Here is a 114,344-nt window from a genome sequence, read left to right as displayed (position 1 = left end):
GTCGTGCGGGAAGAGGTTCGGGTCGAGGATGCTGAGCACGCCGACCACGAGCACCCCCGTCAGCTCGAACCCGAGCGTCGCCCAGGCGATGCGGTACCAGACGCGACCTCGGCGGACGAGCGCGACGGTCGCCACGATGTACACGACGGCCGCGAGCGCAGAGAGCGCGTACGCCACCGGTGCCTCGTCGAACTTGGTCGCGATCTGGTAGAACGAACGCCCGGTCGCGGCGACCGCCAGCACGGCGTACACCGCCACGAGCACCCGCCCGGCACCGCTCATGCGGGGTCGGGACGGCGTGCGGCTCGAATGGTTCGACGAGTTCTGGGCCGCGGCGGTCGGGGCGGGGCGCTCAAGCGATTCGGACATGTCGTTCAATTCTCTCAGACCGCGCTCAGCCGGCCTGCACGGTCCAGATCTGGAACATGCGGTAGATCATGACCGCGACCGACAGGGCGCCGACGCCCAGCACGACCGTGCTCCACCGGCTGCGTTCGAGCAGCGCCCAGAAGATCGCCGCGGGCGGGATGAGCAGCGCCGCGAAGAGGTAGATGCCGAACTCGAGCGGATTGCCCGTCGGGGTGTTGCCGAAGGCCGGGGCCGCGATCGCGACGACGACCTGCACGACGAGCAGCAGTTCGACGAGCGCGAGCGCGCCGTTCGACAGGTCGCTCGGAACGCGGCCGGCGAATCCCAGCCCGAGGCACAGCAGGCCTGCCGCGACCGCGACGCCCAGCTGCACCCACATGAACCACTCGATCACGACGCGGCCTCGTCGGCCGGGAAGCCGGCGACGACCTTGAGCGTCTCGCCGCGACGCTCGACGATCGCCACGAGCCGCCCGCCGGGGGCCACCGCCGCGATCGGCTCGCCCTTGCCGGTCGCCGGTGCCGAGTCGGCGTCGACGCGCTTGCCGTGCCCGAGGTCGATCGCCTGCTGGTCGGTCAGCCGCACGACCGGCATCGCCCGCTCTGCGGCATCCGCAGCTGCGATGAGCGCCGACGCGACGTCGAGCTCCTCGAGCACCGACGCCTCGGCCACCGTGAACCGCCCGATGCGCGTGCGGCGGAGCGCCGTGAGGTGCCCTCCGATGCCGAGGTCGGCGCCGAGATCGCGCGCGAGTGCCCGGATGTACGTGCCGGATGAGCATTCGACGCGCACGTCGACGTCGACGAAGCCGTCGACACGTCGTGCGGCGAGCACCTCGAACGCCGAGATCGTCACCCTGCGGCTCTTCAACTCGACCTGCTCGCCGTCGCGCACGCGCTGATAGGCGCGCTTGCCGTCGACCTTGATCGCGCTGACGGCGCTCGGGACCTGTTCGATCTCGCCCGTCAGCTTCAGGATGCCGGCGGCGATGCGCGCGTCGTCGACCGCCGCGACGAGCTCGGCGGATGCCACGTCGAGCAGCTCGCCCTCAGCATCGTCGGTCGTCGAGCCGGCGCCCAGGCGGATCGTGGCGACGTACTCCTTGTCGAGGCCCACGAGGTACGTGAGGAGCCTGGTCGCCGAGTTCACGCCGAGCACCAGCAGGCCCGTGGCCATCGGATCGAGCGTGCCGGCGTGGCCGATCTTGCGCGTGCCCGCGAGGCGTCGCGTGCGGGCGACCACGTCGTGGCTGGTGATCCCCTGCGGCTTGTCGACGAGGAGGATGCCGCTGTTCACGCGGTACAGGCTAACAGTCGGCCGGGCGGCCGCCGCACCCGGGCGCGGCAGGCCCTCCCCTGCCGCCCCTACGCTTGAGAGGTGAAGATCGGCATCATCGGCGCCGGAGCGCTCGGCGGAACGTTCGCGGCCCTGCTCACGAGAGCCGGTCACGACGTCGAGGTGACCGCGCGCGGCCGCGGCCTCGAGGCGATCCGCGCCGACGGCATCCACCTGAGCGGCGGATACGGCGAGGTGCACGCGCGCGTCCGCGTCGGCGAGCGCCTCTCCGGCGGCGCCGACCTCGTGCTCGTCTGCACGAAGGCGCAGGACGCCGAGGCGGCGATCGCGGCGAACCGCGAGGCCGCCGACGGCGTCCCCGTGGTCGTCGTGCAGAACGGGCTCGACGGCGTCGACACGGCGGCTCGCCTGCTGCCCGGCTCGGTGTGCCTGGGCATGCTGTCGGTCATCGCCGCGAACTACGTGGAACCGGGTGCGGTGCGCATCACCGCGACCGGCGAGAGCTACCTCGGGCGCGGAGACGGCCCCGCCGACGACGCGGCCCGCTCCGCGGCTGAGCTGCTGTCGCAGGCCGTCCCCGTGAAGGCCATCGACGACTTCCGGGGCGCGCAGTGGACGAAGCTCGTCGTCAACATGGTCAACGCCATCCCGGCTGTCGTGGGCAAGGACCTCGAGGCGGTGGCGGCCGACGACGGCCTGCTGCGGGTCATGACGGCGTCGATGCGCGAGTGCGTGCGCGTCGGGATCGCGCGCGGCATCCGATTCGGTGCACTGAACGGGCTCGACGATGCCGGCCTGCGGCGGTTCGCGAGCCTGCCGCTCGAACTCGGCAGCCGGATGCCGAGATCCCTCGTGCAGCGCATGGGCTGGGAGCGCAACCTCGGTTCGACGCAGCAGAGCCTCCGCCGCGGCCAGCCCACCGAGATCGATTTCCTGAACGGCGCGGTCGTGCGCGAGGCATCCGTCGCCGGGCTCACCGCCCCCGTCAACGCCGCGCTCACCGCGCTCGTGCACGAGGTCGAGGAACTCGGCCGTCCGCTGCCGGCCGAGCGCGTGATCGCGGTGCTCGACCGCAGCTGAGCCGGAGGCCGGTGGCGTCATGCTCGGCGCCGGTCCGAACCGATCTCGCTCGGTCGACGCTCGACCGTGCCGCATTGCCCGCGAACACGGAAGAGGGGGCCCGGCGAACCGGACCCCCTCCTCACTCAGCGGATGCCGCTACGCCTTCTTGCGGCGTGCGCGCGCGACCACCAGGAAGGCTGCGCCGGCGAGCACGATGAGGCCCGCGACGATCGCGATCGAGGTGCCGGCGAAGCCGGTGCTCGCGAGGCCGCTGCCGCCGGCCGTGGTCGTCGTCTCGCCGTCGCCCCCGCCGTCGGTCACGACGGTCGGACCGTTGGCGCAGTCGGGCGTCGCCGGCGGGTAGCTCAGGTCGACGGCCAGCTCGGGGTTGACCTCGATCTTCGCGTCGATGTCGCCACGGGTCCAGGCGAAGTTGCCGGTCGTCTCGACCCAGGTGCCGTCGGCCTCCTGCTCCCAGCCGGGCCAACCGGTCGGGTTGCCGTCGGCATCGACCGAGGCGCCCGGCCACAGAACCTTGTCGGAGAGGTGGTCGGCGTCGTCGAGCGTGCCGAGCGAGCGCGTCTCGGTGTTCGTGCCGTCGGTGATCACCAGGAACACCTCCGCGTTGGCGGGCACCGAGTCGTCGGTGTCGTTCAGCTGCACGGTGTACAGGATCCACGGCACGTCGGCCTGGCACTCGCCGACCGCGACCGAACCGTCGAGGGTCGGACCCTCGGGGTCGACCGGCGGTGCGGCGCAATCGGACTCGTCGAGCGTGTACGGACCGAAGTCGACCGACTGCGACTCGCCCGCGAAGGCGTAGCCCTCGGCCGGCTTCGCGTTCAGCGTCACCGCTCCGGCGGCGACGGCCTCGGTCCAGACGACGCCGGTGAGCTCCTTGTCGTAGGAGAGCACGTAGCCGCCGACACCGCACTCGTCGGTGAACGTCGGCGTGACGTCGAGCGTGATCGTGGTGACGCAGTCGGACTCGTCGAGCGTGTAGGGACCGAACGACTTCGAGGTGCTCTCGTCGCTGAAGACGTACCCGTTGTCAGCGGTGGCGGTCAGGGAGACCTCGCCCCCGGAGACGACCTTGCTCCACGTGACGCCCTCGAGCGTCTCGTCGTACTCGAGCACGTAGTTGTCGAGACCGCACTCGTCGGAGAACTTCGGCTCCGCCGGCAACGGGATGGAGTCGACGCACTCGGACTCGTCGAGGGTGTACGGCCCGAAGTCGATCGACTGCAGGTCGCCCGAGAAGGCGAAGCCGGTGTCGGGCTTGGCGTTCAGCCGGACCACGCCACCGTCGACGACCTCGCTCCACAAGACGCCCACGAGGGACTTGTCGTAGGACAGCGCGTAGTTGCCGACGCCGCAGGTGTCGGAGAACGTCGGCGTGACGTCGAGCGTGATCGTCGTGACGCACGCGGAGTCATCGAGCGTGTACGGCCCGAAGTCGATCGACTGCGCGGCGCCCGCGAACGCGTAGCCGGTGTCGGGCTTGGCGTTCAGGGTCAGCTTGCCGTCGGCGACCGCGAGCGACCAGATGACGCCGGCGAGCGCCTTGTCGTAGTCGAGGACGTAGTTGCCGATGCCGCACGAGTCGGAGAAGGTCGGCTTCACGTCGAGCGTGATCGTCTTGACGCACTCGGACTGGTCGAGCGTGTACGGACCGAACGAGACCGTCGAGGTGCCGTCGCTGAAGACGTAGCCCGACTCGGCCGTCGCGGTCAGCGAGACCGTGCCGCCGGAGACGACCTTGTTCCACACGACGCCCACGAGCGTCGTGTCGTAGTCGAGGACGTAGTTGTCGACACCGCACGAGTCGGAGAACGTCGGAGCTGCGGGAATCGGGATCGACTCGACGCACGGCGACTCGTCGAGCGTGTACGGACCGAACGACTTCGTCGAGGTGCCGTCGCTGAAGACGTAGCCGGGCTTCACCGTCGCGGTGAGGGACACCTTTCCGTTCGCGACGACCTCGTTCCAGACCACTCCCTCGAGCGCCTTGTCGTAGCTCAGGGCGTAGTTGCCGACACCGCAGGTGTCGGAGAACGTCGGGACCGCCACGGTGACCTTGGTCGCCGGCTTCACGCAGTCCTCGTACGTCAGCAGCGACTGATCGCCCTGCGCAGGCGCGGTCTTCGTCTGGGGGCTGGTGTGGAAGATGTCCCACCAGGGGTACGTCGTGTACGTGTACGACGGGTGGATGTCCTTGTCGTGCGAGTCGTGACCGTCGCGGAACGTGCTGACGGCGAGCGAGAGCTTCTCGTACGCGCTCTTCTTGGCATCCCAGTGGCAGACCTGGATGGTCTTCTCACCGCACGTGATCTCGCCGGTCCAGTGGAAGTTGGTGCCCGCGACCTGCACCCACGTCACGGTCCAGCTCTTCGGCTTCGGCCAGTCCTTGTGGGTGGCGAACGTGAAGGTCTGCGTGCCCGACCAGGTGCCTGAGCCCTTGTGGAAGTTGAGCGTGAGCTCCTTGCCGTCGGCGATGATCCGGACGTTGACGTCGTTGGCCTGGCCCGAGGGGATGTTCGAGGGGTAGACGACCTTCAGCGCCTCGCACGTCGGCGCGGCGTACTGCCAGTTCCAGTCGAACGGCTTGACGCAGTCGGAGTACTGGAGCAGGCTCTGGTCGCCCTGTGCGGCGACGTTGATGGTCTTGCCCTGCTTCACGTAGCTGAAGGCCGGGTAGATGTCGCCCTTGTTCTGGTGGTCGTCGTGTCCGGCGTTGAAGAACGCGTTCACCGACGTCGTGATCCGCTCGTACGGGTTCGATGCGCTGCCGGTCGCGTGACAGAAGGTGATCTTGTCGGAGTCCTTGCCGCAGTCTCCCTTGAGGCCCTCGATGCGGCCGTCGGATCCCTTGCCGAATCCGTCGCTCCACTTGGTGTACGCGTAGACCCACGGCGCGGTGGTGGTCGTGCCGGGCAGCGACTCGGTGCCGAGCGTCAGCACCGCGTTGCCCTTGGAGGCGATCGGACCGCGATCCATGTTCTGGTCGCTCGTGGGGGTGCCCGCGAAGCTCGTGCTGCCGACGCGCCACTTCGTCGAGCCGGTCAGCTTGCTGTCGACCTCGGTGAGCTGCAGCGTGTAGGTGACGTCGTACTGACCGGTCTCGGGGTTGCAGACGGCGTTCGCCTTGAGGTCGCCGGTGTGCGCCGACGCCGGAGCGGCTGCGGCGACGATGCTGAGGCCGCCCGCGAGCGCGAGGGTCGTCAGGACGGCCGCGGCACGACGCCACAGGCTCGGGGACTCGGATTTCGCGCGCGCACGCCGGAGGCGCAGGGCAGCACGCACCGAACCACTGGGGTTGGGCATTCGGGGTTCTCCATCGATCGAACTGGCGGCGAACCGGATGAAGCCGGGCGTCGCGCAGGCGCGACGGGTCGATGCACCGGGGAGGGCGCATCGAAGCGGGTCTTAGGGTGGGGCTTGGGGGTTCGCACGGAAGGGGCAAGGGGCTGTGAACTTTCAGTATGGCCTGTCACCGTCGGACTCGTCCACCGCTTTCGGCCACCTGTGGAAACTGTCCCTCGAACTGGGGGCATGAACCATCATCCGACCCGCAGTTCGCGACCGATGCAGAGGAGGGGGCCCGGCGAACCGGACCCCCTCCTCGACCAGCGGATGCCGCTACGCGTGCTCGCGACGGACGCGCGCGATCACCAGGAACGCGGCGCCTGCGAGCAGGACGATGCCCGCCCCGAGTGCGCCCGGCATGCCGGCGAAACCGGTGTGCGCGAGGGCCGTCGTCGACGTCGCGTCGCCGGCCGGAGTCGACGGGGCGTCACCGTCGCCGCCGCCACCCGTACCGGGGTCGGTCGACGGATCGGTCGACGGGTCGGTCGACGGGTCCGTCGACGGGTCGGTCGGCGGGACGCTCGTCGGCTCGGTCGCGCAGTCCGGCGTGGCCTGCGGGTAGCTCAGGGCGAACGTCGACGAGACGGGATTTATCTCGAGGTGCGCCGAGACGCCCTCGCGGGTCCAGTTGAAGTTGCCGTCGGTCTGCGTCCAGGTGCCGTCGGCGGCCTTCGTCCAACCGGGCCAGCCGTTCGGGACGCCCTGCGCGTCGACTGAAGCACCGGGCCAGAGCACGGCGGTGTCCAGCTCGTCGTTCTCGTCGAGCGTGCCGACCTCGATGCGGTGCGTCTGCTCGCCCTTGGTCAGCACGATGAACACCGTGCGGGACGTGAGCTGCTGGTCGGGGTCCTCGACCGCGACCTGCACGTCGATCCACGGCGCATCCGCGTTGCAGACGCCCGTGGCGACCGCGGACTGGAAGGCGGGCGCCTGGGGGTCGGCGGGCGGAGCCGCGCAGTCCTCGTTGCTGAACGTGTGCGTGAAGGTGCGCGTGCGCTCCCCGTCGCTGAAGAGCTTCTCACCGAGCACGGTCGCGGTGACCGTCTGGACGAAGCCGACGATGGCGCTCTTCTCCCAGTCGATGTCGGCGCTGTCCTCGGGCAGGGTGTAGCCGTCGCCCAGGCTCCCGCACGCGTCAGCCCACTGGGGCTCGCCCGGGATGGCGACCTTCCTCGGGTCCTGCGTCGGCGGGGTGTCCGTCGGCACGTCGACGTAGCTCACCGAGTAGTGGCTGACCGAGCCCTTGTCGGGGTGGTCCACGACCACGGTCTTCGCGGGCGGGTCGATCGGGATGTAGTACTTCGTCGTGCCGGCCTTGACGCAGTAGCCGTCGATCAGCTTGCCTTCGGGCGCGGTGACGGTGACCGTCGAGGGGTTGCCGGTCGTGTCGACCTTGCCGGAGTCGAGCGCTTCGCAGATGAACGACGGCTGGGCCGCCTGTGCCGGAAGCGCGCCGGCGGCGAGGGTCAGGGCGAGTGCGCCGACCACCGTCGCCGCGACGCGGAGTGCGCGGGTTGTCCTCATCGAGTGGTTCTCCTGGGGTCGGCCGGCGTGGGCCTGCGATCTCCGGAGACCCGACCGCGGGCGCATGCGCCTGTTCGCGCGCAGGCCGATCGGGTCCGTGCCGGGTCTTCACTCGGCACGATCGGGGGTGGAGCGCGGCGACGATCGAGGAACGCAAGCGCCGTCGATCGGTTCGGGTGGTTCGGGTGGTTCGGGTATCGCTGCTGCCGGGGGCTGGTGCAGTGTGCTCAAGTATGGCGGCACGATCGAGGGCCTGTCGACGTTCGCACCCCCGAACACCGGAATCGCCCCCGAACTGGGGCGTGTGCGCCGCTCGACGGAATCAGGCGCGCCGCGGGGACCCCTCGTCGGCGACGTCGACGACGACGGATGCCACGACCCTGGGGTCGGACTCGGCATAGGCGATGACGTCGGCCGAGTCCGTCGGCTCTCCGTCGAGTGCGATGCGCACGTCCCAGAGGTCCGCGAGTCGCGGCCGCAGCACGAACCTGCCGTCGAGGACGAGGATGGCGTCGGCGGGTCCCGTGACCCACTTCGGCTGCACCCAGGTGTCGCGCGCGGGATCGAAGACCGCGGTCACGAAGGCCGTCGACCCGCCCATGCGGAACGGCTCCACGAGCACCCTTCGCAGCGCGGACTCGTCGAACCCGTAGCGGAAGTAGCGATCGGCGGTGTCCGCGCCGAACGCGTCCTGCGCCTCGCGCGAGCGGTGGAAGCCCTCCATGCTCGCCCGGAACACACGGTGTCCGCGCTCCCGCAGCACCTCCGCGAGATCGTCGCCGAACCGGGTCTTCCCGCTCTGCACCGGCCCGTCGATCGCGACGATCATGCGCCCGAGCCCGTACTGCCCGAGGATCTCGTCGGCGAGCTCGCGGAGGAAGCTCACGCGGGGCGTCGTCACGAGTTGCATGCGCTCATGCTAGCCGGGCGGCCTGCTCCCGGCATCCGTGCTCGTAGGCTTGGAGGATGCCCGCAGACCCCGCCGCGTCCGACCTCGCCGAGGCCGTCAACGACTGGTTCGCGGATGCCGCGAGGCCGCTGCCGTGGCGTGCCGCGGAGGTGTCGCCCTGGGCGGTCCTCGTGAGCGAGTTCATGCTGCAGCAGACGCAGGTCGCGCGCGTGATCCCGCGCTGGGAGGCCTGGATCGCCAGGTGGCCGACCCCTGCCTCCATGGCCGCCGCTCCCCCGTCCGAGGCGGTGCGCGCATGGGATCGCCTCGGCTACCCGCGGCGCGCGCTCTGGCTGCACCGGGCCGCGACCGCGATGGTCGAGCGCCACGACGGCGACGTGCCGCACGACCTCGACGACCTGCTCGCCCTCCCGGGCGTCGGCCCCTACACGGCGCGGGCGGTGGCGGCGTTCGCGTTCGGCGCGCGGCACCCGGTGGTCGACACCAACACGCGACGCGTGATCGCCAGGGCGGTACTCGGGCAGGGCCATCCCGGCCCGCCGTCGACGACCCGCGACCTCGCCGCGATGGCGTCGCTGCTACCGGCGTCGGATGCCGCGGCGCGCACGTTCAACGCGGCCGCGATGGAGCTCGGGGCCACGGTGTGCACGGCCCGCGCGCCGATGTGCGAGGCCTGTCCGATCGCGGCGCGATGCGAGTGGAGACGCGCCGGCTACCCCGACTACGACGGGCCCCGGGCGGCGCGGCAGGCGCGCTTCGAGGGGTCCGACCGCCAGGTGCGCGGACTCGTGATGCGCGAACTCCGAGCCGCGCATCGACCGCTCGCGCGGGCCGAGCTCGCGCCCGTGTGGGCGGATGCCGCGCAACTCGATCGCGCGATCGAGACGCTGGTGCACGACGGCCTCGCCGTGCCCGACGCCCACGGCGACGGCCTGACGCTGCCGGAGGCGTGAGCGAGCGGGAGCCGGCTCACGCGTTCGGCAGCGACGCCGTCGGCCTCAGCGTGCGACCGACTCGTCCTCGTCGAGGTCGTCGAGATCGTCGTCCTGATCGAGGGCGTCCTCGACGTCGACCTCGGCGGCCGAGTCGTCCTCGTCGAATTCGCGCGGCTTGACGTACGGATCCGCGTCGCCCGCGTACTCGGCCGTGCTCGCGGCGGCCTCGGTCTCGGCGTCGCGTGCGCGGGCCTCGCGCAGCAGTGCCGCGATGTGGTCGGCGTTCTCGGGGATCGCATCGAGGATGAACTCGAGCGACGGCGTGAGGCGGGCCGTGATGTTGCGCCCGACCTCGGTGCGGAGCATGCCCGTGGCGGCCTTCAGCGCAAGCGCCGAGTCGCGGCGCTCCTCATCGGTGCCGTAGACGGTGTAGAAGATGCTCGCGTGCTGCAGGTCGCCCGTGACGCGGACGTCGGTGATCGTCACGAAGCCGAGTCGGGGGTCGCGAAGGCCCTTGTCGAGTCGCCGGGCGACGATCTCCTTGATGCGGTCGGCCATCTTCCTGGCGCGTGCCGGATCTGCCATTGCCTGGACCTCTTCCTTCCTTCACCCGACACCGGATGCGCGGGATGCGACATCCGGTTGAAGGGGTTCCCGGTTCTTCCTTTGAGTGAATCGGGGTAGGGGTCCCCGGTTCTTCACTCAAGGAAGAACCGGGGACCCAGATGCCACGACTAGACGCGGGGCTTCTCCCGCATCTCGGTGGTCTCGATCTCGTCGCCCACCTGGATGTCGTTGAACTTGCCGAGGCCGATGCCGGCCTCGTAGTCCGTGCGCACCTCGGTGACGTCGTCCTTGAATCGACGCAGCGATTCGATGGCGAGGTTGTCGCCGACGACGACGCCATCGCGGATGACGCGCGCCTTGGCGTTTCGCGTGATCGTTCCGGACCGCACGATGACACCGGCGATGTTGCCGAACTTGGAGGAGCGGAACACCTCGCGGATCTCGGCCACGCCCGACTGGACCTCTTCGAACTCGGGCTTGAGCATGCCCTTCAGCGAGTCCTCGATCTCGTCGATCGCGTTGTAGATCACCGAGTAGAAGCGGATGTCGACGCCCTCGCGAGCGGCGCGCTCGCGCGCCTTCGTGTCGGGACGCACGTTGAAGCCCACGATGATCGCGTTGTCGATCGTCGCGAGGTTGACATCGCTCTCGGTGATCGCACCCACACCGCGGTGGAGGATGCGCAGCTGCACCGAGTCGTCGACCTCGATCTTGAGGAGCGACTCCTCGAGGGCCTCGACGGCACCCGAGACGTCACCCTTGATGATGAGGTTGAGCGACTCGACCTTGCCCTCTTCGAGTGCACGGGTGAAGTCCTCGAGCGAGATGCGCTTGCGGGCCTTGGCCAGCTGGGCGTTGCGCTCGGCGGCTTCGCGCTTCTCGGCGATCTGACGCGCGGTGCGGTCCTCCTCGGTGACGAGGAAGGTGTCGCCGGCGCGGGGAACGCTCGAGAGCCCCTGCACCTGGACGGGGCGCGACGGGGTCGCGGCGAGCACGGGGTCGCCGTTCTCGTCGGCCATCGCACGGACGCGGCCGTAGGCCGTGCCCGCGACGATCGCATCGCCGACGCGAAGCGTTCCGGACTGGATGAGCACGGTCGCGACCGCGCCGCGTCCCTTGTCGAGCTTCGCTTCGATCGCGACACCGCGCGCGTCCTTGTTCGGGTTCGCGCGGAGGTCGAGGCCGGCATCGGCGGTCAGGATGACCGCGTCGAGCAGGTCCTGGATGCCGATGTTGTTGCGAGCCGACACGTCGACGAACATGACGTCTCCGCCGTACTCCTCGGCGACCAGGCCGAACTCGGTGAGCTGCTGGCGCACCTTGGCCGGGTTGGCGTCGTCCTTGTCGATCTTGTTGACCGCCACGACGATCGGCACGTTCGCCGACTGCGCGTGGTTCAGGGCCTCGATCGTCTGGGGCATGATGCCGTCATCGGCCGCGACCACGAGGATCGCGATGTCGGTGACCTGCGCACCACGGGCACGCATGGCGGTGAACGCCTCGTGACCCGGCGTGTCGATGAAGGTGATGGGACGGTCGATGCCCTCGTGCACGGTGTGCACCTGGTAGGCACCGATGTGCTGCGTGATGCCGCCCGCCTCGCCTGCGACGACGTTGGCGTTGCGGATCGCGTCGAGCAGTCGCGTCTTACCGTGGTCGACGTGACCCATGACGGTCACGACCGGCGGACGCTGCTCGAGCACGTCGTCGCCCTCGTCGTCGAGTTCGCCGTCGAGGTCGATGTCGAAGCCCTCGAGGAGCTCCTTGTCCTCATCTTCGGGCGAGACGACCTGGATCTTGTAGCCGAGCTCGGCGCCGAGCACCTCGAAGGTGGCCTCGTCGAGCGACTCCGTCGCCGTGGCCATCTCACCGAGGTGGAACAGCACGGTCACGAGCGAACCGGGGTTCGCGTCGATCTTGTCGGCGAAGTCGGAGATCGAGGAACCGCGACGCAGGCGGATGACGGTGTTGCCGTCGCCGCGGGGAACGCTCACGCCGCCGAGCGACGGAGCCTCCCGCATCTCGAATTCCTGGCGCTTCGTGCGCTTCGACTTGCGGGCCTTGCTCTTGCCGCCACCGCGACCGAACGCACCTGCCGTGCCACCGCCGGGACCACGGCCACGGCCGCCGCCACCCGCGGGACGCGGGCCGCCGAAGCCGCCGGCACCTGGGGCGCCACCGCCGGGGCGCTGGAAACCGCCACCGCCGCCGGGACGTGCACCGGCACCGGCACCTGCGCCGCCGGGGCGCTGGAAGCCGCCGCCGGGACGACCGCCGGCACCCGCCGGACGCGGGGCGCCGGGTCGCGGCGAACCGGGACGCGGTGCCTGCGGGCGCGGGATGTTGCCGGGGCTGGGCCGCTGGCCCATGCCCTGCGCGCTCGAGAACGGGTTGTTGCCCGGGCGCGGCTGGGCGGGCCGCTGGCCCATGCCCTGCGCGCTCGAGAAGGGGTTGTTGCCCGGGCGCGAGGCGCTGGGGCGGGGAGCGCCGGGGCGCGGGGCGGCGCCGCCGGGCTTCGGCGCGGAGCCGGGCTTGACGGCGTCGGATGCCTCGGGGGCGGCGGTCTCGACCGCACCGGTCTTCTCGGCGGCCGCCTTCTCGGCAGCGGCCTGGGCCGCACGCTCCTCGGCCTGCGCCTGGCGCTCGGCCACGGTCAGCGGGGCGTCGACGGGCGCCGCGGCGGCCGGGGCCTCCGCGGGCGCCTCGGGCGCGGCGACGGGCTTCGGCGCCGGCTTGGGGCCGGGCTTGACCGCGGACGGACGGGCCGGTGCCGCGGGCGCGGCAGCCGTGGCGGCGGGCGCGGCGTTGGCCGCAGCGCCTGCTGCTTCGAGCGCGGCCTTCAGGCGGCGCGCGACGGGGGGTTCGATGGACGACGAGGGTCCCTTGACGTACTCGCCCATCTCCTTGAGCTTCTCAAGGGCGATCTTGCTGTCGACACCGAGTTCGGATGCGATCTCGTGTACGCGTGGTTTGGCAGCCACTTCTCTCCTGTTCCGGGCCTGACCCCGGACAGGGGCAGACCATCAATAACGGACGGGACTCATTTCGAGCCGCTCATTAGTTGTCACTCATTGGTCATCACTTGTGTGTTCAGCCTGTTCTCTACGTTGCCGGTGTCCACCTCGCCGCGAATGCGGAGTGCGCGCCCGAAGGCACGCTTCCGAACGGCGAGCCGGTAGCACTCGAGTGTCGGATGCAGCCACGCGCCCCTCCCCGGAAGCACGGCCGCGGCATCAGCCACGACCTGCGATTGTTGGGAGACGACCCTCAGAAGTGAGGATCGTGGGGCGCGCGAACGGCATCCGATGCACGTTCTGACGGGGTCCATCCTACACCTCCGAGGCTGGGCGCCCACCGACGCCCGCGCCAGGGTCAGTTCGACTCGAGGACCGAATCGGGCTGGATGTCGATCTTGGCACCCGTCAGCTTGGCGGCGAGGCGGGCGTTCTGGCCCTCCTTGCCGATCGCCAGCGAGAGCTGGTAGTCGGGAACCAGCGCACGGACGGCGCGCGTCTGTTCGTCGATCACGAACGCGCTCGTGACCTTCGCCGGCGACAGTGCGCTCGCCACGAAGGTGGAGAGGTCGTCGGAGTAGTCGACGATGTCGATCTTCTCGGCGCCGAGCTCGGCCGTGACCGCGCGGACGCGCTGTCCGAGCTCGCCGATGGCCGCACCCTTGGCGTTGATGCCGGGCTGCGTCGCACGGACCGCGATCTTGGTGCGGTGGCCGGCCTCGCGAGCGAGGGACACGATCTCGACGACGCCCGACGCGATCTCGGGCACCTCGAGCGCGAACAGCTTGCGCACGAGCGCGGGGTGCGTGCGCGACACCGTGATCGAGGGGCCCTTCTGGCCCTTCGCGACGCTCGTGACGTACACCCGGATGCGCTGGCCGTGCGGGTACTCCTCACCGGGAACCTGCTCCTCGGGCGGGAGGATCGCCTCGACCGTGCCGAGGTCGATGTGGATCATCCGGGGGTTCGGGCCCTGCTGGATGACACCGGCGACGATGTCGCCCTCGCGTCCGCGGAACTCGCCGAGCACCGCGTCATCCGCGATGTCGCGGAGTCGCTGGTTGATGACCTGCTTCGCGGCGAAGGCCGCGATGCGCCCGAAGTCGCTCGGGCTGTCTTCGGCCTCGCCGATGACGTTGCCCTCTTCGTCGAGTTCGGGGACGTACACCGACACGTGGCCGGTCTTCCGGTCGAGCTCGGCACGCGCACCGTCGGGGTTCGCGTGGCCGTGCTGGCCGGGGTTCGTGTGCTTCAGGTAGGCCATGAGAATGGCCTGTTCGATGATCTGCACCAGTTCGTCGAACGGGATCTCCTTCTCGCGCTCCATCATGCGGAGCACGCTGAGGTCGATATCCATCGCCGGCCTCCTCTATTCAGCTCTAAATGCCGCTCCCCACGTGCGGACGACTCTCTAGGTTAGCGGATGTCACGGGGCGCCGGGAGCCACGGGCGCCGGATGCCTCGGCGCAGTGCCGCGACATCCGACCTCGCCGAACCGGAGGAGACGACGGGTGACGGATGCGGGGCATCCGGCACCCGACGGACCGAGCGCCTAGGCGCGGAACACCTGCACGACCGAGGGCCTCGGCGCCGCGACGTCGCCGCCGCCGTGCGCGGGCACGTAGTCGGGGAAGTAGGAGTGCTGGTCCCCCACGGTGCCGTTCTCACCGGGGTGCTGGACCGACACGAAGACGAGGCCCTCGCGGTCGTGGATGACCGGCCCGCAGGTCTCGGCCTCCCGAGGCACCGCGAGGAACTGCTGCACGTTGCCGCGCTGGTCGCCCTCGAGCGGCACCTTGAACAGCCCGTCGTTGTAGCCGATGGTGCCGGGAGCGCCGTCGGTCGAGATCCACAGGTTGCCCTCGGAGTCGAACGCCACGTTGTCGGGGCACGAGATCGGAGAGACGAGCTCCTTCGGGAAGCCCGCGAAGTAGGTGGATGCCGTCGCGGACGGGTCGCCGCAGAGCAGGAGGATGCTCCAGCCGAACGTCGTCCCCGCCTGCCCGGAGGTCTCGGTCAGCTCGATGACGTGACCGTAGCGGTTGCCCGAGATCGGGTTCGCCTCGTCGACCGGCGCATTCGCCCCGCCGCGGTTGCTGTTGTTCGTCAGCGCCACGTACACCTTGCCCGTGATCGGGCTGGGCTCGACGTCCTCGGGCCGGTCCATCTTGGTCGCGCCGACCCGGTCGGCCGCGAGCCGCGTGTGGACGAGCACCTCGGCGGTCGACATGCCGGGGACGGCGCTCTCGCCGTTGCGCGTGAGCGGGATCCACCGGCCCGTCCCGTCGAACGCCCCGTCGCCCGGCAGGGCGCCGGTGCCCGTGATCTCGCCGACCGGCGAGTCGCCCGTGAAGCGCGCGACGAAGAGGTCCCCTTCGCTGAGGAGCCGCAGGTCCTCGCGGCGGCGTCCCCTGCCTCGGCCCCTGCCCGTGAAGCGGTTCTTCGAGACGAACTTGTAGAGGTAGTCGTTGCGCTCGTCGTCGCCCATGTACGCGACGACGCGGCCGTCCTCGGCGATCGTGACGTTCGCGCCCTCGTGCTTGAACCGCCCCATCGCGGTGTGCTTGACCGGCGTCGACGTGGGGTCCTCGGGGTCGATCTCGACGATGTAGCCGAACCGGTTCGGCTCGTTGACGAAGTCCGGATCGTGCGCGTCGAACCGGGGGTCGTAGGCCTCCCATCCGTTCTCGGTCGAGGTCGTCGCCGTGCCGCTGTAGCGCTTCTGCGCGGGAGTGTCGGCGGCCCACGCGAAGTAGCCGTTGAAGTTCTCCTCGCCGGACAGCACGGTCCCCCACGGGGTGGTGCCGCCGGCGCAGTTGCCGAGCGTCCCCTTCACCCAACGACCCTCCGGATCGTCGGCCGTCTTCACGAGATCGCTGCCGGCTGCGGGGCCGGTGAGTTCGAAGACCGTCTCGACCGTGATCCGGCGATTCCGCCGGCCGTCGACGACGTACGACCAGGGGTCGCCGACCTTCCGACGGCGCAGTTCGACGACCGACATCCCCTGGGCCGCCTTGTAGATGTCGCCGCGGCGGCGCTTCTCGGCGGGATCCGCCGTGGCCGGGAACATGATGTTCGGGTTGACGTACTCGTGGTTGTTGACGAGCACGCCGGTCTTTCCGCTCGGATCGGCGATGATGTCGAGGTAGTCGCTGTTGTAGCCGAACTGACCGGCCTGCGCCTCGGCGGTCTGGTTGTCGAACTCGAGCGCCGGAACCGACGAGAAGAGCGGGTCGCCCCAGCGGATGATCGGCTGCCAGCGATACCCGGCCGGCACCGTGAAGTCGTCGACCAGGCGGTCGACGGGATCGATCGGGCCGAATGCGAGGCCGGCCCTGCCCGGCTGCGCGGCGAAGGCGGCGCTCGTGCCGCCGCCACCGCCGAGACCGCCGACCGCGAGGCCGATCGCCCCCGCGAGGCCGAGGCCGAGCACGGAACGGCGCGTGAGCGCCGCCGAGGCGATGTCGCGGAAGTGGGCGTTGTCCGACGTGTTGCACTCGGGCCCGAGGCACGCGTTCGCGCACTTCAGCTGGCACGTCACGGCCGAGCGCTTGCCGCGCACGTGGTCGGCCATCGGAAGCGATCGCAGCGGGGTCTGGTCGGAAAGCGTCATTGCAGCGGGTCCTCACGATCGACGAAGGGGTCGTTCCGAGGCTGGTCGGCTCAGTCGACGCGGAGGCACCGCCGCGGTGAACGGGAGATGTCCTCCGGGTGAAGCGTCGCGGAGGCGGCGGTTCGCCACGCGTACTACCCCCGAACGCGTGCGGACGCAAGGGGGCGAGCGCCGGACGGAGTCGTCGATACGCTGCACGGATGAACCCGGATTCCCTCAAGTCGACCGCGAGCGCCGCCCAGCGCTCGAGTACGTTCCGCACGCTCGCCCGCGTGGGCTACGTCGTGCTCGGCATCGTCCACATCGTCATCGGCGCCATCGCCGTGTCCGTCGCCGTCGGCTCGGGCGGTGGCCAGGCCGACCAGAGCGGCGCGATGGATCAGATCTCGCGCGTGCCGTTCGGAGTGGTCGTGCTCTGGATCATCGCGCTGGGCCTGACCGCGCTCGCGCTGTGGCAGGTCGTCGAGGCGTTCGTCGAGCAGGATGCCGACGCCAAGAAGAAGTGGGGTCGTCGCGCGAAGGAGATCGGGACCGCCGCCGCATACCTCGCGATCGCCGTCACCGCGCTCGTCTACGCCCTCGGCGGTTCCTCCGACTCCTCGCAGTCGACGACCTCGTTCAGCGCCAACCTGCTCTCGAGCCCCGGCGGCGTGTTCCTGCTCGTCCTGATCGGGCTCGTCATCCTCGGTGTCGGCGTCGCGTTCGTCGTCCGCGGCATCCGCAAGGACTTCGAGCGTCAGCTGTCGCTGCCCGCGGGCAAGCTCGGTCGCGGCATCAGCACGCTCGGCACGGTCGGCTACGTCGCGAAGGGCGTCGCCGTCGCGGTCGTCGGCGTGCTCTTCGTCGTCGCGGCCTTCACCCACGATCCCGAGAAGGCCGGCGGCCTGGACACCGCGCTGAAGAGTCTCGCGGAACTGCCGTTCGGCCAGCTCATCCTCTGGATCGTCGGGGCCGGCGTCATCGTCTACGGCGTCTACTGCTTCTTCCGGGCACGCTACGCCAGGATCTGACGCACTGGGCCGGAAACGGCGATCGCCCGCTCGGAGGAGACGGCGAAGGGGCGGATGCCACGCGGCATCCGCCCCTTCGATCGTTCGTCAGCGGCGCAGCGCGGCGACCGCGTCGGCGGCAGCGAGGGTCTCGCGCTCCCCCGTGCGACGGTCCCAGAGCTCGACCTGCCCGTCGGCGGCGCCGCGGCCGACGATGAGGATGCGCGGCACGCCGATGAGCTCGGCGTCGCCGAACTTCACGCCGGGCGACACCTTGGGACGGTCGTCGTAGAGCACGTCGAGGCCGGCCCGCTCGAGCTCGCCCGAGAGCTGCTCGGCGAGCTCGAACGCCACGGCGTCGCGGCCGGTGGCGACCACGTGCACGTCGAAGGGCGCGACCGAGGCCGGCCAGACGAGGCCCTTCTCGTCGTTGTTGCCCTCGGCGATGATCGCGAGGATGCGCGTGACGCCGATGCCGTACGAGCCCATGGTGACGGTCGCGAGCTTGCCGTTCTCGTCGAGCACCTTGAGCCCCAGCACTTCGGCGTACTTGCGGCCGAGCTGGAACACGTGGCCGATCTCCATGCCGCGCGCGAGCTCGACCGGGCCGGACCCGTCGGGCGCGGGGTCGCCCGCACGCACGTTCGACGCCTCGATCGTGCCGTCGGCGACGAAGTCGCGGCCGGCCACGAGGCCGAAGACGTGCTTCTGGTCGAGGTTGGCGCCGGTGATCCACTCGGTGCCGTCGACGATGCGGGGGTCGACGAGATAGCGGATGCCGGTGCTCGAGGCCTCGCCGAGCACGGCGCCGTCGGGCGACCAGGGGCCGATGTAGCCCTTGACGAGGCCGGGGTTCTTCGCGAAGTCGGCCTCGGTGGCGGGCTCGACCTCGGCGGGCGCGAACGCGACCTCGACGCGCTTCATCTCGACGTCGCGGTCGCCGGGCAGGCCGATGACGACGATCTCGCGGGTGCCGTCGAGGTTCGTGAGCGCGAGCACGACGTTCTTCAGCGTGTCGGCGGACGTCCAGTCGCGCCCGTCGGGTCGCGGGTGGTTCGCGTTCGCGAGGTCGACGAGCGTCGCGATGGTGGGCGTGTTCGGCGAGTCGAACACCTCGGCCGCGGGCAAGCCCTCGATCGGGGTCGGTTCGGGCGCGACGGTCGTGAACGCCTCGACGTTCGCGGCGTACCCGCCGGCCGAGCGCACGAACGTGTCTTCACCGACGGGTGTCGGGTGCAGGAACTCCTCGCTCTTCGAGCCGCCCATCGCACCGGCATCCGCCTTGACGATGACGTACTCGAGGCCGAGGCGCGTGAAGATGCGCTCGTAGGCGTCGCGCTGCGCCTGGTAGCTGGCGTCGAGGCCCTCGTCGGAGATGTCGAACGAGTAGGCGTCCTTCATCGTGAACTCGCGGCCGCGCAGGAGGCCGGCGCGGGGGCGCGCCTCGTCGCGGTACTTGTCCTGGATCTGGTAGATCGAGAGCGGCAGGTCCTTGTAGGAGTTGTAGAGGTCCTTCACGAGCAGGGTGAAGACCTCTTCGTGCGTGGGCGCGAGCAGGTAGTCGGCGCCCTTGCGGTCCTGCAGGCGGAACAGGCCGTCGCCGTACTCGGTCCACCGGTTCGTGACCTCGTAGGGCTCGCGCGGCAGCAGCGCCGGGAAGTGCACCTCGTGCGCGCCGGCGTTCGTCATCTCGTCGCGGATGATGGCCTCGATCTTGGCCTTCACGCGCAGGCCGAGCGGCAGCCATGCGAACACGCCCGGAGCCTGTCGGCGGATGTAGCCCGCGCGCACGAGCAGCCGGTGACTGGTCACCTCGGCGTCGGCGGGATCTTCACGGAGCGTGCGGAGGAAGTAGTTGGAAAGGCGTGTGGGCACCCGACCAGTCTAGAAGCCGGTCGGATGCCCATGGTGCCGAGCGTGTCGGCGGGGTTCAGGTCACTCCGCGAGGATGAGGTAGAGCGCCTTGCGCGTCTCGTCGATCTTCGCGGCGGCCGCGGCGCGCTGCTCGTCGGTGGCCGCGTGGCGGAACTGCCCCGCGACGCCCATGAGCTTGCCGAGCGCCTGGAAGAGCTCGGTCGCCGACTCGCTCGGCTTGGGCACGGAATCCCAGGCGCTCGCGAGCTCGGCCTCGTGGTCGGCCACGTAGGCCCGACCCTCGTCGGTGAGCTGGAACTCGGTCTTGCGGCCCTCGCCGACGGCGACGATGAGGCCCTCGTCGACGAGCTGCTGCAGCGTGGGATAGACCGAGCCGGGGCTCGGCCGCCAGGCGCCGTCGGTCTTCTCGCCGACGGCCTTGATGATGGCGTACCCGTTGCTCGGGTTCTCGGCGAGCAACGACAGGATCGCTGCGCGCACGTCGCCCTTGGGGCGTCGGCGCGGGCCGCGCCCGCCGAATCCGGGCCCGAATCCAGGCCGGCCGGTGAATGCGGCGTCGTCCCACGAACCGGGTCCGCGGAACGGGTGCCCGTGACCGGGGTCGTGGTGGAAGCGGCCCTCGCCGCGGGTGTGGGTGCGGTACATCCGGTCGTGCCGATCGGCGGAGCGGCGGATGTCGCCTTCGGTGAAGTGTTCGCGTGTCATGAGCGCGGACTCCTTTCGTCCTGCCCTGATGAAGAGCATTCGCAGAACGTCTGCGATGCGTTAACGATATATCGCTAGAACTCACTTGTCAACCGGACGCTAAGGTGAGCGCGTGCGCGCACGATGCCTCCCCCTCCGGCCCCTGCCATGAGGGTCGGCGTCATCGGCGGCGGCGCGGCCGGCCTGACGACCGCCTGGCTCCTCGACGAGCACCACGAGGTCACGCTCTACGAGCGTGAGACCCGACTCGGCGGGCACGCCCACACGATCGAGTTCGAGGCGCTCGGACGCCGGCACGCCATCGACGCCGGATTCGCGTTCTTCTCCCCCGGCGCGAACTACGCGAGCTTCAACCGCCTCCTCGACGCACTCGGCGTGCAGCGCGAGACGTACGCCGCCACCCTCACCGTGTACGACGCCGACGCGCAGCATCCGATCGCCATGCCGCCCATCCGCGGACGCATGCCCGTCTGGCCGTCGTTGGCACCCGCATCGCTCGGCACGCTCGTGAGGTTCCGCGCGTTCCTCGACCGGCTGCCCGCGTTCCTCGCTCGGCACGACACGTCGATCACCGTGGCCGAGTACCTCGAGCGAGCACGGCTGCCGAAGGCCTTCGTCGACGAGTTCCTCCTGCCGCTCCTGCTCGCGTTCTGGTGCGTCGAGCGCACCGCCTTCCTCGGATTCGCCGCGTACAACGCGCTGTACTACCTCGGCGCGAACGCGGCCGGCGGGTTCCGGGCACCGGCGCAGAGTGAGATCGTCGGCGGCATGCGCGTCTACGTCGACGCGATCACCGCGTCCCTCGAGCGCGCCGCGGTCCTCCTGGCCGCCGAGGTCGTGCGCGTGCGACGCGATGACGGCATCTGGCAGGTGACGGATGCCGCGGGCGAGGTCCGCACGTTCGATCGGCTCGTGCTGGCGTGCAATCCGCGTCGCGCGCACGCGCTCGTCGAGCCCGTTCCCGAACTCGCCGCCGTCGCCCGCGAGCTCGCGCGGTTCGAGACGTTCGAGACGACCATCGCGATCCACGGCGATCGCCGGCTCATGCCCGACCACGAGGCATCCTGGTCCGTCGTGAACGCCCGCCACGACGGCGAGCACAGCTCGCTGTCCGTGTGGAACCCGCGTCTCGGCCTGCCCGTGTTCAAGAGCTGGGTGACGTACGACGCACGACTGCCAGAGCCGCTCTACGCGCTGGCCGTGTACGAGCACGGCAGCATCACGCCCGCGTACTTCGACGCGCAGGCGCGACTGAAGCCGATGAACGGCGGGCACGGCCTCTGGCTCGCCGGCCTCGCCATGCACGACGTCGACTCCCACGAGAGCGCGGTGCGCTCGGCGATGACCGTCGCCCGGGCGCTCGCGCCCGATTCGTCACGCCTCCGCACGCTGGCCGGCGCGCACTGACGACGGATGCCGGCATCCCCGATGGACGCCGGCATCCGCCGTTCAGCGCGTGCTCGTCAGGCCCCTCGACGACGCTCGACCGCGGTGACGGTGAACGCCGCCGCCCCCGCCAGCAGCGCGAGGAGGGCGATCCACAGCGCGGCGACGGGGTCGACGCCGGTCGAGGCGAGCGCCACGGCCTCCGTCTCGGCGACCTCGGACACCGGAACCACGGCCACGGCCGGCACCGCCGCGGGTGCGGCGACCGCACCGGGCACGGGCTCCGGCGCCGGAGTCGGCGTGGGAGCCGTTCCCGGAGTCTCGAAGATGGCCCGCCCGCCGACCTTGCCGAAGGCGAAGATGAACGTGTTGGGCGAGCCGCCCGACGGGTCCGTCGACGTCTGGCCGAAGGAGTACACCTCCGCACCGACCGCGGCGAGGGCCGCCTCCGCCTCGGCCTCGGAGGCCGCGGCGCCGTAGAAGATCACGAAGCTGATCGACCCGCCGGCCGCGAGCGGCCCGAACGCGAAGTCGAACAGTGCGCCGTGGTCCTCAGGGCCGCTGTCGGTCGCGTCGCCCTGGAACATGATCTGCGACGGCCCGGCCAGCGGATTGGGACTTGCGAACCCGTCGTCGCTCGAGAACACCAGCGCGCTCGCGCTGCCGCCGTCGATCGTCACGAACTCGTCGAACGCGGTCGGCTCGACGTCCCAGTCCATGACGCGCCGGTACTGCACGGTCGCGATCGGCGCACCCGAGAGGTTCTCGATCGTGACGGTCACCTGGTAGAGGTTCGGCGTCGCGGGCGACGGCACGTAGTGGTGCGTGACCCGGAACACGGGCTCGTCCGCCGCATCGTTCACCAGGGTGACGGATGTCGCGCTGGACGCGGTGTGCTCGAACGACTCGACGACGAGGTTCTGTCCTCCCTGGCCGAACGTGTCGAGGTTCGCTCCGCCCCAGACCCCGCTCGCGGGATCCGCGACGCCCCAGCCCTCGCAGAGGCATCCGGGAGAGGTCGCGTCGTTCAGCGTCGGCACGTACGTGAGTCCGGCGTCGCCGGGCCCGGCGAGCGAGCCGTCGGCGTTGCTCGTGTTCAGCTCCCCGGTCGGGTTCACGGCGAGCAGCACGGTGCCGTTGGTGATGCAGACGGCCGGATAGCAGGGGTCGCCCGGCTCCGGCGCGGCTGCGGCCACGACGTCGGCGGCCTCCTCCGTCTCGGGGAACAGGGTCACGGTGGGCGTCGCGACCTCCTCCTCGAGCACGTCCTCGACGCTCTCGCCGGGTTCTGCGACCTCGACGACGGGCGGGACGACGGGGTCGGGTTCCGGGGCCGGCTCGGGAGCGGGCTCAGGTTCGGGCGCGGGCTCAGGTTCGGGCGCGGGCTCCGGTTCGGGCGCCGGCTCCGGGGCGGGCTCGGGTTCGGGCGCCGGCTCGGGGGCGGGTTCCGGGGCGGGCTCGGGCGCGACCGGCTCGGCGCTCGACTCGACGGCGGCCGGGGGTGGACTCTCCTCGGCGCTCGCGACGAGCGGGGAGAAGACGAGGCTCGCGGTCGCGACGACGACGCCGGCAGTCATGCCGAGCCCGAGTCGCGCGCGAAGTGGGATTCGATCGGACATGGGATCCACTTCCGTTCCAGTGATGCCCGGGGCCGACGGTTCCGCATGCGCGGAACGCGACGATCGGCCTCGCACGCCCACAAGCTACGAGAGGCGAGCCATCCTCACGTCAGTGGTCGCACTGGCCGCAGGTCCAGACCAGCCCGGAGCCCCCGACCCTGTCGCGGCGCGTCAGACCCCCTCGTCGTCCTCCTCATCGGCCATCGCGAACGACTCGAGCTCCGACTCGACGGCGTCGAGGCCGTCCTCGTCGAAGCCGTCGTCGACGGCGAGGTCGACGTCGTCGAGTTCGTCGTCGTCGAGGTCGAGGTCGAGGTCGTCGTCGACCTCCTCCACCTCATCGGTCGACGGTTCGCGGGTCCCCTCATCCAAGGTGCCCATCCCGTCGGGGTACCCGGCCTCGTCCGGGTACTCGAACGCGGTGTCTCCACTCATCACGATCCCCTCTCGCGAGCGGATGCCGCACGACGGGCACCCGTGCGGCCCACGATAGCCGCGAGACCCCGCCGCCGCGACCGGTCGATCCGAGGACGGGCCGGCCCGAAACCGGTCCGGTGCGACTACGGCGTGAGGACCTGCGGGCTTCCGACCGGGGCATCCGCCCCCATCTCGTCGGCGATGCGGTTGGCCTCCTCGATGAGGGTCGCGACGATCTCGGACTCGGGCACGGTCTTGATGACCTCGCCCTTGACGAAGATCTGGCCCTTGCCGTTGCCGGATGCCACGCCGAGGTCGGCCTCCCGGGCCTCGCCCGGTCCGTTGACGACGCAGCCCATGACGGCGACGCGCAGCGGCACGGTCATGCCCTCGAGTCCGTCGGTGACGTCGTTCGCGAGCTTGTAGACGTCGACCTGTGCGCGGCCGCACGACGGACAGGAGACGATCTCGAGCTTGCGCTCGCGCAGGTTCAGGGACTGCAGGATCTGCAGGCCGACCTTCACCTCTTGCGCGGGGGGCGCGGAGAGGGACACGCGGATGGTGTCGCCGATGCCCTCGCCGAGCAGGATGCCGAACGCGGTCGCCGACTTGATCGTGCCCTGGAACTCGGGGCCGGCCTCGGTGACGCCGAGGTGGAGGGGCCAGTCGCCGCGCTCCGCCAGCAGGCGGTACGCCTTGACCATGACGATGGGGTCGTTGTGCTTGACCGAGATCTTGAAGTCGTGGAAGTCGTGCTCCTCGAAGAGCGATGCCTCCCAGACGGCCGACTCGACGAGCGCCTCGGGGGTGGCCTTGCCGTACTTCTCGAGCAGGCGCGGATCGAGCGATCCCGCGTTCACGCCGATGCGCAGCGACACGCCCGCGGCCTTGGCGGCCGCCGCGATCTCGCCGACCTTGTCGTCGAACTTCCGGATGTTGCCGGGGTTCACGCGCACCGCCGCGCAGCCGGCGTCGATCGCGGCGAACACGTAGTTGGGCTGGAAGTGGATGTCGGCGATGACCGGGATCTGGCTCTTCTTCGCGATGATCGGCAGCGCCTCGGCATCGTCGCGGCTCGGCACGGCGACGCGCACGATGTCGCAGCCCGACGCCGTGAGCTCGGCGATCTGCTGCAGCGTCGCGTTGATGTTCGTGGTGGGCGTCGTCGTCATGGACTGCACGCTCACCTGGGCGTCGCCGCCGACGAGCACCTTGCCCACCTTGATCTGGCGGGACTTGCGTCGCGGGGCCAGGACTTCGGGGACTTTCGGCATTCCGAGATTCACAGCAGGCACGACGTCAGTCTACTTCCGGCTCGATGGGCGTCGGCCGCATTCGCCGGCGCCGGTGCCGACGAGGTCGGCTACGCGCACCCGTCGGCGACCATCACCGGTGCCCCCAACCACTTCACCGTCGAACCGTCGTCGGAGGGTGTTGCGACGACCGTCGCGGTCTCGAGCCGTCCATCGACGCCGGCGTACTCGAGCGTCTCGATCGGGGTTCCGACGCACGTCCAGAGCGCAGCGTCGAACACCGGGTCGCCCGCCAGCGACGCCCAGGGGTCGGTGGCATGGAATCCCTGCTCGCTGGCGAGATCGAGACCGCGCACGCTCGGGCCGTCGAAGTACACGGCGAACCGCGGCCAGACGTACTCCTGCCCCTCGCTGTCACGGCGCTCCTCGTCGTAGAACCGCTCATCCAGCACGAGGTCGTCCCATGCGTGGAAGACGCCCGGCGGTGTGTGGTTGGTCCCGTCGTACGACTCGTCGGCCGGCGGGGCGTCGAACAGGTCGGTCAGCACCGCGACGGCGGCGGACGGGTCGGACAGGTAGTCGAGCGAGTCGACCACCTCGCCGTCCGCATCCCTCAGTTCGAGCACCTGCGGTCGTACGACCATGGCGACGACGCCCGCGAGCGGCTCCACCGGCTCCGCACTGGGGGTCGGCTCGGGGCTGGGAGTCGACTCCGCACCGGGCGTCGGCGCGCTCGAGCCCGATTCGGTCGGCGCCGACGCCGGAGCCGCGCACCCCGCCAGGGCGAGGGCGACGGCCAGGGCGAGCACTGATCCGCCACGGGTTCTGCGAGGCATCCGACACCATTCCCTTCGCGGCATCCGGTGCCGCTGGCTGGATTCTGCCAGTGACATGTGCTCCGGGAGAAGCTCCCGGAGGCAACGATCGGAGAACGGCCCCGCGAACCGGGGCTGCGCTGCATCAGTCGATCGCGAGCGGGGGCTCCGTCGCCGCGACGACCTCGTCGACGCTCACGCCCGGCGCGCACTCAACGAGCCGCAGCCCGGCTGGCGTCACGTCGATGACGGCGAGGTCGGTGATGATGCGGTCGACGACGCCGCGGCCAGTGAGGGGCAGCGAGCACTCCTGCACGATCTTCGGCGAGCCGTCACGGGCCACGTGCTCCATGAGCACGATCACGCGCCGCGCGCCGTGCACGAGGTCCATCGCCCCGCCGGGGCCCTTGACCATCTTGCCGGGGATCATCCAGTTCGCGAGGTCGCCGCCGGCCGAGACCTGCATGGCGCCGAGGATCGCGGCGTCGATCTTGCCGCCGCGGATCATGCCGAAGCTCGTGGCCGAGTCGAAGTACGCCGCCCCGGGCAGCACGGTCACCGTCTCCTTGCCCGCGTTGATGAGATCGGGGTCGACCTCTGCGTCGCGGGGGTACGGTCCGACGCCGAGGATGCCGTTCTCGGACTGCAGCACGAGGGTCACCCCGTCGGGCACGTGGTTCGGCACGAGGGTCGGCAGGCCGATGCCGAGGTTCACGTACGACCCGTCGGCGAGCTCGCGGGCCGCACGGGCGGCCATCTCGTTCCTGGACAGGGCCATCTCAGGCCTCCTCTCGCACGGTGCGGCGTTCGATGCGCTTCTCGACGTCGGGGCCGACGACGACCACCCGGTCGACGAAGACCCCGGGCAGGTGCACGGCGTCGGGATCGAGTTCGCCCGGCTCGACCAGGTGCTCGACCTGCGCGATGCAGGTGCGCCCGGCCATCGCGGCGAGCGGCGAGAAGTTGCGCGCCGACTTGTCGAACACGAGATTGCCGTGTCGGTCGCCCCGGAGCGCGTGCACGAGCGCGAAGTCCGTCGTGATGGCCTCCTCGAGCACGAACTCGCGCGCGCGCCCGGCGACCTCGAAGGTCTGCACCGGCTTCGGCGGGCTCGCGACCGCGATCGACCCGTCCGGCGCGTAGCGCTGCGGCAGCCCGCCCTCGGCGACCTGGGTCCCCACGCCGGTCTGCGTGAAGAACGCGGCGATGCCGCTGCCGCCGGCGCGGAGCTTCTCGGCGAGCGTGCCCTGCGGTGTCAGCACGAGTTCGAGCTCGCCCGAGAGGTACTGCCGCTCGAACTCCTTGTTCTCGCCCACGTACGACGAGGTCATCCTGCGGATGCGACCTGCGGCGAGCAGCACGCCGAGGCCCCAGTCGTCGACCCCGCAGTTGTTGCTCACCACGCTCAGCTCGTCGACGCCGCTCGCCAGCAGCGCGTCGATGAGCACCATGGGGATGCCGCAGAGCCCGAATCCCCCGACCGCGAGACTCGAGCCCGACCCGATGTCGGAGACCGCCTCCGCTGCGCTCGCCACGACCTTGTCGAGTGCCATGTCACGACCTCCTCGTCGACTCGATGACGGGGCGATCCAGCACGGACTTCGTGAATCCGGTGAATGCTCCCTAACCGAATCGTAGGATGGAACCAGCGCACAGCCAACCCCCGACGAAGGAGTCTCCCGGATGCCCACCATCGATGTCGTCATCATCGCCGGCGCCCGCACGCCGTTCGGCCGCATCAGCGGCAACCTCGCGACCCGGTCGGCGGTCGAACTGGGGGCCGTCGCGGTGCGCGGCGCGCTCGAGAAGGCCGGGGTCTCCCCCGCCGACGTCGACCAGGTCGTCATGGGACAGGTGCTGCAGGCCGGCGCCGGCCAGAACCCCGCCAAGCAGACCGCCGTCGCGGCCGGCATCCCGTGGCGCGTGCCGGCCGTCACGCTCAACAAGGTCTGCCTGTCGGGCCTCGCCGCGATCACGGATGCCGCTCGGCTGATCCGCCTCGGCGAGGCATCCGTCGTCGTGGCCGGCGGCCAGGAGTCCATGACGCAGGCTCCGCTCGTGCTGCCGGGCTCCCGCAAGGGCTGGACCTACGGCAGCGTCGAGATGCTCGACCACGCCGCGCACGACGGCCTCACCGACGCCTTCGACCGCGAGTCGATGGGTGCGTCCACCGAGCGCGTCAACGGCCGCATCGGCCTCACCCGCGCCGAGCAGGACGAGATCGCGGCGGCCTCGCACGTGCGCGCCGGGGCGGCCGCCGCGCAGGGCCTCTTCGACGACGAGATCGTGCCCGTCGAGGTGCCGCAGCGCAAGGGCGACCCGATCGTCGTGTCCGCCGATGAGGGCGTGCGCCCCGACTCGACCGCCGAGGTGCTCGGCCGCCTGCGTCCCGCGTTCAGCGAGGGCGGCACGATCACGGCCGGCAACTCCTCGCCGATCTCCGACGGGGCCGCCGCGGTCGTCGTCGCACGCCGCGACTGGGCGGAATCGCGCGGACTCCCCTGGCTCGCGCTCGTCGGCGCCTCCGGACAGGTCGCCGGCCCCGACAACTCGCTGCACTCCCAGCCCTCGAACGCGATCGCCGCGGCCCTCGAGAAGGCCGGGCTCGCGGCGTCCGACCTCGACCTCGTCGAGATCAACGAGGCGTTCGCCGCGGTCTCGCTGCAGTCGATGCGCGACCTCGACCTCGACGCCGAGAAGGTCAACGTGCACGGCGGCGCCATCGCGCTCGGCCACCCGATCGGGGCCTCCGGTGCGCGCCTCGCACTGCACGCCGCGCTCGAGCTCGCGCGCCGCGGCGGCGGCACGGCGGCGGTGGCCCTCTGCGGCGGCGGCGGGCAGGGCGAGGCTCTGCTGCTCTCGCGGTAGCGCTCGCCGCGCAGCACGCGCGACCCCGACGAACAGCGGATGCCGCGGCATCCGCTCGCTCGTCGGCGTCGCGTCATGGCACGATGTCGCCATGAGCTCGCCCGCGCATCCCCCGCTCGACCACCGGCTCCGACGCATGACGGGCCGCGACCCCGACGAGGCGCACCGCTCGTCGACGCCGCTCGAGCTGCTCTTCGACCTCATGTTCGTCGTCGCGTTCAGCCAGGCGGGAGCGCAGACCGCTCACCTGCTCGAACTCGGGCACTGGGGGCCGGCGATCGGCGGGTTCGCGTTCGCGGTCTTCGCGATCTGGTGGGCCTGGCTCAACTACTCCTGGCTCGCGTCGGCCTACGACAACGACGACGTGTTCTTCCGGGTCGCGACGATGGTCGAGATGCTCGGCGTGCTCGTGCTCGCGCTCGGCCTGCCGCAGCTGTTCCACTCGCTCGACGAGGGCGAGCACGTCGACAACGCCGTCGTGATCGCCGGCTACGTCGTCATGCGCGTGGCCACGATCGCCCTGTGGCTGCGCGCCGCGAAGCACGACCCGTCGCGGCGGCGCACCGCACTCACGTACGCGTGGTCGGTGTCGGCCGTCCAGGTCGGCTGGGTGGTGCTGCTCTTCGTCAACCTGCCGCTGGCCCCGACGCTCGCGTTCACGGCGGTGCTCATCGCGCTCGAGCTCGTGGTCCCCTACGTCGCGGAGCACGGACCGCAGGGCGGCACGCCCTGGCACGCGCATCACATCGCCGAGCGCTACGGGCTCCTCGTCATCATCACGCTCGGCGAGGTCGTGCTCGGCACCATCCTCGCCGTCTCGGCGGTGATCGAGGCCCAGAAGTGGTCGGTCGAGGCCGTCACGCTCGCATTCGCCGGCACCGCACTCGTCTTCGGCCTCTGGTGGGTGTACTTCACGATGCCGTCCGGCAAGGTGCTCACCCGCTTCCGCGAACGCGGATTCGTGTGGGGCTACCTGCACTACTTCATCTTCTTCGCCCTCGCGGCGACGGGTGCCGGCCTGCACGTCGCCGCCTACGAGATCGAGGGCGTCGCCCACATCGGCATCGTCCCGGCGCTGCTCACGGTGGTCGTGCCGGTCGGCATCTTCCTCGTCGCGCTCTTCACGGTGTACTCGTTCCTGCTCCGCCGGTTCGACCCGTTCCACATCTGGCTGTTCCTCGGCAGCCTCGTCGCGCTCGTCCTCGCCGTCGTGGCGGTCGCCGCGGGTGCGAGCTTCGGCGTCGGCCTCCTCATCACCGCCGCCTCGCCGTTCGTCGTCGTGGTCGGCTACGAGACCGTCGGGCACCGCCACCAGGCGGCCGCCCTGCACCGCGCGCTCGGCGACTGAGCCCGGGCCGGCCGACGCGACGAGGGGCGGATGCCGCGGCATCCGCCCCTCGAACGCGACGGGTCAGGCGTTCGGCCGGTTCGCCCGGAGCACCTCGAGGCGGGCGCGGTACTCGACCTCGTCGATGTCGCCCTTGGCGAAGCGCTCGGCGAGCGTGGACTCCGCGCTCGCGCCGCGCGCCCACGGCGCACCGGGACCGTAGCCCTCGGCCGCCCAGGCCCGGCGTCGACGGCTCACGCCGAAGATGATGAGGCCGATGACGAGCAGCCAGAACAGCGGGATGAGGAAGAAGACCCAGCCGAAACCGGCCGCCCAGGGTCCGACGTGCGCGGCCACGGTTGCGGTGGTGGCGAGGGTGGTGAGCATGGTGTGTCCCTTGATCGTGCGACCTGCCCTTCAGGTCGTCGATCCGAGTCTCGCCGGGCCGCGGCATCCGCGAATCCGCCGGCGGGAGGCACTTCGCCTGCTCCCCCGGGAGCATGCGGCCGTGCCCGCCTACTGCCAGCCGGGCGCGACGAGCCCCGACTCGTACGCGACCACCACGAGGTGCACGCGGTCGCGGGCGTGGAGCTTGGACATGATGCGCGACACGTGCGTCTTCGCGGTGAGCGGCGAGAGCACGAGCTCGGCGGCGATCTCGTCGTTCGTGAGCCCCTGGCCGACGAGGCGGAGCACCTCCCGCTCGCGGTCGGTGAGCGCGGCGAGACGTTCGGCATCGGGCGCGTCGCGGAGGCCCGTGGCCATGCGCTCGAGCAGCCGCTTGGTGACGCCGGGCGAGAGCAGCGCGTCGCCGCTCGCGACCACCCGCACCGCGCGGATGAGGTCGACGGGCTCGGTGTCCTTGACGAGGAACCCGCTCGCCCCGGCGCGCACCGCGCGGGCGACGTACTCGTCGAGCTCGAAGGTCGTCACGATCACCACGTGCACCGCCGCGAGCGCCGGGTCGGCGGCGATCTGCTCGGTCGCCCAGAGCCCGTCGCCGTCGGGCATGCGGATGTCCATGAGCACGACGTCGACCGGACGGCTGCGCACGAGCTCGAGGACGTCGGCGCCCGTGGATGCCTCGCCGACGACCTCGATGCCCGGCTCGGCCTGCAGCAGCGCGCTGAAGCCGGCGCGCACGAGCAGCTGGTCGTCGGCCAGCGCCACGCGGATCACGGCGTCGCCGTCCACGGCAGCCTCGCGTCGATCCTCACGCCGCCCTCGGGCGAGGGCCCGACCTCGACCGATCCACCGAGGAGCGCCGCACGCTCCCGCATGCCGAGCAGCCCGCTGCCCTCGCCGGATGCCGCGGCCGGGCCGACGCCGTCGTCGTCGACCGTGAGGCGCAGCTCGTCGCCGTCGCGGGCGACCGTGACGATCGCGTGCGCGGCATCCGCATGCCGCACGACGTTCGTGAGCGCCTCCTGCGCGATGCGGTAGGCCGCGAACTGGGCCGCCCGACCGGGCGCGTCGCCGTCGAGGCGATCGTCGAGGCGTGCGTCGAGGTCGGGGCTGGCGACACCGGCGACCAGGCGCGGCAGCTCGGCGAGCTCGGCCTGCGGCGTGAGCGGCGCGTCGGCGTCGGTGCGGATCGCGCCGAGGACGCTGCGCACCTCCTCGAGCGCCGTCTTGGACGTCGACTTGATGTTGGCGAGGGCCGTGCGGGCCTGCTCGGCGTCGCCGTCCATGAGGTGGAGGCCGACGCTGGCCTGCACGTTGATCTGCGACAGCGCGTGCCCGATCACGTCGTGCAGTTCGCGGGCGATGCGCACGCGTTCGCGCTCCTCGGCGGTCTGACGCCTCGCCAGCGCCTCGATGCGGTACTGGCGCACGCGTTCGGCGCGCGTGCGCACGAAGGCACCGATGCCGAAGCACACGGCGAGCGCGAGCGTCGTGATCGCCGCCCGGAACGGATGCCACGGCTGGCCCATCACGGTGATGAGCACGATCGCGACGGCCCACGCCGCCACCACCGCGCTCGCGGCCCACACGACGGCGCCGCGCGCGACGGCGATGACGATCGCGAACGCGAGGGCGATGTAGGGCGGACCGAGGTCGGGCGCGAGCAGCAGGTCGGCGAGCGCGGTGAGTGCGACGAACGCGACGACCGGTCCGGGCCATCGCCGGATGGCGAGCAACGCGACGGGTCCGGCCAGCGCGAGCAGCACCTGGCCGATGCCCGCCGCCCAGCCGGCATCGGTCCAGACGGCGATGCCGATGGCCGCGGGCACCTGCACGAGCAGGCTGATGACGACCGGGGCGAGCAGCCGGAACATCGCAGGCGGCCGGAAGCGTTCGCCGCCCCAGTCCCCGCCGGGCCGGCCGTCCGCTCCGGGGCGACCGGTCCAACCGGATCGGACCTCCCAGGGCGGCGCGTGCATCTCCGGATCGTATCGCCGCCAGGCGCGCCCCGAATCCTCCGCGGGGCGCCTCACGGCGTACTCCCGTCGGAGTAGGTGATCGCCCGGAACGCGGCGACGGCGGAGCACGATGCGATCAGAACAGCTGCACCGGCTTCACGAGGTCGGCGTAGATGAGCAGCGCGCTCATCGCCCCGAGCACCACGACGACGCCGAGGGTCAGCGGCATGAGCTTGGCCATGTCGACGGGCCCCGGGTCGGGACGCCCGAACAGCTTGGCGAATCCGCGACGGATCGCCTCCCACAGGGCGCCGGCGATGTGCCCGCCGTCGAGCGGGAGCAGCGGGATGAGGTTGAAGACGAAGAGCGCGATGTTCAGCGACCCCAGGATGCCGAGCAGGCCCGCGACCTTGTCGACGCCCGCGAGCTGATCGGCCGCCGCGACCTCGCCGGCGACCCGGCCCACGCCGACCACGCTCAGCGGACCGTTCGGATCGCGCTCCTCGGGGCCGAAGGCGGCGTTCGCCACGTCGATCATGCGCTGCGGCAGGTTCACGATGATGCCGGCGACGCCGGCGATGTTCTCGCCGACCGCGGGCAGCACCGCGGTGGCCGACTGCTGCACGCGGGCGCTGGTCGGGCCGATGCCGACGAAGCCGACGTCGACGGTCACGGGGTCGCCCGAGTCGTCGGTCACGACCTTGCCGTCGTCGCCGACCACGTAGCGCTCGCTGAGCGAGGGCGTGACCGTGAGCGACTGCTCGGCGCCGTCGCGCTTCACGACGAACACGAGGTCCTCACCGGGGTTCGCGCGGATGATCGCGGTGGACGCCTCCCACGAGGTGACGGGCTCGCCGTCGATCGAGACGAGGGTGTCGCCGGGCTTCAGCCCGGCCGCCGCGCCCGGCGCCGCCGGGTCGCCCGCCTCGCAGGTCTGGCGCTCGCTCGTGGCGGGCAGCACGCAGGCGCTCACGGAGGCGACGGTCGTCGTCGACTGCGGCACGCCGAAGCCCATGAGGAGCACGCCGAAGATCACGACCGCGAGCACGAGGTTCATGAACGGGCCGCCGAACATGACGATGATGCGCTTCCAGACGGGCAGCAGGTAGAAGGCCCGCCGCTCGTCGCCCGGCGTGATCGACTCCTGGCTGGAGTCGCGCGCATCCTGCACCAGGCCCTTGAAGAACCCGGTCGAGTCGGCGTGCACCTGCTCCCCCTTCGCGGGCGGGAACATGCCGATCATCGAGATGTAGCCGCCGAGCGGGATGGCCTTCACGCCGTACTCGGTCTCGCCGCGGCGCTTGGACCACAGCGTCGGGCCGAAGCCGATCATGTACTGCGTGACCTTGACGCCGAAGAGCTTCGCGGGAACCAGGTGCCCGATCTCGTGCAGCGCGATGGACACGGCGAGGCCGAGAACGATGACGACCACGCCGAGGATGAACGGCAGCACGGATTCCACCCGATGAGCGTACTGCCGAAGGCTTTGCGTCCGCTGACGCTCCGCTGGGAGCCCGGGTCAGCGCCTCGCGATGCGCGCGTTCGCCGCGGCGCGGGCGATGCGCTCGGACTCGGCGAGCGAGGCGACGCTCACCGCGGACTCGGGCGACTCGTGCGCCTCGACGACCGCGCGCACGGTGTCGACGATGTCGAGGAACCCGATGCGCCCGGCGTGGAACGCCGCGACGGCCTCCTCGTTGGCGGCGTTGAAGACCGCCGGGTAGTCGCCGCCGGCCCGGCCGACCTGCTTGGCCAGCGCGACCGCGGGGAACGCCTCGTGGTCCAGCGGCTCGAAGGTCCACGACGAGGCGACCGTCCAGTCGAGGGGCCGACCGACGGCGGCCACGCGGTTCGGCCAGTCGAGTCCGAGCGAGATGGGCAGCCGCATGTCGGGCGGGGAGGCCTGCGCGATCGTCGAGCCGTCGATGAACTCGACCATCGAGTGCACGATCGACTGCGGGTGCACGGTCACGTCGATGCGGTCGTAGGGCACGTCGAAGAGCAGGTGCGCCTCGATCACCTCCAGCCCCTTGTTCACGAGCGTCGCGGAGTTCGTCGTGACGACCAGGCCCATGTCCCACGTCGGGTGCGCGAGGGCCTGCGCCGGCGTGACGTCTGCGAGCTCCTCGCGTCGCCGCCCGCGGAACGGACCGCCCGACGCGGTGAGCACGAGCCGGCGCACCTCGTCGTCGGTGCCCGATCGCAGGGCCTGCGCGATGGCCGAGTGCTCCGAGTCGACCGGCACGATCTGCCCGGGCCGCGCGAGGCGCGTGACGAGGGCGCCGCCGACGATGAGCGACTCCTTGTTGGCCAGGGCGAGGGTCGTGCCCCGCTCGAGCGTCGCGAGGGTCGGACCGAGGCCGACCGATCCGGTGATGCCGTTCAGCACCACGTCGGCGTCGACGTCCCGCACGAGCTGCGCGGCCTCGTCGATGCCGACCGCGGTGTTCTCGACGCCGAACTCGGCCGCCTGCGCCTCGAGGGCCGCCCGATTCGAGCCGACCGCGAGGCCGACGACCTCGAAGCGGCGCGGGTTCGCGCGGATGACGTCGAGGGCCTGGGTGCCGATCGAACCGGTGGAGCCGAGGATGATGACTGAACGCACACCCCCACTGTACGGTCGCGGCGCCGAGGCGGGTCAGCCGATGACCGCGACCGATGCCGCCCGGCGCCCCGGCACGGGCACGTCGTGGAACACGACGTCGCGCCAGAACGACCCGAACTCCGGCACGCTGCGCTCGATGCGCCCGATGCCGCCGTCCTCGGTGGGGGCGGAGAGCGCCAGCCGCGAGGGCTCGATGAAGTCGCTGTGCCCGAGCGCCCGCAGCAGCGCGTTCTTGCGCGCCCACAGCGCGGCCCTGGCGAGCGCGGCCTCCTCGGCGCCGAGCGAACGGAGCACCATCCGCTCGTCGGGATGCAGGGCCACCTCGTCGATGCCCTCGCCGACGACGAGCACGGCGGGTTCGACGGCGACCCCGAGCGGATGCCGCGTGCCGGTCGCCGCGACGATCGCATCGCCCTCGATCGCGACATCGCCGTACCGCGGTGCGCCTGACGGCGTGAGCGGGTAGGCGACGGTGACCCGGCCGTGGCGGACGCCGCAGTCCTCGCAGGCGTGCACGAGCTCGACGTCGTCGGTGGGCACCGAAGCGGACTCGGCGATGAGCGCGCGGAGCACCGCATCGGGACCCGGTTGCCGACGCGATCCCGCCACGACGCGCACCCGGATGCCCGTCTCGCCGAGCACGATCGGCTCGTCGTCGGAGATCGTGTCCACGCCTCCATCTTGGCGCACGGCGGGCGCCGACGCGCCGTCGACCCTGCAAGCCATATGCCGGCCCTGGAATGGTGCGCCGCCTAGGGTCGGAGGGTGACAGAGCACGACGAGGGCCGAACCGACGGCGAATCAGGGCCGATCGCCACGGGATCCGTGCGGCAGGGCCCGGCGTACCGCATCATCCGCGGCATCCTGCGCCCGGTCGCGCTCGCCGTCTACCGGCCCAAGATCACCGGGACCGAGCACATCCCCGCCCACGGCCCGGTGATCCTCGCGAGCAACCACCTCTCGTTCATCGACAGCGTCGTGATCCCCCTCGCGTCGCCCCGCCCCGTGCAGTTCCTCGCGAAGGACGACTACTTCACCGGCACCGGCTTTCGCGGCTGGGTCTCGCGCACCTTCTTCACGGCGATCGGCGCGGTGGGCGTGAAACGCGGCGCCGGAGCCGACGCGCAGGCCGCGCTCGACGCCGGCCGCGGCATCCTCGAGGCCGGCAACGCCTTCGCCATCTACCCCGAGGGCACGCGGTCGATCGACGGCCGCCTCTACCGCGGCCGCACGGGCGTCGCCTGGCTCGCCCTGCAGACGGGCGCCGCCGTGGTGCCGGTCGGGCTCATCGGCACCCAGGAGATCCAGCCGGTCGGCGCCAAGCTGCCCCGGGTCCGGCCGGTCACCGTGCGCTTCGGCGCCCCGATCGACGTCTCCGGCCACGGCGCCGCCACCTCGGGGCGAGCACGCCGTGCCGCGACCGACGAGATCATGGCCGCCATCCACGCGCTCACCGAACAGGAACTCGCGGGCACCTACAACGAGACGCCGCCGCAGGGCGCGCTCGCCAAGCTCGCCGACCGCGTCGTCCCGCGCGAGCGCCTCTGAACCACCTCGCGACATCCGGTCGATTCACAGCACCCACGAGCGCCGGGCCGATAGGGTCGAGCGGATGAGCACCGTCGGCCGCCTCGCACGTGTCACCACGGCCGTCGTCGCCCTGCTCACCCTCGCCGGCTGCGTCTCCGCCCCCGCCACCCCGTTGCAGGTGGATCGCACCCTCCCCGAGCCTCCCGCGACGGAGTTCGATCCCGGGCTGATCGTGAGCGACGACGCGTTCTACAACAGCGACGCGATGAACGAGGACGAGGTCCAGGCCTTCCTCGAGCAGGTGCCGTGCCGCGCCGACGTCGGCGTCGACTGCCCGGCCGAGTACACCGAGACCACGACGACGACGCCCGCCGTCGGCGGACGTCACTGCGGCGAGTACCGGGGCGGAGCCGACGAGCCCGCCAGCCGCATCATCACGAAGGTCGCGGCCGCCTGCGGCATCAGCCCGCGCACGCTCCTCGTGCTGCTGCAGAAGGAGCAGTCGCTGCTCACCAGGCCCACCGCCGACGGCTACCTGCGCGCAACCGGCTACGCGTGCCCCGACACCGCCGACTGCGACCAGGAGTACTTCGGGTTCTTCAACCAGGTGTACAACGCCGCCTGGCAGTTCCGCCAGTACACCGAGCACCCCGAGCGCCGGTACATGGTCGGCGCCACCGACATCGGCTACAACCCCGATGGTGCGTGCGGCGCGAGCACCGTCGAGATCCGCAACCAGGCCACCGCGAACCTCTACAACTACACGCCGTACCAGCCCAACGCCGCCACCCTGGCCGACCCCGAGGGCGGCGACGGATGCGGCGCCTACGGCAACCTCAACTTCTGGCGCCTCTGGCACCGCTGGTTCGGCGACCCGACCGCCGAGCGGTACCCGGCGTTCTTCGAGCCGTGCACACGGCTCGTCGGCGGTCACGCCTGCCCCGTCGAGCCGACGCTGCCCGCGGTCGAGGTGACGCCCTGACGATCCGCCGGCCGGCGGGCCGTGCTCAGTCGGCGACGAGCACCTCGGGCTCGTGGTGCACCGGGAAGGCGACGGATGCCGCGATGAAGCACTTCGCCGCGGCCTCGGCGTGGATCTCCAGCGCGCGTGCGGCCATCGCGGCGTCGGCGACCACCACGCGCGGTCGCAGCACCACCTCGCGGCACGCACCGCCGCCGCGGCCGTCCTCGACCATGACGCCGGTCGCGGCATCCGTGTAGCCGACCACGACCACGCCGTGCAGGGTCGCGACGTGCAGGTACGAGAGCATGTGGCACTGGCTGAGGGCGCCGATGAGCAGTTCCTCCGGGTTCCACCGCTCGGCGTCGCCGTGGAACACGCGGTCGCTGGATCCCTCGATGACGTGGGATTTGCCCTTCGCCCGCAGCAGGTGGTCCCGGCCATACGCGCGGTAGCCGGTCGTGCCGCCTTCGCGGGCTCCGGTCCACTCCACGTCGACGGCGTAGGCGTGTTCGCCGAGCATCATGCGACTCCGTTCGCTCCGCGCGGTCGGACGTGATCCGCGACCCGGTCCACGCTAGCGGCGGCATCCGGATGTCGCGTGCGAACGCCTCGATCGCCCGCGCGCACCGACGCTCCGGCGCTAGTCTGGAAGGCATCATGACTGACATCCAGACACCCGTAGAGACCCAGGCCGCACCCGTCTACTCGGTGCCGCAGGAGCGCCGCATCGTGACGGCGATCCCCGGACCGAAGTCGCAAGAACTGCACGCGCGACGCGCGAAGGTCGTCTCCGCCGGGGTCTCGTCGGCGCTGCCCGTCTACATCTCGCGCGCGAACGGCGCCGTGCTCGTCGACGTCGACGGCAACCAGTTCATCGACTTCGGCGCGGGCATCGGCGTGACGACGATCGGCCACACCGAGGCATCCGTCGTCGAAGCCGCCGCGGCCCAGCTGCAGGACGTCATCCACACGCTGTTCACGATCACGCCGTACGAGGAGTACGTGCGCGTCGCCGAACTCCTCGCCGAGCACACGCCGGGCACGCACGAGAAGCGCACCGTGCTCGTGAACTCGGGCGCCGAGGCCGTCGAGAACGGCGTCAAGATCGCCCGCAAGTACACCGGTCGCCGCGCGGTCGCCGTGCTCGACCACGCCTACCACGGGCGCACCAACCTCACCATGGCCATGAACTACAAGGCCCACCCGTACGCGACCGGCTTCGGCCCGTTCGCCGGCGACGTCTACCACGCACCCAGCTCCTACCCCTATCGCGACGGCCTCTCCGGCGCGGATGCCGCGGCGCGCACCATCGCGTACCTCGAGAAGGTCGTCGGTGCGAGCGACCTCGCCTGCCTGGTCGTCGAGCCGATCCAGGGCGAGGGCGGCTTCATGGTGCCCGCCGAGGGCTTCCTCCCCACGCTGCAGGCCTGGTGCACCGAGCACGGCGTCGTCATGATCGCCGACGAGATCCAGTCGGGCATGGCCCGCACCGGACGCTGGTTCGCGAGCGAGCACTTCGGCTGGACGCCCGACCTCGTGCTCTCCGCGAAGGGCATCGCCGGGGGGCTCCCCCTCGCCGGCGTCACCGGCCGGGCCGAGATCATGGATGCCGCGCACGCGGGCGGACTCGGCGGCACCTTCGGCGGCAACCCCGTCGCGTGCGCCGCGGCCGTCGCCGTGTTCGAGTCCATCGAGGCCAACCACCTCCTCGACGAGGCGACGCGCATCGGGCAGACCCTCACCGCGGGCCTCGAGCACCTCAAGACGCGCTACGACGTCATCGGCGAGATCCGCGGCCTCGGTGCGATGATCGCGATCGAACTCGTCCAGCCCGGAACCGGCACGACCACGAAGCAGCCGAACCCCGAGGCCGTCGCCTCCCTCGTCGCGTACGCCGCCTCGCAGGGAGTGCTCCTCCTCAGCGCCGGCACCTACGGCAACGTGCTGCGCTTCCTCCCGAGCCTCGCCGTGAGCGATGCGCTCATCGAGGACGCCCTGCACGTGCTCGACGACGGCTTCGCGGCACTCGGTTGATCCGGTGACCGGTACCTTCTCCATCTCAGACGCCGTCCAACTCGCCGTGGTCGAACGCAATGGTTTCACCGAGTCCAGGCACGCCGGCTCCGCCGTCGTGCTCTCACCCGAGGGCGAGCAGCTGCGCGCCCTCGGAGACGTGGCGACGCCCGTCTTCCCCCGTTCCGCGATGAAGCCGTTCCAAGCCGTGGCCGTGATGGCCTCCGGCGTCACCCTCCGGGGCGAGGATGCCGCGATCGCGACCGCCAGCCACTCGGGCACCGCCGCGCACGTGGCGCTCGTCCGCGGCCTGCTGGCTCGAGACGGCCTCCCCGAGTCCGCCCTCGGCTGCCCGCCGTCGGCGCCGTTCGACCAGACCTCGCGCGACGAGTTCACGCGATCGGGCGGCCCACGTGAGCGCGTCTACATGACGTGCTCGGGCAAGCATGCGGCGATGCTGCTCGCCTGCTCGGCCAACGGATGGCCGCTCGACGGCTACCTCGACCCCGCGCATCCGCTCCAGAAGCGCATCCTCGACGTGCTCGAGCGGCTCACGGGCGAGCGCCCGGCGGCGACCGCGCCCGACGGCTGCGGAGCACCGGTGCACGCGGTCAGCCTCACCGGGCTCGCCCGCGGCATCCAGAAGATCACGACCGCGGCCCCGTCGTCGCCGTTCGCGCTCTTCCGCGAGGCCGCCGCGCTCACCGAGGGCGTCCGCGAGAACGCCTGGGCGATCGCCGGCCCCGGTCAGCCCGACACCGTCGCGATCGAGCGCCTCGGCGTGTTCGCCAAGTTCGGCGCCGAGGGCGTCATGGTGATGACCGCGCCGAACGGCACGACGACGGCGCTCAAGGTGCTCGACGGCTCCTCGCGCGCCTCGACCATCATCGCGCTCCGCCTCCTCGCCGACGCCGGAGCCGTCGACGACGGCGCGGTCGACCGGGTGGCCACCGAACTCGATCTCTGGATCATGGGCGGCGAGCGCCGGGTCGGCGAGATCCGCGCCACGATCTGAGCGTCCCGCTCCCGCGGATGCCGTGCCGGAACGGGCTTCCGGCGCGGCATCCGCGGTGCTGCTCGGTTCGGGTCAGCCGAGCTTCGCAAGCCGTTTCGCGCGCGCCGCACGGGACACCTGTGCGCCGATCACGAGCACGATCGCGAAGAGGAACACCGCCGAGGCGATGACGTTGGCCTCGGCGGGGATGCCGCGCGACGCCGAGATGTAGATGTACTTCGGGAACGTGGAGACCGAACCGGAGTTGAAGTTCGTGATGATGAAGTCGTCGAAGCTCAGGGCGAACGAGAGCAGCGCGGCCGCCACGATGCCCGGCAGCAGCAGGGGGAACGTGACCCGCCAGAACACCTGCGACGGCGACCCGTAGAGGTCGCGACCGGCCTCCTCGAGCGCCGGGTCGAGGCTCGCGACGCGCGCCTTGACCGTCACGACCACGAAGCTGATGCAGAACATCGTGTGGGCCAGGATGATCGTGGTCATGTCCTTCGGCACGCCCACCGCGAGGAACTGCGCCGCGAGTCCGGCGCCCAGCACGACCTCGGGCGTGGCCATCGGCAGGAACAGCAGCAGGCTGATGACCGAACGCGCCCGGAACCGGTAGCGCACGAGCGCGATCGCGATCAGCGTGCCGAGCGTCGTGGCGATGAGCGTGGCCACGATGCCGATGATGACGCTGTTGGCGAAGGACTGGCAGACCGCGCCTCCTTCGACGTTGCAGACGTTCAGCCACTTGTCGAAGGTGAACCCGCGCCAGGCGATGTTCGACTTCACCGAGTCGTTGAACGAGAACACGAACGTGTAGACGATCGGGATCAGCAGGAACACGAACGCCATGACGGCGTACGTCGGCAGCAGCCAGGCGCCGAGGCCGACCCGTCGTGGCCGCGGCGGCCTGCGACGCGGTTCGGTCTGCTCGCTCTCGCTGAACCCGCCGAGCACGGCGGCGGCTTGCACTTCTCCGCTCACAGCAGGTCCTCCGTTCCGGAACGCTTGACGTAGATGCCGACGAGCACGAGGATCGCCGCCATCAGGATGATCGACAGCGCCGCCGCCGCCGGGTAGTTCAGCAGCACGAGGAAGTTCGCCTCGATCACGTTGCCCATCATCTGCGTGTCGGGTCCTCCGAGGAAGTCCCGGCTGGCGTTGACGTAGTCGCCCGCCGCCGGGATGAACGTGAGCAGCGTGCCCGCGACGATGCCCGGCATCGACAGCGGCAGGGTGATCTTGCGGAACACCGTGAAGGGGTTCGCGTAGAGGTCGCTGCCCGCCTCCAGGTAGCGCAGGTCGAGTCGTTCGAGCGTCGTGTAGAGCGGCAGGACCATGAACGGGATGAAGTTGTACGTCAGGCCGAAGATCACCGCGAACGGCGTACCGGTGAAGTGCGCGTCGGGAGCCAGGAGCGAGAGCGCCTTGAGCGAGGTGATCACGAACGACTCGTCGGAGAGCAGCTGCTTCCAGGCGAGCGTGCGGAGCAGGAAGCTGATGAAGAAGGGGGCGATGACCAGCACGAGCATGAGGCTCTGCAGGAGCGGCCACCTCCTCGCCGTCACGCCGATGAAGTACGCCAACGGGTAGCTGAACAGCAGGGCGAACACCGTCGCGGTGAGCGCGTAGCCGAACGAGCGCACGATGTGCGGCCAGTACGCGGTCATCACGTCGACGTAGTTCTGCCAGTTGAACGCGTACTGGTACTGGCCGATGTCGCCGTATTCGAGGGGCGCCTGCAACGAGGTCAGCAGCAGCGAGACGAGCGGCGTGAGGAAGAACAGCACCAGGTAGAGGATGCCGGGCAGCAGCAGGAACAGCGCGATTCGGCTCGACTTGCGCGGTGCCTGCTGGGTCGGGGCCTCCGCGGTCGAGAACGCGGCGAAGGCCATGCTCAGCCCTCCTCGAGCTCGGCGACGAGGTCGTCGCGACGCTGCGCGGCGATGGCGGTCGTCGAGTCGTCGGCCGCGAACCGCTCCGCGTCGCCGGGGCCGTCGACGAGTCCGAACCCGTGCTCGACGCGCCAACTCGCCCAGACCTCCGAACCGAGGCCGACGCTGGGGCCGGCTCCCGTGTTCTGCGCGAAGACGAGCACGGTGCCGTGGCCCGGGATGTCGACGAGGTACTGCGTGCTCACGCCGGAGAACGACACGTCGAGCACGCGACCCGGACCGACCACGTTGCGGTCGGGCGTCTCGGCGGGCGCCTCGGTGTGCAGCGTGACCTTCTCGGGACGCACACCGACCGTCACGGTGCCGTTGTGGCGTGCGGCCCTGGCCTTGGGGACGACGATGCGCGAGCCGCCGGCATCGACCGAGACGGCCGTGTCGGTGGCGCCGACCACCTCCCCGGTGAACAGGTTCGACTGTCCGAGGAAGTTCGCCACGAACACGGTTCGCGGCAGGTCGTAGAGCGCCTCGGGTGCGCCCATCTGCTCGATGGCGCCCTTGTTCATGACCGCGACCGTGTCGGCCATGGTCATGGCCTCCTCCTGGTCGTGCGTGACGTGGAGGAAGGTGAGGCCGACCTCCTCCTGGATCGTCTTCAGCTCGAGCTGCATCTGGCGTCGGAGCTTGAGGTCGAGGGCACCGAGCGGCTCGTCGAGCAGCAGCAGGGCGGGGCGGTTGACGATCGCGCGCGCCAGGGCGACGCGCTGCTGCTGGCCGCCGGAGAGCTGTTGCGGACGCCGCTGCGCGAGGTGATCGAGTTCGACGAGGCGCAGCGCCTCGTGCGCCTTGCCGAGCGGATCGCCGATGCGACGACGCTTGAGGCCGAACGCCACGTTCTCGATGATGCTCATGTGCGGGAAGAGCGCGTAGCTCTGGAAGACCGTGTTGACGGGGCGCTCGTGCGACCTCGTCGAGGTCACGTCCTTGCCGCCGATGAGGATGCGGCCCTGCGTCGGCTCCTCGAGTCCGGCGACGAGGCGGAGCGTGGTGGTCTTGCCGCAGCCCGAGGGACCGAGCAGGGCGAAGAACGACCCGGCGGGAATCGTGAGATCCATGTCCTGGATCGCGGTGAACCCTGGGAAGCGCTTCTGGATGCCGACGAGTTCGAGGTCTGCGCCCCGCTCGGCGAATTCGCGTACAGCCATGGTGTCGGTCTCTCTCAGGCGCCGAGCAGGATGCTCTGGAACTGGGCCTGGTACTTCTGCTCCTCCGCGCCCGAGAGCGAGCGGAAGATGTGGGCCTGCGACAGCGTCTGCTCGTCGGGGAAGATGAGCTGGTTGTCGGCGAGCTCGGGGTCGATGGCCGCGGCCGCCTCCTTCGCGCCGACGACGGGCGTGATGTAGTTGACCCAGGCCGCGACCTCGGCGGCGACCTCGGGCTCGTAGTAGTAGTTCATGAGCGTCTCGGCGTTGGTCTTGCGCGTGGAGCCCACCGGCACCAGGAAGTTGTCGTTCCAGAGCGTGCCGCCCGCTTCGGGGATCGCGAACTCCCACTTGTCGCCGGCCTCCGCGTTGATGACCGTGATGTCGCCCGACCAGCAGATCGCGGCGAGAGTGTCGCCGCTCTTCAGGTCTTCGAGGTAGGAGTTGCCCTTGATGTTGCGCACCTGGCCGCTCTCGACCTGCTCGGTCAGCACCTCGATGGCGGCGTCGTACTCGGCGTCGCCCCAGTCGCCGGCGATGTCGACGCCGTTCTGCAGCATGATCAGGCCCATCGTGTCGCGCATCTCGGAGAGCACGCCGACGCGGCCCTTGAGCTCGGGCGCCCAGAGGTCTTCGACCGTGGCGAGGCCGTCGGGGTAGGCCTCCTTGTTCCAGCAGATGCCCGCGAAGCCGCCCTGCCACGGCAGCGAGAACTGGCGGCCCTTGTCGAAGTCGGGGTCGCGGAGCGCCGGCTCGAGGTTCGCGAGGTTCGGGATGTTGTCGTGGTTCAGCTCCTGCGTGTAGCCGAAGCGGATCCATCGGGCGACCATCCAGTCGGTGAGGCAGACCGTGTCGGCCCCGATGTCCTGGCCGAGCGCGAGCTGGTCCTTGACCTTGCCGTAGTACGTGTTGTTGTCGTCGACGGCGACCTCGTAGTTGACCTTGATGCCGGTCTGCTCCTCGAACGCCTGGAGCGTCGGGTAGTTGCCCGAGTCGTCCTCGTCGATGTAAGCGGCCCAGTTCGCCCAGTTGAGCGTCTTGTCGTTCGCGGACTTGTCGGCTGCCGGGGTGGGCTTGGTCACGCCACCGCCGGTCGAACATGCGGCGAGAGCGAGGGCCGATGCACCGGCGCCCGCGCCGGCGAGCATCGTGCGGCGGCTCATCTGCGACGCTCGGGCGCGTGCGATGAGCGAACGGATCATCGGATCCTGGGGAAGGGGCCGAGCGTTCACGGGTGCTCCATTCGGGTCAGCGACGTTGCCATGGGGTGCGTCGATACTGCCACACTGCGGTGCGCAATTCACGCGATGATGTCCGAATCGTTAATTTCTGCGAACTTCTCATTCGGATTCAGTGCTCAAACTGGACATTCGGAGCGTTTTCAGTCGTTTTCCAGCTTCGCCGTGTCGCCGCCCGACCCGGCTCGACCTGCCAGCACTCGCGGTCGGGGTCGCCGAGGAGCGGCGGCAACGGAACGGATCCCGAGCGCGCCGCCGAAACCGGCGCGAGCGACCGGAACTCGCGGAGGCCGCCGCGCACGACGAGGCGCATCGACTCGCGCGCCCGCGCACCCAACGCGTAGGCCGACGCCCAGGCATCCGCGTCTCCGACGACGACCGCGCGCTCCAGGTCGGCGAGCGCGGCCGCCGTCTCGCGCTCGCCGCCCGGCGCGAGCACGAGCGGCGTGAGACCCGCGTCCCGGAGGTCGGCGAGGTCGCGCTGCGGTGCCATCGAGACGATCGCGACGACGGCTGCCTCGAGTTCGGCCTCGGCCGGCCTCGCGGGAGGCTCGACGCGCGGCAGCGGCGCCTCGACGACCTGCAGCCTCCGGGCGCGCCACTGGCCGGCCCCTGGAACGTCGTCGGGCTGCCAGAGCTCGCCGACGCCGCCGGCGTGGGCGAGCTCGGATCGCGAGGCGTGGCGCAGGTGGAGGACGGATCCGAACAGCTCGCGCACACCGCCGCCGAGTCGATGCCCGAGCGCCGCGCTCGCCACCACGGCGAGTCGGGACCGCCGGCCCTCCCTGAGGAGCAGTTCGAGTGCGATCACGGCCGCATGGCGATACTCCTCGGGCCATGCCGAGAAGCAGGCGTCGAGGTCGTCGATGACGAGGAGGCGGCGCCGACCGCCGTGACCCCGGACGTCGCCGCCCCGCACCGCGTCGGCGAGCCCCACGAGCGTGGACCAGTCCTCGCCGCGGCCCCGGCCGAGTCGTACGACCTCGACGCCTGCACCCGCTCGCAGCGCGGCCTCGACTGCGGCGAGCGTCGTGGACCGGCCGCTCCCCGGTGCGCCGAGCACCAGCAGCGGACCGTCGCCGCCGGGCGACCACCTCGCCGCGGACCGACGCTGCAGGTCGGGCTCGTCGAGCAACCCGAAGGCGACCGCATCGGATGCCGCGACCTCGCCGCCCGCGGGGTCGAACGCCGCGAGCTCGGCCTGCGCGAGACGGGTCGGCAGCGGGTCCAGCCACGGCCGACGGACGGGCGTCGAGGTCGCGAACCTCCGTCGCACCTCGTCGATCGCGGCGAGGTCGACGAGGGCCGACTGGAACGGCACCGGTGTGCCGTCGCCCCGGTCGACGATGCCGCGCCCCGGCCGATCGACCGGGATCGCGGCGGCCTCGTCGGTGCCGACCACGACCATGCTGTCGGCACGGTTCATGACGCGGAGGGAGATGCGGATCGCCGCATTGGCGGTCACTTGGTCGCCGATGACGCCGTTGGGTCGCTGCGAGGCGAGCACGAGGTGCACGCCGAGGGACCGGCCCCGCGCGGCGATGTCGGCGATGACCGCCCCGAGTTCTCGGAAGCGCTGGATCATGGCCTGGAACTCGTCGATCACGACCACGAGTCGACCGAGCGGGACGTCGGCCGCCAACTGCGAGATGTCTCGGGCTCCCGCGTCGCGGAGCACGCGCTCGCGGTGGCGCAGCTCCGCGCGCAGGCTCAGGACCGCCCGTTCGGCCTCGGACTCCGCGAGGTCGGTCACGATGCCGGCGACGTGCGGCAGCGACGCCACCGGCTCGAACGCGGCCCCGCCCTTGAAGTCGACGAGTAGGAACGCGACGCGCTCGGGCGGGTGCGCGGCTGCCAGTTGGCGGATCCACGCGAGGAGGAACTCGCTCTTGCCGCTGCCGGTCGTCCCGGCGACGATCGCATGCGGCCCGTCGGCGACGAGGTCGAGCTCGAGCACGCCGCCCCGCGTCACAGCGATCGCGGCCCGCAGCGAGGATCGGTCACGGACCGGATGCTGCGGGGTCGGCAGGTCGCCGACCGGCACGACCTCGGGAAGCGGACCGGCACCCGTGGCGATGCCACGGCGTTCCGCGAAGCCGGCCGCCCCGGATGCCCAGGCCGAGGCCTCCTCGATGCCGAGCATCTCGGGCACGAGGTCGATCGACGCGCTGTCGCCGAGGCGGAGCATCCGCGCGGTCCGCGGCCCGTGCACATCGAGCACGATGCCGAGTCCGGATGGAAGCAGCGACGCCTCGGGGGCCATGGCGATGACGATCTCGGCCCCACCGGTCGGATCGCCGCCGGCGCCGAGCTCTCGCGCCGGGTCGAGGTCGATCACGACGACCCGTGTCGTGCCCGCGTGCGGCAACTGCCCGACCCACGACCACGCCGTGGTCGCCGGTGCGGAGAAGTCGACGAGATCCGGGGCGACGGCATGGGCGCACTGCACGATCAGCGCGCGCGCCGCCGCCCTGACGAGGTGGCTCCGGCCCACGAGGCCGACGCCGTCGCCGATCGGGACCACGACCGGGGCGCGTTCGAGCCGCCGCGCGGCATCGAGCGCTTCGCGATCGGGCTCGTCGACCGGACTGCCCTCCACCCGCACCGTGCTCTCGACGGTCGCGCTGCCCACCACGATCGGCGCGAGCGGCTCGCGACCCCACGCCGGCGGGATGCCGCCGCCGGCGAGCAGCCTCGCGGGCGGATGCCGCGACCAGAGGTCGGCCGCCTCGTCGGCGTGCCGACGGCGGATCTCCTCGTGCAGCCGCCCGAGCGCGGCCCGGCGCTCGGCCTCGGCGAGCCGCCTGGCGCGCCGCACCTGGCGTCGCGCATCGAACATCGTCGCGACGGCGAGGAGAGGTCCGAGCGCCGCGAACGCGAGGGACGCGACGGATCCGGTCGCGAACCACAGCACCAGCGAGGCTGCGACGGGCGCGATCGCGGCGAGGAACGGGAATCCGGGGCGTGCCGGCTCCGCGGCGATCGGGGGCAGCGACAACGGGAGCCGGGTGGGCTCAGGCGGAGCGAACAGGCGTGTCGAGGTCACATGCCATGACACCAGCGCTGCCGCGCGCGCATCGGTGGCCGGCGCGGACCGCGGGCTCTGCGACATCCGGCTCGGGCTGTGGAGGGCGAGTGCGGGTCAGCCCACCGTGAAGCGCTGCTCGGCCATCTCGACGACGGCGCCGCGCGGCACGAGGTACCGCCGCCCGGGCTCGCACCGGAGCGCCACCTCGTCGAGGCGCCGCAGGACCGTGCCGTTGCCGGAGAACCGATCGGCGATCCAGAGCGAATCGTCGTGCACGCCGAACTCGAGATGCGTCTTGGACACCGAACGACTCGGATCCTCGACGTGCACGAGATGGTCGAACGTCTCACCCGGCTGCGGCAGCGGCCGCCGTCCGATGAGGCCCGTGCCGAACACCACCCTGATCTCTCCGGACCCGAACCGGAGCACGAACCGCGGGGATGAGGTCTCGGCCACTGCCACGGGCGGCGTCGTCGCGGGCGCGTCCGTCGTGACGCCGGTGGCGGATGCCGCGGGCGAGCCCTCGCCCACCGGCCCGGCCGCGTCGACCGGGATGCTCACCACGCCGCTGTGCCGGAACCCGCGCCCGAGCGACATCGTGTCTCCGGGCCGGGGATCGGGACGCCGACGGGACTCGGGCGTCGCGCTCGTCGAACTCCCGCAGTGCCCGCAGAACATCGCGCCATCGGGCAGCGCCGCACCGCAGATGCGACATCTCATGCACGACCACCTCTCCGGCTGACAGCGTACCCGCCGAGCGAGGTCAGCGAGACGGCCGCCCTCCAGCGCTCGCGCCTCGTCCGCGGCGCCCCCATGCGCTGCTGCAGCTCGTCCACCGACCGCCACACCCGCTCGTCGTCGCCGGCATCCGGTCCTCCTGGGGCGAAGATCGCCCGATCGACGACCGAGGCCAGCACGAGCGGTGCAAGCCCGCCGACGGTCGCGGCCTGTTCGGCCCGCGTCGCCCCCGCACGGATCGGGTATCCGTAGTCCGCCGCCGTGTCGGCGAACTCGAGCCATCCGCCCTCGATGCGCTCCACCTCGGACCTCGCGCGTCGGCGAAGCCTTCGGCGCCTGAGCTTGGCGACGATGACCGCGAGGAACGGGCTCGCGAGCAGAGCCGCGCCGAGGATCACGATGCCCGTGATCGTCGCGATGGTGCGCAGGATCGCGACCCACTGGTCGGCATCGTCGGACGGGCGTTCCTCCGCCCGATCGGCGGCGTCGTCGTCGCCGTCGATCTGGGTCCGCTCGGGCGGCGGCGGCAGGGCCGCCTGCGGCCGCGAGACGGTCATGGGCTGGTCGGGTTCGCGCTCCGGCACCGGCCGCGGAATCGGATTGGGATCCAGCGCGAGCCACACCCCGTCGCCGCGCTCCACCTCGATCCACGCCTGCAGGTCGGCTCGCCGGATCTGCGTCGCGGTGCCGTCGACCGAGGCGGCCTCCATCGCGGCCGCCGTCGGGCGGTAGCCGACGACCACACGCGCCGGGAAGCCGATCTCGCGGGCCATCATCGCCGCGGCGACGGCGTACTGCTCGCCGTCCCCGAGCATCGGGAGGTCTGTGGCCAGCTGCGACAGCCGGTCGAGCGCGTGTCCGGAGCGGGTCGGGACCTCCTCTTCGGTGCCGTGGCTGACGTAGCCCTCGCGCTGGAACCCGGCGACGACGCCGGCCAGCCGCTCGCCCGCCGGGGCGTCGGCCGGGGCCCATTCCTCGAGCAGGGTCGCGAGTTCACCGGGCAGCTTGGGCGCCGGCGGGACCACGCTGGTGCCGGGCTGGATCGATCGCACGCTGTCGGGTTCCGCCACGACCATGGACCAGGCGAGGTACGAATCGCCCCGCGCAAGGCCGGTGGTCACCGCCGCCGTGCCGGTGGTGTCGTTGTAGAAGAAGCCGTCCGCGAGCGTCTCCGAACGTGGACCCCCGAACTCGATGCGTTCGAGCTTGCCGATGCCCGGCACCCAGACGTCGTCGTAGTCGAGGACCTTGACCTGGAGCCGTTCCTCCCCGCCCCCCGAGTCGCTCTGGTCGAGGCGGTAGGGCACGCGCGTGAACGTGCCCGACACCGAGGTGCCGTCGGAGCCGCCCACCGTGTAGACGACCCCGTCGTAGGTGTCCATCGTGGCGACGCGCAGCCCGGATCCGGACGGGAGTCCGGCGACCTCCAGCATCACGTCGTCGGCGGCATCCGGCGCGAACGCCGCCCGGAAGCCGGCGAGCGGGCTCTCGTGCGCGCGGGGTTCGAACGGCGGCTGCACCTCTGAACGGACCACCGTCCGGGCCTGCACGGGCGTGAGCACGACGACCATGGTGGCTCCGACGAGCGCGATGGCCAGGATCGCGGATGCCCCGATCAGGCGCCGGGCATTGGCGAGGGCGTTCTCGACCGTGCCGTGCCCGGTGATCGCCCTGCGATCGGCGATGGCGATCAGCACCATCCAGGCCACGACCGCGACGAGGAACGCGAGGCCCGCCGGCAGGGCGAAGCCGCCGTGGACGACGCCGAGCACGATGCCCGCCACGAGGAGGCCCGCGGCCGGCAGGATCGCCGCCACCGGATGCCGCGTGCGGAACGCGATCGTGACCGTGGCCGTCGCCGCGATCAGGCCGAGGAGGAACGGGGGCACGAGCAGCGCCTGGTAGGAGCCGACCGGCACGGCGATGGTCACGAGCTGCTTCCAGGAGAGGGCCGTCGCCGCGATCAGGTCGAGCAGGCCCTGGGGCGTCGGCAGCACGCCGCCGACCGCGCGCGAGGGCACCGCCGCGGGCACGCCGAGCACGAGGAATCCGACGACGACGGCGACGAGGACCGCCCACGTGGGCCACGACCGCCATGCCCCGAGGAGGGCGATGGCGGTGCCGGCGAAGACCGCGACCACCGCGGCGACGATGAAGTCCCCGCTCTCGTACACGGGCCACCACGGGATCATCGCCGCCCCGAGCACGAACGCGAGCACGAGCACCGTGAGGACGTTCCGCAGCGGCGAGCCCCCGACGACCGGGGCCGAGCGCGTGCTCATGCGACCGACGCCGATCGTGCGAGCATCGCCCGGAGGTCCTCGAGGTACCCGACGCCGAAGACGGTGAGGCCCGCGACCGTCCGCGCCGTCGCCTCCCCCTCGGGCGAGCACCGGACGGCGATCGTCTCGACGCCCATGGGCAGTTTCGACGCCGCGACGCGCAGCGAGGGGATGCCGCGACCGGTGCCGGTCACGAGGAAGGCCAGCGAGACGCCGGGCAGCCCGTCGGCGGCGGCCCGCGCGACGTCGGCGAGCATCGTCGTGCGCTCGTCGCGCTCGATCACGCAGAGCGCATCGAGGAGCCGGTCGCGCGTGACGGTCGGCAGCTCCCGCATGGCGGCGGGTCCGGCACCGGCGCGGCCGGGGACGACGAACGAGACCGTCCGGGCGTCCCGGATGGCGCGCGCGCCGACGGAGGCCGCGACGCTGACCGCGAGCTCGAACTCGGCGTCGTCGACGTACGCGCTCGGATCGAGGTCGAGCACGACCATGAGCCGGCTCCGCCGGGTCTCCTCGAACTGGCGGACCATGAAGGTGCCGGTCTTCGCGGAGCTCTTCCAGTGGATGAATCGGCGGTCGTCGCCCGGCAGGTACTCGCGCAGCGCGTGGAAGGCGATGTCGCTCGCCGTCAGGTCCCTCGTCGGCGAGCCCTCGAGGTCGCGGATGGACCCGGAGCTCAGGGCCGCGATCGCGATCGTGCGCGGGTGCACGCGCAGCTCGACGACCTGGGACCAGACGATCTCCCGCCGCATGAGTCCGAGCGGGTCCGCCCTGACCGTTCGCGTCGGCCCGACGTGCACGATGCCGCGCCGCTCGGTCGGGACGCGGAACGCGCGATCGAACGTGCCGCCCCGTGGGAGCGCGGGGAGCACCCACTCCATGGTCCGGCGACCGACCGGGAGCTCGAGCTTGACCCCGCCCCAACGCCGGCGACCCGGGTTGGCCGCGACCAGCCTGGCCGTCGCCGGTACTCCCACGACGACCCTCGACACGGGCAGCGAGAGTTCGACGCTCGAGGCGCCTCGCCCGATCAGCCACGCCGTCGCCAGCGCCGCGACGATGAGCAGGCCCCATCCGATCGCGATCAGCTCGACCCAGCCCCACGTGTACCCGAGCGCGAACGAGAGGGCGGCGCCGACGAGCGTCGCCCAGCCGCGCGCCGTGACCACCGAGCCGACCTGCCGCTGCCACTGGACGAGCGCCGTCTCGGTGCGGCCCGCCGCCGCGACGAAGTGCGCGATGAGCGCGGCGAGCACGCCTTCGCGCCGAGCGTCCTCGGGCATGGTCGTGCGGGTGCGGGCGAGGCTCACACCGCTTGCCTCGTGGACGGTGGCGGCGTCTCGATCAGGACCTGAGAGATGAGGTTCGACGCCGTGACGCCGTCGAACTCGGCCTCGGCGTCGAGGATGAGTCGATGGGCGAGCACCGGCTCGGCGAGCGCCTTGACGTCATCGGGGACCACGTAGTGGCGACCCCGACCCGCGGCGTGCGTCTTCGCCGCCCGGATCAGCGCCAGTGCGCCGCGCACGCTCACGCCGAGACGCACCTCGCGGGTGGTGCGGGTCGCGTCGACGAGCCGGGAGACGTAGTCGTGGATGGTCGGGTCCACGTACACCGTGCGTGCGGACGCCGCCATCGCGACGATCTCCTCGGCGTCGAGCTGCGCCTGGATCTGGTGCCCGTGCGCCCGCTGGTCGGCCCCCTCGAGGATGCGGATCGTCGACGCGTGGTCGGGGTATCCGATCGACGTGCGCATGAGGAAGCGGTCGAGCTGGGCTTCGGGGAGGCGATAGGTGCCGGCCTGTTCCACGGGGTTCTGGGTGGCGATCACCATGAACGGATGCCCCACGGGGTGCGACTGCCCGTCGACCGTGACCTGTCCCTCCTCCATGACCTCCAGGAGCGCCGACTGCGTCTTGGGGCTCGCGCGGTTGATCTCGTCGGCGAGGATGATGTTGGCGAAGACCGGGCCGGGATGGAACTCGAACCGACCGCTCCGCTGGTCGTAGACCGTGACCCCGGTGATGTCGCCGGGCAGCAGGTCGGGGGTGAACTGCACCCGGTTGCTCGAGCCGGCCACCGACTGCGCCATAGCTCGTGCGAGCGAGGTCTTGCCCGTGCCCGGGACGTCGTCCAGCAGCAGGTGGCCCTCACTGAGGAAGGCGGTGAAGGCGAGGCGCACCACGCGGTTCTTGCCGAGCAGCACCTCCTCGACCGCGCCTACGAGCCGGTCGAGGTTGGCGGCGAACTGCGCAGCCTCTTCGGGTGTCATCGTCATGCGAGCTCCAACGGACGTCATGGGTTCGTATACCTCACTTTCACGCCGGCGACCTCAACATCCAACCAGACGCGGTCCTCCGGTTGTGCGTTCTGCACCCGGCAGCTCGTCGGACTCTCCGCCGGCCCGCCCGAATCACGACCCTCGACCCCGCAGCTGTAGCTCGCGGGGATGCCGGAGTTGTCGGGGTCGCTCGCCCAGGTCCACGTCGACTGCTCCGGATCCCAGGCGCCCGACGGAAGCGCGAAGGTCAGCGACGGCTCCGCGTTCTCGGGGAGCACCGCGGACCACGGACCGCACGTGCCCCAGGCCGAGCACGCGCGCACCTGGAACCGTGCCGTCTCGCCGAACGGCCGGTTCAGGAGCGCCCTGAGCCATCCCGACCCCGGGAAGGCCCGAGGCTCGCCGATGCGCAGGCCGTTCGCGTCGACCGCGATGATCTGGAGCGTCGACGCTCCCGGTCGGACATCGGAGATGTAGCGGTCCCACGTCTCGGCGTTCATCCAGTCCATCGCGCTGTCGACCGCGTCGACCTCGCCCGGGGCCGGCCGCACCACGATCCCGGCGACGTCGGTGCTGACGCAGGCCGCCCGGTTGAAGCCCCACACCACGAACGAGTACTGCACGGAGTCGGCCACCGCTCCGGGGAAGGTGACGCTCGTGACATCCGGCCCCACCTGCACGAGGTCGGCGACGCCGCCCCCGCGCGCCGGGGAGACGACCGTGCCCGGCGCCGGCGTGGTGACGGTGCACGCCTGCGGTCCGGTCGGCACGGTGCTCACGCCGTCGGCGAGCCGCTGCACGAAGTATCCGCCGATGGGATCGCCGTTGCCGCCGAAGGGCGACCAGTTGACGGTCACGGTGCCGGCCGCGGCATCGCCGGTCACCCCGATGGATCCCGGCACCGGCTGTCCGAACGGCGTCCCGGCGCCCCGGGACTCCGCCCACGTCGCCATCGCCGGGTACGCCTCGTTCCGGGCGCTGACCGAGAACTCGACGAGGCTCCCGTTCTGCAGCGACGAGGAGTCCGTCGAGCATCGCGAGGCCGTGCACACCGATGCGGCGTCCACCTCGCCGGCCACCCCGCCGACGACGATCACGTACGAGTGCACCGGGCTGCCGTTTCCGGCCGAGACGGGCGTCCAGCTGATGCGGAGCCGGCCGTCGAGCGGGGCGGATGCGAGCCCCTGCGGGGCGCCCGGGATCACGTCGGACCAGATCGGGCCGGGGGCGGCGACGACGTCCGACAGGCCGATCCCGTTGCGCGCCTGCACCTGCACCGTCACGGCGTTCGCGCGCCCGTTGCCCGGGGTCGGCACCCGGCACGTCGTGGCCTCGCAGTCCGAGACGGCCACCACCTCGCGCGTGCCGGGGTCGACCAGGCTCAGCCGGTACCCGACGATCGGCGAGTTGTTGAACCCCGCCGCCCCGAACGCGACGTCCAGCGTGCCGTCGCCGAAGCCGGTGACGGTCGGGGCCGTCACGGGGTCGGGTCGGTCCTGCACCGAGATCGTGACCGTGCCCCACGCGTACCGGCTCGGGTCGCCCGTGGCATCCGCCACCTGGTACTGCAGCGTCGTGTTGACGGGATCCGCGTCGGCGGCGACCGTGACCGTGAGCTTCGAGCGGTCGCCGTTCGGCGTGACCGTGAGGTCGCCGGGCAGCACGCCGTCGAGCCCGCGCACCGACACGACCCGCAGCGGGTCGTGGAACGGATTCGTCGGATCGTCGTTGGCGAGCACGTCGACGACCGTCGTGCGTCCGCGCTGCACGGGCACGAGGTCGGCGACGGGTTGGGCGAGCGGCCGGGTCGACGGCACCACGCCGAGGGTGATCCGTCCGGGCGTGCCCTCCCCTGCCTCGTCGAGGACGGAGACGGCCACCGATCCGGTCGTGCCGATGGGCGTCGCCGGCGACGCCGTGATCGTGAGCTCGTCGCCGTCGAGCTCGAACTCGAATCCATCGGGAGTCGGATCGATGACCTGGTACCGCAGTTCGTCGACCTCGCCGAGGTACGGCTGGATGAGCTTGTCGAGGTCGATGAGCTTCGATTCGCTCTGCTCGAAGTCGATCGATCCTCCCGCGAAGGCTGGTGCCTGGTCCGTCTTCGGCTGCACGCGGATCGGGATCACGATCGTGCTGGTGCGTCCGGCGGGGTCCTGCGCCGACTCGCCGTCGGTCACCGAGAACGAGATCGACGCCGGACCGAAGTACCCCTCCTCGCTCCGGAAGGCGACCGTCCGGTCGTCGACCCACGGGTCCTCGCCGTCGCTGTGAGCAGCCCGTACGCTCGCGGCATCCGTGATCCGCACCGGCCGCCCCGACGCGGCGATCACGAAGTCCTCGATGTCCAGTTCGACGCGCTCGCCGCTGGTGACCGTGACCGACGGCGCATCCCGCCGCAGTTGCGGCACCGCGTCGTCACGCCCGGGCACCCAGATGAAGGCGTACGTCTTCACGGTGGGATCGTCGGGGTGGGAGACCTGGAACGGGATGATCCTGCGCTGGTCCTGGACGTCCACCCTGATGCGGCCGTCGGGCAGGACCTCCGCCGCCGTCCGATAATCCGGGAGCAGTGCGACCCCGAGATCCGCCGTGTCGCCGTCGGCGAGGAACGCCTTCGCGAGCACGTCCACGTCGACCCGCTCGCGATCGACGATGTCGCTGAGGGTCAGCACGGTGTCCTCGACCTCGGGCCGGGACAACGGCGCGTCATCGCGCGCGTCGATCGTCAGGAACGACGTCGCCGTGCCGAGGTGCTCGTTCTGGATCGTGTAGATGAACCCGTAGTCGCCCTCGACGTCGGGCACCGGGATGTCGACGTGATCGTCGGCGACCTGCGGCTCCGCCTGGTTGTCGGTCGGCTCCACCGATTCGATGGTGAGCTCGCCCCCGTCGGGGTCGCTGTCGTTGGCGAGGACGCGCACCGAGACGGTCCGCCCGGGGCGCACGACGACGTGATCCTTCACGGCGACGGGATTGCGCGCCGCGTCGGGCCTGGCCGCGATGCCGACCCGCACCGTGCCCGTCGCGCCCTCACCGAGCGCGTCGATGACCGAGTACTCGAAGCTGTCCGTTCCGGCCGAATAGGGACCGGCCTCGTAGTCGAGCCACCCCGGCCCCGTCTTGACCACCACGCCTCGATCGGGATTGGACTCCTGCCCGACCAGTTGCACGGAGTCGCCGTCGGGATCCGTTCCGACGAGCGGGACCGCGATGCGCACGATGTCGCCGGCGAGGGCGCGCGCCGTGATGGCCGGCGGCACCGGCGGCGAGTTCGTCTCGGGATCGGCCTCCCGGACGGTGATCCGGACCGTCGCGGTCGCCTCCTGGCCGTCCTCGGGGGCGACGACGCGGTACGTCGCCTCGTACTCCCCCGGTTCGTCGGGTGCGAAGTAGCGCAGCCGGTCGCCGCTGACGAACAGGAGCCCGGCCTCCGGCTCCGTCTCGAGGTCGGGCGCGAGTTCGAGCTGGAGTGCGTCGGGGTGCTCGTCGTTCGCGAGGACGGGCACGTCGATGACGTCCCCGACCCGCGCCGAGGCTGTGTCCGCGTTCGCCACGGGCGGCTGCGTGCTCGCCGGATCCGGCACGTGCACGACCGTGACCACGCCGTCGGCCTCGCCGAGCCCGTTGCTCACCCGATAGCCGAACGAGGTCGACCCGAGCGGCAACGGCGCGACGAGCTCGACCCGGAGGATCCGGTGCTCGATCACCTCCACGGTCACGAGCCCCTCGTCGACGCCGTCGATGCCCGTCACCACGAGGACCCCTCCCGTGGGGTCGATGTCGGTCGCGAGCACGTCCACGTCCATGGGCCGTTCCATGCGGAGGAAGGCGGTGTGCGGCACGGTGATCGGCGTGGTGTCGCGTTCTGGCGGCGCCTCGACCTCGACGCGGATGAGTCCCGTCTCCGTCGCGCTGCCGTCGGTCACCACGTACTCGAGGTACTGCGTCCGCTCGACCGAACTGCGGAACCGGAAGGTGCCGCCGTCGTAGTCGGGCGTGATCTGCACCTCGTCCTTGGCGGGAACCGAGCTGAGCGTGATGCTGCCGGTGCCGCCGTGCGCGTGCCGCAGCGGATCGATCCGGATCTCCTCGCCGGTCGTCGCGAGCACGACGAACGGCTCGGCGACCAGGGGCACGTCACCGGGCATCCGCACGTCGACCTCGAGCTCGCCTCCTCCGTCGTCGCGCCCATCGGATGCCACGAGCGCGACGCGGCGCGTCGGGCCGACGCCCTTATCCTCGTCGAAGACGACCGCCCCGTCGGCCGTGAACGAGACGTCGTCCGCGCCGTCCGGGGTCGCCGACCGGAGGAAGAACGGATCGCCGTCGGGGTCGACCCAGTCGCCGAGGACGGGAGTGGTCGCCCGGCCGCTCTCCGCGACCGTGGCGACGCGATCCCGCGCCTGCTCGGGTGGCGAGTTCTCGTCATCGGTGCGCACGTCCACGCTCACCGACGCCGACGCGCTCCCGCCTCGACCGTCGTCGACCGTGTAGCCGAACGTGAAGCCGTCGGCGACCGTCGCGTCGAGGGTGACCTGCACCTGCTGCCGATCGGACACCACGTCGACCCTCACCCCGTCGGGCACGGTCGCCTCGACCGCGTCGATGGCCAGCACGTCGCCGTTCGCGTCGGAGTCGTTCATCAGGACGGGCAGCGTCGAGGAGCGTCCCGGCCTCGCACCGAACTCGTCGTCGACCGCTTCGGGTTCGACCTGGCTGCGTTCGAGCGGGGCGTCGTCCTCCGCATCGTCGACCTCGACGGTCTTGTCATCGGGCTGCGTGGCCAGCAGCGCCGCCCAGTTGTCGATGAGTCCGTAGTCGGTGCCCGCCGCCCATCCGGTGCCCGACGCCCGATCGTTCAGGACGAGCGAGTCGCCATTGGCGAAGAACGCGAGGTCGGCGCCGCCGCCCAGCCCGTCGAGGGGGATCGGCGTTCCCGCCCGCTCGCCGCACGCGCGCCAGGCGGTGCCGTCGGCCCACGCCGCGTTCAGGCATCCGCCGTGGCGCACGGGAGTGGCCGCGTCGCCCTCGGCGCCCGGGACGACGTCGCTCGTCACGGCCCCCGTGCCGAGGTCGACGAGGATCAGCCCGGATCGGCTCGCGATCGCGACCGATTCGCCGTCGGCGGACGGCTCCTGCAGGCGCGCGTCGTCCGTCACCGAGATCACCGTGCTGAGGTCGATCTCCCGCTTCTCGATCAGGAGCCTTCGCGAAGCCTCGTCGTAGACGGCCCATCGGGCACCGGCCGAGGTGATCTGCAGGCCCGAGCCCTCGACGGCTTCGGCCGTCGGCCACTGCTGGCTGACGGATTCGGATTCGGCCGCGTCCACGCGCTGCACCAGCCCCGTCCCGGGCGTGTAGGCGAAGAGCACGCCGTCGGGATCGACCGAGACGACGGCCTCCGGTCCGAAGTTCAGCGTCGGATCGGCGCCGAGCTGCAGCTCGGCGAGCTGGTCGCTCGGCCCGGTCCAGACCTTGCCCTCGGAGGCGACGACCACCTGCGACCCGGCGAGCGCGATCGTGCTCCCCGGCGGCACCGCGACGGTGTCCGTGACCTCCGACGTCGTGGGGTCGATGACGGCGACCGTCGCCCGGTCGGGATCGAGCGCGAACACGGTGTGGTCGCGTTGGATGATGGAGCTCGTGGCGCCGCCGGTCTCCACGACGGAGTTCAGCTCGTGGACCGCGGTGTTCGCCCGACCGACGGAGTCGAGCTCGTCGTTCGCGACCCACACCGCCGCATCGCCCAGGTCGACGCGCTGGGCCGAGTAGCCGCCGGACGCCGCCGCGACCGCCACGATCACGGCGACGAGCCCCGCGCTGACCGCCGAGGCGATCACGGCGGAGCGGTGTCGTCCGAGGGCGGCGGGGATCCTCCTCATCATGGCTCCACGTCGACGCAGCGCTGCTCGCTGGGGCTGCCGGACTTGCCGTCGCGTGCGACGCTCACGCTCGCGCAGACGTGATCGCCGCCGGATGCCGCGACCTGGATCCGCGGATCGCGCTGCGCCGGCCGCGCCAGGTCGTCGATCGTGACGATGTAGGCGTCCTCGGGGCGCAGGCCGGGATCGTTCCAGGTGAAGGTCACGGTCTCGCCGCGCACCACGGCCTGCACGTCCGTGACGACGGGGATCGGGGCCGTCGCGGTGGTGAGCACGACGATACCCGTCGTGACGACGCCGACGAGGAGCACGGATGCCGCGGCGATCGTCCAGGCCGCACGCCTGGACCTCCGCGAGGACCGCGGGTCGGCGTCGCCGTCGGCGTCCGTGGAGGTCGCACTCGCGCGCGAGTCGCCCCTGAGCGTGGTCGCCGCCATCGCGTCGTTCGGCCGCCGACGTCGAGGGACCGGCCGCCGTCCGGTGATCGGACCCGCGACGATCCTCGTCCGCTCGTCGACGTCGACGTCGGCGGCCAACGCCATCTCCCACTCCTCGGTGACCACCTCGAGCGAGGTCTGCGGGAGTCCGAGCTCCTCCTCGACGGACTGCAGGTCGCGCCCGAATTCGAGTGCCCCGGCCTGCCGATCCGCCGGGCGCTTGGACATGGCCCTCGCGAGGATCTCCTCGAGCGAGGCCGGAACGTCGGAGCGGCCCGTCGGGCGCGGTCCCGCCCGGCGGATGCGGGCCATCACCTGGTTCGGGCTGTTGTCACCGTTCGGCTCCTCGAACGGGCTTCGGCCGGCGAGGAGCGAGTAGACGGTGGCCCCGAGCGACCAGACCTCGCTGCGCACCGTTCCGCCGATGTCGTCGTGCAGCACCTCGGGTGCCGACCACGGGATCGACATGCCGATCGCATCGGTCGTCTCGACCTCGCCGATCGTCGCCGCGATGCCGAAGTCGGAGAGCACGGGATGCCCGTACGCGGTCGTGAGGATGTTCGAGGGCTTGATGTCGCGGTGCAGCACGTTGTGGCGATGCGCGGTCTCGACGGCGCTCGCCATGCGAACCCCCGTCGAGAGCGCCTCGGCCAGCGGGATCTGCGTGGTCCGGTATCGCTGGCCGAGCCCTGTGGGGCAGAACTCCATCACGAGGTACGGCCGGCCGTCGGCCGCGACCCCGGCCTGGTACACGGTGAGGATCGACGGATGCGACGAGAGCTGGGCCATCACGTTCGCCTCTGCCTGGAACATCTGCCGGAGCTCGTCGTTGACGACCTCGGCGAGCAGCACCTTGACGGCCACGAGGCGCCTCGGCATGTTCTGCTCGTAGAGGAACACGTCGGCGAATCCGCCCGAGCCGAGCACGCGGACGAACGCGAACCCCGGAAGGTTCGGCGGCGTGGACGGCAGACGTCTCGACACGATCCTCCATGACCTCGGTCCGGCTCGGGTACCGGGGCCGCGGGGACCACGGCGACACACCGACTGCCATCATTCTACGGTCGTCGGCTGGCAGGGAGCCCGGTGATCGAGCCGTCAGGCGGAGGCCGCGTGCCCGCCGGTCGCGGGCGCGGTGACGTCGAGCACGTCGACGATCAGCACGGTCACGTTGTCGCGTCCGCCGTTGCCGAGCGCGGCCTCGAGCAGGTGGGACGCAGCCCGCTCCGGTGCACGGTCGGCCATGAGGAAATGCCGGATGCCGTAGGAGGTGAGTTCCTTCGTCAGGCCGTCGGAGCAGATCAGCAGTCGCATGCCAGGTTCGATCGCGATCGCGCGGTAGTCGGGGATCGGGGTCTCATGGAATCCGACGGCCCGCGTGATGACGTTCGAATGCGGGTGCGTGTCGGCCTCGTCGCGCGTGATCTGGCCCGAATCGACGAGCTCCTGGACGATCGAGTGGTCGACCGTGAGCTGCTCGAGCACGCCGCCGACGAGACGGTAGACGCGGGAATCGCCGATGTTGAACACGATCCACGCGGGTTCGTCGGAGATGACGCCCAGCGCGACCCCGGTGACGGTCGTGCCGCTGCCCTCATCGGTGACGCCGCGGCCGTGCACCATGTCCTGCACGGCGAGCTCGAGCGCGTGGTCGATCTCGGCGGTGCCCATGGTGAGCCGGCCGCCGTACTCGGCCAGGCGCGTCACGACGGCCGCGCTGGCGAAGTCCCCGGCCGCGTGCCCGCCCATGCCGTCGGCGACCGCGAACACGGGCGCCTGCGCCACGAAGCTGTCCTCGTTGACCTGGCGCCGATGCCCGGTGTCGGTGGCCGCGGCCCAGGCGATCGTGATCTTCGTGCCGTCGGGCAGCGCGATCGGATGCCGCGAGTTGCCGTGTCCGATCTGCGTCACGAGGTGGGCCTGTCGTCTCTGTTCGGGCTGGTGACGTCCTCTCGGGCGGGGAGGACCTCGACGATCGTATCGTCTCCGAGGTCGAGTGAGCTGCCCTCGATGAGCACGATCGACTCGCCGGCCCGGAGCCGCCGCTGCCCGGCGGGCGTACGGAGGAGCGTCCCGTTCGTCGACCGCAGGTCGGTGGCGACGAGTCGGGATCCCTCGACGCGGAGCTCCAGGTGGGTGCCGGAGACCACGCCGGTCGGCGACCTGACGGCGACGAGTTCGGGCACCCCGGTGCGCGAGAACGGCGTCCGCGGAGCACTGGGTCGCCGGCCGATGAGGATCGGGGCGCCGACGGTCCGCGCCTCGCCGCGGCCGATGCGCACCATCGGCGCCGCCCGCGGCGGGACGGCGTGCGGCGGCTCCGGTGCCGGCGCGTCGGCGAACGCGGGCTGGCCCCCGACCGACGGCAGGTCCCGCGGGATGAGGGGCACCGTGGCCACGTCGGGTGCCGGTCGGGCTCCGCGCAGCACGGTGTCCTCGTCGTCGGGCGTCGGCTCCGCGGCATCCGGCCGACCGGCGTCCTCCGACTGGACCCATTCGACCGTCGAGGCCCGAAGGCTCGCCCTGGCGTGGCGGACGCGCTCGGTGGCCGTGCCGAGCCGGTCGAGCGGTGCCTCGGCACCGGTCACGCGCACGCCGGTGACGTCGCGGAACTCGGCGAGGTGCCAAGGGCGGATGCCTCTCGCGTCGAACCGTCGGGACCCGCCGGGCGATTCGAGGTCGACGATCGCGGTGCCGCGCACCACGGCGGTCACGGTCTCGGAGCCGTCATCCGGCCACCACACGATGGCGAATCCCTGGTCGCGATCCGATGTCGGCCCCGGAACCGACTCGACCAGGCGTTCGATGCCGACGCCCGGGTCGCCCGCCGCCTCCGCAAGGGCGGAGATCGCACGATCGTCGGCGGGAGCCGCCAGTGCCGCGATGAAGCGATCGCCGATCACCACGTCCCAGGCTGAACGCCCGACATGGGACGCGCTCGTCACGGTTCCACCGACCATGTGCCAAGTCTCGCATCACTCGCGGGCGCGGTCAGCCGATCGCGCTCATCACGTGCTTGATCCGCGTGTAGTCCTCGAAGCCGTAGTTCGAGAGGTCCTTGCCGTACCCGGAGTGCTTGAATCCGCCGTGCGGCATGTCCGAGACGAACGGGATGTGGGTGTTGATCCACACGCAGCCGAAGTCCAGGTGCTTCGCGAACCGCATCGCGCGGGTGTGGTCGCTCGTCCAGACCGAGGCGGCGAGCGCGAAGTCCACGTCGTTCGCCTTCTCCAGCGCGTCGGCGTCGTCGGTGAACGGCTGCACCGTCAGCAGCGGCCCGAAGATCTCCCGCTGGACGACCTCGTCGTCCTGGCGGACGCCGGTCACGATCGTGGCCTCCCAGAAGTAGCCGCGATCGCCGTGGCGACGACCGCCGGCCACGACCTTCGCGTGCTCGGGCAGGCGCTCGACGAAACCGGCGACCTGCGCGAGCTGGTTCGCGTTGTTGAGCGGCCCGTAGAGCACGCCGTCCTCTCGCGGTCCGCCGGTGCGGGCGTCGGCCGCCGCGTTCGCGACGAGCAGCTCGACGAAGCGGTCGTGCACCGACTCGTGCACGAGCACGCGCGTGGCGGCGGTGCAGTCCTGGCCGCCGTTGAAGAACGCGGCCGCGACGATCCCGGCCGCCGCGGCGGCGAGGTCGGCATCGGCGAACACGATGGCCGGAGCCTTCCCGCCGAGCTCGAGGTGGACGCGCTTGAGGTCGGATGCCGCGGCCCTGGCGACCTCCATGCCGGCGCGGACGGAGCCGGTGATGGCCACCATGTCGGCTCGGTCGTGTCCGAGGACGGCGGCACCCGTGGTGCGGTCGCCGGTCACGACGTTCAGGACTCCGGCGGGCAGGAACTCGGCCGCCACCTCGGCGAGCAGCAGCGTCGACAGCGGCGTCGTGTCGGACGGCTTCAGCACGACGGTGTTGCCCGCGGCGATCGCCGGCGCGACCTTCCACACGGCCATGTTCAACGGATAGTTCCACGGCGTCACCTGGCCGATGACCCCGATCGGCTCGCGGCGGATGAACGACGTGTGGCCGGAGAGGTACTCGGCCGAGGCCCGTCCCTCGAGGTTGCGGGCGGCGCCGGCGAAGAAGCGCAGCTGGTCGACGGACTGCATGATCTCATCCGCGACGAGGCTCGCCCGCGGCTTGCCGGTGTCCTGGGACTCGAGGTCGGCGAACTCCTCGGCGCGGTCCGCCATCGCGTCGGCGATGCGGAACAGCGCGAGCTGGCGTTCGGCGGGCGTCGTCTCACTCCACACCTCGAATGCGTCGGACGCGGCTCGGTAGGCGGCGGCGACGTCGTCGAGGTTCGAGATCGGCGACGCGGCGTAGACCTCCTCGGTCGCCGGGTCGATCAGGTCGAGTCGCTCCTCGCCCCGGGCGTCGACGTACTCGCCGCCGATGAAGTTTCGGATCGGTGCTGCGGTCATGCTGCTCTCCTCGTCGCGAAGCGCGGTCGACGTGTGCGATCGCGTCGTCCGCCGGCCGCGGCATCCGTTCGTCGGGCGCCGGGATCGTGGGCCATCGTAATCGGATCTCGTGGGTGATTGCGAGCGATTGCATGGGAATCCGTTGCATTTTGCGTGAATTTCAACGGAATCCCTTGCATGGTGGCATTCCGACTGTAACAATCGGCTGCATGACGAACACGGCGCGGACGGGCCCGCCGCGGCCGGTGCACCTCGACGATGTGTCGAAGGCGATCATCGAGCAGCTGCAGGCCGATGGGCGGCGGTCCTACGCCGATATCGGCAAGGCCGTCGGGCTCTCGGAGGCCGCCGTGCGCCAACGCGTGCAACGACTCACGGAATCGGGCGTCATGCAGATCGTCGCCGTGACCGACCCGATGCAGCTCGGGTTCACTCGCCAGGCGATGATCGGCATCCGGGCATCGGGCGACACGCGCGAACTGGCGGCCGCCTTGGCCGACATCCCCGAGATCGACTACGTCGTCCTCACCGCAGGCAGCTTCGACGTGCTCGCCGAAGTGGTCTGCGAGAACGACGACGAACTCATCTCGCTGCTGAACTCGCGAATCCGAAGCCTGTCGGGCGTGCGCTCGACCGAGACGTTCGTCTACCTCAAACTCCAGAAGCAGTTCTACAACTGGGGCACTCGCTAGAAGGGACCGATCATGACCGATCGAGTAGAAGACAACGCGACACTGCAGAAGATGGCGAAGGACCACCTGTGGATGCACTTCGCACGGCAGTCCACCATGGAGACCTCCGGGGTGCCGATCATCACGCGCGGCGAGGGCCACCGCATTTACGACATCCAGGGCCGGAGCTACATCGATGGCCTGGCCGGGCTGTTCGTCGTGAACGCCGGTCACGGGCGCAAGCGTCTCGCCGAGGTGGCGGCCAAGCAGGCCGAGCAGCTCGCCTTCTTCCCGATCTGGTCGTATGCGCACCCGAAGGCGATCGAACTCGCCGACCGTCTCGCGGAGCACGCGCCCGGCGACCTCAATCGCGTGTTCTTCTCCACCGGCGGCGGTGAGGCGGTCGAGACCGCGTACAAGCTGGCGAAGAACTACTGGAAGCTCATGGGTCGCCCGTCCAAGTACAAGGTGATCTCCCGGGCGCTCGCCTACCACGGCACGCCCCAGGGCGCGCTCGCGGTCACCGGCCTGCCGATCAAGGCCCCGTTCGAGCCGATCACGCCGGGCGGCCTGCGCGTTCCGAACACGAACTTCTACCGCGCTGCCGAGATGGGTGCGCCCGCCGACGACGAGGAGGCCTTCGGCATCTGGGCGGCGAACCGCATCGAGGAGCAGATCCTCATGGAGGACCCCGACACGGTCGCCGCCGTGTTCCTGGAACCCGTCCAGAACTCCGGTGGCTGCTTCCCGCCGCCCCCCGGCTACTTCCAGCGCGTCCGCGAGATCTGCGACAAGTACGACGTGCTGCTCGTCTCCGACGAGGTCATCTGCGCGTTCGGACGCATCGGCCACATGTTCGCGTGCGAGGAGTACGGCTACGTGCCCGACATGATCACGTGCGCCAAGGCGATGACTTCGGGCTACGCCCCGATGGGCGCGACGATCATCAGCGACAAGGTCTACGAGCCCTTCAAGCACGGCGACACCACCTTCTACCACGGATACACCTGGGCCGGGCACCCGGTCTCGGCCGCGGTGGCGCTCGAGAACCTCGACATCTTCGAGGAGGAGCACCTCTTCGAGCACGTCCGCGAGAACTCGCCGCTGTTCCGTTCCGAACTGGAGAAGCTCAACGACCTGCCGATCGTCGGCGACGTCCGCGGCGCCGGGTACTTCTTCGCCGTCGAGCTCGTCAAGGACAAGGCGACCCGCGAGACCTTCAACGAGGATGAGTCCGAGCGCCTCCTGCGCGGATTCCTCTCCACGGCGCTGTTCGACGCCGGCCTGTACTGCCGCGCCGACGACCGCGGCGACCCGGTGATCCAGCTGTCGCCGCCGCTCACGATCGGCGTGCCGGAGTTCCAGGAGATCGAGCAGATCCTGCGCAGCGTGCTCACCGAGGCCTCCAACCGCCTCTGACCGCGCCGAGCGCGTGCCGCCGCCGATGGCGTCGGCACGCGCTCACCATCCCCCACTGGCGAATGCCCATTCGGGGAGCGCCCCGGTGCCGATGAAGTCGTCGAGCAGCCGCGCCATCGAGTGTTCGACGTCGATGGCCAGGGCGTGCTCGAGCAGCGCACCGGCGACGGAGCCACGGCCGAGCGACCAGGCCAGCCACGCCGCGATGCAGCAGGCCCCCGGGCGCGCCTCGGTCGGCGCGTTCGCGATGAGTCCGCGCAGCAGTTCGAGGGCTCGTTCCACGCGCCGGCGATCTGGCCTGAGCATCGTCTGCCCCAGGAGGAGCCGTGCGAGCAGATCGTCGACCTCGGCTCGTGCGCGTCCTGCGAACACCGGCTCCGCATCGACGACCGGGCCGACATCTCCGGCCTCGTCAGGCATCGTGACGTCGGCGACGTCGAGCGCGAGTTCCGCGACGACGCTGCCGAAGGCGATCTGGAGCATCATGGCATCGCGGATCGGAGGTCGTGCGGCGAGGTCCAGGAACCACGCGAGTCGCGAGGGAGCCGACGCCGACGAACGGCGACGACGCCCCAGCAGGGATTCGACGAGTTCCACCGGATCGGCGAACCGGCCGAGCGCGGCGATCGCGGCCTCCGCGGTCGCGCTCCCGGCGAACTGCTCGAGCGCGGCCGCGATCGCGATCGCGGTCTGCGGGTCGGGCTCCGGCAGGGCGCCCGCCTGGTCCGAACCCGACGAGCGTTCGGAGACCGGCACCCCCCGTGCCGCGGCGCTGGCCGAGATGAGCCCGAGCGGACGCCCGCCGATCGGTGCCTCCGGGTCGAGCGCCGACGCCCACCCATCACGCGCCTGGCACAGCACGTCCCGCACCACGAAGCCGGCCTGCTCCGCTCGATCGACCAGCAGGTCGAGGAGGGACCGCTGCGGGAGCCCGCCGTGCTCGAGGAAGGTCTCGTCGGTGTAGACGATCGGAACGAGCGCGTCGACATCGGGAAGCCGGCAGATCGTGCCGACGACCGCCGCGACCAGCGCCTCGTGCGCACCGGACTCGGCCGGGAGGTCGTGCCTGAGGACGCCGGCGGTGCGGTTGCCCGTGAAGGCCACGCACACGAGGGAATCGCGCGGGTGGAAACCGGCGAGCTCCGGGACGAGGGCGAGGAAGTCGTGCGCCGATGCGGCGCGGATGATGGCGGTCATGCGACCGATACTCGATGCGATCGCGACCACCGCCGAGGTCGTTCCCCGATCGACGGACGCTCCGGCCTCGGCGCGGCCTGTTGAGGGAGTCTCGCCCACTCGTCCTCGACATCGGCGTCGGGTCGGGATCCGTCGCCGTGTCCGATTCCCGCGAGTGGATGTCGGTCGCCGTGGCTACGCTCGAACCATGACCGAACGCCACCTCGTCCGCATCGACAGCCCGATCGGGCGCATCGAGATCATCGCCGACGGCTCCGCGATCACCGCGTTGTCGATCGAGCACGACGGCACGCTCCTCCACGATGGCGAGCCCGAACACAGCGACGCCGTCCTCGAACGGGCGAAGACGCAACTCGCCGAGTACTTCGACGGAGTGCGCACCGAATTCGACCTCCCCGTGCACCTGGAGGGCACCGAGTTCCAACGCGCTGTCTGGGAGCGGCTCCGCCGCCTCCGCCATGGTGACGCGACCTCGTACGGCGCGCTCGCGGCCGCCGTGGGCAAGCCCGGGTCAGCTCGGGCCATCGGCGGGGCCGTCGGCGCCAATCCGGTGCCGATCATCATCGGCTGCCACCGCGTGCTCGCCTCCGACGGACGCATCACCGGGTACTCGGGCGGCGAAGGCGTCCCGACGAAGCTCTGGCTTCTCGGCCACGAGAAGATCGGCTTCGCCGCGTGAGCGTGATTCCACGTCCCGAGCTCACGCGCGGCGACGACGGGCTGACGCGCTGCGGGTGGAGCGCAGGCGACGAGGAGTATCGCCGCTACCACGACGACGAATGGGGCCGTCCGCAGCACGACCCCACCCTGCTCTTCGAGAAGATCTGCCTCGAGGGCTTCCAGGCCGGCCTCTCGTGGATCACGATCCTCCGGCGCCGGCCGGCATTTCGTGAAGTGTTCCACGACTTCGACGTCGTACGCGTCGCGGCGATGGACGAGAGCGATGTGCAGCGACTCCTTGCGGACGAACGGATCATTCGACACCGCGGCAAGATCGAGGCCACCATCGGCAATGCCCGCGCCACGCTCGACCTCGATCAGCCGATCGACGAGTTCATCTGGAGCTTCGCTCCAGAGACGCCGCGCGAGGCCCCGACCTCATTCGCCGAGGTTCCGGCGATCACGCCCGAATCGAACGCCCTGAGTCGGGAGCTTCGCAAGCGCGGCTTCCGCTTCGTCGGCCCGACCACGATGTACGCGCTCATGCAGGCTGCCGGGCTCGTCGACGACCACCTCGCAGGCTGCTTCCGATCCGGGCCCTCTTCGTCGCCGGCTGCCGCGAGCTGATTGCGTTCACGGCCGCACCGCCAGGCTGACCGCCGCAATCGCCACGTCCCGCTCAAACGCTGCAGGCCGGGCGGGGTCCCGCCGGCACCTGCTCAGGCGACCAGGTCGAGCTCTCGCGGTGTCCGGTCCGAGGCATCCGCGCCGAGGCCGAGCACGAAGCCCTCGCTCGTGGCCCAGTCGACCAGGTCGTCGACCGATTCGATCGAGGGTCGTGTCTCGAGGAACCGACGCGTAAAGCGGCCCTTCGCCTGCTTGTTGAAGTGGTTCAGGGCTCGCCGCCTGCCCTCGCCGTCGACCGAGACCACGCGGACGAACACGCTCCCGTCACGCACCGGCGCGGGCCCGAGATCTGCGTATGCCTCAGACCTGAGGTCGACAATGACGCCCTCGTGCTCCTCGATGCGCGCCGAGAGCGACGCGCGCCAGTATCGACGCAGCGTGATGTCGGGCACCCTCGAATCGTGCGACAGCCGGTACGCCGGAATCGGATCGAGCGCTCCGAGCAAGCCGAACAGCGCCGAATGCACGAACGTGGTCTCAGCCGCGAAACGCCGTGCCTCGGCATCGAGCGACCCGGCGTCCAAGGCGTCGAACAGCACGCCGGTGAAGCGATCGAGCGCGGGCATCGTCGGCGAGGTGAGCAGGAGCCGATCGTGCTCGACCTCGCTCACGAGACGCGGACCGAGCTTCAGCGCGCGCAGTGCGGCCGCCTCATCCGCGCACAGCGCGACGACACGATCGACGAGTTCGGCTCGAAGGCCGGTGAGTTCCGGATACGACAGGCGCGAGAAATCGAGGGCTGCGCCGTCACCGCCCTCGCGCTTCGTTTCCGAAGGCGGCAGGAGGAGGAGCATCTACGACGCGAGGAACGCGAGCGTCGCGTCGACATTCGAGCCGAGCGACTCGACGCTGTCGATGCTCACCCGAGGCAGCGCCGAAGACGGACCGGTCCACGGAGCGTAGCCTTCCAGGCTCTGCTCGACGGCGCGCCACGTCGTCTCCTCGAGGTGAGGGAGCCCACGCTCCCGCTTCTCGAGACGGGCACGGTGAAGGGCCTCATCCGAGCAGTACACCTCGACCACGCGGAGCCTGACCTCGGTGCGCACGGCCAGGTCACGCCACTGGAGCCTCGCGGCCTCGCCGGCATTCACCGCATCGACGATCACCGTGCGTCCGGAGGCGAGCTCCTTCTCGGCGATCTCCTCGGCCACGAGATACGCCGCGAGACCGGTCGGCTCGCCGGCGTCGATGCCGGCTCGCAGGATCGCGGACTCGATCGGATCGACCGAGACGACGGTCGCCCCGAGCCGGGCGCCGACGATCTCTGCGATCGTCGACTTCCCGGCTCCGGGCAGACCTGCCATCACGACCAGTTGTGTGATCGACAGTTCGCCGAACTGTCGATCAAGCGGCTGCTCCCCCTGCATCCGCTGAGCCTCAGCTCAGGCTCGCGCGGGACGCGACGACCTGCACCACGTTCGACTGCACCGACAGGAATCCGTCCTCGGCATTCGCCGTGACCTTCTCGCCGCCGGGCAACGACACGCGCACCTCGCCGCTCGCGAGGACCGCGAGCATCGGCTCGTGGCCCGGCAGGATGCCGATCTGGCCCTCGACCGTGCGTGCGACCACCATGGACGCCTCGCCCGACCAGATCTCCCGGTCGGCCGAGACGACGCTCACATTGAGTGCGGCCATGCTCAGCCGTTCTCCTTCTGGATGCGAGCCCAGTTCTCCTCGACGTCGGTGATCGGGCCGACGTTGAAGAACGCCTGCTCGGCCACGTGGTCGAACTCGCCGCGGGCGATCGCGTCGAAGGACTCGATCGTGTCCTTCAGCGGAACGGTCGAACCCTCGACGCCCGTGAACTTCTTGGCCATGTACGTGTTCTGCGAGAGGAACTGCTGAATGCGGCGTGCACGCGACACCGTGATCTTGTCTTCCTCGGAGAGCTCATCGACACCGAGGATGGCGATGATCTCCTGCAGTTCCTTGTTCTTCTGGAGGATCTGCTTGACCGTCGTCGCGACGCGGTAGTGGTCGGCGCCCAGGTACCTGGGGTCCATGATCCGCGACGTGGAGGTCAGCGGGTCGATGGCCGGGTAGAGGCCCTTCGAGGCGATCTCGCGCGAGAGCTCGGTCGTCGCGTCGAGGTGGGCGAAGGTCGTCGCCGGAGCAGGGTCGGTGTAGTCGTCGGCGGGCACGTAGATCGCCTGGAGCGAGGTGATCGAGTGGCCACGCGTCGAGGTGATGCGCTCCTGGAGCACACCCATCTCGTCGGCGAGGTTCGGCTGGTAGCCCACCGCGGACGGCATGCGACCGAGCAGCGTCGAGACCTCGGAACCGGCCTGCGTGAAGCGGAAGATGTTGTCGATGAAGAGCAGCACGTCCTGCTTCTGCACGTCGCGGAAGTACTCCGCCATCGTGAGCGCGGAGAGGGCGACGCGAAGACGCGTTCCCGGCGGCTCGTCCATCTGGCCGAAGACGAGGGCGGTCTTGTCGAAGACGCCCGCCTCCTCCATCTCGTGGATGAGGTCGTTGCCCTCACGCGTGCGCTCGCCGACACCGGCGAACACGGACACACCGCCGTGGTCCTGCGCGACGCGCTGGATCATCTCCTGGATGAGGACGGTCTTGCCCACACCGGCACCGCCGAACAGGCCGATCTTTCCACCCTGCACGTACGGGGTGAGGAGGTCGATCGACTTGATGCCGGTCTCGAAGAGCTGCGTCTTGGACTCGAGCTGGTCGAATGCCGGCGGACGACGGTGGATCGGCCAGCGCTCGGTGATCTCGATCTGCTCGCCGGGCTCGGCGTTGAGGACCTCGCCGATGACGTTGAAGACCTTGCCCTTGGTGACGTCGCCGACGGGGACGGAGATCGCCTCTCCGGAGTCGGTGACCTCCTGGCCGCGCACGAGGCCGTCGGTGGGCTTCAGGGCGATGGCGCGAACGAGGTCGTCGCCGAGGTGCTGGGCGACCTCGAGGGTCAGCACGGTCGTCTGGTCGCCGATGGTGATCTCGGTCTTCAGCGCGTTGTAGATCTCGGGGATCGAGTCGTGCGGGAACTCGATGTCGACGACGGGGCCGGTGACGCGGGCGATGCGTCCGACGGCGCCGGCGGCACGCTCGGCGACCGGCGCGGTTGCGGTGTCAGTCATTCTGCTCTCTCTTTTCTGAGTTGCTACTTGGCGGCGACGAGCGCATCGGCGCCGCCCACGATCTCGGAGATCTGCTGCGTGATCTCGGCCTGGCGTGCGTTGTTCGCGAGGCGGGTGTAGTCGGTGATGAGGTTGTCGGCATTGTCGCTGGCCGACTTCATAGCCTTCTGGGTCGCCGCGTGCTTGGCGGCGGAGGACTGGAGCAGCGCGTTGAAGATGCGGCTCTCGATGTAGACCGGCAGCAGCGAGTCGAGCACGGTCTCGGCATCGGGCTCGAACTCGTAGAGCGGCTCGACCTCTGCGGTGGCGTCGGCGACGCCCTCGACGACCTCAAGGGGCAGGAGACGGACCACGGAGGGCGTCTGCGTCATCATGCTCACGAAGCGGTTGTACACGACGAAGATCTCGTCGACGCCGCCGTCGGACGCATCCCGGAGGAAGGCCTCGAGCACTGCGTCGGAGATCTCCTTGGCGAGATCGAAGTCAGGACTCTCGGAGCTCCCGGTCCACTGCTGCTCGAACTCGCGTCGGCGGAACGCGAAGTACCCGACCGCCTTGCGCCCGACCAGGAAGTAGCTGACCTCCTTGCCCTCCGAGCGGAGCAGCTCGCTGAGCTGCTCCGCTTCGCGGAGGACCTGCGAGTTGAACGCGCCGGCGAGGCCGCGATCCGACGTGAGGATCACGATCGCGGCCCGCTCGATGCGCTCGGGCTCGGTCGTCAGCACGTGGTCGACGTTCGAGTGCGTCGCCACGGCCGAGACCGCACGCGTGATCGCCTGCGAATACGGCGTCGAAGCTGCCACTCTCGCCTGCGCCTTCTGGATGCGCGAGGCGGCGATGAGCTCCATCGCCTTGGTGATCTTCTTCGTCGTCTGGGCAGACTTGATCTTCTGCCGGTAGACCCGAAGTTGCGCTCCCATGTCTCTCCTGTAGTCCTAGAGTCGATCGATCAGTCGTGCGAAGCTCAGCGCTTCGACTTGACGACCTTCTCCTGGTTGACGTCCTGGGCGTCGATCGGCTCGAACTTCTCGGAGCCGACGGATGCGAGCGGCTTGCCCTCACCGGTCTGGAATTCGAGCTTGAACTTGTCGACCGAGGACTCGAGCGCCGCGACGGTCTCGTCGGAGAGCACGTTCGTCTCGCGGAGGTCGCTCAGCACCGTGGTGTTGCGACCGAGATAGTCGAGCAGTTCGCGCTCGAAGCGCAGCACGTCCTCGACGGGAACCTCGTCGATCTTGCCGTTCGTGCCGGCCCAGATCGAGACGACCTGCTCCTCGACGGGGTACGGCGAGTACTGCGGCTGCTTGAGCAGCTCGGTGAGGCGTGCGCCACGGGCGAGCTGACGACGGCTCGCCGCGTCGAGGTCGGATGCGAACATCGCGAACGCCTCGAGCGAGCGGTACTGCGCCAGCTCGAGCTTCAGCGTGCCCGAGACCTTCTTGATCGACTTGACCTGCGCGTCGCCACCGACTCGCGAGACCGAGATTCCCACGTCGACCGCCGGACGCTGGTTGGCGTTGAAGAGGTCGGACTGGAGGAAGATCTGGCCGTCGGTGATCGAGATCACGTTCGTCGGGATGTAGGCCGACACGTCGTTGGCCTTCGTCTCGATGATGGGCAGGCCCGTCATCGAGCCGGCACCGAGCTCGTCGGAGAGCTTGGCGCAACGCTCGAGCAGACGCGAGTGCAGGTAGAAGACGTCACCGGGGTACGCTTCGCGTCCCGGCGGGCGACGCAGGAGCAGCGACACGGCACGGTAGGCCTCGGCCTGCTTCGAGAGGTCGTCGAAGATGATGAGGACGTGCTTGGAGTCGTACATCCAGTGCTGGCCGATGGCCGAGCCCGTGTACGGCGCGAGGTACTTGAAGCCGGCGGGGTCGGAGGCGGGAGCCGCGACGATCGTCGTGTACTCCATGGCTCCGGCATCCTCGAGCGCGCCCTTCACCGAGGCGATGGTCGAGCCCTTCTGGCCGATCGCGACGTAGATGCAGCGGACCTGCTTGTTGACGTCGCCCGAGTCCCAGTTGGCCTTCTGGTTGATGATCGTGTCGATCGCGATGGCCGTCTTGCCGGTCTGGCGGTCGCCGATGATCAGCTGACGCTGGCCGCGGCCGACGGGGATCATGGCGTCGATCGCCTTGATGCCGGTCTGGAGCGGCTCGTGCACCGACTTGCGCTGCATGACGCCGGGAGCCTGGAGCTCGAGCGCACGACGGCCCTCGAGACCGGTGATCTCGCCGAGACCGTCGATCGGGTTGCCCAGCGGGTCGACGACACGGCCGAGGTAGCCCTCGCCGACGGGGACGGAGAGGACCTCGCCCGTGCGGGTGACCTCCATGCCCTCCTCGATGCCGGTGAACTCGCCGAGCACGACGACGCCGATCTCGTCTTCGTCGAGGTTCAGCGCGAGGCCGAGCGTGCCATCGGCGAACCGGATGAGCTCGTTGGCCATGACCGAGGGCAGTCCCTCGACGTGCGCGATGCCGTCGCCGGCGTCGGTGACGTATCCGACCTCGGTCTTCTGCGCCGTGCCCGGCTCGTAGGCCGAGGCGAACTCCGTGAGAGCCGAGCGGATCTCATCGGGGCTGATGGAGAGTTCTGCCATTGTCTTTCCCTTTTCTGTACCGGTTGTACAGCTACTGGTCTGTCGCGGCGCGAGACGCCGGTCGTTGTCGTCCGGCGTCAGCCGGCAAGCTTCTGCCTCAGCGAGCTGAGGCGCGAGGCGACGCTGCCGTCGATGACGTCGTCGCCGATCTGCACGCGAACCCCGCCGAGCACGGCGGGATCGATGATCGTGTCGAATCGGATGCGGCGGCCCGCCTGTGCGGCGAGGCCCTGCTCGAGCCGGGCGAGCTGGGCGTCGTTCAACGCCACAGCCGTCGTGACCGTCGCGACCGCGAAGCCGCGCTGGTCGGCGACGACGGATGCCGCGCCGCGCAGCATGGCGCCGATGCGACGGCCCCTGGGCGAGAGCACCAGGTGCCGGACGACCGCGAGCGTCGCCGGGTCGACGGAGCCGGTGCCGAGCAGTCGCTCGACCAGCTTCGACTTGGCGTCGTTCGCGCCGAGCTTGGAACCGAGCGCGAGCTCGAGCTCCGAGTCGGAAGCCACCGTGCGCTCGAAGGCGAACAGTTCGGCGTCGAGTTCGACGCCCTCGCCCGCGGCATCCGCTGCGACACGGAAGCCGATCTCTTCGATGCCGTCGAGGAAGTCCGCCTGGCTCGACCACCGGTTCGACGCTGCGGCGGTGAGCAGGCTCAGCGCGCCGGGCGCGAGGCGGCTGCCGAACACCGAGGTGACCAGCTGTCGCTTCTGGGCCTCATCGGCCTCGTTGTCGGTGAGTGCGCTGCGCAGCTGCGCAGAACCGGCGATGAGTCGACCGGCGGCGAGGAGATCCTCCGCGACCTGCAGGTCGGCCCGGCCGAACGACGCGAGCGAGGCTCGTGTCGCGGCCAGGGCTTCTCTCGTAGCACTGCCCATGGGTTACTTCGTCTCCCCTGCGGCGGCCTTCTCGGACGCCTCGAGGTCGGCGAGGAACCGGTCGACCACGGCCTGGGCCTTCTGGTCGTCGGTGAGCGACTCGCCGATGACGCCGGAAGCCAGGTCGATCGCGATCGTGCCGACCTCGGAGCGGAGCGAGACGAGCGCGGACTGGCGCTCGGCCTCGATCTGCGCCTGGGCGCTCGCGGTGACGCGAGTCGCCTCGACCACGGCGGTCTCCTTGGCCTCGGCGACGATCTTCTTGCCGTCTTCGCGAGCGCTCTCTCGGATCGCACCCGCCTCGGCACGCGCGTCGGCGAGCTGGGCGGTGTACTCCTCGAGGGCGGCCTCGGCCTTGCGCTGGGCCTCGTCGGCCTTCGCGATGTTGCCCTCGATCGCCTCGGCACGCTCATCGAGCATCTTCTGGACGCGCGGCAGCACGTACTTCCAGAAGAAGATCAGGATGATGACGAAGCAGACCGACGACCAGAGGATGTCGTACAGCTCGGGAATGACCGGGCTGTGGGTCTCGCCACCCTCGGTTGCAGCGCTCAGTACTGCATGAAGCACGTTGGCCTCCTCAGTTGCGGCGGGTGGATCAGACGAAGATGAAGTAGGTCGCGATACCGATGAAGGCGAGCGCCTCGGTGAAGGCGATACCGATCCACATCAGGACCTGGAGGCGGCCGGCCAGCTCGGGCTGACGGGCGACGCCCTCGATGGTCTTGCCGACGACGATGCCCACGCCGATGGCCGGGCCGATGGCTGCGAGGCCGTAGCCGACCGTCGCGATGTTGCCGTTGATCTCAGCGAGAACGGTGGTTGCGTCCACGTTGGGTTTCCTTTCCTAGGGATGTTTCTGGGCGGGTGCCCGGGCTCAGTGCTCTTCTGCGACCGCGAGCTGGATGTAGACCGCGGTGAGAAGGGTGAAGACGTATGCCTGCAGGACGGCGACGAGGATCTCGAACAGCGTGAACGCGAACCCGAAGGCGAACGTTCCGGCGCCGACGAGGGTCCACCAACCGCCGAGGGTGAAGACGAAGAACTGCGTGGCTGCGAAGAAGAGCACGAGCAGGAGGTGACCGACGATCATGTTCATCATGAGTCGCAGGGTCAGCGTGATCGGGCGGATGATGAAGGTCGAGATCAGCTCGATCGGCGTGACGATGATGTACACCGGCCACGGAACACCCGAGGGGAAGAGCGCGTTCTTGAAGAAGTTCTTGGGACTCTTCTTGATACCCGCGTAGATGAAGGTCACGTAGGAGACGATCGCGAGGACCAGCGGCACGCCGATGACGGAGGTGCCGGCGATGTTCAACCCCGGGATGATTCCCGTGAGGTTCATGAACAGGATCATGAAGAACATCGTCGTGAGGATCGGCAGGAAGCGCCGGGCGTCCTTCTTGCCGAGGAGGTCCTCGGCGACGTTGACACGCACCACGTCGAGACCCATCTCGACGAGGCTCTGGAATCGGCCGGGCACGATACGGAGGTGCCGGGTGCCGAGCCAGAAGAGCAAGAGCAATGCGCCGACCGCGAAGAAGCGGACGAGCATGATGCGGTTGATCTCGAACGGGGTGCCTTCGAAGAACAGCGCTCCAGGGAAGAATTCGTCGATTGACGGCCCGTGGAATTCACCATCGTTGGTTGACATCGGAACCAGAAGGTTCAGAGCGTTAGCTAGCAGCGCTATCTCCTGTTTCGGGGCGTGGAGCTCTGCTCTCGCGACGACGAACATCGGAACGGTTTCACGCACATGCCGAAGCAGGCGTTTACCGGGGGGATCTCCATTACTCTAGCAATACTTCGGGCATCGGACGAATCGCCGGGGAAGTTCGTTCACCCCGACTTCGACACGACGTCGAAAACTAGTCGTCGGTCGGCGCCGGGGGCAGTTCCACGTCGCTGACGTGCGGCATCCGGGACGTCGTGATGACGATCACATCGACGACCAGCGAGGCGATGACGCCCGCGACGAGGCTGAGGAACAGCACGGTCGTGTCGAGCCACGCGGCGTCGCGCAACAGCACGACGAGCACGATGAAGACGATGAACTTCAGGAGCCATCCGCCGAGCACGATGCCGAAGAACGCGCCCACGAACAGGTCGCTCGACGAGAACCGGTTGGCGATCAGGATGCTCGCGGCCGTGATGCCCATGAAGACGACGGCCATGGCCGTGCCGACGAGCGCGCCGGCGAGACCGGGACCGCCGGCGAAGACGAAGCCGAGCACGGCGGTGACCACGAACAGCGCGGCGGCCACGATGCCGCCGAGGGTGAGGGCGCGCCGCAGCACGGGATTCGAGGTCGGCGTGCGATCGGCGGATTCAGGTCGTGCGTCGGTCATCAGGCTCCAGTTCGTGGGTCGCCCGATTCTACCGAGGGCTCGCTGAGCGGACGCCGGTCGAGCTCGTCGACGGCGACGAGCTCCCCGGGGGCGCCGAGCTCGTCGGACACGACGAGTTCCGCGGCCGGCTCGCCCGCCGCGACGGCGCTCTCGGCCTCGGGCATGGCCTCCGCGGCGACCGTGAGGCGCTTGCGGCGTCCGAGCGGCGCGAGCGTGACGATGGCGCAGGCGACGAACCCGACCCCGAGCAGCAGGAAGGCCCACCGCGCGCTGATGCCCAGGTACACGGGGAACACATACGTCAGGAGGCATCCGATGGAGGCGACTGCGGTCCAGCCGTAGAAGATGAGCACGGCGTTCAGGTGCGAGTGCCCCATATCGAGCAGTCGGTGGTGCAGGTGCTTGCGATCGGCCGCGAACGGCGACTTGCCCGCACGCAGGCGACGCACGACCGCGAGGCCGAAGTCGAGCAGCGGGATCAGCAGCACGATGACCGGCAGGATGATCGGGATGAAGGCCGCGAAGAGCTGGTTGAAGCCGACGCCCGCGGGATTCAACTGTCCGGTCACGGCGATGGCCGAGGTGGCCATGAGCAGCCCGACGAGCAGCGCCCCGGCATCGCCCATGAACAGCTTCGCGGGGCGCCAGTTCAACGGCAGGAAGCCGGCGCAGGCGCCGACGAGGATGATCGCGATCATCGACGCGAGGTTGAAGTAGTTGGTCGGCGAGGTCTGCTGGACGAGCAGGTAGGTGTAGACGAAGAACACGCCGTTCGAGATGAGCGAGACTCCGGCGACCAGCCCGTCGAGTCCGTCGATGAAGTTGACGGCGTTCATCACGAGCACGATGACGAACACGGTGAGCGTCGCGAACATCCACGACGAGCCGACGAGGATGCCGCCGATGGGCAGCGACACGATCGACACGCCCTGCCAGGCGATGAGGCCCGCCGCGATGAACTGCCCCGCGAGCTTCGTCGTCCAGTCGAGGTCCCAGATGTCGTCGGCCACGCCGATGAGCACGATCAAAAGGGCCGCCCCGAGGATGGCGAGCACCTGCGCGGGGTCCTGGAAGATGATCGCGACGTTCGCGAACCGCGTCGGGCCGAGGCTCGAGACGAACCACGCGGCGCCGAACGCGACGAGGATGCCGACGAACATCGCGATGCCGCCGAGCCGGGGCGTCGGGCGCGTGTGCACGTCGCGCTCGCGGATCTTGGGGTACAGCCGGTACTTCAGGCTGAGCTTCCAGACGACGTAGGACCCGACGAGGGTCACGAGCGCGGCCACGAGGGCGAGCGCGAGGAAGAGGGTCATGAGGCGGCGGCATCCGTCGCGTCGTCGGATGCCGCGGGCTCGGCGCCCTCGGTCGCGGACCCGCTCGCCGGCGGTGCGCCCACGGCGTCCGCGACACCCGGGGCCTCCGCGGCCGGCGCGAGCAGCTCCTCGCCGACCACCTCGGCGATGCGCTCGCGCGAGATGACGCCGGCCCGCACGATGCGGAGCACTCCCCCGTCGGCGGTGAGCCCCGTCGCGTCGACGATGGTCGAGGAGGTGTCGCCCGGCCGTTCGCCGATGGCCTCGTAGCCCGTGCCCGCGGGCCCGCCGTCGAGGTAGACCGCCACCGAGTCGCCGAGCATCTCGGACGCCTCGGCCGCGGTCGTGGCCGACGGCATGCCGCTGAGGTTGGCCGACGAGACGGCGAGCGGCCCGGTCTCGGAGAGCAGTTCGAGCGCGAAGTGGTTGTCGGGCATGCGCAGCGCCACGGTGCCGCGCGTCTCGCCGAGGTCCCAGCTGAGGGAGGGCTGCGCGTGAAGGATCACCGTGAGCCCGCCCGGCCAGAACGCGGCCACGAGGCGGCGCACCGGCTCGGGCACCTCGCGGGCGAGCGCGTCGAGGGTGGGGATGCCGGGGATGAGCACCGGCGGCGGCGACGTGCGCTCGCGGCCCTTCGCCTCGAGCAGGCGCGCCACGGCGGCGGCGTCGAAGGCGTCGGCCGCGAGGCCGTAGACCGTGTCGGTCGGGACGACGACGAGCTGGCCGCGGCCGATCGCTCCGCGTGCGAGGCGCATGCCCGTGAGCAGCTGGGATTCGACCGAACAGTCGTAGATGGCAGTCATGACCGCTCGATTCTAGACCAGCGCGCCCGGCGGTCCCGGGTTCGCGGGCATCGCGGGCATCGCGGGCGCCGTCGCGATGGAGCGGGGCGCACGGATGCCGCGTGCGAACGTGCGCACGCGGCATCCGCCCCTGGTGTCGGGTTCAGCGACGACCCGCCTTGCGACGGAAGAGCCACGCGCCCCAGAGCGCCGCGCCGACGATGATGAGCAGGCACCAACCGACCGCCCACCACGCCTCGTCGCCCATGGGGGCGTCGGTGAGCAATGCCCGGAGGGTCTCGATGACCGGCGTGATCGGCTGGTTCTCGGCGACGGGCTGCAGCCAGTCCGGCATCGTCGAGACCGGCACGAAGGCGCTCGACACGTACGGCAGGAAGAGCAGGATGAAGCCGTAGCCGCTCGCCGCCTCGGGCGTCTTCGCCGCGAGTCCGATCGCCGCGAACAGGTAGGTGATCGCGAGGATGTACACGGCGACGAGCGCGAGGACCCCGACCCAGTCGAGCGGGGTGGCCGACGGCCGGAACCCGACCAGGAGGCCGACCCCGATGACCACGGCGGTCGCGACGAGGTTGCGCACGAGGCTCGCCACGACGTGTCCGGTGAGCACGGCCCCGCTCCTGAGCGGCATGGTGCGGAAGCGGTCGATGACGCCGGTGGTCATGTCCCGCGAGACCGACACGGCCGTCGAGCTCGCGCCGAAGCCCGCGCACAGCAGGATGATGCCGGGCACGACGTAGTCGACGTAGCTTCCCGTGGGGTCGATCGCGTTGCCGAAGATCCACGTGAACATCAGCATGAGCATCACGGGGAGCATGACGGCCATGAGCATGGACTCGACGTCGCGCACCGAGTGCGTGAAGCTGCGGCCGATGAAGACCCGCTCGGCGGTCAGCGCGCTGAGGCGGGGACGCAGGGTCGGCGCGGCCCCGGTGCGGCGAGCGGCGGCGAGCGCGGTGCCCGCGGACGTGTCGGTGGTCGTGGCGGTCATCGTGACTCCTGGAGCTCGGGGGCGCGGTCGTGCCCGGTGATCTGGAGGAACACGTCGTCGAGGCTCGGGCGACGGATGGAGACGGTCGCGCCGTCGGCGGATGCCGCGGCGAGCAGGTCGATCTCCTCGATCGCGCCGCGGAGCCCGTGCACGGTGCCGTCGGTCGGATGCTCGGCGAGGAGCGCCCCGTCACCGTCACGGAGCTCGACGACCTCGCCACCCACGAGGGACTTGAGCTCGTCGGCGGTGCCCTCGGCGACGACGCGGCCGTGGTCGAGCACGGCGATGCGATCGGCGAGGAGGTCGGCCTCCTCGAGGTACTGGGTCGTGAGGAAGACCGTCGCCCCGTCGTCGGCGAGCGAGCGGATGACCCGCCAGAGCTCCTGCCGGCTGCGGGTGTCGAGTCCGGTGGTGGGCTCGTCGAGGAAGATCACGGGGACCTCGACGACGAGGCTGAGCGCGAGGTCGAGACGTCGTCGCATGCCGCCCGAGTAGGTGGAGAGGCGCCGGGTCGCGGCATCCGCGAGGTCGAAGCGCTCGAGGAGCTCGTCGGCCCTGCGCTTGGCGGCCCGCGTCGAGAGTCCTGAGAGCCGGCCGAACATCACGAGGTTCTCGGCCCCGGTGAGCACCTCGTCGACGGCCGCCGACTGGCCGGTGAGGCTGATGCGCCGCTTGACCTCGTCGGGCTGTGCGACGACGTCGTGGCCGGCGACGTGCACCGTGCCCTCGTCGGGACGGACGAGCGTCGTGAGGATGTTGATGGTGGTCGTCTTGCCCGCACCGTTCGGTCCGAGCAGGGCGAAGATCGTGCCGGCCTGCACGGCGAGGTCGAGCCCCGCCAGCACGTCGGTGCGACCGAAGCGCTTGCGGATCCCGCGAGCGTCGATGGCGAGTTGCATGGTGTTCACTCCGTTCGATGAGTTCTGCGTATCGAATAAACTGTGTAGCGCGTCTACAGTTGTTTAAGTAATACACAGTTCTAGACTGTCGTCAACACCTCAGATGAACGGATGCCGATGAGCGAGCAGCGCCCCGACCCCGAACTGCCGCGCGGCGTCGCGCTCGCCTGGGGGGTCGCCGCCAATCCGCAGCGCGGCCCCAAGCGCGAGCTGTCGATCGAGCGGATCGTCGACACCGCCATCCAGCTCGCCGACGCCGAAGGCCTCGGCTCCGTCTCGATGAGCCGGGTCGCGAGCGCGCTCGGGTTCACGACCATGTCGCTCTACCGCTACGTCACGAGCAAGGACGACCTGATCCTGCTCATGCAGGAGGCCGCCAGCGCCCTCCCCGTGCCCGACGACGCGGTCGACCGGGACTGGCGCGAGGGCATCACCGCATGGGTGCACGGCATCAGGTCCGGCTACGCGGAGCACCCCTGGCTCGTCGACATCCCCGTCTCAGGCGCCCCCATCACGCCGAACGCCCTCGCGATCGTCGACTGGTTCCTCCGCGAGGTGCGCGAGCTCCCGCTGAGCGACGGCGAGAAGATGTCCGCGCTCCTGATGTTCACGAGCTATGCGCGCGCGACGAGCGCCCAGGACCGCGACATCGCCCGTGCCGCGGCGGCCTCGGACCCCGCCGAGGTCACGGGCGAACGCACCTTCGCGACGCTCATGGAATTCGTCACGCCCGAGCGATTCCCCCACCTCGCCCCGCTGTTCCTCGGCGGCGGGTACGTCGAGCAGGCCCACGAGGGGGAACCCCCCGGCCCGAGCACCGACGAGGACTTCGCCTTCGGCCTGCAGCGCATGCTCGACGGCATCGCGACCTACGTCGCGCAGCACGCCGCCGACGCCGGCCGCGACGAGCACCGCGCCGAGACCTCGCCCGCTCCCCTGCCGCCGACCCTCGAGCCGCCCAAGGACAAGGATGCGCGCGAGGCCGCACGAATCCGCCGCGACGCCGAGAAGGCGGTCCGCGAAGCCCAGAAGGCGCTTCGCGAAGCCCAGAAGCGCGAGCGCGACGCGGTCAAGCGCGCGCTCGAGCGCCTCGAACGCGACCGCGAACGCGCAGAACGAGACAAGGAGCGCGACCAGCGCCGCTCCTGAGGCGAACGGCTGCCGTGTCAGCGCACCGCGGTCGTCGCCCGATCCCGCATCGTCAGGTCGCGGTGATGCGAGACGGCGCGCCATCCGTCGGCGGCCAGCAGGTCGGCGATCGGCGCCGACTGCGTCTCGAAGTGCTCGATCACGAGCGCGCCGCCCGGTCGTAGCAGCGCGAACGCCCTCCGCGACAGGGCCCGGATCACGTCGAGGCCGTCGTCGCCGCCGTAGAGCGCGAGCACGGGGTCGTGCAGGTTGACCTCGGGGTCGGCCGGGATCGCCGCGGCCGGGACGTACGGCGGGTTCGACACCACGACCGACACCTGCCCGTCGAGCTCGGGGAGCGCATCCGCGAGGTCGCCCTCGACGAGGGTCACGGCGACGCCGACCTCGTCGACGTTCCGGCGCGCCCACGCCATCGCCTCGGGCGAGATCTCGACCCCGTAGATGCGGGCGTAGGGCACCTCGGTCGCGAGCGCGAGGGCGATCGCGCCGCTGCCGGTGCCGAGGTCGACGGCGATGGGCTCCGCGTCGGGCATCGCCCGCAGCGCGTCGATGGCGAGCTGCGCCACGCCCTCGGTCTCGGGGCGCGGCACCAGAACGCCCGGCCCGACGAGGAGGTCGAGGCTGCGGAACGGCGCCCGGCCCGTGATGTGCTGGAGCGGCTCGCGCGCGACCCGGCGCGCGACGAGCGCGGACAGCACAGCGGCATCCGCCTCGGAGAGTTCGCCGCCCATGACGACCCGCGCCTGGACCCCGCCGCGCGAGAGGCCGAGCACGTGCCCGATCAGCAGGTCGGCGTCGACCTCGGCGTCGAACAGGCCCGCCGCGGCCAGCCGGGCGATCGCATCGTCGCGGCGCGCCCGGATCGAACGATCATCGGCGTCCCGCGGCATCCCAGCATCCATGAAATGGAATGTAATGCACGTGACCGGGAACCTGCCCGGTCATAGGCTGGCCGGTGCACAAGCCCCGCACCCGCACTCCGAGAGGAAGCCCCATGGCCCAGATCTTCGACAACATCACCGAGGCCTTCGGTCGCACGCCTCTCGTGCGCCTGAACCGCGTCACCGAGGGCGCGGGCGCCACCGTGCTCGGCAAGCTCGAGTTCTATAACCCCTCCGCGAGCGTCAAGGACCGCCTGGGCATCGCCATCGTCGACGCCGCCGAGGCCTCCGGCGAGCTCGCACCCGGCGGCACCATCGTCGAGGGCACGAGCGGCAACACGGGCATCGCGCTCGCCATGGTCGGCGCCGCCCGCGGGTACAAGGTCATCCTCGCGATGCCCGAGACCATGTCGAAGGAGCGCAAGTCGCTGCTGAAGGCCTACGGCGCCGAGCTCGTGCTCACGCCCGGCTCCGAGGGCATGAAGGGTGCGGTCTCCCGCGCCGAGCAGATCGTCGCCGAGACCCCCGGCGCGGTGCTCGCGAAGCAGTTCGCGAACCAGGCCAACGTCGAGATCCACCGCCGCACCACCGCCGAGGAGATCTGGGCCGACACCGACGGCGGCGTCGACATCTTCATCTCGGGCATCGGCACGGGCGGCACCATCTCGGGCGTCGGCCAGGTCCTGAAGGAGCGCAAGCCCGAGGTGCAGGTCATCGGCGTCGAGCCCGAGGAGTCCCCGATCCTGAACGGCGGCGCCCCCGGCCCCCACAAGATCCAGGGCATCGGCGCGAACTTCGTCCCCGAGATCCTCGACCGCGAGGTCTACGACGAGATCTTCGACGTCAACATCGACCAGGCCGTCGCCACCGCCCGCCAGCTCGGCACCGAAGAGGGCATCCTCGGCGGCATCTCCTCGGGCGCCACGGTGTACGCCGCGATCCAGATCGCCAAGCGCCCTGAGAACGCCGGCAAGACCATCGTCGTCATCCTCGCCTCCTACGGAGAGCGCTACCTGTCGACGGTGCTGTACGAAGGTCTGCTTGACTGACCTGGTGAGCATCCTCTCCAGTTTGAAGGAAGACCTCGCGACCGCCCGTGCGCACGATCCCGCCGCACGCAGCGATCTCGAGGTCTTCCTCGTGTACTCGGGCCTGCACGCGGTCTGGGCCTCGCGGCTCACGCACCGCCTGTGGGTGGCCGGGTTCCGGTTCCCCGCCCGCGTCATCTCCCAGCTGACCCGATTCCTCACCGGCATCGAGATCCATCCCGGGGCGACGATCGGGCGTCGGTTCTTCATCGACCACGGCATGGGCGTCGTGATCGGCGAGACCGCCGTGATCGGCGACGACGTGATGCTGTACCACGGCGTGACCCTCGGCGGAAAGGCGCCCCGTCACACGCGCCCCGGCACGAAGCGGCATCCCACCCTCGGCGACGGCGTCACCATCGGCGCGGGCGCCAAGGTGCTCGGCGACATCACGATCGGCGCATGGAGCGCCGTCGGCGCAAACGCCGTCGTCACCAGGAGCGCGCCCGCGCACTCCCTGCTGGTCGGCGTGCCGGCGACGCCGCGGCCCCTCTCCGAGGCGACCGCCGATGCGTCCCGCGGCATCCACGACTGGCACATCTGAACGCGTCCCGCTGACGCGAAACGCGCCGACGCGGGGCCTCACGCCGATCCGGCGAACACAGAAGGACGGATGCCGCAGCATCCGCCCTTCTCGTGTTCGTGCCCTCGCGTCGGGTCAGTCGTCGCCGAGGCCGGCGAGCTGCGCCTCCTCGTCGGCCTGCACGGCCGACTCGATGAGCGGATCGAGCGCGCCGTTCATGACCTGGTCGAGGTTGTACGCCTTGTAGCCGGTGCGGTGATCGGCGATGCGGTTCTCGGGGAAGTTGTACGTGCGGATGCGCTCGGACCGGTCCATCGACCGGATCTGGGACTTGCGCGCGTCGGAGGCCGCCGCCGCGATCTCCTCCTGCTGGCGCGCGAGGATGCGGGCGCGGAGCACGCGCATCGCCGCCTCGCGGTTCTGCAGCTGCGACTTCTCGTTCTGCATCGACACCACGATGCCCGTGGGCAGGTGGGTGATGCGCACCGCGGAGTCGGTCGTGTTGACCGACTGGCCGCCGGGACCGGATGACCGGTAGACGTCGATCTTGAGGTCGTTCTGGTTGATGTCGACCTCTTCGGGCTCGTCGACCTCGGGGAAGACGAGCACGCCGGTCGTCGACGTGTGGATGCGGCCCTGCGTCTCGGTCACCGGCACGCGCTGCACGCGGTGCACACCGCCCTCGTACTTCAGGTGCGCCCAGACGCCCTGCGAGGGGTCGGTGGCGTTCGACTTGATCGCGACCTGCACGTCCTTGTAGCCGCCGAGGTCGGATTCGTTCTGGTCGAGGAGCTCGACCTTCCACCCCTTCGACTGGGCGTACTGCATGTACATGCGGAGCAGGTCGCCGGCGAAGAGGGCGCTCTCGGCGCCCCCCTCGCCGCCCTTGATCTCCATGATCACGTCGCGACCGTCGTCGGGGTCTCGCGGGATCAGGAGTCGCCGGAGCTTCTCCTGGGCCTGCGCGAGCCCCTCTTCGAGCGCCGGGACCTCTTCGGCGAAGGCGGCATCCTCCTTGGCGAGCTCACGAGCCGCCGCGAGGTCGTCCTGCGCCTCGTGCCAGGCCGAGTTCGCGGCGACGATGCGGCTGAGTTCGGCGTAGCGCCGATTCACCTTCTTCGCGCGCGCGGCGTCGGCATGCAGCGCCGGGTCGGCGAGCGCCTCCTGGAGCTCGCCGTGCTCGACGAGCATGGGCTGGACGGATTCGAACACGGATGCCTCAGCGGTGGTCGTGCTCGTTCGCGTGCGATGCGCCGTGGCCATTCGCCCCGACCGGCATCGACTTCTGCATGAGCATCAGGAACTCGACGTTGGACTGCGTCTCCTTGAGGCGGCCCAGCACCGCCTCGAGGGCCGGCTGCTGGTCGAGGCCTGCGAGGGCGCGACGCAGCTTCCAGGTGATCTTGACCTCGTCGGGCGAGAGGAGCATCTCCTCGCGGCGCGTCGACGACGCGTTCACGTCGACGGCCGGGAAGATGCGCTTGTCGGCGAGCTGGCGCGAGAGGCGCAGCTCCGAGTTGCCGGTGCCCTTGAACTCCTCGAAGATGACCTCGTCCATCTTGGAGCCGGTCTCGACGAGCGCCGTGGCGAGGATGGTGAGCGAGCCACCGTTCTCGATGTTGCGCGCAGCGCCGAAGAAGCGCTTCGGCGGGTACAGCGCCGATGCGTCGACACCACCGGACAGGATGCGGCCCGAGGTGGGGGCGGCGAGGTTGTACGCGCGGCCCAGCCGGGTGATCGAGTCGAGCAGCACGACCACGTCGTGGCCGAGCTCGACGAGGCGCTTCGCGCGCTCGATGGCGAGCTCGGCGACCGTCGTGTGGTCTTCGGCCGGACGGTCGAAGGTCGAGGCGATGACCTCGCCCTTCACCGTGCGCTGCATGTCGGTGACCTCTTCGGGGCGCTCGTCGACGAGCACGACCATGAGGTGGACCTCGGGGTTGTTGATCGAGATGGCGTTCGCGATCTGCTGCAGCACGATCGTCTTGCCCGCCTTCGGGGGCGCGACGATGAGGCCGCGCTGGCCCTTGCCGATGGGGGCGACGAGGTCGATGATGCGCTGCGTGAGCTTGGTGGGCTCGGTCTCGAGGCGCAGGCGCTCCTGGGGGTAGAGCGGCGTGAGCTTCTGGAACTCGACGCGAGCGCCCGACTCCTCGATGGTCTGGCCGTTGACGGAGTCGACCTTCACGAGGGCGTTGTACTTCTGGCGGCTGTTCGACTCGGCATCGTGCGGCTGCTTGATCGAGCCGACGACCGCGTCGCCCTTGCGCAGGTGGTACTTCTTCACCTGGCCGAGCGAGACGTAGACGTCGCTCGGGCCGGGCAGGTAGCCCGTCGTACGGACGAACGCGTAGTTGTCGAGCACGTCGAGGATGCCGGCGATCGGGATGAGCACGTCGTCGTCGAGGATCTCGGGCTCGAGCTCGTCGCCACCGGTCTGGCCGCGACGCTTGCGGTCGCGGTACCGGTTGCGGCGTCCGCCCTCGCCGTCGACGAGCTGCTGGTCGCCGCGGTTCTGGTTCTGCTGGCGGTTGCCCTCGCCCTGCAGCTTGGGCTCGGCGGCGTCGCCCTGGCGGTCGCCGCCCTGACGCTCGCCGCGGCCCTGACGTGCCGGCTGGTCGTCGCCCTTGCGTGCGTCGCCGTTGGACTGGCGATCGGCGCTGCCGGCGGCCTGGCCGTTCTGGCGGCCCTGGCCCTCGCCCGACTTCTGCGCGTCGTCGCCCGTGCGCTCGGCGCGCTCGCGCTCGCCGCCCCGGCGTCCGCGGTTGCGGCTGCGGCCCTGTCGGGGCTGCTCGCCGGAGGTCTCACCCTCGGCGTCGCCCTCGGCGGTCTTGGGGGCGCGGCCGGCTTCACCGGTCGCGGCGGCGAGCTCCTCGCGCACGGCGGCGCGGGCCGCCTCGCGGGCGTCGTCGGACTCGACGACGGGCTCGGATGCCGCGGGCACGAGGTCGACGCCGGTCGCGGCGCCGTTCGCGTGGCGCGTGGCGGCCGTGCTCGCGCTCGTGGCACGACGCGGCTGGCGGCCCTGCCGTGCGGGCTGCGCAGCGGCGGGGGCCTCGGGGGCCTGCTCGACGGCGGGCGCGTCTGCCACGACGGGAGCCTCGGGCTCCTCGAACGTCGGCTCGGCCGGGGTCTCGACGACGGGTGCCTCGACGGGCGCGTCGGTCGTCGGCGCGTCGACGGCTACCTCGGCGCCCAGGCTCTCCTGGTGTGCGGAGATCAGGTCGACGAGTTCGCCCTTGCGGCGCTTGGAGCCGCCGGGGATGCCGAGCGAGGAGGCGAGCTCCTGGAGCTCGGCGACCTTCAGGGCGGAGAGTCGGGTGCGGTTCGCCACGCCTGCTTCGGCGTGGTCGGTTGCGTTGGTCACTGGGTATGTTCCTTTCCCCCGGTGGCAAGAGCTGCCGACCCAGGAGAGCTGGTCGCTGACACGTCGCAGGTCATGCGCGAAGCGCAGACGTGCGCGAGAACGAGAGCAATGGATTGCTGGGAATCGCACGATGCGACGATGGACGCGAACAGTGCGTCGCTCGTCGGGTGCCCCTCAATGCTATCACCCGACGAGCGCCCCGCGGACTCGCGACCCGCCCTGTGGAGAACGTGCTCGGCCTGGACCGGTCAGCCGTCGATCTGCGTGACCGTCGCGCCCAGGAAGTCGACCGCGAGCGGCAACGGCTGCCACACCGTCTCGGCGGACTCCTCGACGAGTCGGATGGCCTCGGCCCGCTCGCTGGGATCGCTGGAGAGCACGAGGATCGACGGGCCCGCCCCCGAGACGACGGCCGGATGCCCCGCCGCGCGCAGTGCCCGGATGAGGCGATCGGTCTCGGGCATGGCCTGCGCCCGGTAGTGCTGGTGCAGCTTGTCCTCGGTCGCCTGGAGCAGCAGCTCGGGACTCTGGATGAGGGCCGCGACGAGCAGGGCCGAGCGGGACACGTTGAACACGGCGTCTTCGTGCGGAACCGACTCGGGCTGGAGCGAACGCGCCAGCGCCGTCGACATCTCGTGCTCGGGCACGAGCACGAGCGGCGAGACGCCGCGGTGCACGATGAGCTTCTTGTGCCGAGGCCCGTCGGGCGTGACCCATGCGATGGTCAGGCCGCCGAACAGTGCCGGTGCGACGTTGTCGGGGTGGCCCTCGAGTTCGGTCGCGAGCTCGAGCAGGTCGTCGGCGCTGAACCGGGCGATGCCCTCGAGCAGTCCGGACGCGGCGATGACGCCGGCCACGATCGCGGCGCCCGAGGAGCCGAGGCCGCGTCCGTGGGGGATGCTGTTGTGCGCCACGAGGCGGATCGAGGGCATCGGGACGCCGGCGTGCGCGAACGTGTGCGCCATGGCGCGCACGACGAGGTGCGACGCGTCGAGCGGCACCTCGCCCTCGCCGACGCCGTGCACCGAGATGTCGTGGGTCGCGGCATCCGTCGCCTCGATGTCGAGCTCGTCGTACTGCGCGAGTGCGAGTCCGAGCGTGTCGAAGCCGGGGCCGAGGTTGGCGCTGGTCGCGGGCACCTTCACGTGCACGCGGCGCCCGACGACGGCGCTGACGCCCTCGTCGAGTCCGGGTGCGGCCTGGTTCATGAGGTGAGTCCGAGGACCGCGGCGATCTGGGCGGTGTCGACGGGCACGATGGTCGGCGTCACGTCGGAGCCGTCGGCCGTGCGGAGCGCCCACTGGGGGTCCTTCAGGCCGTGGCCGGTGACCGTGAGCACGACGCGCGCGCCCGCCGGGATCACGCCCGCCTCGGCGCGCTCGAGCAGGCCGGCGACCGAGATCGCCGATGCGGGCTCGACGAAGATGCCGACCTCGGCCGAGAGGATGCGCTGCGCCTCGAGGATCTTGTCGTCGTCGATCGCGCCGAAGTAGCCGTCGGTCTCGTCGCGCGCCGCGAGGGCGAGCTCCCACGAGGCCGGGTTGCCGATGCGGATCGCGCTCGCGATGGTCTCGGGGTTCTTCACCGGCTCGCCGCGCACGATCGGCGCGGAACCGGAGGCCTGGAAGCCGAACATGCGGGGCATGCGCGTGCTGTTGCCCGCGGCGAGGTCTTCGCGGTAGCCGCGCGTGTACGCGGTGTAGTTGCCCGCGTTGCCGACCGGGATGAAGTGGAAGTCGGGTGCGTCGCCGTGTGCCTCGACGATCTCGAACGCCGCGGTCTTCTGCCCCTCGATGCGGTCGTTGTTGACCGAGTTGACCAGGTGCACCGCGTAGTTCTCGGCGAGGTCGCGGGCGATGTCGAGGCAGTCGTCGAAGTTGCCCTGCACCTGCAGGAGCTCGCCGTTGTGCGCGATGGCCTGGCTCAGCTTGCCCATGGCGATCTTGCCCTCGGGCACGAGCACCGCGGCCTTGATGCCCGCGTGCGTGGCGTACGCCGCGGCCGACGCCGAGGTGTTGCCGGTCGACGCGCAGATGACGACCTTCGCGCCGTGCTCGACGGCCTTCGTGACGGCCATGGTCATGCCGCGGTCCTTGAACGAGCCGGTCGGGTTCATGCCCTCGTACTTCACCCAGACGTCGGCGCCCGTGCGCCGCGAGAGCGCGGGCGCGGGCAGGAGCGGCGTGCCACCCTCGCCGAGCGTGACGACCGGCGTGGCGTCGGTGACGTCGAGCCGGTCGGCGTATTCGCGGATGACGCCCCGCCATTGACGGGACGTGGCCTTGGGGGTGGGCTGGTTCACATTGCTCCTTCGACTCGGAGGACGGACGCGACGGATACGACGACGGGGTTCTCGGAGAGGGCGGCGACGGTCTCGGCGAGCGCGGACTCCGTCGCCTGGTGCGTGCCGATCACCAGCGTAGCCCGCTCGGAGCCGCCGCTCACCGTCTGCTGCAGCTGCTCGACGGACACGTCGTGCTCGGCGAACACGTGCGCGATGCGCTCGAGCACGCCGGGCTCGTCGGCCACCTCGAGGGTGATCGCGTACCGGGTGGTGATGCGGCCGATCTCGAACATCGGCAGCTCGGCGTGGGTGGACTCGGCCGTGCCGGGACCGCCGACGACGTGGCGACGCGCGATGGCCACGAGGTCGCCGAGCACCGCGGACGCGGTCTGCACTCCCCCGGCGCCGGCGCCGTAGAACATCAGCGGGCCGGCGGCGGATGCCTCGACGAACACGGCGTTGTTCGCTCCGCGCACGGCGCCGAGCGGGTGCTCGCGGGGCACGAGTGCCGGGTAGACGCGGGCGGACACGCCCTCTTCTCCGGTCGTGGGGTCGGTGAGCCGCTCGCAGATCGCGAGGAGCTTGACGACGAAGCCTGCGCGCCGGGCGGACTCCACCTGCTGCGCGGTCACCGAGGTGATGCCCTCGCGGTGCACGGCCTCGACCGGGACGCTCGTGTGGAAGGCGATGCTCGCGAGGATGGCCGCCTTCTGCGCCGCGTCGTAGCCGCCGATGTCGGCGGTCGGGTCGGCTTCGGCGTAGCCGAGCTCGGTCGCCGTGGCGAGGGCGTCCTCGAGCGAGGCGCCGGTGGTGTCCATGCGATCGAGGATGAAGTTCGTCGTGCCGTTCACGATGCCGAGGATCCGCTCGATGCGGTCGCCGGCGAGGCTCTCGCGAAGGGGGCGGATGATCGGGATCGCCCCGGCGACGGCCGCCTCGTAGGAGAGCTGGGCGCCGACCTGCTCGGCCGCGGCGTAGAGCTCGGGTCCGTGCGTCGCGAGGAGCGCCTTGTTGCCGGTGACGACGTCGGCGCCCGAGGCGATGGCCTTCAGCACGAGCGTGCGAGCGGGCTCCAGCCCGCCCATGAGCTCGATCACGATGTCGGAGCCGAGGATGAGGGCGTCGGAGTCGGTGGTCAGCAGGTCGCGCGGCAGCTCGACGTCGCGCTTCGCGTCGAGGTCGCGGACGGCGATGCCGACGAGCTCGATGCGGGCGCCGATGCGCTGGGCGAGCTCGTCGCCGTGCTCGATCAGGAGTCGGGCGACCTGGGACCCGACGGACCCGGCCCCGAGCAGGCCGACCCGGATGGAGCGGTACTCGATCATGCGGTGGTTCCTCCGGTGTGGTTCGGTTCGTGGTTCGAGGCCTCGATGCCCGCGTCGCGGGCGAGCAGGTCGTCGATGGTCTCGCCGTGGACGATCACGCGGGCCGAGCCGTCGCGGACGGCGACGACGGCGGGCCGCGGCACGTGGTTGTAGTTGCTCGCGAGCGACCAGCAGTACGCGCCCGTCGCGGCGACCGCGACGAGGTCGCCGGGGACGACGTCGTGCGGCAGGTAGTCGGAGTCGACGATGATGTCGCCCGACTCGCAGTGCTTGCCGGCCAGTCGCACGAGCGCGGCCGGCTCGTCGGAGACCCGGCCCGCGAGCCGCACCGTGTAGTCGGCGCCGTACAGGGCGGTGCGCGCGTTGTCGCTCATGCCGCCGTCGACCGAGACGTAGTGCCGCCACCCGCCCTCGGTGGGCACGGGCTTGACGGTGCCCACGGTGTAGAGGGTCACGCCCGCCGGCCCGATGATCGAACGGCCGGGCTCGAACGCGAGCTTCGGCACCGGGACGCCGTGGGCCCGGCAGGCCTCTGCGACGGCCCCGGCGATGCCGAGCGAGATCTGCTCGATGGGCGTCGGGTCGTCGACCGACGTGTACGCGATGCCGAAGCCGCCGCCGAGGTTGAGCTCGGGCACCGGCGCGATGCGAGCGAGTTCCGCGTGCGCGGCCAGCAGGCGCTCGGCCGACTCCGCGAAGCCGGCGGAGTCGAAGATCTGGGAGCCGATGTGGCAGTGCAGGCCGAGGAAGTCGAGCGAGGCGTGCGAGCGGATGCGGGTGCCGAGCTCGACGGCGCGGTCGAGGGACACCCCGAACTTCTGGTCTTCGTGGGCCGTGGCGAGGAACTCGTGGGTCGAGGCGTGCACGCCGCTGTTCACCCTGAGCCGGACGCGCTGCACGCGACCCGCCCGCGCCGCGGCATCCGCGACCCGGTCGATCTCGATCTCGGAGTCGATGATGATCGCGCCGACGCCGACCTGCACGGCCCGCTCGATCTCGGCGATCGACTTGTTGTTGCCGTGGAAGCCGAGCCTCGACGGGTCCGCTCCCGCGGCGAGTGCGATCGCGAGCTCGCCGCCGCTGCAGACGTCGACCGCGAGGCCCTCGGCGCTCACCCAGCGCACGATCTCGGTCGAGAGGAACGCCTTGCCCGCGTAGTAGACGGTGACCGAGGTGCCGACGGATGCCGCGGCGGCCTCGAATGCGGCCCGGAACCTGCGGGCCCTGGCCCGGGCGTCGTCTTCGTCGACGACGTAGAGCGGCGTGCCGAAACGCTCGGCGAGTGCGGTGAGCGCGATGCCGCCGACGACGATCGCGCCGTCGTCGTCGCGGTGCGCGCCGGAGGGCCAGACCTGGGCGGCGAGGGCGTTCGGGTCGGCGGGCGCGTGCAGCCATCCGGGGACGGCGGTGGTCGTTGCCACGGGAAACCTCTGGGGACGGAACGGATCTCGAGCTTCGCTCGCGGCGAGCGAACCGGATCGATTCGATGGAGCCTGCAGCGCGCCGCCCTTGTGGGACGGCCTGACCGCGAGTCTACCGAGCGCGATCCGAGTGGCCGAATCGATGACGTCGCGTGCGACCCGCCGCCGGGTCGCCGCGGCGAGCGCGCCGCGAACGCCGCACCGTCGCCCGGCTCACGACGCGTCGCACGTGCCGTTCGTGCGCAGCGACGCCTCCTCGAAGGGCACGTCGCTCGCCGTGAAGGCGACCTGCGCGTGGCCCTCGGTGAGCGTGATCTGCTCGACCTGCACGCCCGCGGGGAGGTACTGCGCCACGCAGACGTCGAGCTGGGCGTCGCCGAGCAGCTGTTGCGCCAGGCCCCCGAGCTCGAACGAGTTCTCGCCCGCCGAGAGCTCGACGCCGACCGGGGTCAGCAGCACGTTCGTGCCGGCCGCCTCGGCCGAGGCGGTGATCGACGCGCCGAGGTCGAGGCCGAGCACCTCCATCGAGGTCTGGTAGCCGAGCGTGCCGTCGCCGATCGAGATCTCGCCGTTCTCACCCGGAAGCTCGACCAACGCGTTCACGGATGCCTCGTCGAGATCGACCGTGCCGCTGACGCGGTCGATCGGGGCACCCTGCTGCACGGGCACGCCCTCGGCCACCACGTGCGCGTCGAGCGGGTTGCCGTCGACCTCGAGCCCGGACGCGTCGAGCGTGATCTGCTCCAGCGACCCCGTCGCCAGCTGGGCCAGGACCGAGAACCCGGCGACGTGCGCCGTGACCTCGCCGTCGACGCCCTCGGGCAGGTTCGCCTCGATCTGCTCGACGATGCGCTGCTCCAGCACGGACCTCGTCACGACGTCGGCGACGACGAGCACCGCGACCAGCGCGAGCACGCACGTGACCACGATGATCCACGGCTTCGCGCGTCGACGCGGGCGATCGGACGGGGTCGTGGCGCCCTCGGCCTGCGCGGCCGGGAGCGGATCGATCACCTCGGTGGCGCGCACGTCGTCGAGCACGGCCGTCGGCGCGAGCTCGTCATCACGGACGGGGCCGGTCGCCGCGGCATCGGTCGGCGCCTCGGGCCCGCGCTCGGCAGCGGCATCCGTGCCCTGATCGCGGTGGTCGTCGCGGGGTGTGCTCACTGGTGCCTCCGTGCTCGTCGTGGTCGTTCGGACCCCGCCCGTCGGGGGCGACGGGTCACATGCGCTCGGGCGCCGAGACGCCGAGCAGGTCGAGGCCGTTGCGGATGACCTGTCGGGTCGCGTCGTTCAGCCACAGGCGCGTGCGGTGCAGGTCGCCGATCGGCTCCTCGCCGAGCGGCAGCACGCGGCAGTTGTCGTACCACCGGTGGTAGAGGCCCGCGAGCTCCTCGATGTAGCGCGCGACGCGGTGCGGCTCGCGGAGCTCCGCCGACTGGGCGACGATGCGCGGGAACTCCTGCAGCGCGCCGAGGAGCGCCGACTCCGTCTCGTGCGAGAGCAGCTCGGGCGCGAAGCTCGACCGGTCGAGGCCGACGGATGCCGCGTTGCGGTCGACCGCGCACGTGCGGGCGTGGGCGTACTGCACGTAGAAGACGGGGTTGTCGTTCGTGCGGCGCGTGAGGATCTCGGGGTCGATCGTGAGCGGCGAGTCGGCCGGGTAGCGCGCGAGCGTGTACCGCAGCGCGTCGGTGCCGAGCCACGCCTGCAGGTCGTCGAGCTCGATGATGTTGCCGGCGCGCTTGGAGAGCTTCGCGCCGTTGATGCTCACGAGCTGGCCGATGAGCACCTCGATGTCGCGATCGGGGTCGTCGCCCGCGGCACCGGCGAGCGCCTTGAGGCGGTGCACGTAGCCGTGGTGATCGGCGCCCAGCAGGTAGATCTTGTGGCCGAAGCCGCGGTCGCCCTTGTCGAGGTAGTACGCGGCGTCCGCCGCGAAGTAGGTGTACGCCCCGTTGCTGCGGCGGATGACTCGGTCTTTGTCGTCGCCGAAGTCGGTGGTGCGCACCCAGACCGCGTCGTCCTCGTCGAAGACGTGGCCCTGTGCGCGCAGGCGCTCGACGGCGGTGTCGACGTCGGACAGCCCGTCTTCGCCCTTCAGCTGCATGCGACGCTCGCTGGTCCAGACGTCGAAGTGCACGTTGAAGCGGTCGAGCGAGGCGCGGATCTCGCCGAGCTGGAGCTCGTAGGCGATCTCGGTGGCGCTGTGCAGGGCGACGTCGTCGGCCAGCGCGAGCAGGTTCGGCTCGCGCTCGAGCACGCGCGCGGCGAGGTCGGCGATGTAGCTGCCGGGGTATCCACCCTCGGGCGTGGGCTCGCCCTTCGCCGCGGCGAGCACCGAGCGGCCGAAGTTCTCCATCTGGTTGCCCGCGTCGTTGATGTAGTACTCGTTCGCGACCTCGGCACCGGCTGCGCGGAGCACGCGGGAGATCGCGTCGCCGAGCGCCGCCCACCGCGTGTGGCCGATGTGCAGCGGACCCGTCGGGTTCGCCGAGACGAATTCGAGGTTGATGCGCTCGCCGGCGAGCTTGTCGCTGCGGCCGTAGTCGGCGCCGGCGTCGACGATGACCTTCGCGAGGGCGCCCGCGGCGGCCGCGTCGAGCCGCACGTTGATGAAGCCGGGACCGGCGACCTCGGCGCTCGTCACGCCGTCGACCGCGGCAAGGCCCTCGGCGAGCTCGGTCGCGATGGCGCGCGGGTTCGAGCCGAGCGGCTTGGCCAGCCGCATCGCGATGTTCGAGGCCCAGTCGCCGTGCTCGCGCTGCTTCGGCCGCTCGAGGACGATCTGTTCGGGGGCGAGCTCGAGGACGACCTCGTCACCCGCGTCACGACGTCGCCGCACCATGGCGGTCACGAGGTCGAACAGGGCGAGGGAGAGATCGTCGGGAGTCACCCGCAAATCCTACCGTTCGACGTTGGTAAGGTCTCTCCATGCCTCGCCCCGCACTGCTCGGCTCCGGCCGCACGCTCCGACCCGTCGTCGCATCCGTCGTGCTGCTCGCGGCATCCGCCGTCCTGCTGAGCGGATGCAGCGCAGGCGATCCGCAGGGGTCGTCGACGCAAGCGCCCGCAGCCGGCGAGCCGGGGTCGACCGAGGGCGCGCAGGCCACCGATCCCGCGCCGGTGCCGACGCCGACCGCCGAGCCGGCGATCCCGTTCGCGATCGCCTGCGACGCGCTCCTCACGGCCGACCAGCTCTACGCCTTCAACCCGAACTTCGGCGCGGACCCCGGGTACACCCCGTCGGCGAGCACGGTCGTCGCGCTCGTCGAGGAGACCGAGGGCACCGCCTGCGGATACCTCAACCAGTCCAGCGGCGAGGTCATCGAGGTCGCCGTCGCGACGCCGACGGAGTCGGCCGGCAAGACCCTCGCGAACGAGGCCGCGGCCACGAGCACCGCCGTGCCCACCTACGGCACGCCGCCCACGGTGAGCGGCTACTTCAGCCGCAGCGGCGACCACGGCAAGGTGCAGGTCTTCTCCGGCCCCTACTGGCTGGTCATCGACTCCACCGCGATCTTCGAGCCGGGCGACGCGCAGAGCCTCGTGGCCGACGTGCTCGGCAACCTGCCCGCGAGCTGACGAGGAGACCCCATGGCGGCGACGAACACCCCAGGCACGCCGTCGTGGCTCGGCGCCGTCAACGACCGTGCCGGACTCGCCGTCCTGCTCGACCACGGCCCGCTGACGCGCAACCGCATCTGCGAGCTCGTCGGCGTCTCCAAGCCGACGGCGTCGCAGATGATGAGCCGGCTCCTCCAGGCGGGATTCATCGAGGAGCAGGGGCTGCTCGCCGGCTCCGCCGGGCGCGCGGCCGTCGTCTACGCCGCCCGGGTGGATCGCCGGGTGGGCATCGCCCTCGACCTCGACGCCTTCGAGGTGCGCGCCACGGTCGTCGACGCCGCGGGCACCGACCGGCCCGTGGTGCGGATGCCGCTGCCGCACGATCCCACCGCCCGTTCGGCCGTCGAGGAGGTGCGTCGCGCGATCGTCGAGGCGAGCGCGGCCGCGGGCACCCTGCCCGACGCGGTGCACACGGTGTGTCTCGGCATCCCCGGGTACGTCGACCCCGGCCCGAGCGGCGAGCTCTTCAGCGAGACCCTGCCCGGCTGGCCGGTGCGGCACCTCCGCACCATCCTCGAGACCGACCTGGGCCGGACCGTGCTCATCGAGAACGACGTGAACCTCGCCGCGCTCGCCGAGCGCGAGGGCGGGGCCGCCGCGGGGCGCGACGTCTTCGCGCTGCTCTGGCTCGGCAACGGCGTCGGCGCGTCGTTCGACGTCGCCGGCGACCTGCACCGGGGCACGTTCGGCGGCGCCGGCGAGATCGGATTCCTGCCGATCTCGACCGAGGCGGCCGCGCTCGACCCCGCGGCGCGCACCGTGCAGGACCTGGTCGGCGGTCGCGCCGTCGCCCTCCTCGCACGCCGGCACGGCCTCGACGCCGACGGATTCCACGCCGCGCGCGCCGCGCTCGCGGACCCGTCCGCCGACGACGTGCGACGGCTCGTGTTCGAGGACCTGGCCGAACGCGTCGCACACATCGCGCTCCCCGTGATCGCGACGCTCGACCCCGGGCTCGTCGTGCTCGCCGGCCCGACCGCCGATCTCGGCGGCGCGACCTTCGCGCAGGCCGTCGGCGCCGGCATCCGTCGCCTCAGCCGGTGGTATCCCGAGGTGGTGGCCACCGCCGTGCACGGCGACGCCGTCCTGCGCGGCGCAAGGAGCCTGCTCGCCAATCGCGTGCGCGACGAACTGCTCGACTCGGTCGCCGCCGTGGCTCGCGCCTGACCCGGTCCCGGGCCTCCCGCGTTCCGAATCGACCCGCGATCGGTGCTATCGTTGCTGGCTGTGCGCCTCCGTAGCTCAGGGGATAGAGCGCCGGTTTCCGGTACCGTAGGTCGGGGGTTCGAATCCCTCCGGGGGCACAGATCGCAGTCGTTCGCGGCTGCCTGCCGGCGAGGCTCGTCGGGTACTCGACGAATCTCGCCGGGTACCCAACGAAACGGCTCGCCCGTTCGTCTCTTCAGATGACGGCGGATCGACCGCCGTCGGGAGGAGCAGCGCGTGCCCCGGTCATGGGACGAGGTCGCCACTCGGCTGGTCGCCGAGCGCGGTGACGCGCTCACGCGCTACGCGTACCTGCTCACGGGCCGTGCCGACGATGCCGCCGACCTCGTGCAGGATGCGCTCGTGCGCACGTTCGGCAGCCCGCGCTTCCAGCTGACGCTGCCGCGCGCCGAGGCGTACGTGCGCCGCGCCATCCTGAACGCGGTCATCGACCGGTCGCGCCGGGACGGCACGTGGCGCCGGGTGCGCCACCTCGCCGTGCCGCCGGTCGCGGCCGACGTGCCGCAGGAGCACAGCGACGCGCGCATCGACCTCATGCGCCGCGTCCGCGCCCTCGCCCCGCGCCAGGCCGCGTGCATCGTCCTGCGCTACTACGAGGACCTCACCGTCGACCAGATCGCGCACACCCTCGGGCTCAGCGCGGGCGCGGTCAAGCGGTACCTCAGCGACGGCCTGCGGGCGCTCTCCTCCTCGATCGCGGCATCCGACGGCCGACCGGCCGATGCCGGGACGACCAGAACGGAGGACGAACATGTCTCCTGACCCCCTGGACCTCTCCGAGGCGCTGGCGCGCGACGCGGATGCCGCACCCGCACGTCCGGTCGACCTCGACGCGGTGCTCCGCGCGAGCCGCGCCCGCCGCCGCACCCGTCGACGGGCGCTCGTCGGCGCGACGGCGTCGGTTGCGGGGCTGCTCGCCGTCGGCGGCCTCGTCCTCGGCCTCGGTGCGCTCGGTCCCCGCCTGGCGTCCTCGTCGTCGGACTCCCAGGTCGCCGCTGAGTCCTCGTCGGAGGAGGCCTCGTCCGACGCGTCCGACGCGGGCGGCGACGCGAGCGGTTCGACCCCCGTCGCGCCGCAGGACGGGGACCAGTTCCCCGACGACCTCCGGGTCGGCGTCGCCGAGACCCTGAACGTGTGCGGCGCGCCCATCGCGGCGGCCACGGACGGCGCCGCCACGGGCCTCGTCGCGACGGTCGAGCACCCGGCGCAGGCAGTGCCGTCGGGATCGGAGGCGACCGTCGCCGTGCTCGTCACGAACACCGGCGCCGAAGTCGTCGAGGGCGTGCTCGGCACGCCGGCGATCACGGTGTCCGAGGCGGGTTCGACCGTGTGGCATCCGCTGCCCTCGAGCGCGACCGAGTCCGTCGCCGTGCGCCTGGGCCCGGGCGAGTCGATCACGCTCAGCGGCCGGTACACGGCCGGATCGTGCGCCGACGGCGGCGACGCGTCGCTGGACTCCTCCGCGCCGGCGCCCCTCTCCCCCGGCACGTACGGGCTCTCGGCCGCGATCTCGTTCGCGGACGAGCCCGGCGTGCTCGGCGACCTCATCGTCTCCCCCGCGGCGTCCGTCACCGTGGGCTGACCGTTCGCCGGCCACCGTGGACGGTGCCGGCGGCCCCGCATAGACTCGAGGCATCCGTGCTGGGGCGGAGAAGGGCAAGGGGTGCATGGCGTCGTCACGTCGCGGTCGGGTATTGGTCACGGCGGCTCTCGCGACCGCGCTCGTGTTCGTCGGCGGTTCGCCCGCCTGGGCCGAAGACCCCGTCGAGTTCGGTTCGAGCCCCATCGTCGACACCGTGGGCGCGCTCGGATCCGATGCCGACGAGGTGCTCGCGGCCATCGAGAAGACGGCCGACGACACGGGTCGGCAGCTGTTCGTCGCCTACGTCGGCGAGTTCACGAACCCCGAGCAGGCCGACACCTGGGCCAACGACACCGCGGTCGCCAACAACATGGGCGCCGAGGACTACCTGCTCGCCGTCGCCGTCGACGGCCGCGCCTACTACCTCTCCGCCGCCGACAACGCCTCGGTCTCGGCCGACGAGATCGACCGCATCAGCCTCGAGGTCATCGAGCCCGAACTGCGCGCGGAGGACTGGGCGGGCGCTGCCGTCGCCGCAGCCCAGGCGCTCGACGACACCGGCTCGGGCGGGTCGGGCTGGGGATGGGTCTGGTTCCTCGTCATCGCCGCGGCGGTCGTGGCGGTCATCGCGATCGTGCTGTCGCGGCGGCGGGGTCGCCGAGGCCCCCCGGATGCCGCGGGCGGACCCGGCGCGCCGGCGCCGCCGGTGCCCCTCGACGAGCTCCGTCGACGCGCGGGCTCGGCACTCGTGGCCGCCGATGACGCGATGAAGACGAGCGAGGAGGAGCTCGGCTTCGCCACGGCCTCCTACGGAGAGGCGGCGACCGCGCCCTTCCGTGCCGCACTCGACACCGCCAAGGCGAAGGTCACCGAGGCGTTCGCGCTGCAGCAGCGGCTCGACGACGACGAACCCGACACCGACGCGCAGCGCCGCGAGTACTACGAGGGCATCCTCGCGGCGACGAGCGAGGCCGACGCGAGGCTCGACGAGCAGACCGAGGCGTTCGACGCCCTCCGCGACCTCGAGCGCAACGCCCCGGCCGAGCTCGAGCGCGTGCGCGCCGAGGCCGCCGCCGCCCGCACCGGCACGGGGCCGGCGCGCGAACGGCTCCGGGCGCTCGAGGGCGTGTACGCGGCATCCGCCCTCGCCGCCGTGGCCGACAACCCGGCGCAGGCCGAGTCGCGCCTCGCGTTCGCCGACGACGAGCTCGCCCGTGCGACCGCCGCGGTCGAGGCGGCGCAGCACGCCGAGGCCGCGGTCGCGATCCGCGCCGCCGAGGAGGCCGTCGACCAGGCCGGCCTCCTGGGGGCCGCCGTCGGACGCCTCGCCGACGACCTCGCCGCGGCCGACCGTTCGCTCGCCGACGGCATCGCCGACCTCGAGGGCGACGTCCAGACGGCGCGCGCGCTCGGCGGTGCCGCCGCGCCCGTCGCCGATCGCACGGCGGCCGTCGCGTCCGTGCTCCGCAGCGTGATCGGAGCCGCCGGCCGCGACCCGCTCGCCGCGAACGCCCGCCTCGCGCAGGCAAACGCCGAGATCGACGCGGCGATCGCGAGCGAACGCGACGCCGCCGAGCAGGCGGCACGGGCGCAGGCGCTGCTCCAGCGCACGGTCGACGGCGCACGAGCGAGGGTGCAGTCCGCCGAGGACTACCTCGTGGCCCGACGCGGGGGCGTCGGAACCGAGGCGCGCACGAGGCTCGCCACGGCGGCCCAGCTCCTGCAGCGGGCCCAGACGAGCCCCGATCCCGCGCTCGCCCTGCAGTCCGCGCAGCAGGCCGATCGCCTCGCCGCAGAGGCGCTCTCGCTCGCGCAGCGCGATGTCGAGGGATTCGGCGGCGGCATGGGGGGCGGCTTCGGCGGCGCGTCGGGCGGCGGCCAGGGCGGCAACATGATGGGCGCCGTGCTCGGCGGCATCCTGATCGAGTCCATGCTCGGCGGTGGGTCACGAGGCGGCGGCCTCGGCGGCGGCCTCGGGGGCGGCTTCGGGGGCTTCGGCGGCGGCGGGAGCTCGCGAGGCGGCGGCTCACGGCGATCCTCGGGCAGTTTCGGCGGGGGCGCCACGCGCGGCCGACGCGGAAGCGGAGGCCGATTCTGACCACTTCGCCCGAGCTGCTCCGCCGACCCTGACTCCACCGGCACCGGCACCGACCCCGCCGACGAGACGAACCACACGACCGCGACGAAAGGAAACCAGCATGACCAAGCAGTCCATCTTCGGGAGGATCTCGACCCTCCTCCGAGCCAACGTGAACGCGCTGATCGACCAGGCGGAAGACCCCGAGAAGATGCTCGACCAGATGGTCCGGGACTTCACGAACAGCATCGCCGATGCCGAGGCCGCCATCGCCGAGACGATCGGCAACCTGCGCCTGCTCGAGGACGACCACCGCGAAGACGTCGAGGCCGCCCGCACGTGGGGCGAGAAGGCGCTCGCCGCGAGCCGCAAGGGCGATGAACTGCGTTCGGCGGGCGACGCCCCCGGCGCCGACAAGTTCGACAACCTCGCGAAGGTCGCGCTCAGCCGCCAGATCTCGGCCGAGAACGAGGCCCGGACGGCCGAGCCCCAGATCGCCGCGCAGACCGACGTGGTCGAGCAGCTGAAGTCCGGGCTGAACGGCATGAAGGAGAAGCTGGTCCAGCTGAAGAACAAGCGCTCCGAGCTCGTCGCGCGTGCCAAGACCGCCGAGGCCCAGCGCCAGGTCCACGACGCCGTGAAGTCGATCGACATCCTCGACCCGACGAGCGAGCTCGGTCGGTTCGAGGAGAAGATCCGCCGCGAGGAGGCCGTGGTCCGCGGCCAGTCCGAGCTGGCCGCGTCGAGCCTCGACGCCCAGTTCAACGAGCTCGACGACCTCGGCGAGCTCAGCGAGGTCGACGCCCGGCTCGCCGCGCTCAAGTCGGGCGGGGCCCGAGGGGCCATCTCCGGCTGACCGGAGTCGTCCCGCGATCGGGTCGGCTGGCACCGGCCGACCCGATCGCGGGATACTTGGCACATGCCCGCAACCTTCGTCGTCGTCCCGCTCTGGCAGGGATCGATCTCCTCTCGTGCGATGAGCCTCGCCGACGGGGCCGCCGCGATCCGCGGCGACCTCCCGTCCGCCTCCACGATCGTCGTCGACGTGCCCGCCGAGGCCGGCGAATCGCTCGGCACGGGCATCCGACGCTACAGCGCCCTCCGGCGCGTGCGAGAGCGCACCGAGGAGCTGCTCGCCACCACCGCGGCGCCCGCCATCACCATCGGCGGCGACTGCGGGGCGGTCCTGGCCGGGGTCGCCCATGCATCGCGTCACGCCGACGGCGACCTCGCGGTGCTGTGGCTCGACGCCCACCCCGACCTCAACACGCCCGACTCCTCGCCCTCCGGCGGGTTCGGCGGCATGGCCCTCCGACACGTCACCGGCGACGGCGTCGACGGCCTGGCCCTCGACGCCGAGACCCGGGTGGCCCCGGCACGGCTCGTGCTCGGCGGCGTCCGCGCCATCGACGCCGAGGAGCACCGCTTCATCGAGGAGCACGGCATCGACGTGCTGACCGTCGACGACCTCGCCGACCCGTCGGTGGTGATCGCGGCCGTCGAGGCGACCGGCGCGTCGCGCGTGTTCATCCACATCGACCTCGACGTCCTCGACCCCTCGGCCATCAGCGGCCTGTCGTACCCGATGCCCTTCGGCGTCGCCGCGCCGACGCTCGTCGCCCTCGTCAAGGCCGTGGTCTCGCGCTTCCCGCTCGCCGGCGCCGCGATCGCCGGGTTCGCGCCGAGTTCGCCCGACGCCGCCGACGACGACCTGCCCACGATCCTCCGACTGGTGGGGGCGCTGGCCAGCGGTGCCGCGGGCGAGCGCCCGGCGTCGGTCGCGGCGACGGCCTGACCCGCCGCAGCCGGCCGGGCGCGGCATCCGCATTCCCGTCGATCGCGCGTCAAGGGGTGTGCTCGCCCTCGCGTCGTGCCTAGGCTTGGTCGGACGCCCGGGTCTCCGGGCACGAGGGGAGACGGATGCAGCGCGAAGTCGACGTGGTCGTCCTCGGCGCCGGACCGGTCGGGGAGAACATCGCCGACCGCGTACGCGCCGCGGGACTCGAGGTGGTGGTCGTCGAACACGAACTCGTGGGCGGTGAATGCTCCTACTGGGCCTGCGTGCCCTCGAAGGTCCTGCTGAGGAGCGCGGCGGCGCTCCGAGCCGCCCGACGCGTGCCGGGCGCGGCTCAGGCCGTCACCGGCGAACTCGACGTCGAGGCGGTGCTGCGCAGGCGCGACTACTGGGTCTCCGACTGGAGCGACGACGGCGCCACGAAGTGGCTCGACAGTGTCGGCATCGGACTCGAGCGCGGGCATGGGCGCCTCGACGGCCCCCGGCGCGTCGTCGTCGAGCGCGACGGCACCGACGCGGTGACGCTCATCGCCCGCCACGCGGTGGTGGTCTCGACCGGCTCCGATCCGGTGATCCCCCCGATCCCCGGCCTGGCCGAGGCCGCGCCGTGGACGAGCCGCGAGGCGACCAGCGTCGAGCGGCTCCCCGGCAGGCTCGCGATCATCGGCGGCGGCGTGGTGGCGTGCGAGATGGCGACGGCGCACGCCGGATTCGGCACCGAGGTGACCGTGCTCGCGCGCGGTGGGCTGCTCTCCCGCATGGAGCCGTTCGCGGGCGACGCCGTCGCCGCGGGACTGCGCGGGCTCGGCGCGACCGTGCGCACCGGCGTCTCGCCTGCCCGGGTCGAGCGCACCGGATCGGGCGAGGTCGTGCTGACGCTCGACGACGGATCCACCGTGACGGCCGACGAGGTCCTCGTCGCCACCGGCCGCACCCCACGCACCGACGCCGTCGGACTTGAGAGCGTCGGGCTCGAACCGGGCGACTGGCTCGAGGTCGACGACACGCTGCGCGTCGCGGGCGTCGACGGCGCCGACGACGGGCCATGGCTCTACGCCGCGGGCGACGTCAACCACCGAGCGCTGCTGACGCATCAGGGCAAGTACCAGGCCCGCGCCGTGGGCGACCTCGTCGCCGCGCGCGCCGCTGGGCAGCCGGTCGACACGCGCCCGTGGGGCGTGCACGCCGCGACGGCCGACCATGCGGCGGTGCCGCAAGTCGTGTTCGCCGAGCCCGAGGCCGTGCAGGTCGGCGTCACCGAGGCCGAGGCCCGGAAGGCGGGTCGCGGCATCCGCATCGCCGAGGTCGCCCTCGAGTCCGCGAGCGGAACCGGCATCAACGCCGACGGCGCGGAGGGGCGCGCGAAGCTCGTGATCGACGACGAACTCGGCACGGTCATCGGCGCCACGTTCGTCGGCCAGGACGTCGCCGAACTGCTGCACGCGGCGACCGTCGCGGTCGTCGGGGAGGTCCCGGTCGATCGGCTCTGGCACGCGGTGCCCGCATTCCCCACGATGAGCGAGGTCTGGTTGCGGCTGCTCGAGGCCCTCGGCCGTCCCGAGGCCCACGAGTGACCCGGTTCACGATCCGGCTGACCCATTCGCCCATCAGCCGCGTCGGCTACTGGTGGGCCACCCTCGTCGGCTTCACCTGGGGCTTCATCTGGAGCACGGGCCGCGTCGAGCGCCGCAACGGCCTGTACGTGTTCACGGGCATGCCGAAGTGGACGTTCGGCCGCGGCGGATCCTGCGTCGGGCGGTGCTACCTCACCGACCGCAACGACTCCGACACGGTCCTCGGCCACGAGGCCGTGCACGAGCTGCAGTGGCGCGAGTACGGCATGCTCCTGCCCGTGCTCTACCTCTTCGCCGGACGCGACCCCCTGCGCAACCGTTTCGAGATCGAGGCCGGTCTCGAGGCGGGCGGGTACCTGCCGAGGCGTCGGCCGACGACTGCCGCGCGCGCGGCGCGCGGCTGACCACGGAAGTCCCCGCGAACGGCGAACGGCCGGTGCGCTCCAAACGGAGCGCACCGGCCGTTCGGCTCGCACCGCTCGGCGGCGCGACCGCGATTACTCGCCGAGGACGCCGGCGATGGCCTCGACGAGGGCCGGCATGCCGCCCTCCCACTGGAAGCTGAGTGCGGTGGGCGGGGAGACCGACGAGACGGTGACCGGGTCGTAGACCTGGGCGACCTTGCCGGCGGCGACGGCGGGGATCGCCTGCGTCTCGGGCTTGGTCAGCACGGCCTCGGCCGCCTCCTTCGAACTGGAGTAGTTCACGATGAAGTCGGAGTCGAGCTTGTCGAGCTGCTCGTAGCTCAGGTCGTAGTAGAAGCCGCCGTCGCTCGTGTCGAGCTCGGCGACGCTCGGCGCGACCTCGAGACCCAGTTCGGTCAGGACCTCGATACGGGGGTCGGCCCCGGTGTAGACCGAAACGACGCCGTCGCCGTCCCAGATGCCGGCGAAGGTCTTGCCGGCGAACTCGGGGTGCGCGGCCGCCTCGTCGGCGAGGTAGGAGTGGATGTCGTCGAGCACGGCCTCGCCCTCGGCCTCGAGGCCGAGCGCGCGCGTCGTGATCTCGATGTTCTCGTCCCACGCGGTGGTCCAGGGCGCCTCGGGGTACGCGACGACCGGGGCGATGTCGCTGAGCGTGTCGTACTGCTCCTCGGTGAGGCCCGAGTAGGGCGCCAGAATGAGGTCGGGCGCGGCCGCGATGAACTCCTCGTAGGGCACGCTCGCCCCGCCCTCGTCGTCGTTCAGCACGACGGGGTGCTCGACGTCGGCCGCGTCGTAGGCCTCCTCGACCCAGGGCAGCAGGTTGCCCTCGCCGACGGTCCAGCTCTGCTCGGCGACCGCGACCGGGTACACGCCCACGGAGATCGCGGCCTCGGTCGAACCCCAGCCCCAGGTGGCGACGCGCGCGGGCGCCTCCTCGACGACGGTCTCGCCGAACGCGTGCTCGATCGTGATCGGGAAGCCCGAGCCGACGGCGGCGTCGGGGGCCGACGTGGGCTCCTCGGTGGTGCCGGAGGCGCAGGCGGTCAGGGTCAGGGCGGTGGCGGCGAGGCCGGCCAGGGCGATGAGCGGACGTCGAAGACGCACGGAGAACTCCTCGGTCGATGGGTGGGGATGAGGCAAGGCTAACCTAAGTTGATCGAGCGGCGAAACCGCACGGTCACGGTCGCGTCACGATTCGTCGACGACCGCCGGGCCCGCGAGCCCGCCCGTGTGGAAGCGGCCCACGGGCACGATCATCGGCGAGCCGGCGACCGGGTCGGGGATCACGGATGCCTCGAGCGCGAAGGCGCTCAACACGATCTCGGGCGTGAGGATGTCGCCCGGGCGCCCCTCGGCGATGATCGAGCCGGCCGACATCACCACGAGGTGGTCGGCGTAGCGCGCGGCGAGGTTGAGCTCGTGCAGCACCATGACCACGGTCGTGCCGCGCTCCCGGTTCAGCTCGGTCAGCAGGTCGAGCAGCTCCAGCTGGTGGGTCACGTCGAGGAAGGTCGTCGGCTCGTCGAGCAGCACGATGTCGGTCTGCTGCGCCAGCACCATCGCGATCCACACGCGCTGGCGCTGGCCGCCGGAGAGCTCCTCGAGGCGGCGGTCGGCGAGGTCGGCGATGCCGGTCGCCGCGAGCGCCTCCGCCACGACGAGGTCGTCGTCGCTGGAGTGCCGCCCGAACCACCCCTGGTGCGGGTAGCGGCCGCGGCCGACGAGTTCGGCGACCCGCACCCCGTCGGGCGCGATCGAGGACTGGGGCAGCACCCCGACCCGGCGCGCGAGATCGCGGCGGGGCATGTCGGCGACGTCGCGGCCGTCGAGCGTGACCCGCCCCCCGTCGAGCTGGTGGAGCCTCGCGAACCCGCGCAGCAGCGTCGACTTGCCGCAGGCGTTCGGGCCGACGATGGCCGTGATGCGCCCGCTCGGGATGACGAGGTCGAGCCCCTCGATCACACGCCGGCCGTCGTAGCCGAGGCTGACGCCCTCGGCCGCGAGGCCGACGGACGGGGTCGAGGTCGACGATGCCGGAGCGCTCATGCGCGGGACTTCCTCTCGGTTCGGGCCAGCAGCCACAGCAGGTACGGGGCCCCGATGAGCCCGGTGACGATGCCGACCGGCGCGGTGAACTGGGGCAGCGCGAACTGGCCGAGCACGTCGGCTCCGAGGGTGAGCACGGCGCCCGTCATGACCGACGCCGTGAGCGCCGCGCTCCCGTCGTCGACGAGTCGACGGGCGATCGCCGGGGCGATGAGCGCGACGAACGCGATGGGGCCGGCGACCGAGGTCGCGACCGCGATGAGCAGCACCGCCACCAGCAGCAGGATGCCGCGGCGGAGGTTCGTGCGAATGCCCAGCGAGATCGCGTGGTCGTCGCCGAGCCCGAGCACCGAGAGGCCCTGCGCGAAGACGGCGGTCAGGAGGCATCCGACCAGGACCCCGATGATGAGCAGCACGAGCGCGTCGCCGCGCACGTCGGAGACGCTGCCGACGGTCCAGAGCAGTGCCGACTGGGCCTGCCGGATCTCCGCCCGGGCGAGCAGCCAGGCGATGAGCGAGGCGCACACGTAGGCGAGCCCGACGCCGACGAGCACGAAGCGGATGCCGTGCAGGCCACGGCGCCACGCCGTCGCCCATATGATCGCGGCGACCGCGAGTCCGCCCGCGAGCGCGAAGCCCGACACGACGGCGCCGGTGAGGCCCAGCCCGAGGAGGGCCCACACGGCGCCGAGGCTCGCGCCGGTGGAGACGCCCAGGATGTCGGGGCTCGCGAGCGGGTTGCGGAGCACCGCCTGGAAGATCGCCCCGGCGAGGCCGAACGCCGCGCCCACGAAGAGCGCCGCGAGGATGCGCGGGAGCCGGAGCGTGAACACGACGAGCTGCTCGGTGCGATCGCCCTGGCCGAGCAGCGTCGCGAGCACGCGGTCGGGCGCGAGGCTCGCGGCGCCCGACGAGAGGGCGATCACCGCGAAGACGAGCGCGAGGGCGCCGCCGACGCCGAGTGCGACGACGAGGCGTCGTCGGCTCCGCCGCCGCACCGAGGCGACGGCCCGCCGTGCGTCGTCGACCGCCGCACCGGGCCTCGTCGGGGCATCCGTCGTCATCGCCATCAGAGCCCCGCCACGTTCCGGCTGCGGGCGATCGCGATGAGCACGGGCGCGCCGAGGAATGCCGCGACCACGCCGGCCTCGAGCTCGGAGTTCGGCACGACGAGGCGTCCGATGACATCGGCCGCGAGCAGCATCACGGGCCCGAGCAGGAGCGCCGTCGGCATGATCCACCGGTAGTCGGTGCCCACGAGGCGGCGTGCGGCGTGCGGGACCACGAGGCCGACGAGCGCGATCGGGCCGGCGAGCGCCGTGGCGGTTCCGCACAGGAGCACGAGCGCGAGGCCGGCCGCGGCGCGCGTGGTGCCGACCCGCTGCCCGAGCGAGTTGGCGACGTCGTCGCCGAGGGCGATGAGGTTGAGTCGGTTCGCGAGCACGAAGGCGATGATCGCGCCGACGAGGATGAACGGCCAGAGCACCGCGGCCACGTCGAGGCCGCGACCCGTGAGCGAGCCCACGGCCCAGAATCGGTACTGGTTGAACGTCTCGGCGTCGCGGAGCAGCACGAGTGCGATCAGCGGCGTGATGAACGAGGTCACGGCGGCGCCCACGAGCGCGAGCCGCACCGGTTGCCCGCGCCCGATCGAGAAGACGATCGCGGCCGCCGCCGCGGCGCCGGCGAACGCGAACCAGATGTACCCGAGCGGGCTGCTCACGCCGACGAACGCGATGGCGAGCACGACCGCGAGCGAGGCGCCCGCGTTCAGTCCGAGCAGGCCCGGGTCGGCGATGGGGTTGCGGGTGACGCCCTGGATGAGGGTTCCGGCCAGTCCGAGGCCAACGCCCGCGAGCAGGCCGATGACCGTGCGCGGCACGCGCAGCTGCCAGACCACGTTGTGGTCGGCGTTCGCGGGGTCGTGGGCGATGATCGCCTGCCAGACGACGCCCGGATCCATCGACCGCACGCCGAGCGCGAGGCTCGCGGCGACGATCGCGAGGAGGGCCAGCGCGCATGCGGCCAGCACGACGAGCGCGCGGCCGGTGCCGATGCGCCGCCCGCTCCGCCCGCGTCGCGCCGTCGGCACGCCATTGCCGGTCACGGCTGGCTCGGCGACGACCCCCGTGCCCGCGGACTGCGGCGCCTCCCGGCGGGACACGGTGCGCGTCCCGCTCACTCGAGTTCGGCGCGGCCGCGCCGCCAGTACCCCATGAACGCGACCTGTCGGCGGTCGAGGCCGGCCTCGCGGACGAGGAAGCGCCGGAGCCCGGTGATGACGGATGCCTCGCCCGCGAGCCAGGCGTAGCAGGCGCCGTCGAGGCTCTGCCCCGCGGGCACGTCCCAGAGCGGGGTGTCGGGCAGGTCGGCACGCTCGGCCTCGGCGAGCGCGGCGGAGGCCTCGTCGCCGCCGGCGCGCGTCACGCCGAGGTCGGCCAGGTGGCGTACGACCCAGTCGCGCACGGCGGGCGCGAGGAGTTCGCCGTGCGAGCGGCTCTCGGCGTCGTGCGCGCCGCCGCGGGCGAGCCAGCGCACCTCGACCCCCGCCGGGGCGCGGACGGACATGCGGTCGCCGTCGGTCGGCACCTCGAGGAACGCCGCGCCCGCGGCATCCGCGGGGAGCGACTCGAGGATCGCGCAGATCGCGGGCACGGCCGTCTCGTCGCCCGCGAGCAGGAGGGTGTCGACCTCACCGGGCCGCCAGTCGATGCCGACCGCACGCCCGGGGCCGAACTCGTCGGGTCCGATGAGCACGATCTCGTCGCCCGGCCGCGCACGACCGGCCCACGCGGACGCCGGCCCGCCGTCGCCGTGGCCGGCGAAGACGATGTCGACCTCGCGCTGTTCGGGGCGCACCGCGCGCACGGTGTAGGTGCGGAACGGGTTGCGGAGCTCCCCCGGCAGCTCGCGCCATGCCGTGTACCAGTCCTCGCCGTCGGGGAACGCCGCGAAGCCGTTCGCCTCGAGCGGGAGCACGACCTTGACGCGCTGGTCGAGACCGGCGGTGCCGAAGTCGGCGAGGTCGTCGCCCGTGAACGTGATGTTCGTGAAGGTCGGCGAGACGCGCTCGACGCGGGCGACCTCGACGCGGAAGTTGCGGTACGCCGGTCGCACCCGCGACCCAGCTTCGGCGATTGAGGTAAGCATTACCTAAGTCTTACACATCGTCCCGGGTGCCCCGAATCCGGCGGAGCCCTCCGCGTCACCTCACCAGACGGGCGGATGCCGCGGCGCGCGCCGCAACCGGCGCTCGAGTTGGGCCGCGAGCGAGAACAACGTCATCTCGCCGCCCGGGCGTCCGATGAGCTGGACCCCCATCGGCAGCCCCTCGGTCGTGAACTCGACCGGCACCGTGATCGCAGGCAGCCCGGCGACGTTCACGAACGACGTGAACGGCGTGAACTGCACCTGCTGGGCGAAGTTCGCCTCGCCGTCCTCGGCGTCGTACCAGCCGACGGGCCGCGGCGTCATCGCGAGTGCGGGCGTCAGCACGACGTCGTAGGGCGCGAAGCGCGCGATCGTGCGCCGCTCGAACCCGGTCAGCCACGACAGCGCCTCGGCGAGCTCTCCGGCCCGCAGGGCGCGACCTCGTTCGAGCAGCCACTGCGTGAGCGGTTCGAGCAGCGCGAGCCGCTCCCCGTCGACCGGGATCGTGCCCGCGCCGGCCTGCCAGATGGTGCGGAACGCCGGGGCGTAGCCGGGCTCGGGCGCGGACGGGATCTCCTCGATGCCGTTCCGGGCCGCCTCGAGGACCTCGATGGCCCGGTCGAGCGCCGACCGCGCCTCGGGCGCGATCGAGATGTCGTACGCGTCGTCCCACGGCGAGTCCCGCAGGATGCCGACCTGGTACCGGCCCTCGCCGCGGATGGCAGCGCCCAGGTAGGGGCCGTCGTCACCCGGCGCCCGCACGGCGTGCAGGTGCGCGGGCGGGTAGCCGACGGGTGCGATCATGCCGTCGAGGAGCAGGGCCGCGTCGGCGACGGTGCGGCCGATCGCGCCGGCGACCGCGAGTCCGGCGAGGCTGCCGAGTCCCGACCCGGTCGGCACGCGTCCCCTCGACGGCTTGATGCCGACCAGCCCGCACGCCGCCGCGGGGATGCGGATCGAGCCGCCGCCATCGGAACCGGGGGCGAAGGGCAGCATGCCGGATGCCACGGCCGCGGCCGCTCCCCCGCTGGATCCGCCCGCCCCGAGCGTCGGATCCCACGGGTTGCGCGTCGGCGCGCCGACGAGCGCCTCCGTGTAGGACGGCAGCCCGAACTCGGGCGTCGCCGTCTTGCCGAGGCTCACGGCGCCCGCGGCGTCCACGGCCTGCACGAGGTCGTCGGAGGCCTCGGGGACGAAGTCGGCGAACGCGCGGGAGCCGAACGCGGTCGGTACGCCCTCGCGCTGCTGCAGGTCCTTGTCGGCGATCGGCATGCCCCAGAGCGGCGCGGGCTTCGGCACGCGCTCGGCCACGAGCCGCGCCCGTTCGAGGGCGCGCTCGGGGGTGACCACGGCGAAGGCGCCGACCTCGGGGTCGAGGCGCTCGATGCGATCGAGGTAGTGGCCGGTCAGTTCGGCGGGCGACACCTCGCCGCGCTGGAGCAGCTGGTGCAGTTCGAGGGCCGTGTGCTCGTGCAGTTCCACGTCCCGAGCCTACGACCCGGCCGGGTGCCCGGCCGCTAGCATGGCGCTCGTGGGCACGAACCCGGTGACGACGGCGATCGCGCGGCATCCGCTCGTGTGGGGCGTCGGATGGAGCGTAGTGTTCGGCGTCGCCCTCGCGGTCGCCGTGACCGTCGACGCGCCGGCCCTGCTCGACTGGGCCCTCATCCTCGGGCTCGTGCTGCCGTCCACCGTCGCGACCGTCGCCGTGCTGTCGGCGACGCCGCGCGCGCACTTCGAGGCGATGTCCTCGGTCTTCTCGCATTTCTTCGTGCGCTACCTCGCCCTCGTGGTCGGCGTCGTCGCGTGGAGCGCCTCGGTGGTCGTCGGCGCGGCGATCTCGCAGACGATCCAGCTCGCCGCCGAGGGCCGCGAGCGCGAGATCGTCGGCATCGGGTTCGACGTCATGGCGGTCGTCGTGCCGACGGTGGCGGCCGTGCTGTGGGCGGCGTTCGTGCTGCGCTGCGCCTGGTTCCTCGCGCGGGTCCGCGGCTGGGCCGAGATCCCGCTGGCGGATGCCACGCCGACCCACCTGCTCGCGACGAGGCCGGCGCTGCGCCGGGTCGTCGTCGGCCTCGCGCACCCGGCCCTGTTCGCCGTCTCGGGCCTCGTCGTCGCGATCGCCGTGCCGTTCGCCGGCGAAGGCCTCGAGCTCACGATCTGAGACCGGCGCGCGGCATCCGCTACTTGAGGGATCGCTGCAGCATGATCGTGCCGAGCCAGCGGTCGAACTTGAAGCCGACCCGGCCCATGCGACCCGTCTCGACGAACCCGAACTTCTCGTGCAGCGCGATCGAGGCCTCGGCGCCCTGATCGGCGATGACGGCGATCATCTCCTTCAGCCCCGCAGCCTTCGAGCGGTCGATGAGCTCGCCGAGCAGCGCCCGCCCAAGGCCCTTGCCGGCCGCGGCCGGTCCGAGGTAGATCGAGTTCTCGACCGTGAACCGGTAGGCGCGCTTCGGCTTCCAGGGCGCGACGAGCGCGTACCCGAGCAGCTGCCCCGACGGCGCCTCCGCGACGATGAACGGCATGCCGAGCTTGTGCAGGTAGGCGAACTTCGCCTTCCACTCCTTGAGCGTCATCGCGTCCTCGTCGAACGTGACCGTGGAGTTCGCGACGTAGTAGTTGTAGATCTCGCGCACCGCCGGCAGGTCGGCCGGGACCGCGTCGCGCATGCGGTACGCGAACGGCGCCTCGGGCTGCTGACGCTTGCGCAGGTGCGGCGGGAGTTCGCGGCGCTGCTGGTATTCCTCCTCGAGCATGGCGACCACGATACGCCGGAGCCGTTACGGCCGGATGACGCATCCGGGCCCGGCGGTCGCATGCCCATGCCGACGAGCACGAGCGGATGCCGCGGCCGGGCGCCCGTCAGTCGAGCGACCAGTCGACGGCGTCGCCGCCCTGCGCTGCGAGGAGCTCGTTCGCCCGGCTGAAGGGGCGGGAGCCGAAGAAGCCGCGGCGGGCCGAGAGCGGGCTCGGATGCGCCGATTCGATCACCGGCGTGTCGCCGAGCAGGGGACGCAACTGCTGCGCGTCGCGCCCCCAGAGGATCGCGACGAGCGGGGTGCCGCGCGCCACGAGGGTGCGGATCGCGTGGTCGGTGACCTGCTCCCAGCCGCGGCCCCGATGCGAGCCGGGTTCGCCCGGTCGCACCGTGAGCACGCGGTTCAGCAGCATCACGCCGGCGTCCGTCCATGCGGACAGGTCGCCGTGCTCGGGCGGCACGACCCCGAGGTCGGAGGACAGCTCCGCGTAGATGTTGCCGAGGCTCCGCGGCAGCGGTCGCACCGCGCGGTCGACCGCGAACGAGAGCCCGATCGGATGCCCCGGCGTCGGGTACGGGTCCTGTCCGACGATGAGCACCCGGACGTCCGCGAGCGGCGCGGCGAACGCGCGCAGCACGTGGTCGCCCGCCGGGAGCGAGCCGCGACCCGCAGCCGC

100 protein-coding genes and 1 tRNA gene (2 of these 101 cut by a window edge) are annotated in these 114,344 nt (G+C 71.3%); 28 read left to right on the top strand and 73 right to left on the bottom strand.

From position 1 onward, the window contains the following. The 3 genes in view from ACR3IO_RS08550 to truB are tightly spaced (at most 25 nt apart) and all read right to left on the bottom strand, a layout consistent with a single transcriptional unit that may run on beyond the window. A protein-coding gene (locus ACR3IO_RS08550; RefSeq protein WP_434070767.1) for a hypothetical protein crosses the window boundary here: on the bottom strand, nucleotides 1-369 show its 5' portion. 150 nt of this gene lie to the left of the window's left edge; the window shows 369 of its 519 coding nt (coding positions 1-369); it begins with the start codon at nucleotides 367-369; the stop codon falls past the left edge of the window. A 25-nt stretch (nucleotides 370-394) separates the two neighbouring features. Further along, nucleotides 395-763, bottom strand: coding sequence for a hypothetical protein (locus tag ACR3IO_RS08545; RefSeq protein ID WP_434070766.1), 369 nt, complete (start codon nucleotides 761-763; stop codon nucleotides 395-397). Continuing rightward, entirely contained in the window at nucleotides 760-1,674 is a 915-nt protein-coding gene (gene truB / locus ACR3IO_RS08540; protein WP_434071168.1) for a tRNA pseudouridine(55) synthase TruB, read from the bottom strand. The genes ACR3IO_RS08545 and truB overlap by 4 nt, the downstream gene beginning before the upstream one ends. Before the next feature lie 72 nt (nucleotides 1,675-1,746). Here truB and ACR3IO_RS08535 point away from each other — a divergent pair, with 72 nt between their 5' ends. Then, nucleotides 1,747-2,745, top strand: a complete 999-nt coding sequence (locus ACR3IO_RS08535; protein WP_434070765.1) for a ketopantoate reductase family protein — start codon at nucleotides 1,747-1,749, stop codon at nucleotides 2,743-2,745. Between the two features lie 138 nt (nucleotides 2,746-2,883). Here the strand turns inward: ACR3IO_RS08535 and ACR3IO_RS08530 are convergent, their stop codons facing one another. From ACR3IO_RS08530 to ACR3IO_RS08520, 3 genes are all read right to left on the bottom strand, one after another. Next, the gene (locus tag ACR3IO_RS08530) at nucleotides 2,884-6,051 is read right to left on the bottom strand and encodes an LPXTG cell wall anchor domain-containing protein (protein WP_434070764.1); all 3,168 of its coding nucleotides are present in this window, start codon (nucleotides 6,049-6,051) and stop codon (nucleotides 2,884-2,886) included. A gap of 315 nt (nucleotides 6,052-6,366) precedes the next feature. Then, entirely contained in the window at nucleotides 6,367-7,617 is a 1,251-nt protein-coding gene (locus ACR3IO_RS08525) for a hypothetical protein (protein ID WP_434070763.1), read from the bottom strand. A 322-nt stretch (nucleotides 7,618-7,939) separates the two neighbouring features. Next, nucleotides 7,940-8,527 carry a hypothetical protein gene (locus ACR3IO_RS08520; protein WP_434070762.1) on the bottom strand — a complete coding sequence of 196 codons (588 nt, stop codon included), beginning with the start codon at nucleotides 8,525-8,527 and terminating at the stop codon, nucleotides 7,940-7,942. A 56-nt stretch (nucleotides 8,528-8,583) separates the two neighbouring features. Here ACR3IO_RS08520 and ACR3IO_RS08515 point away from each other — a divergent pair, with 56 nt between their 5' ends. Then, nucleotides 8,584-9,480, top strand: coding sequence for an A/G-specific adenine glycosylase (locus ACR3IO_RS08515; protein ID WP_434070761.1), 897 nt, complete (start codon nucleotides 8,584-8,586; stop codon nucleotides 9,478-9,480). 45 nt (nucleotides 9,481-9,525) lie between these two features. Here ACR3IO_RS08515 and rbfA read toward each other — a convergent pair whose 3' ends face one another. From rbfA to ACR3IO_RS08490, 5 genes are all read right to left on the bottom strand, one after another. Continuing rightward, nucleotides 9,526-10,047, bottom strand: coding sequence for a 30S ribosome-binding factor RbfA (gene rbfA / locus ACR3IO_RS08510; RefSeq protein WP_434070760.1), 522 nt, complete (start codon nucleotides 10,045-10,047; stop codon nucleotides 9,526-9,528). 149 nt (nucleotides 10,048-10,196) lie between these two features. Beyond that, the gene (gene infB, locus ACR3IO_RS08505) at nucleotides 10,197-13,010 is read right to left on the bottom strand and encodes a translation initiation factor IF-2 (RefSeq protein ID WP_434070759.1); all 2,814 of its coding nucleotides are present in this window, start codon (nucleotides 13,008-13,010) and stop codon (nucleotides 10,197-10,199) included. A gap of 83 nt (nucleotides 13,011-13,093) precedes the next feature. Next, entirely contained in the window at nucleotides 13,094-13,357 is a 264-nt protein-coding gene (locus tag ACR3IO_RS08500) for a YlxR family protein (RefSeq protein WP_434070758.1), read from the bottom strand. A gap of 44 nt (nucleotides 13,358-13,401) precedes the next feature. Further along, the gene (nusA, locus tag ACR3IO_RS08495; protein WP_434070757.1) at nucleotides 13,402-14,400 is read right to left on the bottom strand and encodes a transcription termination factor NusA; all 999 of its coding nucleotides are present in this window, start codon (nucleotides 14,398-14,400) and stop codon (nucleotides 13,402-13,404) included. Nucleotides 14,401-14,595: 195 nt separating this feature from the next. Further along, nucleotides 14,596-16,656, bottom strand: a complete 2,061-nt coding sequence (locus ACR3IO_RS08490) for a PhoX family protein (protein WP_434070756.1) — start codon at nucleotides 16,654-16,656, stop codon at nucleotides 14,596-14,598. Between the two features lie 200 nt (nucleotides 16,657-16,856). On the opposite strand from ACR3IO_RS08490, the gene ACR3IO_RS08485 reads away from it, so the two are divergent. After that, nucleotides 16,857-17,666 (top strand): DUF1206 domain-containing protein, encoded by an 810-nt coding sequence (locus ACR3IO_RS08485; RefSeq protein ID WP_434070755.1) that lies wholly within the window; start codon nucleotides 16,857-16,859, stop codon nucleotides 17,664-17,666. Between the two features lie 87 nt (nucleotides 17,667-17,753). On the opposite strand, the gene ACR3IO_RS08480 is transcribed toward ACR3IO_RS08485, so the two are convergent. Both ACR3IO_RS08480 and ACR3IO_RS08475 read right to left on the bottom strand, forming a co-directional pair. Further along, nucleotides 17,754-19,520 (bottom strand): proline--tRNA ligase, encoded by a 1,767-nt coding sequence (locus ACR3IO_RS08480; RefSeq protein WP_434070754.1) that lies wholly within the window; start codon nucleotides 19,518-19,520, stop codon nucleotides 17,754-17,756. A 60-nt stretch (nucleotides 19,521-19,580) separates the two neighbouring features. Further along, a complete protein-coding gene (locus ACR3IO_RS08475; protein ID WP_434071167.1) occupies nucleotides 19,581-20,165 on the bottom strand; it encodes a PadR family transcriptional regulator in 585 nt (194 codons plus the stop codon). Nucleotides 20,166-20,372: 207 nt separating this feature from the next. Between ACR3IO_RS08475 and ACR3IO_RS08470 the strand changes: the two genes are divergently transcribed. Beyond that, nucleotides 20,373-21,632 (top strand): FAD-dependent oxidoreductase, encoded by a 1,260-nt coding sequence (locus ACR3IO_RS08470; RefSeq protein WP_434070753.1) that lies wholly within the window; start codon nucleotides 20,373-20,375, stop codon nucleotides 21,630-21,632. Between the two features lie 56 nt (nucleotides 21,633-21,688). Here the strand turns inward: ACR3IO_RS08470 and ACR3IO_RS08465 are convergent, their stop codons facing one another. The 6 genes from ACR3IO_RS08465 to ACR3IO_RS08440 form a co-directional block, all read right to left on the bottom strand. Continuing rightward, nucleotides 21,689-23,230, bottom strand: coding sequence for a hypothetical protein (locus ACR3IO_RS08465; RefSeq protein WP_434070752.1), 1,542 nt, complete (start codon nucleotides 23,228-23,230; stop codon nucleotides 21,689-21,691). 171 nt (nucleotides 23,231-23,401) lie between these two features. After that, nucleotides 23,402-23,665 carry a hypothetical protein gene (locus ACR3IO_RS08460; RefSeq protein WP_434070751.1) on the bottom strand — a complete coding sequence of 88 codons (264 nt, stop codon included), beginning with the start codon at nucleotides 23,663-23,665 and terminating at the stop codon, nucleotides 23,402-23,404. A 125-nt stretch (nucleotides 23,666-23,790) separates the two neighbouring features. Continuing rightward, entirely contained in the window at nucleotides 23,791-24,921 is a 1,131-nt protein-coding gene (ispG, locus tag ACR3IO_RS08455) for a flavodoxin-dependent (E)-4-hydroxy-3-methylbut-2-enyl-diphosphate synthase (RefSeq protein WP_055859302.1), read from the bottom strand. An 89-nt stretch (nucleotides 24,922-25,010) separates the two neighbouring features. Beyond that, nucleotides 25,011-25,736: a hypothetical protein gene (locus ACR3IO_RS08450; RefSeq protein WP_434070750.1), complete on the bottom strand. Its 726-nt coding sequence runs from the start codon at nucleotides 25,734-25,736 to the stop codon at nucleotides 25,011-25,013. Nucleotides 25,737-25,860: 124 nt separating this feature from the next. Continuing rightward, nucleotides 25,861-26,493 carry a CoA transferase subunit B gene (locus ACR3IO_RS08445; protein WP_434070749.1) on the bottom strand — a complete coding sequence of 211 codons (633 nt, stop codon included), beginning with the start codon at nucleotides 26,491-26,493 and terminating at the stop codon, nucleotides 25,861-25,863. A 1-nt stretch (nucleotide 26,494) separates the two neighbouring features. Then, a complete protein-coding gene (locus ACR3IO_RS08440) occupies nucleotides 26,495-27,268 on the bottom strand; it encodes a CoA transferase subunit A (protein WP_434070748.1) in 774 nt (257 codons plus the stop codon). Nucleotides 27,269-27,398: 130 nt separating this feature from the next. On the opposite strand from ACR3IO_RS08440, the gene ACR3IO_RS08435 reads away from it, so the two are divergent. Together ACR3IO_RS08435 and ACR3IO_RS08430 are read left to right on the top strand one after the other, a co-directional pair. Beyond that, nucleotides 27,399-28,583 (top strand): acetyl-CoA C-acetyltransferase, encoded by a 1,185-nt coding sequence (locus ACR3IO_RS08435; RefSeq protein ID WP_434070747.1) that lies wholly within the window; start codon nucleotides 27,399-27,401, stop codon nucleotides 28,581-28,583. A 91-nt stretch (nucleotides 28,584-28,674) separates the two neighbouring features. Beyond that, nucleotides 28,675-29,931 (top strand): low temperature requirement protein A, encoded by a 1,257-nt coding sequence (locus tag ACR3IO_RS08430; protein ID WP_434070746.1) that lies wholly within the window; start codon nucleotides 28,675-28,677, stop codon nucleotides 29,929-29,931. Between the two features lie 63 nt (nucleotides 29,932-29,994). Here the strand turns inward: ACR3IO_RS08430 and ACR3IO_RS08425 are convergent, their stop codons facing one another. The 6 genes from ACR3IO_RS08425 to ACR3IO_RS08400 form a co-directional block, all read right to left on the bottom strand. Further along, complete coding sequence (locus ACR3IO_RS08425; RefSeq protein ID WP_434070745.1) at nucleotides 29,995-30,297, bottom strand: SHOCT domain-containing protein; 303 nt, start codon at nucleotides 30,295-30,297, stop codon at nucleotides 29,995-29,997. A gap of 129 nt (nucleotides 30,298-30,426) precedes the next feature. Then, nucleotides 30,427-31,089 (bottom strand): response regulator, encoded by a 663-nt coding sequence (locus tag ACR3IO_RS08420; protein WP_434071166.1) that lies wholly within the window; start codon nucleotides 31,087-31,089, stop codon nucleotides 30,427-30,429. Beyond that, nucleotides 31,086-32,294, bottom strand: coding sequence for a sensor histidine kinase (locus ACR3IO_RS08415; protein WP_434070744.1), 1,209 nt, complete (start codon nucleotides 32,292-32,294; stop codon nucleotides 31,086-31,088). The genes ACR3IO_RS08420 and ACR3IO_RS08415 overlap by 4 nt, the downstream gene beginning before the upstream one ends. Before the next feature lie 115 nt (nucleotides 32,295-32,409). Next, nucleotides 32,410-33,735: a M50 family metallopeptidase gene (locus ACR3IO_RS08410; protein WP_434070743.1), complete on the bottom strand. Its 1,326-nt coding sequence runs from the start codon at nucleotides 33,733-33,735 to the stop codon at nucleotides 32,410-32,412. A gap of 57 nt (nucleotides 33,736-33,792) precedes the next feature. Then, complete coding sequence (gene dxr, locus ACR3IO_RS08405; RefSeq protein WP_434070742.1) at nucleotides 33,793-34,878, bottom strand: 1-deoxy-D-xylulose-5-phosphate reductoisomerase; 1,086 nt, start codon at nucleotides 34,876-34,878, stop codon at nucleotides 33,793-33,795. A 33-nt stretch (nucleotides 34,879-34,911) separates the two neighbouring features. Then, nucleotides 34,912-35,550: a hypothetical protein gene (locus ACR3IO_RS08400; RefSeq protein WP_434070741.1), complete on the bottom strand. Its 639-nt coding sequence runs from the start codon at nucleotides 35,548-35,550 to the stop codon at nucleotides 34,912-34,914. A 93-nt stretch (nucleotides 35,551-35,643) separates the two neighbouring features. Between ACR3IO_RS08400 and ACR3IO_RS08395 the strand changes: the two genes are divergently transcribed. Continuing rightward, nucleotides 35,644-36,426, top strand: coding sequence for a lysophospholipid acyltransferase family protein (locus ACR3IO_RS08395; protein ID WP_434070740.1), 783 nt, complete (start codon nucleotides 35,644-35,646; stop codon nucleotides 36,424-36,426). Between the two features lie 64 nt (nucleotides 36,427-36,490). Then, nucleotides 36,491-37,390 (top strand): hypothetical protein, encoded by a 900-nt coding sequence (locus tag ACR3IO_RS08390; RefSeq protein WP_434070739.1) that lies wholly within the window; start codon nucleotides 36,491-36,493, stop codon nucleotides 37,388-37,390. 25 nt (nucleotides 37,391-37,415) lie between these two features. Here ACR3IO_RS08390 and ACR3IO_RS08385 read toward each other — a convergent pair whose 3' ends face one another. Next, nucleotides 37,416-37,892 carry an OsmC family protein gene (locus ACR3IO_RS08385; RefSeq protein ID WP_434071165.1) on the bottom strand — a complete coding sequence of 159 codons (477 nt, stop codon included), beginning with the start codon at nucleotides 37,890-37,892 and terminating at the stop codon, nucleotides 37,416-37,418. A gap of 137 nt (nucleotides 37,893-38,029) precedes the next feature. On the opposite strand from ACR3IO_RS08385, the gene gabT reads away from it, so the two are divergent. Together gabT and ACR3IO_RS08375 are read left to right on the top strand one after the other, a co-directional pair. After that, the gene (gene gabT, locus ACR3IO_RS08380; RefSeq protein WP_434070738.1) at nucleotides 38,030-39,406 is read left to right on the top strand and encodes a 4-aminobutyrate--2-oxoglutarate transaminase; all 1,377 of its coding nucleotides are present in this window, start codon (nucleotides 38,030-38,032) and stop codon (nucleotides 39,404-39,406) included. Between the two features lie 4 nt (nucleotides 39,407-39,410). Then, nucleotides 39,411-40,400 (top strand): asparaginase, encoded by a 990-nt coding sequence (locus tag ACR3IO_RS08375; protein ID WP_434070737.1) that lies wholly within the window; start codon nucleotides 39,411-39,413, stop codon nucleotides 40,398-40,400. Nucleotides 40,401-40,472: 72 nt separating this feature from the next. On the opposite strand, the gene ACR3IO_RS08370 is transcribed toward ACR3IO_RS08375, so the two are convergent. From ACR3IO_RS08370 to ACR3IO_RS08305, 14 genes are all read right to left on the bottom strand, one after another. Continuing rightward, on the bottom strand, nucleotides 40,473-41,234 hold the full coding sequence (locus tag ACR3IO_RS08370; protein ID WP_434071164.1) for an ABC transporter permease: 762 nt from the start codon (nucleotides 41,232-41,234) through the stop codon (nucleotides 40,473-40,475). 128 nt (nucleotides 41,235-41,362) lie between these two features. Next, nucleotides 41,363-42,277 (bottom strand): ABC transporter permease, encoded by a 915-nt coding sequence (locus ACR3IO_RS08365; RefSeq protein WP_434070736.1) that lies wholly within the window; start codon nucleotides 42,275-42,277, stop codon nucleotides 41,363-41,365. 2 nt (nucleotides 42,278-42,279) lie between these two features. Further along, entirely contained in the window at nucleotides 42,280-43,479 is a 1,200-nt protein-coding gene (locus ACR3IO_RS08360; RefSeq protein WP_434070735.1) for an ABC transporter ATP-binding protein, read from the bottom strand. A gap of 14 nt (nucleotides 43,480-43,493) precedes the next feature. Beyond that, on the bottom strand, nucleotides 43,494-44,639 hold the full coding sequence (locus ACR3IO_RS08355) for an ABC transporter substrate-binding protein (RefSeq protein WP_434070734.1): 1,146 nt from the start codon (nucleotides 44,637-44,639) through the stop codon (nucleotides 43,494-43,496). Nucleotides 44,640-44,826: 187 nt separating this feature from the next. Continuing rightward, the gene (locus tag ACR3IO_RS08350) at nucleotides 44,827-47,712 is read right to left on the bottom strand and encodes an FtsK/SpoIIIE domain-containing protein (RefSeq protein WP_434070733.1); all 2,886 of its coding nucleotides are present in this window, start codon (nucleotides 47,710-47,712) and stop codon (nucleotides 44,827-44,829) included. Nucleotides 47,713-47,856: 144 nt separating this feature from the next. Next, entirely contained in the window at nucleotides 47,857-48,462 is a 606-nt protein-coding gene (locus tag ACR3IO_RS08345; protein WP_434070732.1) for a zinc-ribbon domain-containing protein, read from the bottom strand. Then, nucleotides 48,459-50,762, bottom strand: a complete 2,304-nt coding sequence (locus ACR3IO_RS08340; RefSeq protein WP_434070731.1) for a transglutaminase domain-containing protein — start codon at nucleotides 50,760-50,762, stop codon at nucleotides 48,459-48,461. The genes ACR3IO_RS08345 and ACR3IO_RS08340 overlap by 4 nt, the downstream gene beginning before the upstream one ends. Continuing rightward, complete coding sequence (locus ACR3IO_RS08335) at nucleotides 50,759-52,072, bottom strand: DUF58 domain-containing protein (RefSeq protein ID WP_434070730.1); 1,314 nt, start codon at nucleotides 52,070-52,072, stop codon at nucleotides 50,759-50,761. Before ACR3IO_RS08335 ends, ACR3IO_RS08340 begins: the two co-directional genes overlap by 4 nt. Continuing rightward, nucleotides 52,069-53,040: an AAA family ATPase gene (locus ACR3IO_RS08330; RefSeq protein ID WP_434070729.1), complete on the bottom strand. Its 972-nt coding sequence runs from the start codon at nucleotides 53,038-53,040 to the stop codon at nucleotides 52,069-52,071. Before ACR3IO_RS08330 ends, ACR3IO_RS08335 begins: the two co-directional genes overlap by 4 nt. A gap of 17 nt (nucleotides 53,041-53,057) precedes the next feature. Then, nucleotides 53,058-58,928, bottom strand: a complete 5,871-nt coding sequence (locus ACR3IO_RS08325) for an Ig-like domain-containing protein (protein ID WP_434070728.1) — start codon at nucleotides 58,926-58,928, stop codon at nucleotides 53,058-53,060. Further along, nucleotides 58,928-60,349: a serine/threonine-protein kinase gene (locus ACR3IO_RS08320; RefSeq protein ID WP_434070727.1), complete on the bottom strand. Its 1,422-nt coding sequence runs from the start codon at nucleotides 60,347-60,349 to the stop codon at nucleotides 58,928-58,930. Before ACR3IO_RS08320 ends, ACR3IO_RS08325 begins: the two co-directional genes overlap by 1 nt. Nucleotides 60,350-60,463: 114 nt before the next feature. Continuing rightward, nucleotides 60,464-61,276 (bottom strand): PP2C family protein-serine/threonine phosphatase, encoded by an 813-nt coding sequence (locus ACR3IO_RS08315; RefSeq protein ID WP_434070726.1) that lies wholly within the window; start codon nucleotides 61,274-61,276, stop codon nucleotides 60,464-60,466. Beyond that, complete coding sequence (locus ACR3IO_RS08310) at nucleotides 61,273-62,325, bottom strand: FHA domain-containing protein (protein WP_434070725.1); 1,053 nt, start codon at nucleotides 62,323-62,325, stop codon at nucleotides 61,273-61,275. Before ACR3IO_RS08310 ends, ACR3IO_RS08315 begins: the two co-directional genes overlap by 4 nt. A gap of 31 nt (nucleotides 62,326-62,356) precedes the next feature. After that, nucleotides 62,357-63,790, bottom strand: a complete 1,434-nt coding sequence (locus ACR3IO_RS08305) for an aminobutyraldehyde dehydrogenase (protein ID WP_434070724.1) — start codon at nucleotides 63,788-63,790, stop codon at nucleotides 62,357-62,359. Between the two features lie 209 nt (nucleotides 63,791-63,999). Here ACR3IO_RS08305 and ACR3IO_RS08300 point away from each other — a divergent pair, with 209 nt between their 5' ends. Continuing rightward, on the top strand, nucleotides 64,000-64,482 hold the full coding sequence (locus ACR3IO_RS08300; protein WP_434070723.1) for an Lrp/AsnC family transcriptional regulator: 483 nt from the start codon (nucleotides 64,000-64,002) through the stop codon (nucleotides 64,480-64,482). A 12-nt stretch (nucleotides 64,483-64,494) separates the two neighbouring features. Then, entirely contained in the window at nucleotides 64,495-65,880 is a 1,386-nt protein-coding gene (locus tag ACR3IO_RS08295; RefSeq protein ID WP_434070722.1) for an aspartate aminotransferase family protein, read from the top strand. A 42-nt stretch (nucleotides 65,881-65,922) separates the two neighbouring features. Here the strand turns inward: ACR3IO_RS08295 and ACR3IO_RS08290 are convergent, their stop codons facing one another. Continuing rightward, complete coding sequence (locus tag ACR3IO_RS08290; RefSeq protein WP_434070721.1) at nucleotides 65,923-67,077, bottom strand: DUF4192 family protein; 1,155 nt, start codon at nucleotides 67,075-67,077, stop codon at nucleotides 65,923-65,925. Between the two features lie 187 nt (nucleotides 67,078-67,264). On the opposite strand from ACR3IO_RS08290, the gene ACR3IO_RS08285 reads away from it, so the two are divergent. Both ACR3IO_RS08285 and ACR3IO_RS08280 read left to right on the top strand, forming a co-directional pair. Next, nucleotides 67,265-67,756, top strand: a complete 492-nt coding sequence (locus ACR3IO_RS08285) for a methylated-DNA--[protein]-cysteine S-methyltransferase (protein WP_434070720.1) — start codon at nucleotides 67,265-67,267, stop codon at nucleotides 67,754-67,756. Nucleotides 67,757-67,761: 5 nt separating this feature from the next. Next, nucleotides 67,762-68,364 carry a DNA-3-methyladenine glycosylase I gene (locus tag ACR3IO_RS08280; RefSeq protein ID WP_434071163.1) on the top strand — a complete coding sequence of 201 codons (603 nt, stop codon included), beginning with the start codon at nucleotides 67,762-67,764 and terminating at the stop codon, nucleotides 68,362-68,364. Between the two features lie 92 nt (nucleotides 68,365-68,456). On the opposite strand, the gene ACR3IO_RS08275 is transcribed toward ACR3IO_RS08280, so the two are convergent. The 15 genes from ACR3IO_RS08275 to ACR3IO_RS08205 form a co-directional block, all read right to left on the bottom strand. Further along, nucleotides 68,457-69,218: a YaaA family protein gene (locus ACR3IO_RS08275; RefSeq protein WP_434070719.1), complete on the bottom strand. Its 762-nt coding sequence runs from the start codon at nucleotides 69,216-69,218 to the stop codon at nucleotides 68,457-68,459. Continuing rightward, nucleotides 69,219-69,791 carry an AAA family ATPase gene (locus tag ACR3IO_RS08270; RefSeq protein WP_434070718.1) on the bottom strand — a complete coding sequence of 191 codons (573 nt, stop codon included), beginning with the start codon at nucleotides 69,789-69,791 and terminating at the stop codon, nucleotides 69,219-69,221. A 10-nt stretch (nucleotides 69,792-69,801) separates the two neighbouring features. After that, nucleotides 69,802-70,062 (bottom strand): F0F1 ATP synthase subunit epsilon, encoded by a 261-nt coding sequence (locus ACR3IO_RS08265; protein ID WP_434070717.1) that lies wholly within the window; start codon nucleotides 70,060-70,062, stop codon nucleotides 69,802-69,804. Between the two features lie 2 nt (nucleotides 70,063-70,064). Beyond that, entirely contained in the window at nucleotides 70,065-71,525 is a 1,461-nt protein-coding gene (gene atpD / locus ACR3IO_RS08260; protein ID WP_434070716.1) for a F0F1 ATP synthase subunit beta, read from the bottom strand. Between the two features lie 23 nt (nucleotides 71,526-71,548). Further along, entirely contained in the window at nucleotides 71,549-72,445 is an 897-nt protein-coding gene (locus ACR3IO_RS08255) for a F0F1 ATP synthase subunit gamma (RefSeq protein ID WP_434070715.1), read from the bottom strand. A 44-nt stretch (nucleotides 72,446-72,489) separates the two neighbouring features. Next, a complete protein-coding gene (gene atpA, locus ACR3IO_RS08250) occupies nucleotides 72,490-74,130 on the bottom strand; it encodes a F0F1 ATP synthase subunit alpha (protein ID WP_434070714.1) in 1,641 nt (546 codons plus the stop codon). 77 nt (nucleotides 74,131-74,207) lie between these two features. Further along, a complete protein-coding gene (locus ACR3IO_RS08245; protein ID WP_434070713.1) occupies nucleotides 74,208-75,005 on the bottom strand; it encodes a F0F1 ATP synthase subunit delta in 798 nt (265 codons plus the stop codon). 3 nt (nucleotides 75,006-75,008) lie between these two features. Further along, nucleotides 75,009-75,575, bottom strand: a complete 567-nt coding sequence (locus tag ACR3IO_RS08240) for a F0F1 ATP synthase subunit B (RefSeq protein ID WP_434070712.1) — start codon at nucleotides 75,573-75,575, stop codon at nucleotides 75,009-75,011. 28 nt (nucleotides 75,576-75,603) lie between these two features. Continuing rightward, nucleotides 75,604-75,837, bottom strand: a complete 234-nt coding sequence (atpE, locus tag ACR3IO_RS08235) for an ATP synthase F0 subunit C (RefSeq protein WP_022888426.1) — start codon at nucleotides 75,835-75,837, stop codon at nucleotides 75,604-75,606. Between the two features lie 45 nt (nucleotides 75,838-75,882). Continuing rightward, the gene (gene atpB / locus ACR3IO_RS08230; RefSeq protein ID WP_434070711.1) at nucleotides 75,883-76,662 is read right to left on the bottom strand and encodes a F0F1 ATP synthase subunit A; all 780 of its coding nucleotides are present in this window, start codon (nucleotides 76,660-76,662) and stop codon (nucleotides 75,883-75,885) included. A 214-nt stretch (nucleotides 76,663-76,876) separates the two neighbouring features. Then, the gene (locus tag ACR3IO_RS08225; RefSeq protein WP_434070710.1) at nucleotides 76,877-77,356 is read right to left on the bottom strand and encodes a hypothetical protein; all 480 of its coding nucleotides are present in this window, start codon (nucleotides 77,354-77,356) and stop codon (nucleotides 76,877-76,879) included. Further along, entirely contained in the window at nucleotides 77,356-78,672 is a 1,317-nt protein-coding gene (locus ACR3IO_RS08220) for an MraY family glycosyltransferase (protein WP_434070709.1), read from the bottom strand. Before ACR3IO_RS08220 ends, ACR3IO_RS08225 begins: the two co-directional genes overlap by 1 nt. Next, on the bottom strand, nucleotides 78,669-79,475 hold the full coding sequence (locus tag ACR3IO_RS08215) for an L-threonylcarbamoyladenylate synthase (RefSeq protein WP_434070708.1): 807 nt from the start codon (nucleotides 79,473-79,475) through the stop codon (nucleotides 78,669-78,671). The genes ACR3IO_RS08220 and ACR3IO_RS08215 overlap by 4 nt, the downstream gene beginning before the upstream one ends. Before the next feature lie 142 nt (nucleotides 79,476-79,617). Further along, a complete protein-coding gene (locus ACR3IO_RS08210) occupies nucleotides 79,618-80,463 on the bottom strand; it encodes an ABC transporter permease (RefSeq protein WP_434070707.1) in 846 nt (281 codons plus the stop codon). After that, nucleotides 80,460-81,362, bottom strand: a complete 903-nt coding sequence (locus ACR3IO_RS08205; RefSeq protein ID WP_434070706.1) for an ATP-binding cassette domain-containing protein — start codon at nucleotides 81,360-81,362, stop codon at nucleotides 80,460-80,462. The genes ACR3IO_RS08210 and ACR3IO_RS08205 overlap by 4 nt, the downstream gene beginning before the upstream one ends. 117 nt (nucleotides 81,363-81,479) lie before the next feature. Here ACR3IO_RS08205 and ACR3IO_RS08200 point away from each other — a divergent pair, with 117 nt between their 5' ends. Beyond that, nucleotides 81,480-82,511: a TetR/AcrR family transcriptional regulator C-terminal domain-containing protein gene (locus ACR3IO_RS08200; protein WP_434070705.1), complete on the top strand. Its 1,032-nt coding sequence runs from the start codon at nucleotides 81,480-81,482 to the stop codon at nucleotides 82,509-82,511. Nucleotides 82,512-82,528: 17 nt separating this feature from the next. On the opposite strand, the gene prmC is transcribed toward ACR3IO_RS08200, so the two are convergent. Next, nucleotides 82,529-83,413: a peptide chain release factor N(5)-glutamine methyltransferase gene (prmC, locus tag ACR3IO_RS08195; RefSeq protein ID WP_434070704.1), complete on the bottom strand. Its 885-nt coding sequence runs from the start codon at nucleotides 83,411-83,413 to the stop codon at nucleotides 82,529-82,531. 92 nt (nucleotides 83,414-83,505) lie between these two features. Between prmC and cysK the strand changes: the two genes are divergently transcribed. Then, the gene (gene cysK, locus ACR3IO_RS08190) at nucleotides 83,506-84,441 is read left to right on the top strand and encodes a cysteine synthase A (protein WP_434070703.1); all 936 of its coding nucleotides are present in this window, start codon (nucleotides 83,506-83,508) and stop codon (nucleotides 84,439-84,441) included. Nucleotides 84,442-84,445: 4 nt separating this feature from the next. Then, nucleotides 84,446-85,024 carry a serine O-acetyltransferase EpsC gene (gene epsC, locus ACR3IO_RS08185; RefSeq protein ID WP_434070702.1) on the top strand — a complete coding sequence of 193 codons (579 nt, stop codon included), beginning with the start codon at nucleotides 84,446-84,448 and terminating at the stop codon, nucleotides 85,022-85,024. Nucleotides 85,025-85,138: 114 nt separating this feature from the next. Here epsC and prfA read toward each other — a convergent pair whose 3' ends face one another. The 8 genes from prfA to ACR3IO_RS08145 form a co-directional block, all read right to left on the bottom strand. Next, nucleotides 85,139-86,215: a peptide chain release factor 1 gene (gene prfA / locus ACR3IO_RS08180; protein ID WP_434070701.1), complete on the bottom strand. Its 1,077-nt coding sequence runs from the start codon at nucleotides 86,213-86,215 to the stop codon at nucleotides 85,139-85,141. A gap of 7 nt (nucleotides 86,216-86,222) precedes the next feature. After that, the gene (gene rho / locus ACR3IO_RS08175; RefSeq protein ID WP_434070700.1) at nucleotides 86,223-88,370 is read right to left on the bottom strand and encodes a transcription termination factor Rho; all 2,148 of its coding nucleotides are present in this window, start codon (nucleotides 88,368-88,370) and stop codon (nucleotides 86,223-86,225) included. Nucleotides 88,371-88,618: 248 nt separating this feature from the next. Next, a complete protein-coding gene (thrB, locus tag ACR3IO_RS08170) occupies nucleotides 88,619-89,578 on the bottom strand; it encodes a homoserine kinase (protein WP_434070699.1) in 960 nt (319 codons plus the stop codon). Continuing rightward, entirely contained in the window at nucleotides 89,575-90,672 is a 1,098-nt protein-coding gene (gene thrC / locus ACR3IO_RS08165) for a threonine synthase (protein WP_434070698.1), read from the bottom strand. Before thrC ends, thrB begins: the two co-directional genes overlap by 4 nt. Then, the gene (locus ACR3IO_RS08160) at nucleotides 90,669-91,979 is read right to left on the bottom strand and encodes a homoserine dehydrogenase (protein WP_434070697.1); all 1,311 of its coding nucleotides are present in this window, start codon (nucleotides 91,977-91,979) and stop codon (nucleotides 90,669-90,671) included. Before ACR3IO_RS08160 ends, thrC begins: the two co-directional genes overlap by 4 nt. After that, a complete protein-coding gene (gene lysA, locus ACR3IO_RS08155; protein ID WP_434070696.1) occupies nucleotides 91,976-93,400 on the bottom strand; it encodes a diaminopimelate decarboxylase in 1,425 nt (474 codons plus the stop codon). The genes ACR3IO_RS08160 and lysA overlap by 4 nt, the downstream gene beginning before the upstream one ends. Before the next feature lie 213 nt (nucleotides 93,401-93,613). Further along, entirely contained in the window at nucleotides 93,614-94,567 is a 954-nt protein-coding gene (locus tag ACR3IO_RS08150; RefSeq protein WP_434070695.1) for an LmeA family phospholipid-binding protein, read from the bottom strand. A 55-nt stretch (nucleotides 94,568-94,622) separates the two neighbouring features. Next, entirely contained in the window at nucleotides 94,623-96,296 is a 1,674-nt protein-coding gene (locus tag ACR3IO_RS08145) for an arginine--tRNA ligase (protein WP_434070694.1), read from the bottom strand. A gap of 38 nt (nucleotides 96,297-96,334) precedes the next feature. Between ACR3IO_RS08145 and ACR3IO_RS08140 the strand changes: the two genes are divergently transcribed. From ACR3IO_RS08140 to ACR3IO_RS08095, 10 genes are all read left to right on the top strand, one after another. Then, a complete protein-coding gene (locus ACR3IO_RS08140) occupies nucleotides 96,335-96,985 on the top strand; it encodes an iron ABC transporter ATP-binding protein (RefSeq protein ID WP_434070693.1) in 651 nt (216 codons plus the stop codon). Nucleotides 96,986-96,997: 12 nt separating this feature from the next. Further along, the gene (locus ACR3IO_RS08135; RefSeq protein ID WP_434070692.1) at nucleotides 96,998-98,194 is read left to right on the top strand and encodes an ROK family protein; all 1,197 of its coding nucleotides are present in this window, start codon (nucleotides 96,998-97,000) and stop codon (nucleotides 98,192-98,194) included. Between the two features lie 64 nt (nucleotides 98,195-98,258). Then, nucleotides 98,259-98,331: transfer RNA gene (locus ACR3IO_RS08130), tRNA-Arg, on the top strand. 139 nt (nucleotides 98,332-98,470) lie between these two features. Continuing rightward, the gene (locus tag ACR3IO_RS08125) at nucleotides 98,471-99,016 is read left to right on the top strand and encodes a sigma-70 family RNA polymerase sigma factor (RefSeq protein ID WP_434070691.1); all 546 of its coding nucleotides are present in this window, start codon (nucleotides 98,471-98,473) and stop codon (nucleotides 99,014-99,016) included. Next, nucleotides 99,006-99,836, top strand: coding sequence for a hypothetical protein (locus ACR3IO_RS08120; RefSeq protein WP_434070690.1), 831 nt, complete (start codon nucleotides 99,006-99,008; stop codon nucleotides 99,834-99,836). The genes ACR3IO_RS08125 and ACR3IO_RS08120 overlap by 11 nt, the downstream gene beginning before the upstream one ends. A gap of 85 nt (nucleotides 99,837-99,921) precedes the next feature. Next, on the top strand, nucleotides 99,922-101,934 hold the full coding sequence (locus ACR3IO_RS08115) for a TPM domain-containing protein (RefSeq protein ID WP_434070689.1): 2,013 nt from the start codon (nucleotides 99,922-99,924) through the stop codon (nucleotides 101,932-101,934). Nucleotides 101,935-102,034: 100 nt separating this feature from the next. After that, nucleotides 102,035-102,769, top strand: coding sequence for a PspA/IM30 family protein (locus ACR3IO_RS08110; RefSeq protein ID WP_434070688.1), 735 nt, complete (start codon nucleotides 102,035-102,037; stop codon nucleotides 102,767-102,769). A gap of 63 nt (nucleotides 102,770-102,832) precedes the next feature. Next, nucleotides 102,833-103,708 carry an arginase family protein gene (locus ACR3IO_RS08105; protein WP_434070687.1) on the top strand — a complete coding sequence of 292 codons (876 nt, stop codon included), beginning with the start codon at nucleotides 102,833-102,835 and terminating at the stop codon, nucleotides 103,706-103,708. Between the two features lie 125 nt (nucleotides 103,709-103,833). Further along, nucleotides 103,834-105,282, top strand: a complete 1,449-nt coding sequence (locus ACR3IO_RS08100; protein WP_434070686.1) for a dihydrolipoyl dehydrogenase family protein — start codon at nucleotides 103,834-103,836, stop codon at nucleotides 105,280-105,282. Further along, entirely contained in the window at nucleotides 105,279-105,686 is a 408-nt protein-coding gene (locus ACR3IO_RS08095; RefSeq protein WP_434070685.1) for a Fe-S oxidoreductase, read from the top strand. Before ACR3IO_RS08100 ends, ACR3IO_RS08095 begins: the two co-directional genes overlap by 4 nt. A 93-nt stretch (nucleotides 105,687-105,779) precedes the next feature. Here the strand turns inward: ACR3IO_RS08095 and ACR3IO_RS08090 are convergent, their stop codons facing one another. From ACR3IO_RS08090 to ACR3IO_RS08065, 6 genes are all read right to left on the bottom strand, one after another. Continuing rightward, entirely contained in the window at nucleotides 105,780-106,811 is a 1,032-nt protein-coding gene (locus ACR3IO_RS08090; RefSeq protein WP_434070684.1) for an iron-siderophore ABC transporter substrate-binding protein, read from the bottom strand. Between the two features lie 84 nt (nucleotides 106,812-106,895). Continuing rightward, the gene (locus ACR3IO_RS08085; RefSeq protein WP_434070683.1) at nucleotides 106,896-107,753 is read right to left on the bottom strand and encodes an ABC transporter ATP-binding protein; all 858 of its coding nucleotides are present in this window, start codon (nucleotides 107,751-107,753) and stop codon (nucleotides 106,896-106,898) included. Then, nucleotides 107,750-108,823, bottom strand: coding sequence for a FecCD family ABC transporter permease (locus ACR3IO_RS08080; RefSeq protein ID WP_434070682.1), 1,074 nt, complete (start codon nucleotides 108,821-108,823; stop codon nucleotides 107,750-107,752). The genes ACR3IO_RS08085 and ACR3IO_RS08080 overlap by 4 nt, the downstream gene beginning before the upstream one ends. Then, nucleotides 108,823-109,860, bottom strand: coding sequence for a FecCD family ABC transporter permease (locus ACR3IO_RS08075; RefSeq protein ID WP_434070681.1), 1,038 nt, complete (start codon nucleotides 109,858-109,860; stop codon nucleotides 108,823-108,825). The genes ACR3IO_RS08080 and ACR3IO_RS08075 overlap by 1 nt, the downstream gene beginning before the upstream one ends. A gap of 71 nt (nucleotides 109,861-109,931) precedes the next feature. Further along, a complete protein-coding gene (locus tag ACR3IO_RS08070; protein ID WP_434070680.1) occupies nucleotides 109,932-110,903 on the bottom strand; it encodes a siderophore-interacting protein in 972 nt (323 codons plus the stop codon). 60 nt (nucleotides 110,904-110,963) lie between these two features. After that, on the bottom strand, nucleotides 110,964-112,385 hold the full coding sequence (locus ACR3IO_RS08065) for an amidase (RefSeq protein ID WP_434070679.1): 1,422 nt from the start codon (nucleotides 112,383-112,385) through the stop codon (nucleotides 110,964-110,966). A gap of 49 nt (nucleotides 112,386-112,434) precedes the next feature. Here ACR3IO_RS08065 and ACR3IO_RS08060 point away from each other — a divergent pair, with 49 nt between their 5' ends. Further along, nucleotides 112,435-113,067, top strand: a complete 633-nt coding sequence (locus tag ACR3IO_RS08060) for a hypothetical protein (protein WP_434070678.1) — start codon at nucleotides 112,435-112,437, stop codon at nucleotides 113,065-113,067. Between the two features lie 19 nt (nucleotides 113,068-113,086). Here ACR3IO_RS08060 and ACR3IO_RS08055 read toward each other — a convergent pair whose 3' ends face one another. Next, nucleotides 113,087-113,665, bottom strand: coding sequence for an N-acetyltransferase family protein (locus tag ACR3IO_RS08055; protein WP_434070677.1), 579 nt, complete (start codon nucleotides 113,663-113,665; stop codon nucleotides 113,087-113,089). 106 nt (nucleotides 113,666-113,771) lie between these two features. Continuing rightward, on the bottom strand, nucleotides 113,772-114,344 hold the 3' portion of the coding sequence (locus ACR3IO_RS08050) for a uracil-DNA glycosylase (RefSeq protein WP_434070676.1). The gene runs 117 nt beyond the window's last position; only the last 573 of its 690 coding nucleotides appear in the window; its start codon lies off the right edge, out of view; it ends in the stop codon at nucleotides 113,772-113,774.

Source organism: Agromyces sp. Marseille-Q5079, from assembly GCF_051016555.1.
Taxonomy (GTDB): domain Bacteria; phylum Actinomycetota; class Actinomycetes; order Actinomycetales; family Microbacteriaceae; genus Agromyces.
This window is presented reverse-complemented; position numbering and strand designations above follow the sequence as displayed.

What these genes read in the sequence shown, in the direction of transcription:
- ACR3IO_RS08530 (WP_434070764.1), bottom strand. Translation starts at nt 6,051, where the DNA reads ATGCCCAACCCCAGTGGTTCGGTGCGTGCTGCCCTGCGCCTCCGGCGT.
- ACR3IO_RS08525 (WP_434070763.1), bottom strand. Translation starts at nt 7,617, where the DNA reads ATGAGGACAACCCGCGCACTCCGCGTCGCGGCGACGGTGGTCGGCGCA.
- ACR3IO_RS08520 (WP_434070762.1), bottom strand. Translation starts at nt 8,527, where the DNA reads ATGCAACTCGTGACGACGCCCCGCGTGAGCTTCCTCCGCGAGCTCGCC.
- ACR3IO_RS08515 (WP_434070761.1), top strand. Translation starts at nt 8,584, where the DNA reads ATGCCCGCAGACCCCGCCGCGTCCGACCTCGCCGAGGCCGTCAACGAC.
- rbfA (WP_434070760.1), bottom strand. Translation starts at nt 10,047, where the DNA reads ATGGCAGATCCGGCACGCGCCAGGAAGATGGCCGACCGCATCAAGGAG.
- ACR3IO_RS08500 (WP_434070758.1), bottom strand. Translation starts at nt 13,357, where the DNA reads ATGGACCCCGTCAGAACGTGCATCGGATGCCGTTCGCGCGCCCCACGA.
- nusA (WP_434070757.1), bottom strand. Translation starts at nt 14,400, where the DNA reads ATGGATATCGACCTCAGCGTGCTCCGCATGATGGAGCGCGAGAAGGAG.
- ACR3IO_RS08490 (WP_434070756.1), bottom strand. Translation starts at nt 16,656, where the DNA reads ATGACGCTTTCCGACCAGACCCCGCTGCGATCGCTTCCGATGGCCGAC.
- ACR3IO_RS08485 (WP_434070755.1), top strand. Translation starts at nt 16,857, where the DNA reads ATGAACCCGGATTCCCTCAAGTCGACCGCGAGCGCCGCCCAGCGCTCG.
- ACR3IO_RS08475 (WP_434071167.1), bottom strand. Translation starts at nt 20,165, where the DNA reads ATGTACCGCACCCACACCCGCGGCGAGGGCCGCTTCCACCACGACCCC.
- ACR3IO_RS08470 (WP_434070753.1), top strand. Translation starts at nt 20,373, where the DNA reads ATGAGGGTCGGCGTCATCGGCGGCGGCGCGGCCGGCCTGACGACCGCC.
- ACR3IO_RS08465 (WP_434070752.1), bottom strand. Translation starts at nt 23,230, where the DNA reads ATGTCCGATCGAATCCCACTTCGCGCGCGACTCGGGCTCGGCATGACT.
- ACR3IO_RS08460 (WP_434070751.1), bottom strand. Translation starts at nt 23,665, where the DNA reads ATGAGTGGAGACACCGCGTTCGAGTACCCGGACGAGGCCGGGTACCCC.
- ispG (WP_055859302.1), bottom strand. Translation starts at nt 24,921, where the DNA reads ATGCCGAAAGTCCCCGAAGTCCTGGCCCCGCGACGCAAGTCCCGCCAG.
- ACR3IO_RS08450 (WP_434070750.1), bottom strand. Translation starts at nt 25,736, where the DNA reads ATGCCTCGCAGAACCCGTGGCGGATCAGTGCTCGCCCTGGCCGTCGCC.
- ACR3IO_RS08445 (WP_434070749.1), bottom strand. Translation starts at nt 26,493, where the DNA reads ATGGCCCTGTCCAGGAACGAGATGGCCGCCCGTGCGGCCCGCGAGCTC.
- ACR3IO_RS08440 (WP_434070748.1), bottom strand. Translation starts at nt 27,268, where the DNA reads ATGGCACTCGACAAGGTCGTGGCGAGCGCAGCGGAGGCGGTCTCCGAC.
- ACR3IO_RS08435 (WP_434070747.1), top strand. Translation starts at nt 27,399, where the DNA reads ATGCCCACCATCGATGTCGTCATCATCGCCGGCGCCCGCACGCCGTTC.
- ACR3IO_RS08430 (WP_434070746.1), top strand. Translation starts at nt 28,675, where the DNA reads ATGAGCTCGCCCGCGCATCCCCCGCTCGACCACCGGCTCCGACGCATG.
- ACR3IO_RS08425 (WP_434070745.1), bottom strand. Translation starts at nt 30,297, where the DNA reads ATGCTCACCACCCTCGCCACCACCGCAACCGTGGCCGCGCACGTCGGA.
- ACR3IO_RS08415 (WP_434070744.1), bottom strand. Translation starts at nt 32,294, where the DNA reads ATGCACGCGCCGCCCTGGGAGGTCCGATCCGGTTGGACCGGTCGCCCC.
- ACR3IO_RS08390 (WP_434070739.1), top strand. Translation starts at nt 36,491, where the DNA reads ATGAGCACCGTCGGCCGCCTCGCACGTGTCACCACGGCCGTCGTCGCC.
- ACR3IO_RS08385 (WP_434071165.1), bottom strand. Translation starts at nt 37,892, where the DNA reads ATGCTCGGCGAACACGCCTACGCCGTCGACGTGGAGTGGACCGGAGCC.
- gabT (WP_434070738.1), top strand. Translation starts at nt 38,030, where the DNA reads ATGACTGACATCCAGACACCCGTAGAGACCCAGGCCGCACCCGTCTAC.
- ACR3IO_RS08370 (WP_434071164.1), bottom strand. Translation starts at nt 41,234, where the DNA reads ATGGCGTTCGTGTTCCTGCTGATCCCGATCGTCTACACGTTCGTGTTC.
- ACR3IO_RS08365 (WP_434070736.1), bottom strand. Translation starts at nt 42,277, where the DNA reads ATGGCCTTCGCCGCGTTCTCGACCGCGGAGGCCCCGACCCAGCAGGCA.
- ACR3IO_RS08360 (WP_434070735.1), bottom strand. Translation starts at nt 43,479, where the DNA reads ATGGCTGTACGCGAATTCGCCGAGCGGGGCGCAGACCTCGAACTCGTC.
- ACR3IO_RS08355 (WP_434070734.1), bottom strand. Translation starts at nt 44,639, where the DNA reads ATGAGCCGCCGCACGATGCTCGCCGGCGCGGGCGCCGGTGCATCGGCC.
- ACR3IO_RS08345 (WP_434070732.1), bottom strand. Translation starts at nt 48,462, where the DNA reads ATGAGATGTCGCATCTGCGGTGCGGCGCTGCCCGATGGCGCGATGTTC.
- ACR3IO_RS08340 (WP_434070731.1), bottom strand. Translation starts at nt 50,762, where the DNA reads ATGAGCACGCGCTCGGCCCCGGTCGTCGGGGGCTCGCCGCTGCGGAAC.
- ACR3IO_RS08330 (WP_434070729.1), bottom strand. Translation starts at nt 53,040, where the DNA reads ATGACGATGACACCCGAAGAGGCTGCGCAGTTCGCCGCCAACCTCGAC.
- ACR3IO_RS08325 (WP_434070728.1), bottom strand. Translation starts at nt 58,928, where the DNA reads ATGAGGAGGATCCCCGCCGCCCTCGGACGACACCGCTCCGCCGTGATC.
- ACR3IO_RS08310 (WP_434070725.1), bottom strand. Translation starts at nt 62,325, where the DNA reads ATGGTCGGTGGAACCGTGACGAGCGCGTCCCATGTCGGGCGTTCAGCC.
- ACR3IO_RS08305 (WP_434070724.1), bottom strand. Translation starts at nt 63,790, where the DNA reads ATGACCGCAGCACCGATCCGAAACTTCATCGGCGGCGAGTACGTCGAC.
- ACR3IO_RS08300 (WP_434070723.1), top strand. Translation starts at nt 64,000, where the DNA reads ATGACGAACACGGCGCGGACGGGCCCGCCGCGGCCGGTGCACCTCGAC.
- ACR3IO_RS08295 (WP_434070722.1), top strand. Translation starts at nt 64,495, where the DNA reads ATGACCGATCGAGTAGAAGACAACGCGACACTGCAGAAGATGGCGAAG.
- ACR3IO_RS08290 (WP_434070721.1), bottom strand. Translation starts at nt 67,077, where the DNA reads ATGACCGCCATCATCCGCGCCGCATCGGCGCACGACTTCCTCGCCCTC.
- ACR3IO_RS08285 (WP_434070720.1), top strand. Translation starts at nt 67,265, where the DNA reads ATGACCGAACGCCACCTCGTCCGCATCGACAGCCCGATCGGGCGCATC.
- ACR3IO_RS08275 (WP_434070719.1), bottom strand. Translation starts at nt 69,218, where the DNA reads ATGCTCCTCCTCCTGCCGCCTTCGGAAACGAAGCGCGAGGGCGGTGAC.
- ACR3IO_RS08270 (WP_434070718.1), bottom strand. Translation starts at nt 69,791, where the DNA reads ATGCAGGGGGAGCAGCCGCTTGATCGACAGTTCGGCGAACTGTCGATC.
- ACR3IO_RS08265 (WP_434070717.1), bottom strand. Translation starts at nt 70,062, where the DNA reads ATGGCCGCACTCAATGTGAGCGTCGTCTCGGCCGACCGGGAGATCTGG.
- atpD (WP_434070716.1), bottom strand. Translation starts at nt 71,525, where the DNA reads ATGACTGACACCGCAACCGCGCCGGTCGCCGAGCGTGCCGCCGGCGCC.
- ACR3IO_RS08255 (WP_434070715.1), bottom strand. Translation starts at nt 72,445, where the DNA reads ATGGGAGCGCAACTTCGGGTCTACCGGCAGAAGATCAAGTCTGCCCAG.
- atpA (WP_434070714.1), bottom strand. Translation starts at nt 74,130, where the DNA reads ATGGCAGAACTCTCCATCAGCCCCGATGAGATCCGCTCGGCTCTCACG.
- ACR3IO_RS08245 (WP_434070713.1), bottom strand. Translation starts at nt 75,005, where the DNA reads ATGGGCAGTGCTACGAGAGAAGCCCTGGCCGCGACACGAGCCTCGCTC.
- atpB (WP_434070711.1), bottom strand. Translation starts at nt 76,662, where the DNA reads ATGTCAACCAACGATGGTGAATTCCACGGGCCGTCAATCGACGAATTC.
- ACR3IO_RS08225 (WP_434070710.1), bottom strand. Translation starts at nt 77,356, where the DNA reads ATGACCGACGCACGACCTGAATCCGCCGATCGCACGCCGACCTCGAAT.
- ACR3IO_RS08220 (WP_434070709.1), bottom strand. Translation starts at nt 78,672, where the DNA reads ATGACCCTCTTCCTCGCGCTCGCCCTCGTGGCCGCGCTCGTGACCCTC.
- ACR3IO_RS08215 (WP_434070708.1), bottom strand. Translation starts at nt 79,475, where the DNA reads ATGACTGCCATCTACGACTGTTCGGTCGAATCCCAGCTGCTCACGGGC.
- ACR3IO_RS08210 (WP_434070707.1), bottom strand. Translation starts at nt 80,463, where the DNA reads ATGACCGCCACGACCACCGACACGTCCGCGGGCACCGCGCTCGCCGCC.
- ACR3IO_RS08205 (WP_434070706.1), bottom strand. Translation starts at nt 81,362, where the DNA reads ATGCAACTCGCCATCGACGCTCGCGGGATCCGCAAGCGCTTCGGTCGC.
- ACR3IO_RS08200 (WP_434070705.1), top strand. Translation starts at nt 81,480, where the DNA reads ATGAGCGAGCAGCGCCCCGACCCCGAACTGCCGCGCGGCGTCGCGCTC.
- prmC (WP_434070704.1), bottom strand. Translation starts at nt 83,413, where the DNA reads ATGGATGCTGGGATGCCGCGGGACGCCGATGATCGTTCGATCCGGGCG.
- cysK (WP_434070703.1), top strand. Translation starts at nt 83,506, where the DNA reads ATGGCCCAGATCTTCGACAACATCACCGAGGCCTTCGGTCGCACGCCT.
- thrB (WP_434070699.1), bottom strand. Translation starts at nt 89,578, where the DNA reads ATGAACCAGGCCGCACCCGGACTCGACGAGGGCGTCAGCGCCGTCGTC.
- ACR3IO_RS08160 (WP_434070697.1), bottom strand. Translation starts at nt 91,979, where the DNA reads ATGATCGAGTACCGCTCCATCCGGGTCGGCCTGCTCGGGGCCGGGTCC.
- ACR3IO_RS08140 (WP_434070693.1), top strand. Translation starts at nt 96,335, where the DNA reads ATGCCTCGCCCCGCACTGCTCGGCTCCGGCCGCACGCTCCGACCCGTC.
- ACR3IO_RS08135 (WP_434070692.1), top strand. Translation starts at nt 96,998, where the DNA reads ATGGCGGCGACGAACACCCCAGGCACGCCGTCGTGGCTCGGCGCCGTC.
- ACR3IO_RS08120 (WP_434070690.1), top strand. Translation starts at nt 99,006, where the DNA reads ATGTCTCCTGACCCCCTGGACCTCTCCGAGGCGCTGGCGCGCGACGCG.
- ACR3IO_RS08115 (WP_434070689.1), top strand. Translation starts at nt 99,922, where the DNA reads ATGGCGTCGTCACGTCGCGGTCGGGTATTGGTCACGGCGGCTCTCGCG.
- ACR3IO_RS08110 (WP_434070688.1), top strand. Translation starts at nt 102,035, where the DNA reads ATGACCAAGCAGTCCATCTTCGGGAGGATCTCGACCCTCCTCCGAGCC.
- ACR3IO_RS08105 (WP_434070687.1), top strand. Translation starts at nt 102,833, where the DNA reads ATGCCCGCAACCTTCGTCGTCGTCCCGCTCTGGCAGGGATCGATCTCC.
- ACR3IO_RS08100 (WP_434070686.1), top strand. Translation starts at nt 103,834, where the DNA reads ATGCAGCGCGAAGTCGACGTGGTCGTCCTCGGCGCCGGACCGGTCGGG.
- ACR3IO_RS08085 (WP_434070683.1), bottom strand. Translation starts at nt 107,753, where the DNA reads ATGAGCGCTCCGGCATCGTCGACCTCGACCCCGTCCGTCGGCCTCGCG.
- ACR3IO_RS08080 (WP_434070682.1), bottom strand. Translation starts at nt 108,823, where the DNA reads ATGGCGATGACGACGGATGCCCCGACGAGGCCCGGTGCGGCGGTCGAC.
- ACR3IO_RS08070 (WP_434070680.1), bottom strand. Translation starts at nt 110,903, where the DNA reads ATGCTTACCTCAATCGCCGAAGCTGGGTCGCGGGTGCGACCGGCGTAC.
- ACR3IO_RS08055 (WP_434070677.1), bottom strand. Translation starts at nt 113,665, where the DNA reads ATGCTCGAGGAGGAATACCAGCAGCGCCGCGAACTCCCGCCGCACCTG.